Annotated in this window: 75 protein-coding genes; 54 read left to right on the top strand and 21 right to left on the bottom strand. The window is 74.2% G+C overall.

Features of this window, described 5'->3' with window-relative positions; genetic code table 11:
• Nucleotides 1–56: 56 nt before the first annotated feature.
• On the bottom strand, nt 57–1,139 hold the full coding sequence (locus AC0AIB_RS15425; RefSeq protein ID WP_328344341.1) for a polyprenyl synthetase family protein: 1,083 nt from the start codon (nt 1,137–1,139) through the stop codon (nt 57–59).
• A 367-nt stretch (nt 1,140–1,506) separates the two neighbouring features.
• Between AC0AIB_RS15425 and metF the strand changes: the two genes are divergently transcribed.
• Nucleotides 1,507–2,424 carry a methylenetetrahydrofolate reductase [NAD(P)H] gene (gene metF, locus AC0AIB_RS15420; protein ID WP_328344343.1) on the top strand — a complete coding sequence of 306 codons (918 nt, stop codon included), beginning with the start codon at nt 1,507–1,509 and terminating at the stop codon, nt 2,422–2,424.
• A gap of 44 nt (nt 2,425–2,468) precedes the next feature.
• On the top strand, nt 2,469–3,158 hold the full coding sequence (locus tag AC0AIB_RS15415; RefSeq protein WP_328344345.1) for a CDP-alcohol phosphatidyltransferase family protein: 690 nt from the start codon (nt 2,469–2,471) through the stop codon (nt 3,156–3,158).
• Between the two features lie 4 nt (nt 3,159–3,162).
• Here the strand turns inward: AC0AIB_RS15415 and AC0AIB_RS15410 are convergent, their stop codons facing one another.
• Genes AC0AIB_RS15410 through AC0AIB_RS15370 form a run of 9 tightly spaced genes read right to left on the bottom strand, consistent with a single transcriptional unit; the run spans nt 3,163 to nt 11,315 of the window.
• Complete coding sequence (locus tag AC0AIB_RS15410) at nt 3,163–4,650, bottom strand: phytoene desaturase family protein (protein ID WP_465096923.1); 1,488 nt, start codon at nt 4,648–4,650, stop codon at nt 3,163–3,165.
• A gap of 11 nt (nt 4,651–4,661) precedes the next feature.
• Complete coding sequence (locus AC0AIB_RS15405; RefSeq protein WP_328344349.1) at nt 4,662–5,792, bottom strand: glycosyltransferase family 2 protein; 1,131 nt, start codon at nt 5,790–5,792, stop codon at nt 4,662–4,664.
• Nucleotides 5,789–6,733: a carotenoid biosynthesis protein gene (locus AC0AIB_RS15400; RefSeq protein ID WP_465096922.1), complete on the bottom strand. Its 945-nt coding sequence runs from the start codon at nt 6,731–6,733 to the stop codon at nt 5,789–5,791. Before AC0AIB_RS15400 ends, AC0AIB_RS15405 begins: the two co-directional genes overlap by 4 nt.
• Nucleotides 6,730–7,299 (bottom strand): GNAT family N-acetyltransferase, encoded by a 570-nt coding sequence (locus tag AC0AIB_RS15395; protein ID WP_328344353.1) that lies wholly within the window; start codon nt 7,297–7,299, stop codon nt 6,730–6,732. The genes AC0AIB_RS15400 and AC0AIB_RS15395 overlap by 4 nt, the downstream gene beginning before the upstream one ends.
• Before the next feature lie 10 nt (nt 7,300–7,309).
• Nucleotides 7,310–8,029, bottom strand: coding sequence for a monooxygenase (locus AC0AIB_RS15390; RefSeq protein WP_328344355.1), 720 nt, complete (start codon nt 8,027–8,029; stop codon nt 7,310–7,312).
• Nucleotides 8,026–8,514 carry a YbaK/EbsC family protein gene (locus AC0AIB_RS15385; protein WP_328344357.1) on the bottom strand — a complete coding sequence of 163 codons (489 nt, stop codon included), beginning with the start codon at nt 8,512–8,514 and terminating at the stop codon, nt 8,026–8,028. Before AC0AIB_RS15385 ends, AC0AIB_RS15390 begins: the two co-directional genes overlap by 4 nt.
• A 58-nt stretch (nt 8,515–8,572) precedes the next feature.
• Complete coding sequence (locus AC0AIB_RS15380; protein ID WP_328344359.1) at nt 8,573–9,385, bottom strand: FAD:protein FMN transferase; 813 nt, start codon at nt 9,383–9,385, stop codon at nt 8,573–8,575.
• An 8-nt stretch (nt 9,386–9,393) separates the two neighbouring features.
• A complete protein-coding gene (locus AC0AIB_RS15375; RefSeq protein WP_328344361.1) occupies nt 9,394–9,897 on the bottom strand; it encodes an FMN-binding protein in 504 nt (167 codons plus the stop codon).
• A gap of 20 nt (nt 9,898–9,917) precedes the next feature.
• Nucleotides 9,918–11,315, bottom strand: a complete 1,398-nt coding sequence (locus tag AC0AIB_RS15370) for a ferredoxin reductase family protein (protein WP_328344363.1) — start codon at nt 11,313–11,315, stop codon at nt 9,918–9,920.
• Nucleotides 11,316–11,817: 502 nt separating this feature from the next.
• On the opposite strand from AC0AIB_RS15370, the gene AC0AIB_RS15365 reads away from it, so the two are divergent.
• From AC0AIB_RS15365 to AC0AIB_RS15325, 9 genes are all read left to right on the top strand, one after another.
• Nucleotides 11,818–12,267 (top strand): SAV_6107 family HEPN domain-containing protein, encoded by a 450-nt coding sequence (locus AC0AIB_RS15365; protein ID WP_328344365.1) that lies wholly within the window; start codon nt 11,818–11,820, stop codon nt 12,265–12,267.
• Between the two features lie 173 nt (nt 12,268–12,440).
• Nucleotides 12,441–13,232, top strand: coding sequence for a VOC family protein (locus AC0AIB_RS15360; RefSeq protein ID WP_328344367.1), 792 nt, complete (start codon nt 12,441–12,443; stop codon nt 13,230–13,232).
• Complete coding sequence (locus tag AC0AIB_RS15355) at nt 13,229–15,007, top strand: DNA polymerase Y family protein (protein WP_465096921.1); 1,779 nt, start codon at nt 13,229–13,231, stop codon at nt 15,005–15,007. Before AC0AIB_RS15360 ends, AC0AIB_RS15355 begins: the two co-directional genes overlap by 4 nt.
• Nucleotides 15,008–15,571: 564 nt before the next feature.
• A complete protein-coding gene (locus AC0AIB_RS15350; RefSeq protein WP_465096920.1) occupies nt 15,572–19,150 on the top strand; it encodes an error-prone DNA polymerase in 3,579 nt (1,192 codons plus the stop codon).
• Nucleotides 19,151–19,242: 92 nt separating this feature from the next.
• Complete coding sequence (locus AC0AIB_RS15345) at nt 19,243–19,422, top strand: hypothetical protein (protein WP_067301863.1); 180 nt, start codon at nt 19,243–19,245, stop codon at nt 19,420–19,422.
• Nucleotides 19,423–19,465: 43 nt separating this feature from the next.
• Complete coding sequence (locus AC0AIB_RS15340) at nt 19,466–20,236, top strand: methyltransferase domain-containing protein (protein WP_328344375.1); 771 nt, start codon at nt 19,466–19,468, stop codon at nt 20,234–20,236.
• Complete coding sequence (locus AC0AIB_RS15335) at nt 20,233–21,462, top strand: alkaline phosphatase family protein (protein WP_328344377.1); 1,230 nt, start codon at nt 20,233–20,235, stop codon at nt 21,460–21,462. Before AC0AIB_RS15340 ends, AC0AIB_RS15335 begins: the two co-directional genes overlap by 4 nt.
• 81 nt (nt 21,463–21,543) lie before the next feature.
• Nucleotides 21,544–22,803, top strand: coding sequence for a DNA polymerase IV (locus AC0AIB_RS15330; protein ID WP_328344379.1), 1,260 nt, complete (start codon nt 21,544–21,546; stop codon nt 22,801–22,803).
• A gap of 115 nt (nt 22,804–22,918) precedes the next feature.
• Nucleotides 22,919–23,314 carry a DUF3040 domain-containing protein gene (locus tag AC0AIB_RS15325; protein WP_067301847.1) on the top strand — a complete coding sequence of 132 codons (396 nt, stop codon included), beginning with the start codon at nt 22,919–22,921 and terminating at the stop codon, nt 23,312–23,314.
• Between the two features lie 202 nt (nt 23,315–23,516).
• Here the strand turns inward: AC0AIB_RS15325 and AC0AIB_RS15320 are convergent, their stop codons facing one another.
• The 3 genes from AC0AIB_RS15320 to AC0AIB_RS15310 form a co-directional block, all read right to left on the bottom strand.
• On the bottom strand, nt 23,517–25,985 hold the full coding sequence (locus tag AC0AIB_RS15320; RefSeq protein WP_328344380.1) for a transglutaminase TgpA family protein: 2,469 nt from the start codon (nt 25,983–25,985) through the stop codon (nt 23,517–23,519).
• Between the two features lie 126 nt (nt 25,986–26,111).
• The gene (locus AC0AIB_RS15315) at nt 26,112–27,410 is read right to left on the bottom strand and encodes a DUF58 domain-containing protein (RefSeq protein WP_328344382.1); all 1,299 of its coding nucleotides are present in this window, start codon (nt 27,408–27,410) and stop codon (nt 26,112–26,114) included.
• 1 nt (nt 27,411) lies between these two features.
• Complete coding sequence (locus AC0AIB_RS15310; protein WP_328344384.1) at nt 27,412–28,470, bottom strand: AAA family ATPase; 1,059 nt, start codon at nt 28,468–28,470, stop codon at nt 27,412–27,414.
• Nucleotides 28,471–28,884: 414 nt separating this feature from the next.
• Here AC0AIB_RS15310 and leuS point away from each other — a divergent pair, with 414 nt between their 5' ends.
• On the top strand, nt 28,885–31,749 hold the full coding sequence (leuS, locus tag AC0AIB_RS15305) for a leucine--tRNA ligase (protein ID WP_465096919.1): 2,865 nt from the start codon (nt 28,885–28,887) through the stop codon (nt 31,747–31,749).
• A gap of 359 nt (nt 31,750–32,108) precedes the next feature.
• Here leuS and AC0AIB_RS15300 read toward each other — a convergent pair whose 3' ends face one another.
• From AC0AIB_RS15300 to AC0AIB_RS15290, 3 genes are read right to left on the bottom strand one after another with little or no spacing between them, the layout of a single operon-like run.
• Nucleotides 32,109–32,825: a TVP38/TMEM64 family protein gene (locus tag AC0AIB_RS15300; protein ID WP_328348713.1), complete on the bottom strand. Its 717-nt coding sequence runs from the start codon at nt 32,823–32,825 to the stop codon at nt 32,109–32,111.
• A 38-nt stretch (nt 32,826–32,863) separates the two neighbouring features.
• On the bottom strand, nt 32,864–33,586 hold the full coding sequence (locus AC0AIB_RS15295) for a type 1 glutamine amidotransferase (protein WP_328344388.1): 723 nt from the start codon (nt 33,584–33,586) through the stop codon (nt 32,864–32,866).
• Nucleotides 33,576–34,823, bottom strand: a complete 1,248-nt coding sequence (locus tag AC0AIB_RS15290; RefSeq protein WP_328348714.1) for a MurT ligase domain-containing protein — start codon at nt 34,821–34,823, stop codon at nt 33,576–33,578. Before AC0AIB_RS15290 ends, AC0AIB_RS15295 begins: the two co-directional genes overlap by 11 nt.
• Before the next feature lie 354 nt (nt 34,824–35,177).
• On the opposite strand from AC0AIB_RS15290, the gene mraZ reads away from it, so the two are divergent.
• The 25 genes from mraZ (at nt 35,178) to AC0AIB_RS15165 (ending at nt 62,217) form a co-directional block, all read left to right on the top strand.
• On the top strand, nt 35,178–35,609 hold the full coding sequence (gene mraZ, locus AC0AIB_RS15285; protein ID WP_328344390.1) for a division/cell wall cluster transcriptional repressor MraZ: 432 nt from the start codon (nt 35,178–35,180) through the stop codon (nt 35,607–35,609).
• Between the two features lie 210 nt (nt 35,610–35,819).
• A complete protein-coding gene (gene rsmH / locus AC0AIB_RS15280) occupies nt 35,820–36,929 on the top strand; it encodes a 16S rRNA (cytosine(1402)-N(4))-methyltransferase RsmH (protein WP_328344392.1) in 1,110 nt (369 codons plus the stop codon).
• Nucleotides 36,926–37,522, top strand: a complete 597-nt coding sequence (ftsL, locus tag AC0AIB_RS15275) for a cell division protein FtsL (protein ID WP_328344394.1) — start codon at nt 36,926–36,928, stop codon at nt 37,520–37,522. The genes rsmH and ftsL overlap by 4 nt, the downstream gene beginning before the upstream one ends.
• Before the next feature lie 347 nt (nt 37,523–37,869).
• Complete coding sequence (locus AC0AIB_RS15270; protein WP_465096925.1) at nt 37,870–39,888, top strand: peptidoglycan D,D-transpeptidase FtsI family protein; 2,019 nt, start codon at nt 37,870–37,872, stop codon at nt 39,886–39,888.
• Between the two features lie 52 nt (nt 39,889–39,940).
• The gene (locus AC0AIB_RS15265; RefSeq protein WP_328344396.1) at nt 39,941–41,503 is read left to right on the top strand and encodes a UDP-N-acetylmuramoyl-L-alanyl-D-glutamate--2,6-diaminopimelate ligase; all 1,563 of its coding nucleotides are present in this window, start codon (nt 39,941–39,943) and stop codon (nt 41,501–41,503) included.
• Nucleotides 41,500–42,912: a UDP-N-acetylmuramoyl-tripeptide--D-alanyl-D-alanine ligase gene (locus AC0AIB_RS15260; protein WP_328344398.1), complete on the top strand. Its 1,413-nt coding sequence runs from the start codon at nt 41,500–41,502 to the stop codon at nt 42,910–42,912. The genes AC0AIB_RS15265 and AC0AIB_RS15260 overlap by 4 nt, the downstream gene beginning before the upstream one ends.
• On the top strand, nt 42,909–44,045 hold the full coding sequence (mraY, locus tag AC0AIB_RS15255) for a phospho-N-acetylmuramoyl-pentapeptide-transferase (protein WP_328344400.1): 1,137 nt from the start codon (nt 42,909–42,911) through the stop codon (nt 44,043–44,045). Before AC0AIB_RS15260 ends, mraY begins: the two co-directional genes overlap by 4 nt.
• Before the next feature lie 272 nt (nt 44,046–44,317).
• Entirely contained in the window at nt 44,318–45,724 is a 1,407-nt protein-coding gene (locus AC0AIB_RS15250) for an FtsW/RodA/SpoVE family cell cycle protein (RefSeq protein ID WP_328348716.1), read from the top strand.
• Nucleotides 45,724–46,830, top strand: a complete 1,107-nt coding sequence (gene murG / locus AC0AIB_RS15245) for an undecaprenyldiphospho-muramoylpentapeptide beta-N-acetylglucosaminyltransferase (RefSeq protein ID WP_328344402.1) — start codon at nt 45,724–45,726, stop codon at nt 46,828–46,830. Before AC0AIB_RS15250 ends, murG begins: the two co-directional genes overlap by 1 nt.
• A 31-nt stretch (nt 46,831–46,861) precedes the next feature.
• Nucleotides 46,862–48,340 (top strand): UDP-N-acetylmuramate--L-alanine ligase, encoded by a 1,479-nt coding sequence (gene murC, locus AC0AIB_RS15240; protein WP_328344404.1) that lies wholly within the window; start codon nt 46,862–46,864, stop codon nt 48,338–48,340.
• Nucleotides 48,337–49,152 (top strand): cell division protein FtsQ/DivIB, encoded by an 816-nt coding sequence (locus AC0AIB_RS15235; RefSeq protein ID WP_328344406.1) that lies wholly within the window; start codon nt 48,337–48,339, stop codon nt 49,150–49,152. The genes murC and AC0AIB_RS15235 overlap by 4 nt, the downstream gene beginning before the upstream one ends.
• Nucleotides 49,153–49,390: 238 nt before the next feature.
• Entirely contained in the window at nt 49,391–50,506 is a 1,116-nt protein-coding gene (gene ftsZ, locus AC0AIB_RS15230) for a cell division protein FtsZ (RefSeq protein WP_328344408.1), read from the top strand.
• A 107-nt stretch (nt 50,507–50,613) separates the two neighbouring features.
• Nucleotides 50,614–51,360: a YggS family pyridoxal phosphate-dependent enzyme gene (locus AC0AIB_RS15225; RefSeq protein ID WP_465096918.1), complete on the top strand. Its 747-nt coding sequence runs from the start codon at nt 50,614–50,616 to the stop codon at nt 51,358–51,360.
• Nucleotides 51,361–51,553: 193 nt separating this feature from the next.
• Nucleotides 51,554–52,279: a cell division protein SepF gene (locus tag AC0AIB_RS15220; RefSeq protein ID WP_328344412.1), complete on the top strand. Its 726-nt coding sequence runs from the start codon at nt 51,554–51,556 to the stop codon at nt 52,277–52,279.
• 29 nt (nt 52,280–52,308) lie between these two features.
• The gene (locus AC0AIB_RS15215) at nt 52,309–52,614 is read left to right on the top strand and encodes a YggT family protein (protein ID WP_328344414.1); all 306 of its coding nucleotides are present in this window, start codon (nt 52,309–52,311) and stop codon (nt 52,612–52,614) included.
• Between the two features lie 43 nt (nt 52,615–52,657).
• The gene (locus AC0AIB_RS15210; RefSeq protein ID WP_067301781.1) at nt 52,658–53,458 is read left to right on the top strand and encodes a DivIVA domain-containing protein; all 801 of its coding nucleotides are present in this window, start codon (nt 52,658–52,660) and stop codon (nt 53,456–53,458) included.
• Nucleotides 53,459–53,528: 70 nt separating this feature from the next.
• A complete protein-coding gene (locus AC0AIB_RS15205) occupies nt 53,529–54,422 on the top strand; it encodes a hypothetical protein (RefSeq protein ID WP_465096926.1) in 894 nt (297 codons plus the stop codon).
• A gap of 11 nt (nt 54,423–54,433) precedes the next feature.
• Complete coding sequence (locus tag AC0AIB_RS15200) at nt 54,434–54,739, top strand: DUF167 domain-containing protein (protein WP_328344417.1); 306 nt, start codon at nt 54,434–54,436, stop codon at nt 54,737–54,739.
• Nucleotides 54,740–54,761: 22 nt separating this feature from the next.
• Nucleotides 54,762–56,264 (top strand): potassium/proton antiporter, encoded by a 1,503-nt coding sequence (locus AC0AIB_RS15195; protein ID WP_328344419.1) that lies wholly within the window; start codon nt 54,762–54,764, stop codon nt 56,262–56,264.
• 222 nt (nt 56,265–56,486) lie between these two features.
• Nucleotides 56,487–56,918 (top strand): TraR/DksA family transcriptional regulator, encoded by a 432-nt coding sequence (locus AC0AIB_RS15190; protein ID WP_328344421.1) that lies wholly within the window; start codon nt 56,487–56,489, stop codon nt 56,916–56,918.
• A 65-nt stretch (nt 56,919–56,983) separates the two neighbouring features.
• Nucleotides 56,984–57,634, top strand: coding sequence for a signal peptidase II (gene lspA, locus AC0AIB_RS15185; RefSeq protein ID WP_465096917.1), 651 nt, complete (start codon nt 56,984–56,986; stop codon nt 57,632–57,634).
• Complete coding sequence (locus AC0AIB_RS15180; protein WP_328344425.1) at nt 57,631–58,575, top strand: RluA family pseudouridine synthase; 945 nt, start codon at nt 57,631–57,633, stop codon at nt 58,573–58,575. The genes lspA and AC0AIB_RS15180 overlap by 4 nt, the downstream gene beginning before the upstream one ends.
• Nucleotides 58,576–58,579: 4 nt before the next feature.
• On the top strand, nt 58,580–59,437 hold the full coding sequence (locus AC0AIB_RS15175; RefSeq protein WP_465096916.1) for a hypothetical protein: 858 nt from the start codon (nt 58,580–58,582) through the stop codon (nt 59,435–59,437).
• 207 nt (nt 59,438–59,644) lie between these two features.
• Nucleotides 59,645–61,276, top strand: coding sequence for a MinD/ParA family ATP-binding protein (locus AC0AIB_RS15170; RefSeq protein ID WP_465096915.1), 1,632 nt, complete (start codon nt 59,645–59,647; stop codon nt 61,274–61,276).
• Nucleotides 61,277–61,332: 56 nt separating this feature from the next.
• Nucleotides 61,333–62,217 carry a DUF2567 domain-containing protein gene (locus AC0AIB_RS15165; RefSeq protein ID WP_465096914.1) on the top strand — a complete coding sequence of 295 codons (885 nt, stop codon included), beginning with the start codon at nt 61,333–61,335 and terminating at the stop codon, nt 62,215–62,217.
• On the opposite strand, the gene AC0AIB_RS15160 is transcribed toward AC0AIB_RS15165, so the two are convergent.
• A complete protein-coding gene (locus AC0AIB_RS15160) occupies nt 62,132–62,830 on the bottom strand; it encodes an LON peptidase substrate-binding domain-containing protein (RefSeq protein ID WP_465096913.1) in 699 nt (232 codons plus the stop codon). The genes AC0AIB_RS15165 and AC0AIB_RS15160 overlap by 86 nt on opposite strands.
• Nucleotides 62,831–62,936: 106 nt before the next feature.
• On the opposite strand from AC0AIB_RS15160, the gene hisD reads away from it, so the two are divergent.
• The 12 genes from hisD (at nt 62,937) to hisF (ending at nt 71,368) form a co-directional block, all read left to right on the top strand.
• Nucleotides 62,937–64,259: a histidinol dehydrogenase gene (hisD, locus tag AC0AIB_RS15155; protein WP_465096912.1), complete on the top strand. Its 1,323-nt coding sequence runs from the start codon at nt 62,937–62,939 to the stop codon at nt 64,257–64,259.
• Nucleotides 64,256–65,329, top strand: a complete 1,074-nt coding sequence (locus AC0AIB_RS15150) for a histidinol-phosphate transaminase (RefSeq protein ID WP_465096911.1) — start codon at nt 64,256–64,258, stop codon at nt 65,327–65,329. Before hisD ends, AC0AIB_RS15150 begins: the two co-directional genes overlap by 4 nt.
• Nucleotides 65,326–65,937 (top strand): imidazoleglycerol-phosphate dehydratase HisB, encoded by a 612-nt coding sequence (hisB, locus tag AC0AIB_RS15145; protein ID WP_328344435.1) that lies wholly within the window; start codon nt 65,326–65,328, stop codon nt 65,935–65,937. The genes AC0AIB_RS15150 and hisB overlap by 4 nt, the downstream gene beginning before the upstream one ends.
• A 67-nt stretch (nt 65,938–66,004) precedes the next feature.
• On the top strand, nt 66,005–66,175 hold the full coding sequence (locus AC0AIB_RS15140; RefSeq protein WP_168222542.1) for a hypothetical protein: 171 nt from the start codon (nt 66,005–66,007) through the stop codon (nt 66,173–66,175).
• Between the two features lie 89 nt (nt 66,176–66,264).
• The gene (gene hisH / locus AC0AIB_RS15135) at nt 66,265–66,876 is read left to right on the top strand and encodes an imidazole glycerol phosphate synthase subunit HisH (RefSeq protein ID WP_328348718.1); all 612 of its coding nucleotides are present in this window, start codon (nt 66,265–66,267) and stop codon (nt 66,874–66,876) included.
• Nucleotides 66,877–66,900: 24 nt separating this feature from the next.
• Entirely contained in the window at nt 66,901–67,224 is a 324-nt protein-coding gene (locus AC0AIB_RS15130; protein ID WP_067301738.1) for a hypothetical protein, read from the top strand.
• A gap of 16 nt (nt 67,225–67,240) precedes the next feature.
• Complete coding sequence (gene priA, locus AC0AIB_RS15125) at nt 67,241–67,969, top strand: bifunctional 1-(5-phosphoribosyl)-5-((5-phosphoribosylamino)methylideneamino)imidazole-4-carboxamide isomerase/phosphoribosylanthranilate isomerase PriA (RefSeq protein WP_328344438.1); 729 nt, start codon at nt 67,241–67,243, stop codon at nt 67,967–67,969.
• Nucleotides 67,966–68,388, top strand: coding sequence for a RidA family protein (locus AC0AIB_RS15120; RefSeq protein WP_328344440.1), 423 nt, complete (start codon nt 67,966–67,968; stop codon nt 68,386–68,388). The genes priA and AC0AIB_RS15120 overlap by 4 nt, the downstream gene beginning before the upstream one ends.
• Before the next feature lie 105 nt (nt 68,389–68,493).
• A complete protein-coding gene (locus tag AC0AIB_RS15115) occupies nt 68,494–68,940 on the top strand; it encodes a MarR family winged helix-turn-helix transcriptional regulator (protein ID WP_328344442.1) in 447 nt (148 codons plus the stop codon).
• Between the two features lie 5 nt (nt 68,941–68,945).
• The gene (locus AC0AIB_RS15110) at nt 68,946–69,377 is read left to right on the top strand and encodes an organic hydroperoxide resistance protein (protein WP_328348719.1); all 432 of its coding nucleotides are present in this window, start codon (nt 68,946–68,948) and stop codon (nt 69,375–69,377) included.
• A 46-nt stretch (nt 69,378–69,423) separates the two neighbouring features.
• Nucleotides 69,424–70,461, top strand: coding sequence for an NADP-dependent oxidoreductase (locus tag AC0AIB_RS15105; RefSeq protein ID WP_465096910.1), 1,038 nt, complete (start codon nt 69,424–69,426; stop codon nt 70,459–70,461).
• A 139-nt stretch (nt 70,462–70,600) separates the two neighbouring features.
• Complete coding sequence (gene hisF, locus AC0AIB_RS15100) at nt 70,601–71,368, top strand: imidazole glycerol phosphate synthase subunit HisF (protein ID WP_328344445.1); 768 nt, start codon at nt 70,601–70,603, stop codon at nt 71,366–71,368.
• A gap of 178 nt (nt 71,369–71,546) precedes the next feature.
• On the opposite strand, the gene AC0AIB_RS15095 is transcribed toward hisF, so the two are convergent.
• Nucleotides 71,547–72,005: a hypothetical protein gene (locus tag AC0AIB_RS15095; protein ID WP_328344447.1), complete on the bottom strand. Its 459-nt coding sequence runs from the start codon at nt 72,003–72,005 to the stop codon at nt 71,547–71,549.
• A 38-nt stretch (nt 72,006–72,043) separates the two neighbouring features.
• A complete protein-coding gene (yczE, locus tag AC0AIB_RS15090) occupies nt 72,044–72,850 on the bottom strand; it encodes a membrane protein YczE (RefSeq protein ID WP_442930652.1) in 807 nt (268 codons plus the stop codon).
• A 58-nt stretch (nt 72,851–72,908) separates the two neighbouring features.
• Here yczE and yczR point away from each other — a divergent pair, with 58 nt between their 5' ends.
• Together yczR and AC0AIB_RS15080 are read left to right on the top strand one after the other, a co-directional pair.
• Nucleotides 72,909–74,369 carry a MocR-like transcription factor YczR gene (yczR, locus tag AC0AIB_RS15085; RefSeq protein WP_328344449.1) on the top strand — a complete coding sequence of 487 codons (1,461 nt, stop codon included), beginning with the start codon at nt 72,909–72,911 and terminating at the stop codon, nt 74,367–74,369.
• A 175-nt stretch (nt 74,370–74,544) separates the two neighbouring features.
• Nucleotides 74,545–75,849 (top strand): low temperature requirement protein A, encoded by a 1,305-nt coding sequence (locus AC0AIB_RS15080; RefSeq protein WP_328344451.1) that lies wholly within the window; start codon nt 74,545–74,547, stop codon nt 75,847–75,849.
• A 58-nt stretch (nt 75,850–75,907) separates the two neighbouring features.
• Here AC0AIB_RS15080 and AC0AIB_RS15075 read toward each other — a convergent pair whose 3' ends face one another.
• Together AC0AIB_RS15075 and AC0AIB_RS15070 are read right to left on the bottom strand one after the other, a co-directional pair.
• A complete protein-coding gene (locus tag AC0AIB_RS15075) occupies nt 75,908–77,734 on the bottom strand; it encodes an AMP-dependent synthetase/ligase (RefSeq protein WP_328344453.1) in 1,827 nt (608 codons plus the stop codon).
• A 138-nt stretch (nt 77,735–77,872) separates the two neighbouring features.
• Nucleotides 77,873–78,502 carry a TIGR03085 family metal-binding protein gene (locus AC0AIB_RS15070; protein ID WP_328344455.1) on the bottom strand — a complete coding sequence of 210 codons (630 nt, stop codon included), beginning with the start codon at nt 78,500–78,502 and terminating at the stop codon, nt 77,873–77,875.
• Nucleotides 78,503–78,667: 165 nt separating this feature from the next.
• On the opposite strand from AC0AIB_RS15070, the gene AC0AIB_RS15065 reads away from it, so the two are divergent.
• The 3 genes from AC0AIB_RS15065 to AC0AIB_RS15055 form a co-directional block, all read left to right on the top strand.
• Nucleotides 78,668–80,542: an ABC transporter ATP-binding protein gene (locus AC0AIB_RS15065; RefSeq protein ID WP_465096924.1), complete on the top strand. Its 1,875-nt coding sequence runs from the start codon at nt 78,668–78,670 to the stop codon at nt 80,540–80,542.
• A 115-nt stretch (nt 80,543–80,657) separates the two neighbouring features.
• The gene (locus tag AC0AIB_RS15060) at nt 80,658–82,439 is read left to right on the top strand and encodes an ABC transporter ATP-binding protein (protein ID WP_465096909.1); all 1,782 of its coding nucleotides are present in this window, start codon (nt 80,658–80,660) and stop codon (nt 82,437–82,439) included.
• A 119-nt stretch (nt 82,440–82,558) separates the two neighbouring features.
• The coding region (locus tag AC0AIB_RS15055) for a DUF2470 domain-containing protein (RefSeq protein ID WP_465096908.1) at nt 82,559–83,252 on the top strand (694 nt) is incomplete at its 3' end.

Here is an 83,252-nt window from a genome sequence, read left to right as displayed (position 1 = left end):
CAACGTGGCCCGGCGTGGGGTGGTGCGGTGTGGGTGGGTGGGTGGGTGGGGAGGGGTCAGTCGGCGCGGCGGGTGGCGGCGATGGCCAGGTCCACCAGGGCCTGGCGGGCCTCGGTGTCGAGGTCGACACCGGCCAGCGCGGCCAGGGCGGTGTCGGTCAGGGTGACGATGCGCTGCTCGGTACGGGCCAACGCGCCGGTGCCGCGGATCAGCTCGCGGAGCCGGGCCACCCCGTCCTCGTCCAGCTCCGGATCGCCGAGCCGGCCGAGCAGCAGGTCCCGACCGGCCTCGTCGGCGGCCTCCACCGCCGCCGCCACCAGGTAGGTGCGCTTGCCCTCACGCAGGTCGTCCCCGGCCGGCTTGCCGGTCTGCGCCGGGTCGCCGTACACCCCCAGCACGTCGTCGCGGAGCTGGAACGCCTCACCGAGCGGCAACCCGTACGCCGAGTAGGCGGTGCACACGTCCGCCGACGCGTCGGCGAGTGCGCCACCGAGCAGCAACGGCCGCTCGACCGTGTACTTGGCCGACTTGTACCGGGCGACCTTGCCGGCCCGTTCCAGCGAGACCTCCCCGGTCGCCTGGGTCAGCACGTCCAGGTACTGCCCGACGGTGACCTCGGCGCGCATCTCGTCGAAGACCGGTCGGGCCCGGGCCACCGTGTGCGGGTCCAGCCCGGCGGAGTGCAGCAGCTCGTCGGACCAGACCAGGCAGAGGTCACCGAGCAGGATCGCCGCCGCGTCGCCGAAGCCGTCCGGGGCCCCGTTCCAGCCGGCTGCCCGGTGCCGGGTGGCGAACCGTCGGTGCACCGCCGGCTCACCGCGCCGGGTGTCGGACCGGTCCATCACGTCGTCGTGGATCAGTGCGCTGGCCTGGAAGAACTCCAGCGCCGCCAGGGCGGTCACCACCTGGTCGGCATCCACCCCACCGGCACCCCGGAATCCCCAGTACGCGAAGGCCGGGCGCAGCCGCTTGCCGCCACCGAGCACGAACCCCTCGATCGCCTCGGCGACCGGGGTCAGAGCCTCGTCGATGCCGGCCATCCAGCCGCGCCGGCCGGCCAGGAACTCGGTCAGGGCCTTGTCGACGCGTTGCCGCAGGCCGGCACGGTCGACGGGGGAGACGGGAGCGGCGTGGGTCACGCCCAGACGCTAGCCGGTCCCCGCCGCCGCCGCCGCACCACCACCTCGGCGCGTCACCCCGGTGGGCGCGGCAGGCCGCTGCCGGTCGAACTCACTTCTGCTCGGCAACCCACGTCCCGCGACCGGCGAACGTCGATACCAACCCACGCTACGTGCTGGCCGGACCTGGACGCGAAGGGCGATGCCATGTCGGGCCGCAAGATCGGCGATGCCATGTCGGGCCGCAAGATCTTCGTGCGGAAGGACGGTCTTCGCCCTGCCGCAAGATCCAGCGGGCGGGGGACGGGGCGTCGGGCGGGTCGGTGGGCGTCGATGTTCTGGTGGGAAGTGCGTGGGGTCGGACGGCGTCGCCCGCTAGAGTCGTCACGTGGCGCTCGGTCTTCCCTCCGTCCTTCCCAATCCCCAGCCGGCGATCGGGGAGTTGATCCGCGACCGCCAGCCGACGTTCTCGTTCGAGTTCTTCCCGCCCAAGACGGCACAGGGTGAGCGGCTGCTCTGGCAGGCCATCCGCGAGCTGGAGTCGTTGCGCCCGTCGTTCGTGTCGATCACCTACGGGGCCGGCGGCTCGACCCGGGACACCACCGTCGCGGTGACCGAACGGATCGCCACCGAGACCACGTTGCTGCCGATGGCGCACCTGACCGCCGTCAACCACTCCGTCGCCGAGCTGCGCAACGTGATCGGGCGGCTGGCCGGCGTCGGCGTCCGCAACGTGCTCGCCGTGCGCGGCGACCCGCCCGGTGACCCGGGCGGCGAGTGGATCCGACACCCCGAGGGCGTCGGTTACGCCGAGGACCTGGTCCGGCTGGTCCGCGACGCCGGCGACTTCAGCGTCGGGGTGGCCGCCTTCCCGTACAAGCATCCCCGTTCGGCAGACGTGGACAGCGACACCGCACACTTCGTCCGCAAGTGCCGGGCCGGCGCGGAGTTCGCCATCACCCAGATGTTCTTCGACGCCGACGACTACCTGCGGCTGCGGGACCGGGTCGCGGCGGCCGGCTGCGACACGCCGATCCTGGCCGGGGTGATGCCGGTGACCCAGATCGGCACCATCGAGCGCTCGGTGCAGCTGTCCGGCGCGCCCTTCCCGGCCGCGCTGGCCGAGCGGTTCGCGCGGGTCGCCGACGACCCCGAGGCGGTCCGCCGGCTCGGCATCGAACAGGCAAGCGAGATGTGCGCCCGGCTGCTCGACGAGGGGGTTCCGGGCATCCACTTCATCACCCTGAACCGCTCGCCCGCGACCCGCGAGGTGTGGCGCAGCCTGCGGGCCGACGCCCGGGTGTGAACGCGTCGACCCCGACACCTCGACCGTGCCGTGGCGGTTGACCGATGGTGGGCACACAGCTGAAATGGGACGAGTACGCGACCGCCTGGGCGCGGTTGCACGGCGGCTTCGACCCCCGGGTCGCGGCGCCTGTGGTCCGTGCCTGGCTACGCTTCGCCTACCACGTCGGTTTCGTGCTGGGCCGGTTGCGGGTCACCCCGACCGCGGTGACCGTCGGCGGGGTGCTGCTCTGCCTGTGCGTGCCGCTGTTCAGCGTCCGGTCGCCCCAGGGGCCGATCGTCGGCGCGCTGTTCGTGCTGCTCGCCTCGGTCGCCGACAGCGTCGACGGGGCGGTCGCGGTAGCCACCGGCCGGACCACCCGGCTCGGCTACGTCTACGACTCGGTCGCCGACCGGCTCGGTGAGATCGCCTGGCTGGTGACGTTCTGGCTGGTCGGCGCGCCCGGCGCGCTGGTGGTCGCGGCCGGCGCGCTGTCCTGGCTGCACGAGTACGTCCGGGCCCGCGCGGTCGCCGCCGGGATGCGGGAGATCGGCGCGGTCACCGTGGGGGAGCGGCCCACCCGGGTCTGCGTCGCCCTGGTCGGGCTGCTGCTGGCCGGGCTGACCGGGCTGATCGACCTCGACCTGGCGGCCGGCACCATCACCATGGCCACCGCCGTCTGGCTGCTGCTGGCCGGCTTCGGCCTGGGCCAGCTCCTCTCCACCGTCCGCCGGGCCCTGCTCGACGCCGGCTGACCCGCTACCAGGCGGGGCCGATCTCGTCGGCGACGATCTGGGCGGACATGGTGACCATCGGCAGGCCGCCGCCGGGGTGGCTGGAGCCGCCGACCAGCCACAACCCGTGCGCCGGACCCCGGTTGGCGGGGCGGAGCAGCCCACCCGCCGTGCCGTAGATCGACCCGCCCGGCGCGGCGGTCGCGGCGTCCAGGTCGGCCGGGGTACGGGTCTCGCGGAACACCAGCCGGTCCCGGACGTCGACCCCCCGCTCGGCGAGCACGTCGAGGATCCGGTCGGCGTACGCGTCGGCGAGCCCCGGCCGACGCCAGTCCACCGCATCCGGGGCGGTGCCGTGGCGGGCGGCGTTGACCAGCACGAACCACGCCTCGTGTCCGGCCGGGCGGGCGGTCGGGTCGTCGGCCACTGTGACGAAGACCGTCGGGTCGGTCGCCGGCCGGGCCCGGATCCCCCGCCCGGGGTCACCGAAGACGGCGTCGAACTCGGCGTCGTAGTCGCCGGGGAAGAACACGGTGTGGTGGGCCAGGCCGGAGTCGCCGCGTACCCCGAGCAGCAGCACGAAACCGGCCAGACTGCGGTCGGTCAGCGCGGCCAGCCGGCGCGGGTGGGGCAGCAGGTCCCGGTAGACGGTGAGCGCGTCGGCGTTGGCGACCACCACGTCGGCGGGCACGGGCGCGTGGACCCCGGCCAGGCGTACCCCGTGCACCCGGCCACCGGCGGCGTCGATCCGGGTGACCGTCTCCCCGGTGCGCACCGTGACGCCCAGGTCCAGGCAGCGGGAGAGCAGCGCGTCGGCCAGGGTGCCCAGTCCGCCGCGCAGGTACCAGCCACCGAAGGTCAGCTCGGCGTAGGGGACGGCGACCAGCGCGGCCGGGGCGCGGCGCGGGTCCGCGCCGGTGTAGGTGGCGTAGCGGTCCAGCAGCATCCGCAGCCGGGGGTCGGACAGGTGGCTGCGGCCCAGCCCGCGCAGGGTGCGGCCGGGGCCGATCGCGGCCAGGTCGCCCAGCCGCCAGGCCAGCGCGGCCAGGTCGCGCGGCGAGTCGACGGTCCGCCGCAGGATGTCCCGGTGCGACGCCGTCCAGACCCGGGCGGCCCGCCGCCACAGCCGCTGCCAGTCGGCGGCGGACCGGTCGCCGAGGGTGGCCCCGATCCGGGCGGCGAACTCGTCCGGGTCGGCGCACGAGTCGAGGGCCGGTCCGCCACCGGGGAAGACGTGCCGCACGATCGGGTCCAACGGGACCAGGTCGAGGTACTCGTCGAGCTTCGCGCCGGTCGCCTCGAACAGCTCGTGGAAGACCTGCGGCAGGGTGAGCAGGCTCGGCCCGGTGTCGAAGTGGAAGCTGCCCGCCGGGGTGTCGTGGACGTGGCGGCCGAGCTTGCCGCCGACGGTGTCGGACCGTTCGAAGACGGTCACCTCGTGCCCGCTGACCGCCAGCCGGGCGGCGGTGGCCAGCCCGCCCACGCCGGCGCCGATGACCACGATCCGCGCCATGCCGCGTCCTCCTAGCTGACCGGACGGCCCCGCCAGGACAGGCGACGCCGCTTCCGCAGATGGTACGACCGCAGGGTCAGCCAACCGAGCACCACGACCGACACGGGGTGGGCCAGCGCGTCGGGCCAGGCCCGGCCGCCGGTGGCGCGGGCGCTGCGCACCCGCCCGGCGACTCCGGCGGCGTACCCGAGCAGGGCCAGCCCGGCTGCCGGCGGCGAGCCCGCCACCAGCGCCGCCACCGCCAGCAGCGGCGGCGCGGTGTAGAGCAGGAGCAGCGCGGCGACCACTGTCGCGGCGGCCCCCGGGTGGCCGAAGGTGGCCCAGAGCGACTTGGTGTAGCCGTCGCGCAGTTGGGGCCAGGTCCCGTACATCCGGCAGTCGGCCAGCCGGGAGCCGTCGGCCAGCGCGATCCGCCCGCCGGAGCGCTTCACCGCCCGCGCCAGCTCGATGTCCTCCAGCACCCGGTCGGCGACGGCGGCGTGCCCGCCGGCCCGGTCGTAGCCGGCCCGGTCCACCAGCAGGAACTGCCCACCGGCCGCGGCCAGCGACGGCCGCGCCGAGCGTTCCATCGCACGCAGCGGCAGGAAGGTCAACCACAACCACTGCAACAGCGGCTGCACCAGCCGGTCACCCACCGTCCGCACCAGAATCCTCGGGTACGCCGACAGCAGCGTCGCCCGTGCCGCGCGCAGCTCGGTCACCGCCGCCGCCACCGCGTACGGGGTGAGCACCACGTCCGCGTCGACGAAGGCGAGCACGGTGGCGGCCGGCCCGGCGTGCCCGGCGAGTTGGTGGCAGGCGTACGGCTTGCCCAGCCAGCCCGGCGGCGGGGTGACCCCGGTGAGCAGGGTGACCCGGGGGTCGTCGCCGACCACCGCACGGACCACCTCGGCGGTGCCGTCGGTCGAGCCGTCGTCGAGCACCGTGATCCGTAGCCCCGGCACCCCCTGCTGGGCGAGCAGCGCGCGCAGGCACGGGGTGACCCGGTCGGCCTCGTCGCGCAGCGGCAGCAGCACCGCCACGGTCTCGTCGACCTCGACCGGCCCGTCGACGGGCCGACGCAGCCAGCACCCGGCGTTGACCCAGGTGTGCACGGTCAGCGCGAGCACCGCGACGGCCAGCGCGAGCGCGACGACGGTCACCGCCGACCCACCGCCCGCCCCCGCGCCCCCGCTGCCGGCCGGTCGGCGGGCCGGTGGCGGGCGCGCAGCAGGGTCACCGCCAGCGGCACCGCCACCACCGCCATGCCCACTGCGCCCCAGACCGCCGAGGCGGGCAGCCGGAGGAAGACCGCGTGCGCCAGCACACTGGAGAAGTACGTCCACAGGTAGAGCGCGAACATCGGGTCGTCGCGGGAGTCGGTGACCGCGACGGCCGACCCGGCCAGCGGGCGCAGCGCGCTCATCAGCAGCACCGCGAAGAGCAGCCAGCCCAGGTAGTTGCTGACCGGGATGCCGGGCAGGCCGGGCAGCGCCGGGGTGGCGTCGCGCCACACCCAGTAGCCCTCGGCCACCATCTGCGGGTCGAGGAAGAGGTCCCAGCCGGCCAGCCCGACGGTGGCCAACGCCACCCGCCCGGCGTGCCCCGCCCACCCGGGCGTCGCGCTGCCGGGTGCTGCGGTGCGCGGTGCTGCGGTGCGCGGTGTCGCGCTGCCGGCCGGTGCGGTGCCGGCCGGTGCGGTGCCGGCCGGTGCGGTGCCGGGGGCCCGGCCGGTGGGCGTGGTCAGCCGGACCGCGGCCAGCCAGGCGGGCCAGGCCATCCAGGTCCAGGCCAGCGGGATGATCAACGGCACCCCGGCCAGCTTCGGCCCCAACTCGCCTGAGTAGTCGTAGCTGCCGAACGGAAAACCGGTCGCCACCCCCAGCGCCTCGATCGCGAACCCGCCGCCGGTGGCCACCGAGACCAGCGCCACCGCCGCCCGGGGGCCCCGGGTGAGCAGCGCGTGCCCCACCGAGAGCAGGTAGCCGAGCACGACCGTGGCGACGGTGAGGCGGGCCCGGGTGACCCCGGTGGTGAGCGGATAGCAGATCTGGGTCAGCACCAGGACGGCCAGCAGCAGCCACGGGACGTGCCGGCGGGTCATGACGCGGTCGGGCCGGACGTGTCGGGGCGGGGCAACGGCAGGTCGCGGCCGAGCACCCCGAACGGTCGTTCGTCGCCGGGGAACCGGAAGTGCCGCAGGACGTCGACGAAGCCGAACCGCCGGTAGAGCCGCCAGGCCCGCGACGCCTGCTCGTCGGCCTCCGGGGTGGACAGCAGGGTGGTGCCGCCCTCGGCGAGGCTGAGCAGGGCGGTGAGCTGCCGGGCACCCACACCGTGCCCCTGCGCGGGCGGCCGGACGTGCAACTCGACCACCTCGAAGCAGTGGGTCAGCCAACGCTGTCGGGCGTCCGGGTCCAGCGCCCGGTAGACCTGGTCGTGCCACCACTGTCCACCCGCGCCGAGGTAGCCGTACCCGAAGCCGGCCAGGTGGCCCTCGGTGGTGAGGCTGGCGACGGCGCGGAACCCGGGTCGTCGGGCGTGGGTGGCGATGTAACCGCGTCGGGCCTCCAGCAGCTCGCTGCGGTAGCCCATCGCCTCCCCGTACACCGCGACCACGTCGTCGAGCCGCCGGACGAGATCCTCCGGCGTCCACCGCACCAACCTCATGCGCGTCCTCTCACGGTTGCGGATCACCGTCGGCGACCCATCCCAGCACCGACCGGTCACCGACCACTGCGCGCACCTCGAAACGCGCGAACAGCTCCTCCGCGTACCACCCCTCGGTGGGGGTGCGGGTGATCGCCGCGCGGTGCTCCGGGTGACGGTACGCGAACGCCACGAGGTCCGTCGGGTCGCGCCACACGCTGACCGTGCCCTGCCAGCCCAGCGGCGCCTCACCCACCCCGAAGCGGGCGAGCAGCCCCGGCGCGGCGTGCAGCGCTGCCGCGACCGGCGGGACGGCCTTCCAGAAGGTGAGCGCGCGGCGGGGACGCAACCGGGCCCGGGTCAGCGCCAGCACCGGTCCGTCGACCCGGCCACCCGCCGGATCGCCGAACGGACGCCGGCCCGACCACTCGCCCCGGCTGGTCACCGGGCGCAGCTCCAACCGGGCCGAGGCGCGGGCGATCCGGGCCCAGGAACGGCCCACCGGGGAGGTGTCGAAGCCGGCCGCCGCAGCGGGAGAATCCCACACCACCAGGGCGGCCCACCGGGTCAGGTCGGCGTCCCCCGGGCCGAAGCCGGTGCCGGTCCCGGTGCCGAGCAGCTTGCCGAACCGTACGCCGGGAGTGCGCCGCAGCCGGCCCGGGTGCCGGGCCATCCGCACCAACGCCTGACCGAGGGCGGCCCGGTGCACCCGCCACACGTGCAGGGTGACCAGCTCCGGGGTGGTGTTCACGCCACTTCGGCGGGGGTGCCACCGGTGATCCGCAGCAGCTCCGGGTAGCTGGTCGGGAAGACGGCCTGCGGTACGCCACCGGCGGCCCACACCTCGGCGTACCCGGTCAGGGCGGTGTCGACCAGGGTGCGCAGCGGCCCGGGGTGACCGACCGGGGCGACCCCGCCGATCACCTGGCCGGTGTGCTCCCGGACGAAGTCGGGGGTGGCCCGGCGCAGGTGGGTCACCCCGAGCTGGGCGGCCAGGCCGGCGGTGTCCACCCGGTGCGCGCCGGAGGTGAGCACCAGCAGCGGTACGCCGTCGGCGTCGAAGACCAGCGAGTTGGCGATCGCGCCGACGGCGACGCCGAGCGCGTCGGCCGCCGCGGCGGCGGTGTGCACCGCCTCGGGCAGCAGGCGGACCCGGCTGGCCGCGCCGGAGCCGTCCCGCGCGCCCGCGTCGTCGAGCGCCCGCTGCACCGCCTGCACGTTCGGGTGTGATTGCATGGGTCCATTCTCCCCGGTCCGCCCGGACGCCCCGCACCCGGTGGTCGGCCGGGGTGGGTCAGCGGGCGGGCGGCGGCCCGGGGCGGGTGCCGGGCCAGTCCGGGGTGGCGCGGACCCGGCCGTCGGCGGTCACCAGCAGCGCCTCGTGGTCGGCCAGGCCGGTCAGCCAGGTCAGCGCGTCGTCGGCGTCCCGGGTCATCGCCGCGGTGGCGTACACGTCGGCCCAGAGCAGTTCCGGCCCGACCACGGTGACCGACCGCAGCGCGGTCGCCGGCCGGCCGGTGAGCGGGTCGACGATGTGCGCGCCGCGCCGAGCGGTGCCCGAGGTGGCGACCGCGCCGTCGCGCCGGTCCAGTACGTCCAGCAGGTGGCCGGGGCGGTCCGGGTCCTCGATGCCGACCCGCCAGGCCGGCCGGTCCGCCCCGGCGTGCAGCAGCACGTCGCCACCGGCGTTGAGGCAGCGGTCGTGCCCGGTCAGGTCGGCCAGCCGGCCGGCCGCCCGCTGCACCGCCCACCCCTTGACCAGACCGGACGGGTCGTACCCGGCACCGCCGCCGGGCAGCGGGAGCCGCCGGGCGTCGAACCGGCCGCCGGTGCGCAGCCGGGCCAGCTCGCACAGCTCCGCCACCTCCCGGACCAGCGGGCTCGCGGTGGCCGGGTCCGGCGCCCGGCCGGCCAGCCGCCCGATCTCGGTGTCCGGCCGGTAGGTGCTGCACGTCGCGTCGACCGCGCGCAACTCGGCGAAGACCCGCTCCACCCGGGCGGCGACCGCGTCGTCGTGCACGTCCGGGCCGCGCAGGTGCACGCTCACCGGCAGCCCCATCACCTGCACCACCCAGGCCCGTCGGTCCGACTCCGCCGTCAGGTCCATCGTCGCGCTCACTTCAGGTGGGCCGCGTCGATGGCGGCCTGGAGGGACTCGCGGTAGCCGTCGCTGGTGACTGTCGCCCCGGACACGGTGTCGATCCGGGCGCTCTGCGCGGTGAGCGTCGACTGCCGCAGGATCGGCACCGCGTGGTCGTTGATCTGCTGGTCCCGGAAGTTGCCGTCGGGCACCTGGAGCGCCGTGACGTCGGTGATCCGCCCGCCCGCCACGGTGATCCGGACCTGCACCGGCCCCCACCGGGTCTGCGCCACCGACCCGTCGTACCTCCCGCCGCCGCTGCTGTTCCCGTTGCTGCCGTTGCTTCCGCTCGGCGAGTCCGAGTCCGAGTCCGGGTCCGAGCCGGTGGACGTACCCCCGGCGCCGGGGACGGCGCCGCCGCTGTCGCCGGCGGCGACAGTGCTGGTCCCCCCACCGACGCCCATGGTGCTGGTCCGGTAGCTGAACAGCAGCACCAGGGCGGCCACCGTGGAGAGCAGCCAGATGGTGATCCGTCGCACGGATCCTCCCTCCCCGCCCGTCACCAGGCGAAGCGTTCGTGATGGACGTACCGTTCGGGCACCCCGGCGGCCCGGGTCGCGGCCCGCACCGCGTCGATCCAGCCGTCCGGGCCGCACAGGTAGACGTCGTGGCCGGCGATGCCGGGGGAGAGCCGGCGCAGCGCCTCGGCGTCCGGCAGCCCCGCCGCGTAGCCGGGCAGCCAGGCCGGCTGCCGGCCGCGCGGGCCGACCAGGTAGTGGACCCGCACGCCACGTTCGGCCGCTAGTCGCTCCAGCTCCGCCCGGAAGGCCAGCTCCTGCGGGGTACGCACGCGGTAGAGCAGCACCGCCTGTCCCGGCGCGTACGGCAGTTCCCAGAGCAGGGCCAGCAGCGGGGTGATGCCGATCCCGCAGGCGAGCATGGTGATCCCGCCGCCGCGCCAGTGCTCCCCGGTCAGCCGCCCGTACGGGCCCTCCAGCAGCACCCGGGTGCCCGGTCGCAGGGCGGCCACCCCGGAGCTGTCGTCGCCGAGGTCCTTGACGGTGATCCGCATGAGGTCACCCGTCGGCGGGGCGGACAGCGAGTAGGGGTGGGCCCGGGACCAGCCGGGACCGGTCAGGAAGCGCCAGCCGAAGAACTGTCCGGCCCGTACCGGCAGCCGGTCCAGGCCCCGCCCGCGCAACCAGACCGAGGTGACGCCAGGTGCCTCGGGGACCACTGCGGCCACCTCGACCCGGTGCCGCAGCGAGCGGTACGCCGGCAGGCCGAGCCGGAACACCAGGACACTGCCCAGCGCCCCCAGGTAGGCCGTCCACCAGTACGCCCGCGCGGCGGCCGAGGCGACGAAGTCCGCACCGGTCCACAACTGGTGCGGCAGCGCCAACCCGACCCCCAGGTACGCGTACAGGTGCAGCAGGTGCCAGGACTCGTAGCGCAGCCGGCGGCGGGCCGTCCGGACCGAGGTGACCACCACCAGCACCAGCAGGGCCAGCGCGGCGGTGGCCAACAGCATCCCCGGGTACCCGGTGACCAGCAGCCAGAGCTGTGTCACGGGGTTCTCCCCGGCGGTCCCGGCGTACCCGAGGGTGGTCAGCAGCACGTGGGCCAGCAGCAGGTGGAACGAGGTGAAGCCGGCCAGCCGGTGCCAGCGGGCGAGCCGGTCCTGGCCGAAGCGCCGTTCGACCAGCGGCACCCGGGCCATCAGCACCACCTGGACGAGCATCAGGTCGGCGCTGAGCAGGCCGGTGAGCCGACCGGCGGAGGTGAGGCCGGCGGCCACCCCGGAGAGCAGTTCCTGCACCCCCCGGTCGGCGGTCCAGAGCGCGGTGACGACCAGCAGGCTGAGCACGGCCGCGCTGCCGGCCAGGTCGGCCCACCAGCCGGGGGCGGTGGGCAACGGCCGGCGGGGGGTACCTCGGTCCAGGACGGTGGCGCTCATCCGAGGGTGGTCTCGGCGGGTCCTTCTCTCATGGCCCCACCCTGCGAGCAGGACCTCGGCTCCGGCTTTGCCGCCGCTGTGCGCGGGCTGGGAATCGTCGGTGGCACGCCGTACGCCGGACGTTGCGTTTTCGTCGGGGGCAGGGTGTACTGTCAGGGTAGTTAGAACGAGTGTTCGATTCACTCGTACACCCGTTCCAACGCCCCCGGGGGCGGTGTTTCGCGGCACCGACCCGGGCAGGTGCGGTTTCGCGGACCGCACCGGGTTCCGGGCAGTCGCGAGCCCGGTCCCGTCAAGGCAGGTCGTCGCCCGCCGCCCACGACCCCCGGGCGGCGGGCGACGAACCCGCCGGTTCGCCGGCCGGGTGTGGTGTGGGGAAGCATCCGCACCCGGCCGGTCCCCATCGGTGCGTCTTCCTCCGCACCACCCGCCCCGGGCGTCGCGCCGGTGGATCTCCTCCACCGCGCGTCCCGCCCGACCCGGTCACGCGGAGGAGACAGTCATGCCGACCAACCCGGCCCAGGCGCCGACGGTGCCCGCGCACGTGCTGCCGCACCGCACCCCGACCCAACTCCTCACGATCGCCCGGCGCGGGCTGGCCGAGGCCGCCCAGACCCGCCCCGACGGGCTGCGCTACGCCGCCGCCCACCTGGCCGCGCTGCGTGCCGCCGCCGCCCTGCTGGCCGCCCGGGCCCGCCCCGCGCCCGCCCGCCGACGCCGGATCACCAGCGTCTGGGTGCTGCTCGCCACGGTCGCCCCCGAGTTGGACGAGTGGTCCCGCTACTTCGCCGCCGCCGCCGGCAAACGGGCCGCCGCCGAGGCCGGCATCCCCCGGGTGGTGAGCGCCCGGGAGGCCGACGACCTGCTCCGGGCCGCCGGGCAGTTCGTGGCGGTGGTGGAGCACGCCCTCGGGCTGGCCCACCAACCCGCCCTCGACGGCCTCGCCGCCTGATCCGGCCCGCACCCGGTCCCGGTCCGGCCGGGTCGCCGCCCGACGGACACCTGACCGACCGTGTCCGGGTCCCGCCGGTCTGCCGCCTGCGGAACACCTGATCCGGCCGCGTCCGGGTCCCCGTCGGCCGATGAACATCTGATCCACGCAACGACACGACGGGGGTTGGTCCGATGGCGGGCCGCATGGTGGGCGGTTCCGCCGCACTGGCCGCTCTGGTACGCCCGGCGAGCGCCCCGGATCCGACGGGCGGTCACCGGGTGCTCCCGGTGGCACCCGAGCTGACCGGCCTGCTGCCGCACCGGGGGCTGCGCCGGGGCAGCACGATCGCCGTCACCACCGGCCAGCCCCGGCGCAGTGGCGGCACCTCCCTGGTGCTCGCGCTGCTCGCCGAGGCGTCCCGGGCCGGATCGTGGTGCGCGGTGGTCGGGGTGCCCACCTTCGGGGCCGGCGCCGCCGCCGAGGTCGGCATCGCCCTGGACCGACTGGCCCTGGTGCCCCACCCCGGCCCGGAGTGGCCCACCGTGGTGGCAGCACTGATCGACGGGGTCGACGTGGTGGTGACCGCCGTGCCGCACACCGTCTCCGCCCCGGTCGCCGACCGGCTGGCCGCCCGCGCCCGGCAACGCGGCTGCGTGCTCGTCCCGTACGGCCGGTGGACCGGTGCGGACGTCACGCTCCAGGTGGTCCGTGGGGTATGGGCGGGGCTCGGGCCGGGTCGGGGCCGACTGCGCCGTCGGGAGGTCACCGTGTCGGCACGCGGACGCGGGGCGGCGGCCCGCCCGAAGGAGATCACCATGTGGTTGCCCGGCGACGGGCTCACCCGGGTCATCCCGCGCGCCGCACCGTCCGGTTCCCCCGCGTCCACCGCCGCGTCCGGTTCCGCCGGTTCCGCCGCCGGTTCCGCCGCCGGTTCCGCCGCCGGGGTCCGGTCGGGCGGGTTCACCGTGGTCGGGTCGGCGTGACCCGCGCGCCGGTACGCACCCTGCTGCTCTGGTGCCCGGACTGGCCGGTGCTCGCCGCCGAGATCGTCGACGGGGTGCCCGCCATCGGCCCGGTGGCGGTGCTGCACGCCAACCGGGTGGTGGCCTGCTCCGCATCCGCCCGTGCCGCCGGGGTACGCCGTGGCCTGCGCCGCCGGGAGGCCCAGGGGCGCTGCTCCACGCTGACCGTCGTGGACCACGATCCCGGTCGGGACGCCCGTGCCTTCGAACCGGTCGTCGCCGCCGTCGAGGAGGTCGTCGCCGGGGTCGAGGTGGTCCGTCCCGGCGTCTGCGCGCTCGCCGCCCGGGGCCCCGCCCGTTACCTCGGTGGTGAGGAGGCCGCCGCCGAGCGGATCGTCGAACAGGTCGCCCAGTCCTGTGCGGTGGAGAGCCAGGTCGGCATCGCCGACGGGATCTTCGCCGCCGGCCTCGCCGCGCGTACCGGGCAGGTGGTGCCGCCGGGCGGGACACCGGGGTTCCTGGCCGGGCTGCCCGTCGAGGCGATCGGCCGGCCGGCCCTGGCCGACCTGCTGCGCCGGCTCGGCGTACGGACTTTGGGCGACTTCGCCGCGCTACCCGCCGGTGACGTGCTGGCCCGGTTCGGCTTCGACGGGGCGCTCGCCCACCGGCTCGCCGCCGGGTACGACCACCGACCGCTCGCCGTCCGGCAGCCCCCGGTCGACCTGACGGTCACCGCCCACCACGACGAGCCCCTCGACCGGGTCGACGCGGCGGCCTTCGCAGCCCGGGTGCTCGCCGAACGGCTGCACGACCGGCTGGCCGGGCACGGGCTGGCCTGCACCCGGCTCGGCATCGAGGCGGTCACCGCGCACGGCCAGGAACTGCACCGGGTGTGGCGGCACGACGGGCTGCTCACCGCCGCCGCCATCGCCGACCGGGTGCGCTGGCAGCTCGACGGCTGGCTCTCCGGCAGCACCGGTCGGCCCGGTGCCCGACCGGCCCGACCCACCGCCGGGATCGTCCGGCTGCGGCTGGTCCCCGACGGGCTGCTGGCCCGGGGAGGGCTGCAACCCGGCCTGTGGGGGGAGGCCGGCGAGGAACGGGAGCGGGCGCACCGGGCGTTGAGCCGGGTGCAGGGCCTCCTCGGCCCGGAGGCGGTGGTCACCGCCGTGCTCGGCGGCGGTCGGTCCCCGGCCGACCAGACCCGGCTGGTCCCGTGGGGTGACGAGCGCCTCCCCACCCGCCCCGGCCCGCCCCCACCGCCGGGCTTCCCCGTCCCTCACCCACTGGACGGGCCTCCTGCCGGGTCGCCGGTTTCTGCCGTGCTGCCGGTTTCTGCCATGCCGGTGGTGGGTGGGTCGTCAGCCATGCCGGTGGTGGGTGGGTCTACTGCTGGGCTGGTGGTGGGCGGGCCTGCCCCGGTCAGGCAGGGGCGGGGCGGTACCGGGCAGCGGCGGGGGAGTCCCGTGCCGCCATGGCCGGGGCGACTGCCGCCACCCGCGCCGGCCGTGGTGCTGCCCGTCCCGCTCACCGCGAGCGTGCACGACGCCGCCGGGGAACCGGTGCTGGTCAGCGCCCGGCTGGCGATCAGCGCCGCCCCCGCCCGGCTGGTCGTCGGCGGCACCACGCCGGCGGAGATCGTCGGCTGGGCCGGTCCGTGGCCGGTGGACGAGCGGTGGTGGGCCCCCGCCGAGGCCCGCCGCCGGGCCCGGTTCCAGGTCTGCCTGGCCGACGGTGCCGCCCTGCTGTTGGCCGTCGAGGCGGGCCGGTGGCTGGTGGAGGCGATCTATGACTGACCGGTGGCCTGCGCTGGTCCCGCCCGCTTCGGCTCTGTTCGGGCCGGTCGGACCCCTGCGGGCGGGGCCCGTGTCGGTCGACTGCGTGTCGGTCGACTGCGCGCCGGTCGACTGCGCGCCGGTCGGGCTCGGGCTGGTCGGGTTCGGGCTGGTCGGGTTCGGGGCGGCCCTGTTCGGGGCGGCCCTGTTGGGGTCGGTCGGGTTCGGTGACCGGCGCTCCCGCTGCCGGTCGGTGCGGTGCTCCGCACGGGGTCGCCTTGTGTGGGGTCGCCTTGTGTGGGGTCGCCTTGCGCGGGGTTGCCCTGCGCGGGGTTGCCCTGCGCGGGGTTGCCCTGCGCGGGGTCGCCCTGCGTCTCGACGATGTTGCCGCATGAGCGGTATGCCGCTGAGGCATAAATATGCCTCAGCGGCATACCGCTCACCGGGAAGACCATCCCTGTCCGCGGTGTCATCACCCCGCCACGCGATCGGCCGCAGAAGGCACGCGATCGGCCGCAGAAGGACGGCCCGCTCCGCTGGGTCAGCCCGCACCGCTGGGTCAGCCGGCACAGCCGGGGCGACCGGATGAGCTTCCACAACCCGAAGTTGCCCTGGTCGGAGCTGGAACGGGTGTTGTCCGGACGATCCACCACCGACGGCGACGCGGGCCACCACCCCCGTGACGACCACCCCCGTGACGACCACCCCCGTGACGACCACCCCCGTGACGACCGTCCCCAGGGCGGCGGGCCCAGAGGCGGCGGGCCCCGGGGCAGTGAGGCCCAGGGCGGCGGGCCCCGGGGCAGTGAGGCCCAGGACAGCGGGGGTCGGGGCGGCGGGGCCCAAGGCGGGCGGCGGGGCGGGGAACGGCACCTGCACGTGGTGGACCCGCTCGCCGGGGCCGACGGCGGCGACTCGCCGGCCTGGAGCCGGCGCCGCGAGCGGTACGCGCCTCCCGAGCTGACCCGTCCGGACGGCACCGTTCCCTACGCCGAACTGCACGCGCACACCAACTTCAGTTTCCTCGACGGGGCGAGCCACCCGGAAGAGCTGGCCGAGGAGGCCGCCCGGTTGGGGTTGACCGCGCTCGCCGTGACCGACCACGACGGGTTCTACGGCGTGGTCCGGTTCGCCGAGGCGGCCCGTACGCTGCGTCTGCCGACGGTCTTCGGTGCGGAGCTGTCGCTGGGGCTGCCCGGCCCGCAGCAGGGCGAACCGGACCCGTCGGGCCGGCACCTGCTGGTGCTCGCCCACGGCCACGAGGGGTACGCGCGACTCGCGTCGGTCATCTCCCGGGCCCAGCTGCGCGGTGGGGAGAAGGGCCGCCCGGTCTACGGGGAACTGGAGCAGGTCGCCGCCGAGCTGCGGGACCACGTGCTGGTGCTGACCGGCTGCCGCAAGGGGCACGTGCCGGCGGCGCTGCTCACCGAGGGGGTCGACGCGGCGGCCCGGGAGCTGGACCGGCTCACCGCGCTGTTCGGCGCGGAGACGGTGGCGGTGGAGCTGACCGACCACGGGCACCCGGTCGACGCCGACCGTAACGACGCCCTCGCCGAGCTGGCGGCCACCGCCGGGCTACCCACGGTGGCCAGCAACAACGTGCACTACGCCAGCCCGGGTCGACGGCGGCTGGCGACCACCCTGGCCGCCGTCCGGGCCCGGCGCAGCCTGGACGAGATCGACGGCTGGCTGCCCGCCGCGGCCACCGCCCACCTGCGCAGCGGTGCGGAGATGGCAGCCCGTTTCGCCGGGTACCCGGGTGCCGTGGCGAGGGCCGCCGGGTTCGGCGCGGAACTCGCCTTCGACCTGCACCTGGTCGCGCCCCGGCTGCCGGCGTACCCGGTGCCGGCGGGGCACACCGAGATGAGCTGGTTGCGCCGGCTGACCATGGACGGCGCCCGGGAGCGCTACGGCCCGCCCGAGGCGCACCCGGAGGCGTACGCGCAGTTGGAGCACGAGCTGCGGATGATCGACGAGCTGGGCTTCCCCGGCTACTTCCTGGTGGTCTACGACATCGTGGCGTTCTGCCGCGCGCAGGACATCTACTGCCAGGGCCGGGGTTCAGCGGCCAACTCGGCGGTCTGCTACGCGTTGCGGATCACCAACGTCGATGCCGTCCGGCACCGGCTGCTCTTCGAGCGGTTCCTCGCCCCGGAACGCGACGGGCCGCCCGACATCGACGTGGACATCGAGTCCGACCGGCGGGAGGAGGTGATCCAGCACGTCTACGCCCGGTACGGCCGGGAACACACCGCCCAGGTCGCCAACGTCATCTCGTACCGGCCCCGGTCGGCGGTGCGGGACGTGGCGAAGGCGTTCGGTTTCTCGCCCGGCCAGCAGGACGCCTGGAGCAAGCAGATCGACCGCTGGGGCCCGGTCGCGGCGGTGGACGTCGAGGGCATTCCCGAGCAGGTGGTGGCGTACGCCAACGAGTTGACGGGGGCCTCGGGGCGGTGGGCGGGCTTTCCCCGGCACCTGGGCATCCACTCCGGTGGGATGGTGATCTGCGACCGGCCGGTGATCGAGGTGTGCCCGGTGGAGTGGGGGCGGATGCCCGGGCGCAGCGTGCTCCAGTGGGACAAGGACGACTGCGCGGCGGTCGGGCTGGTCAAGTTCGACCTGCTCGGCCTGGGCATGCTCTCCGCCCTGCACTACGGCTACGACCTGATCGGCCAGCGCCTCGATCTGGGGGACATGACGTTGGACGACCCCGAGGTCTACGACATGCTCTGCCGGGCCGACTCGGTGGGGGTGTTCCAGGTGGAGAGCCGGGCCCAGATGGCCACCCTGCCCCGGCTGAAACCGCGCGAGTTCTACGACCTGGTGGTGGAGGTGGCGCTGATCCGGCCCGGCCCGATCCAGGGCGGTTCGGTGCACCCGTACATCAGGCGCAAGAACGGCCAGGAGCCGGTGACGTACCCGCATCCGCTGATGCGCAACGCGCTGGAGAAGACCCTCGGCGTGCCGCTGTTCCAGGAGCAGCTGATGCAGCTCGCCATCGACCTGGCCGGCTTCGACGCGGCCGGGGCCGACGAACTGCGTCGGGCGATGGGGGCGAAACGGTCGGTGCAGCGGATGGCGCAGCTCGCCGACCGGCTCTACGCCGGGATGGCCGAGCGGGGGATCACCGGCGAGCTGGCCGACGACGTCTACCGCAAGCTCACCGCCTTCGCCAGCTACGGCTTCCCGGAGAGCCACGCGATGAGCTTCGCCTACCTGGTGTACGCCAGCTCGTGGCTCAAACGCCACCACCCGGCGGCGTTCCTGGCCGCCCTGCTCAACGCCCAGCCGATGGGCTTCTACTCGCCACAGACGCTGGTCGACGACGCCCGCCGGCACGGCGTCGAGGTCCGTCGGCCGGACGTCAACGCCAGCGGGGCGGGGGCGGTGCTGGAGTCCACCCCGCAGACCCGGTGGGGGAGCGTGCCGGGGGAGCCGCCGCACGCCTGGGGGCTGGGCGGGCCGGCCGTCCGGCTCGGGCTGGGCAGCGTCCGTACCCTCGGTGACGGGGTGGCCGGGCGGATCGAGGCGGAGCGGACGGCGCACGGGGCGTACCGGGACATGCCGGATCTGGCCCGGCGGGTCGGTCTGACCGCCGGGCAGCTGGAGGCGCTGGCCACCGCGGACGCCTTCGCCTGTTTCGGGCTGACCCGGCGGCAGGCGCTCTGGGCGGCCGGGGCGGCGGCCCAGGACCGGCCGGGCCGGCTGCCCGGCACGGTGACCGGCGCGGCGGCGCCCACCCTGCCCGGGATGGAGGCGGTGGACCGGCTCGTCGCCGACGTCTGGGCCACCGGGCTGTCCCCGGAGAGCCACCCGGCCCGGTTCGTCCGGGACCGGCTCGACGCGCTGGGCGCGGTGCCGATCGCCCGGCTCGGTCAGGTGGAACCGGGTCGGCGGATCCGGGTCGGCGGGATCGTGACCCACCGGCAGCGCCCCGCGACCGCCGGCGGGGTCACCTTCCTCAACCTGGAGGACGAGACCGGAATGCTCAATGTCACGTGCTCCCCGGGGCTGTGGCAGCGCTATCGTCGAATCGCCCGCACCAGCGTCGCCCTCGTGGTCCGTGGTCGGTTGCAGCGGCACGAGGGGGTCACCAACCTCACCGCCGACCGGCTGGACCCGATCACGCCGCCGGTCGCGCCCGCCTCCCGCGACTTCCGGTGAAGTGATCCACATTACGGTTTTCCGGGCCGGGAGACGGGAGACTTCCGGCACGCGCGGGCAGAGCGGCCCACGTGTGGCAAGGGGGATGACCAGTGACGATGGACAGCACGTACACCGGTGGACTGGCGAACGCCCGGCGCACCCGGCTGGGTGCCGGTTGGACGCCCGCCCAGGACGCCGAGCCGCGCGAGTACCAGGTGACCGAGGGTCCGGTGGCCAACGACCGCCGGTCCCGTGCCGAGGAGGACCCGGCCGGCGGCGGGGAGATCTGAGCCGTCGACGACGGCACCACCAGCGGGAGGTCGGGCGGTCCGGGTGACTAGGCTCGACCGGGTGGAACAGAGCCCCCGAGGCCGGTTCGCCGGGCCGCCGCTGACCCCCCGTACCGCCGTCGTCTGGTCGGTGCTCGCCGCCGAGCTGGACCGGCGGGCCGACGTCGAGCTGACCGTGCTCGACGTGGGTGGCGGCACCGGCGGGTTCGCCGTGCCGCTCGCCCAGGCCGGCCACCGGGTCACCGTGGTCGACGCCAGCCCCGACGCGCTCGCCGCGCTCACCCGCCGGGCCGCCGAGGCCGGGGTGGCCGACCGGGTACGTGCCGTGCAGGGCGACGGCGACGCGCTGACCGGCCTGGTCGAACCGGCCTCCGTCGACCTGGTGCTGTGCCACTCGGTGCTGGAGGTGGTCGACGACCCGACGCCGGTGGCGACCGCGCTGGCCGACGCACTGCGCCCCGGGGGCGCGGCGAGTGTGCTGGTCCCCGGGCGGGCCGCCGCCGTGCTGGGCCGGGCGATGAACGGCCAGATGGACGTCGCCGCCGCGCTGGCCGCCGCCGCCGACGGCGCCGCCGGCCCCCGCGACACCCTGCGCCGCCGGTTCGACGCCGAGGAGGCCGCCGCGCTGTTGCGCGCCGCCGGCCTCACCGTGGAGGAGATCCACGGGGTACGCGTCCTGGCAGATCTGCTGCCCGCCACCGTCGCCGACGGTCAGCCGGCTGCCCTGGTGGAGCTGGAACGGGCGCTGGCCGGGCGCTCGCCGTACCGGGATCTCGCCGCCCAGCTGCACCTGTTCGCCCGCCGGCCGGCATGACCGCCGTGCCGTCGGCCGGGGCGCCGGTGCCGCCGCCCGGTGCGTCCGGGCCCCGGGCCGTCGTGCCCGCGTCCCCCGCCGATCCGCTGGCGGTGGTGTCGCCGCGCTACGGCGGGGGCAGCCTGGCCGACGTGCTACCCAGCGTGCTGGCCGTGCTCGGCGTGCCGGGCGCGGTCGACCTGCTCGGGCTGGTCCCCGGCCTGACCGGGGTGCGCCGGGTCGCCGTGCTGCTCGTCGACGGCCTCGGCTGGTACCAGCTCCCCACCGCCGCCCGGTACGCCCCGACCCTGACCGGGCTGGCCGCGACGCTGGGTCGCCCGCTGACCTCCGGGTTCCCCTCCACCACCCCGACCAGCCTGGTGACCCTGGGTTCGGGTGCGGCTCCCGGGGCGCACGGCGTGCTCGGGTTCACCGTCCGGGTGCCCGGCACCGACCGGGTGCTCAACCACATCGACTGGACCGGTGAACCGGACCCGCTGCGCTGGCAGCCGGTACGCACCCAGTGGCAGCGGGCCCGCGCCGCAGGGGTCGCGGTGACCGTGGTGAGCCGCCCCGAGTACGCCGGCAGCGGGCTGACCCTGGCCGCCAACCGGGGTGGCGACTACCGGGGGGCCGCCGGGGTGGACGCCCTGGCCCGGACGATGCTGGCGGCGCTGGCCGCCGGGACCGGCCCCACCCTGGTCTCCGGCTACCACCCCGACCTGGACCGGCACGGGCATCTCAGCGGGGTCGACTCGACGCCGTGGCGGATCGCCGTCGCCGAGGTGGACGGCCTGCTCGCCCGGCTGGTCGACGGGTTGCCGTCGGACGCCGCGTTGCTGGTCACCGCCGACCACGGTCAGCTCGACGTGCCCGCCGGACACCGCTTCGACCTGGACACCGACCTGCGGCTGCGGGCCGGTGTGCGGGTGGTCGCCGGGGAGCCCCGGGTGCGTTACCTGCACGTCGAACCGGGTGCGGCGAACGACGTGGTGGCCACCTGGTCGGCGGTGCTCGGGTCGGCCGCCCGGGTGCGCACCCGCGAGGAGATGGTGGCCGAGGGCTGGTTCGGCCCGGTCGGCGAGGACCATCTGCACCGGGTCGGCGACGTGGTGGTGACCTGCCGCGACACGTACGCGGTGCTGGCCACCCGGTCCGAGCCGCCGGCGGTCTCCCGGCTGGTGGCGTACCACGGGGCGGACACCGCGGCGGAGATGACCGTGCCGCTGCTGGTGGTCCGGGGCTGACGCTCGCCGCCTGGCCGCCCGGCCGCCCGGCCGTGGGCGGCTGCCGGGGCGACTGTCGTACCGGGCGACTAGCCTGCGGTGATGGGTCGGAGTCAGTCGCTGCCGCGTGGTGGTGACCCGCGCTTCGGGCCCGACGCCGACGACTCGGCCAGCCCGATCCTGCACGTCGACATGGATGCCTTCTTCGCCGCCGTCGAGGTGCGCCACCGCCCCGAGCTGCGGGGCCGGCCGGTGGTGGTCGGCGGGGTCGGGCCACGCGGCGTGGTCAGCTCCGCCAGCTACGAGGCCCGCCGGTACGGCGTCCGCAGCGCGATGCCGACCGCCCGGGCGCGGGCGCTCTGCCCCGGCGCGGTCTACCTGGCACCTGACTTCGCCCGCTACCGGGCGGCCTCCGACGCGGTGATGCGGATCTTCCGGGACGTCACCCCGCTGGTCGAGCCGCTCTCCCTCGACGAGGCGTTCCTCGACGTGACGGGGGCCCGCCGGTTGTTCGGCCCGCCGGCCGCCATCGCCCGGCGGATTCGCGCCCGGGTGACGGCCGAGCTGGGGCTGACCTGTTCGGTCGGGGTGGCTCCGAGCAAGTTCGTGGCGAAGCTCGGCTCCACCCGGGCCAAGCCGGACGGTCTGCTCGTGGTGCCTGCCGACCGGGTGCTGGAGTTCCTCCATCCGCTGCCGGTCGACGCGCTGTGGGGGGTGGGGGAGCGGTCCGCCGAGACGCTGCGTCGGCTCGGCCTGCGCACCATCGGTGACCTGGCCGAGGCGCCCGTGGGGATGCTCCGCAAGGCGCTCGGCGTGGCGTCCGCGACCCATCTGCACGAGCTGGCCCGGGGGCGGGACCCGCGCCCGGTCAGCCCGGAGCAGGTGGAGAAGTCGATCGGGGCCGAGGTGACCTTCGACGTCGACGTGGTCGACCCGCAGCAGATCCGCCGCGCCCTGCTCGCCCTCAGCGAGAAGGTGGGCAGCCGGCTGCGCGGGGCCGGTCAGGTCGGCCGGACGGTCTCGCTCAAGGTACGACTGTCCGATTTCCGTACCGTCAACCGGTCCCGGACCCTCGGCGTGACGACCGACGTGGCCCGGGAGATCTTCGACACCTCGTGGGGTCTCTGGACGGTTCTCGCCCCTGGTGAGCCGGTCCGGCTGGTCGGCGTCCGGGTGGAGGGCCTGGCCGGGGTGGCCGACACGCCGAGGCAGCTCACCCTCGGCGCACCCGAGCGGGGCTGGCGGGAGGCGGAGACCGCCGCCGACGCGGCGGCTGCCCGTTTCGGGCGGTCCGTCATAGGTCCGGCCAGTCTGCTCGGCAAACGTGATCCCCGGCCCGGGGAAAATAGCAGTCGACCGTAGGTCGTCCCGCTTTCCGACGCGCGAGCCCCCTCGTAGACTTGGCGGCAAGCAGCCGGTTGGCTGCCACGGTCTGTCGGCCCGACCGGGCCGACCAACGTGACCGGGGAGGAGTGCCGTGCCGCTCTCGGAGCACGAGCAGCGGCTGTTCGAGCAGATCGAGCGGTCGCTTGCCGAGGACCCCAAATTCGCCTCGGCCGTGCGCGCCAGTGACCCGCGTTTCCATACGCGACGTCGCCTGCTCGTCGCTGCCGGCGTGGTCGTCGTCGGCCTGGCCCTGTTGGTCTACGGGGCGGTGATCAAGACTCCGCCGCTGGCAGTGGCGGGGTTCGTCGTCATGCTGGCCGCGTTGGGCTATGCGGTGCAGTCGCACCGGCGGGCGCAGTCACCGGACCTGCACGTGGTGGGTGGCACGACGAGTCGTCGCCGTCCGCGTGGCCGGGGCGGTCGTCGGCCGTCGTTGCTGGACCGGATGGAAGATCGGTGGCGGCAGCGTCCGGAGGGACATCGCTGAACCCGTCCACCCCAGAGGTGGACGGGCGTCACCGACGACGGTGGGTGCCGGACGCAGTCCGGCCACCTCCGTCGCATCATCACGTCCGCACCCGTGCCGTCCTCCCGGCTCGCCCCTTCCCTCCCCACCCCGGCTCGCCCGCCCCATGGGCGTGAGCCCCAAGCACCCGCCCCACGGGCGTGTGCCCATGGGGCGGGGGCGGTCAGGCGCGGCGGGTGGCGAGCAGCCGGCGGGGGTTCCAGCGCAGCAGCAGGCGGCGGAGCCGGCCGGAGGCCGTCACCAGTCGCGCGGAGTTGTCGCCGAGCGAGGTGCGCCAACGCAGCAGCACCGAGGGAGGCAGCACGGCGGCGAGGAGCCGGGTACGCCGGTCGGCGCGGGCGGCGAGGGTGCCGCGTACCGTCCGCAACGCCGGGTGCAGTGGTTCGCCGGTGAGCGGATCCCGGGCGTACCGGGCGCGTTCCTCGGCCCGGCCGAGCAACCGCACCGCAGTGGCCGAGTCGGCGTCCGCGCCGATCGCCTCCCGGGCCAGCCGCTCGGCGGTCGCCCGGGGCGTCTCCGTCCGGTCGATCGGAACCCGGTAGTCGACCAGGGTGTCGAGCAGTTCGTCCCAGGCGGCGTGGGCGTCCGCCCGGGCCCGGTCCGCGTCCGCACCCAGCACCGTCATCGGGATGCTCCCGCCCGCCCCGTCGTCGGGGGCCGCGCCGGCCTGCGCCGCCACGGGTGGGCGGTGCCGGCGCTGACGCAGCGTACGCCGACGCAGGGCTGGTACGGCCAGCAGCGCGAGCAGTGCGAGCAGCCCGGCAGCCGTCCACCACGGCCAGGTCGGGGCGCGTTCGACGGGAGCGTTGGCGGTCGCGTCGAAACCCTGGTCGACGTCCCGGTCGATCTCGTCGTCGCGCTGCGGTCCGGCAGTCGCGCCCGGGTCGCCCGGGGCAGCCGGTGTGGTGGTGTCCGACGGCTCCGGGTCCGGGGCGTCGGAGTCCGGCGCCCACGCCGACCGGGTCGACCCCTGTACGCCGTACGCGGGGGTGGCGTCGAACGGCACCCAGCCGAACTGGTCGAAGTAGACCTCCGTCCAGGAGTGCAGGTTCCGGTTGGTGAGCGTGTAGGTGTCGCCGGTGGCGTTGCTGCCGTTGGTGAAGCCGAACGCCACCCGGGCGGGGATGCCGGCGACCCGTACCAACCAGGCCAGCGCCGCCGCGTACTGCTGGCAGTAGCCGGCCTTGTTGGTGAGGAAGTCGACGATCTCCTGCCCGCTGGTGCCGCCCTGGGTGCTCAACGAGTAGCGGAAGCCGTTCTCCTGGGAGAAGTAGTCGTAGATCGCCCGGACCCTGTCGTAGTCGGTGGACTTCCCCTCCACCAACCGGTCGACGAGCAGACCGACCTCCCGTACGTCCGGGGTGCGGGTCTGCTGCAGCCGGATCGGGTGCTCGGCCGGCAACGGCCGGGCCCGGCGCAGCGCCGCCGGGGTGTACGTCGAGCGCACGTACTCGAACGAGTAGCGCTTGCCACGGGAGTTGTCCCGGTTGGAGAAGACCACCCCGAGATTCTGGTCGTACGACCAGTTGCCGTTGAGCCCGTCGAAGCCGACCGGGTCGGTGTAGAGCGGCACGAAGGGCATGTTCAACGTCCGGTTGACCTCCACGGTCGCCCGGTAGGTCTGCTGCTGCACCCCCGGCCCGGCCCGGTCCGCCGGGTCGGGCAGTTCCCGGTTGACCGGCCGGCCGTTGGGCGGGCGCACCCGGAAGCCGTCCGGGCGTAGTTCGTCGGCGACGCCGAAGCGCAGGTAGAACGGGTTCTTCTCGGTGGTGGTGACCTTGACCATGTCGGCCACCTCGGACTGGTTGAGCTGCCCGCTGAGCGCTGCGAAGAGGTCGATCCGGCCGGGGCCGCCGCCCTGCCCGGCGCGTCCGTTGCCGGTGCCGTTACCGGCGGTGCTGAACTGGTCCAGCAGCCCGCCGCTCATCCCCGGTACGGCAAGCGGCAGCACCACGGCCAGCGCCACCCCGACCACCGCCAGCCGGCGGCCGGCGGCGGCCAGCGGGGAGGACTCCCAGACGTCCACGTCCCGGCCCTCGCCGGTGAACCGGCGGCCGAACCGGCGTACCCGGTCGACGTTGTCGGTGACCAGCAGCCAGAGGTAGCCGGCGGCGCCGACCACGAACGGCAACGCGGGGACACTGTCCACGTAGACCGCGACCGGCACCGAGTAGATGGCCAGCATCGGCAGCCCGGCCAGGGCCGGCCGGCGCAGCCCGACGGCGAGCACGTCGACCACGACCGCCACCGCGCCCACCCCGAGCACGCTGATGAACAGCAGCGGGGTGGTGTCGGGCACCTTCACCCCGTAGGAGCGCATGTCCTGCAACGAGCCCTGCGCCAGCTCACCGAAGTGGGCAAGCGTCCCCGGCGTGGGCAGGAAGGCGATCAGCTCGCCGCCGCCCGGGAAGAGCCAGGTCAGGGCGAGCAGGAGACCGGCGAGCATGCCCAGCACCTGACCCCAGAGCGGGGCCCGGACCAGTCGGGTGAGCGCCGCCGCGCCGGCCACCACGGCGACCGCGATGGCCGACTGGATCAGCCAGGTCCACTGCTGGAAGATCGACGACAGCGGGGCCGCGGCGAGCAGGGTCGCCACGGCGGCCACGAAGCCGAGGTTCCGGGACGCGATCACGGCGTCACCCTCTCTGTCGTCGGACACCGGCGCTGACGCGCGGCGCGGCGTGCTGGTCGCCGGTGCCGTGCCCACCGGTGTGGCCAGGGGTGCGCGAACGGTGCGGTCGCGGGACCGGCCGGCGGCTCACCGCACACCCCCGGCGACCGTCTCGGCGAGCGCCGCGCGCAGCGCGAAGCCCTGCGAACCGCGCCCGGCCTGGGGCCAGAGCGCCGGCAGTTGACCGTCGTGGTTCACCCCGATGACCCGCCAGCCGCCCTGCAACAGGGCCAACACGGCGGCGGCGTGGGCCTGTTCGGCCTCGAACCGTGCCCGCTCCGGCAGGCTGAGCCAGGTGGAGCTGTGCAGCACGAAGCCGACGCAGGTCGCGCCGCTGCCGCGCAGCCCGCTCAGCAGCTCCGCCTCGCTCGTGGTCAGCGACCCGAACAGCGCGATGATCAGGCCCCCGTCGGCGCGTTGCCGGACCCGCTGCACCAGGCTCGCGACGTCGCCTCGCTGGTCGAGCCGGACGTCGGCGAGGTGGTCGAGGAGCAGGCCGTCCCCGGTGGCCTCGGTGGCGTCGACGTCCACTCCGTCCCCGGTCACCAGGCGCAGCTTGTAGCCGGCCTGCCGCAGGTGGGTGGCGATGCTGGCGGCGGCAGAGACCGACCACTCGAAACTGGCCGTCGGGCCGTCGCCCCGGTGACCGTGCGCCCGGGTGTCCAGCAGCACGGTGGCCCGGCTCTCCCAGGGCTGCTCCTCGCGGCGCACCATCAGCTCACCGGTGCGGGCTGTCGACTTCCAGTGCACCCGGCGCAGGTCGTCGCCCATCCGGTACTCCCGGGTGGCGGTGTCGTCCTCGCCGTGCACGGCCACCGACCGGGCCCGGCTGTCGCCGCTGCCGGCGTACTCGCCGGGCAGGCGTACCGAGGGCAGCGGGGTGACCTGGGGGATCACGGTGAGCTGTTCGGTGCTGGGGAAGGCCCGGCTCAGCTCGCACAGCCCGAAGGGGTCGGTCATCCGGACCACCAACGGACCCACCTCGTACCGGCCGCGCACGTCGGCACGGACGGTGTACGCCACCGAGCTGGCCTGGTGCGCGCCGAGCCGTTCCAGCACCACCCGCGGCCGGCTGCCCAGCGCGTACGGCAGCCGGTCCTCCAGCAGCAGGGTGCCGGTGGGCAGCCGGGACATGTTCTGCAACCGCAGCACCACCCGGGAGCTGGCCCCGACCGGCACCCGGTGCGGGTCCAGCGAGCGGTTGCAGGCCAGCTTGTAGCGGGTCCGCCCGACGTACAGCGCGGCGAGCAGCGGCAGGACGCCGAGCAGCACCGCCACCCGGAGCAGGTCCCGTTCGCCGAGGATGCCGGCGGAGACCGCCGCGGCGATCGCCGCCGCCAGGAACGAACGGCCCCGGGTGGTCAGGCCACGCAGCCCGGCACGCACGTCACGGCCTCCGTGGCTCGAACGGCGGGCGGCCGTTGCCGGCGGCGGGCCGGGGCGTGTCGTACCCGGTGGGGCGCTTACGGTCCGGCGGCAGGACCAGCCGGTGCACCAGCTCGGCGACGATCGCGTCGGTGGTGCGGCGGGCCAACTGGGCGTCCGCGGTGGGGATGATCCGGTGGGCCAGCACCGGCACCGCGAGCGCCTGGAGGTCGTCGGGCAGCACGTAGTCGCGCCCCTCCAGGGCAGCCACCGCGCGGGCCGTGCGCAACAACTGGAGGGTGGCCCGGGGGGACGCGCCAAGCCGCAGGTCGGGGGCCTCCCGGGTGGCGGTGACCAGGTCGACGGCGTACTGCTTGACGGCATCGGCGACGTGCACGTTGCGGACGGTGGCGATCAGTTGGCGGACCGTGTCGGCGTCGGAGACCGGCCGCAACTCCTGGAGGGGGTCGGCGGCGCCGTGTCCGTCCAGCATGGCCAGCTCGGCCTCCGGGCCCGGGTATCCCATCGCGATCCGGGCGGTGAACCGGTCCCGCTGTGCCTCCGGGAGGGGGTACGTCCCCTCCATCTCGATCGGGTTCTGGGTGGCGATCACCATGAACGGCGTCTGGAGCTGGTAGGTGACCCCGTCGACCGTGACCTGCCGCTCCTCCATGCACTCCAGCAGGGCGGACTGGGTCTTCGGCGAGGCCCGGTTGATCTCGTCGCCGACGACCAGGTTGGCGAAGACCGCGCCCGGCCGGAACTCGAAGTCGTGCGTCTCCTGGTTGTAGACGCTGACCCCGGTGACGTCGCTGGGCAGCAGGTCGGGGGTGAACTGGATCCGCCGCACCGAGCAGTCGATGGACCGGGCGAGCGCCTTGGCCAACTTGGTCTTGCCGACCCCGGGGACGTCCTCGATCAGCAGGTGACCCTCGGCGAGCAGGACGGCCAGGGCGAGCCGCACCGTGGCTGTCTTGCCCTCGATGACCTGCTCGATGTTGGCCACGATGGCCTCGCTGGCGGCGCGGAACTCGTCGTGCGGCAGCACGCCGCCCACCTCGTCCCAGGTCTGTTGTGTCACGGGCCTTCTCCTCGTCGCGACGGCAGCTCGGTAAAGAGCACCTGGACCCGTCCTTCGGTTCGCAACGGGAAGCCTCGTCTGCCGCAGGAATCGCACTGGCCTCTCAGGCTAACCATGTTTACGGTGATCGCCGACCCCTGCCGGAAGTCAGCCGGTCACGCGGCGGATATTCGTCAGGTCGGGGGACCTGACGCGCCCGGGTGGTGACGGAAGGTGATCGGCAGGCCGGACGCGGCCCGCAGCCGGCGGATCCGACGGGGTACACTGCCGGACATGGCCGGAGTCTTCCTGCTTCTTACCGGGCCGTGCTGATGCGCTGACGCGCGACAGCACGGCGGCCCCTCCTGCGCGAGGGGCTTTTTCGTGCCCTGAGCAGGTGCCCCGGATCCGACATGACCGCGCCAAGGAGAAGCCATGACTGAGGCAGCCGCACCGGCGGGCGACATTCCCCCGTTCCGGTACACCGCGGCCCTGGCCGACGAGATCGAGCGTCGGTGGCAGGACACCTGGGCGCGGGAGGGCACCTTCCACGCCCCGAACCCGGCCGGTCCGCTTGCCGATCCGGGCCACCCGCGGGCGGGCGCGGAGAAGCTGTACGTGCTTGACATGTTCCCCTACCCGTCCGGTGCCGGGCTGCACGTCGGTCACCCGCTGGGCTACATCGGCACCGACTGTTTCGCCCGTTACCAGCGGATGGCCGGGCGCAACGTGCTGCACGCGATGGGCTTCGACGCGTTCGGCCTGCCCGCCGAGCAGTACGCGGTGCAGACCGGCACCCATCCCCGGACGACCACGGTGGCCAACATCGAGCGGTACCGGGCGCAGCTGCGCCGGCTGGGGCTGGCCCACGACGAGCGGCGCTCGGTGGCCACCATCGACACCGATTTCTACCGGTGGACCCAGTGGATCTTCCTGCAGGTCTTCAACTCCTGGTACGACTCCGACGCCGCGAGGGCCCGCCCGATCGCCGAGCTGATCGCCGAGTTCGCCGCCGGGGACCGGCCCACCCCGGACGGCCGCGCCTGGGCCGAGCTGACCGACGCCGAGCGGCGGCAGATCGTCGACGACCACCGGCTGGCGTACGTCTCGCAGGCGCCGGTGAACTGGTGCCCGGGGCTGGGCACCGTGCTGGCCAACGAGGAGGTCACCGCCGACGGCCGCTCCGACCGGGGCAACTTCCCGGTCTTCAAGCGCAACCTGAAGCAGTGGATGATGCGGATCACCGCCTACGGTGACCGGCTGCTGGACGACCTGGACACGCTGGACTGGCCCGAGTCGATCAAGCTGATGCAGCGCAACTGGATCGGCCGGTCCACCGGCGCGCACATCGACTTCGCGGCCCCGACCACTGGTTCCGGCTCTGCCGGCGAAGCCCGCATCAGAGTTTTCACCACCCGGCCGGACACCATCTTCGGCGCCACCTACCTGGTGCTGGCCCCCGAGCACGCGCTTGTCGACGCGCTGGTGCCGGGCACCTGGCCGGCCGGCACCCGGGACGCCTGGACCGGCGGGCACGCCAGCCCCCGGGCGGCCGTCGAGGCGTACCGGAAGGCGGCGGCGGCCAGGACCGACGTGGAGCGGCAGGCCGACACCAGGGAGAAGACAGGCGTCTTCGTCGGGGCGTACGCCACCCACCCGGTCACCGGCGGGCAGATCCCGATCTTCATCGCCGACTACGTGCTGGCCGGCTACGGCACCGGCGCGATCATGGCGGTGCCCGCGCAGGACGAGCGGGACTGGGCGTTCGCCGAGGTCTTCGAGCTGCCGATCGTGCGCACCGTGCAGCCCGCCGAGGGGTTCGACGGTGCGGCGTACACCGGGGACGGGCCGGCGATCAACAGCGCTGCGCCCGAGCATGGCCTGGACCTGGACGGGCTGGGGGTGGCCGAGGCCAAGGCGGCGATCATCGAGTGGTTGGAGGCCAACGGCCACGGCGTCGGGGCGGTCACCTGGCGGCTGCGGGACTGGCTGTTCTCCCGGCAGCGCTACTGGGGCGAGCCGTTCCCGATCGTGTACGACGAGACCGGGGCGGCCATCGCGCTGCCCGAGTCGATGCTGCCTGTCGAACTGCCCGAGGTGGACGACTTCTCGCCGAAGACCTTCGACCCCGACGATGCCGACAGCAACCCGGAGACCCCCCTGTCGCGGCGGCGCGACTGGGTCGAGGTGGAGCTGGACCTGGGCGACGGGCCGAAGCGGTACACCCGGGAGACCAACGTGATGCCGCAGTGGGCCGGCTCCTGCTGGTACGAGCTGCGCTACCTGGACCCGACCAACGCCGACCGGTTCGTCGACGCCGAGAACGAGCGCTACTGGATGGGGCCGCGCGCCGAGGGCGACTGCGGGGGCACCGACCTGTACGTCGGCGGGGCCGAGCACGCCGTGCTGCACCTGTTGTACGCCCGGTTCTGGCACAAGGTGCTGTACGACCTGGGGCACGTGTCGTCGTTCGAGCCGTACCGCAAGCTGTTCAACCAGGGCATGATCCAGGCGTACGCGTTCCGCGACCCCCGGGGTACGCCGGTGCCGGCGGAGGAGGTCGTCGAGGTCGACGGTCGGTGGCTGCACGGCGAGCAGGAGGTCACCCGCGAGTACGGCAAGATGGGCAAGTCGCTGCGTAACGTGGTCACCCCGGACGACATGTGCGCGGCGTACGGCGCGGACACCTTCCGGGTGTACGAGATGTCGATGGGCCCGCTGGAGGTGTCCCGCCCCTGGGACACCCGGGCGGTGGTCGGGTCGTACCGGTTCCTGCAGCGGGTCTGGCGGGCCGTGCTCGACGAACAGACCGGCACGCTGCGGGTCACCGACGCGCCCGCCGACGCCGAGACCCGCCGGCTGCTGCACCGGGTCGTCGACGGGGTCCGGGTCGACATGGAGGGCATCCGGTTCAACACCGCCATCGCCAAGCTGATCGAGCTGACCAACGCGGTGACCCGGCTGCCGGAGACCCCCCGCGAGGTGGCCGAACCGCTGGTGCTGATGCTGGCCCCGTTCGCCCCGCACGTCGCCGAGGAGCTGTGGCGCACGCTGGGCCACGACACCTCCCTGGCGTACGCGGACTTCCCGACCGCCGACCCGGCCCTGCTGCTCGCCGAGACGGTCACCTACCCGGTGCAGGTCAACGGCAAGGTCCGGGGCCGGATCGAGGTGCCCGCCGACGCGTCGCAGGAGGCCGTCCGGGCGGCGGCCCTGGAAGCGGTCGCGTCCGCGCTGGCCGGTAGGGAACCCCGCAAGGTCATAGTGGTGCCGGGCCGGTTGGTCTCGGTCGTCGCCTGACGGTGCGGCCGGGCCACCCGTCCGGTCGGGGACGCGTCGGGTCCGGGCGGCCGTCGGGCCGCCGTAGCGCAGAGTGACGACAGGTCGGATGTATGTCGACCCGGAGTGGTATGCCGGAGAGTCATATTTATGACTCTCCGGCATACCACTCGCACCGCATAGCTATCCCCGGTGCCCGGACCGGTTCTGGCGGAGGGGCCGCAGGTGGCGCATCGGTAGGCCTGTTCCGGCAGCCGCCCACCAGGTCGGTCGCACCGGTGGGCGACAACTCGGGTGACCGTTGCGACCACCAGGGCGTGGGCAATCATGGGTGCGGACAGCGTCGGGCGGCGGACAGCGGCGGGAGCATTCGGCCGGTGTCAAGAGCCCGGGTCGGTGATGACCCGCCGGCGTCGGCGTTCGGCCTGCCACCAGCGGTACGCCAGCACCGCGCTGGCGATCAGCCCGAGACTGGCCGGGGCGGCGGCGTACCAGTTGATCCGGCCGGGGGAGCTGACCGCCGCGCCGATCGCGGCGTAGCCGAAGGCGGTCGGGGCGGAGGCCAGCACGCTGCCGACCAGGAACGGCAGCACCCGCGCCCCGGTGGTGCCGTAGCCGTAGCTGACCAGTCCGAACCCGGAGATCGGCAACAGCCGTACGGTGATCACGCCGAGCACGCTCTGCCGGGCGAACCAGCCGTCCAGGCGGGCCAGCCGGCCGCGTACCCGCTCGGCGACGAACTCCCGGCCGAGCACCCGGCCGACGGCGAAGCCGAGCGCGGCGGCCAGCAGCGCCGCGCCGAGCGCGTACGTCCCGCCCTCCAGCGGGCCGAAGACGGCCCCCGCTGCGAGCGTGACGAAGGTACGCGGGACCAGCGCCACCAGCAGCAGCGCCCCGACGACGATCCCGGCGACCGGGGCGTAGCCGCCGAGGGAGTCGGCGAGCCGGGGCAGCGCGGCGACGTCGGGCCGGGGTGCCACCAGCAGCAGTACGGCGAACCCGACGAGCATCACCAGCAACAGGACGAACCGACGCGCCGACGGCTGGCCGAGCAACCGCCACCCGACGGCGATCGTTGCCGCCCGGCGGGAGGTCATGTCCGCCCGGCGGGAGGTCATGTCCGGGCGGCGGGAGGTCATGTCCGGGCGGCGGCGGCCACCGCGGCGCGGCGCTCGGTGCGCAGCCGGTCCGCCCAGGTGTCGTCCAGCGGCGGAAGCTGGTGGGTGCCGGTCGCCCAGCGCAGCAGCAGATCGGCCAGGGCCGGGTTACGGGCCAGGGCCGGACCGTGCGAGTAGGTGCCCAGCAGGCTGCCCCGCCAGGCCCCCTCGGTGACACCGTCGTTGCCGACCCCGGCGCTGACCCGGGCCAGCGGCGACACGCCGGGGCCGAGGTGGGTCCGACCGCCGTGGTTCTCGAACCCGGACAGCGCCGGCACGCCCAGCCTCGGGTCGATCTCGCCGGCCAGCTCGCCGACCGCCCGGGTCGGACCCCGGTCGGAGGAGATGTCGAGCAGCTCCAACCCGGCGCACTTGGTGCCCTTGGCGAAGAAGGAGGTGCCGAGGAGTTGGTAGCCGGCGCAGACGCCGAAGACCACCGAGCCCTGGGCGACGGCCCGGTGCAGGCCGCCGTCGGCGAGCAGCCGCTGCGCGCCGAGCGCCTGCGGGCCGTCCTCACCGCCACCGATCAGGTAGATGTCGGCGGTGGCGGGCAGCCGCTGGTCGGAGCGGACCTCCAGCACCTCGACCGGCATCCCGCGCTGCTGCGCCCGACGGGCCAGGATCAGCAGGTTGCCCCGGTCGCCGTAGGTGGAGAGCAGGTCGGGGTAGATCCAGACGATACGCAGGCTCTCAGTTGACACGGTCCAACTCCGCTCGGATGTCCTGGAAGGCGGTGTAGTTCGCGATGACCTCCAGCCGGCCCGGCGGGACCGCCCGGACCGCCTCGCCGAACGCCCGGACGTGCTGGAACGGCACGCCGTTGACGTCGAGCCGGACCGCCAGGTCGTACGCCCGGTCGCCGGTGATCAGCACCTGCCGGCCGCGCAGCGGGGCGAAGTCGACGTCGAACAGCCAGGAGGTGTCCAACCCGTCGGGGTCGCGGGCGTTGATGGAGAGCAGGGTGGGCGCCTCGTCGGCCATGTCGAACGCCTCCAGCCAGCTGGCCGGGTTCTTGGCCAGCAGCAGCCGGATGTTGCGGCCGTCCCGGTCGACCTGGGCGTAGCGGCCGGCGACCGAGGTCACCGTGTGCAGCCGGGAGACCGCGTCGACGGGGCGTACCCCGAACTCGGCGGCGACGGCGAGGGCGGTGGCCGCGTTGCCGAGGTTGACCTTGCCGGGGAGCTGGAGGGTCACCTTGTGCCAGGCCCCGGTGGGGTCGAGCACGCCGTCGTCCTCCACCGTCCACTGCGCGTCCGGGCGGCGCAGCGGGCAGCCGCTGCACCACCACTGCTCGCCGGAGCGCTGGATGGTGGAGCCGCACTCGGGGCAGACCCAGGAGTCGTCGTGCCAGCGCTGTCCGGCGCTGAACCAGGTGACGTGCGGCGGGCGGATGCCCTGCGCCGGGTCGGCCGGCGGGGTGGCCGCCCAGACCACCAGCGGGTCGTCGGCGTTGGCGACCACCCGTACGTCGGTGTGCCGGACCAGGGCGGCCCGCCAGAGCTGCGCCATCATGGCCACCTCCTTGGCCCGGTCGAGCTGGTCACGGGAGAGGTTGAGCAGGGCCACCACGTGCGGCTCGGTGGCCTCCAGCACCTGCGCGAGGTAGTGCTCGTCGACCTCCAGCACCGCGTACGGGGTGCTGCCGGCCTTGGCCAGCGCCGAGGTGTGCCCGGTGGGCATGTTGGCACCGAAGGAGTTGGTGGCGACCCGGCCGAGCACGCCGACGGCGGCGGCGCTGAGCCGGGTGGTGGTGGTCTTGCCGTTGGTGCCGGAGACCAGCGCGATGGCGCGTCCGGCCGATAGGTGGGCCAGCAGGTCCGGATCGATCTTCAGGCCGATCCAACCGCCGATCACCGAGCCGTCGCCCCGCCCGGCGGCGCGCGACAGCGCCGCGGCTGTCCGCGACACCGAGCTGGCCACCTTCGCCCGCAGGGGCATCTTCGCGTCCGTCACCCGAGCGAGGTTACCGGACCCCCGCGCCCGCCAGATCGCCGCCGACGGCGAACCGTTCGGTCGGGGTGGGCCGGGCGTCCGGTCGGTGGACGCTCCGCCGGATGGAGTCGATCGATGTCGGGTTGTGGACGCCGGGCGGGGCGCTCCGCCCCTCCACTTCCCTCCACCGCTCCTGACGTGCGGTTTTGTCCATGACGGCGACGCGCCGGGCGGGCGAATCTGGTTGCAGGTGGAGGGAAGTGGAGTAGAGTGGGGCGCATTGGTGAGGCCGGGAGGGCCCACCGGCCCGGGGGGTCAGCGGCGCCGCGAACGCCGCTCAGGGCGAGGGGGGTTGGGCCGATGTTCCTCGGCACCCACACTCCGCGCCTGGACGAAAAGGGCCGGTTGATCCTTCCGGCCAAGTTCCGGGACGAGCTGGCGGGGGGTGTCGTGATCACCAAAGGACAGGATCGCTGTCTCTACGTCTTCCCCACCCCCGAGTTCCAGCGGATCGCTGACCAGTTGCGCGCGCAGCCGATGACGAACAAGGCGGCCCGGGCCTACAGCCGGGTCTTCTTCGCCAGTGCGCACGACGAGGTTCCCGACAAGCAGGGCCGGGTCACCATCCCGGCCCACCTGCGGTCCTACGCCGCGCTCGACCGGGATCTGGTGGTGATCGGGGCGTCCACCCGGGTGGAGATCTGGGACCGGGCGGCCTGGGACACCTACCTCGCCGACAGCGAAGACGACTTCGCCGACATCGAGGAGGGGGTGCTGCCCGGCGGTCTGTAGGGCGTGGCGACGCCCGACGTACTGCGAGATCTCCAGCCGCTTTCGAGTTCCTGGCGCCCCTTCCCCGGTGCCAGGTGCACGATCTCCACTCCGGGTCGGTGAGCCGGAGCCGGAGCGGGAGCGGATGGGGATCTGGCGGTACGACGGTGCGGCATCGTCCGACGAGCAGAGCGCGACACTAAGAGCAGGTATTCCACAGTGGGGGTCGACATGGGGGAGCTACGCGGCACGCACGTGCCGGTGCTGCTCGAGCGGTGTCTCGAGCTGCTGGCCCCCGCGCTGGACCGGGGCGGCCGTACGGTCCACGTCGATGCCACGCTGGGGCTGGCCGGGCACGCAGAGGCGGTGCTGGAACGGCATCCGCGCACGGTGCTGATCGGTCTGGACCGGGACACCGAGGCCCTGGCGCACGCCCGGGTCCGGCTCGCCCGGTTCGCCGACCGGATCCACCTGGAGCACGCCGTCTACGACGAACTGCCCGAGGTGGTGAGGCGGCTGGGCTACCCGGGCATCGACGGGGTGCTGTTCGACCTGGGCGTCTCCTCGTTGCAGCTCGACGCGCCCGACCGCGGGTTCGCCTATGCCCAGGACGCGCCGCTGGACATGCGGATGGACCAGACCCGGGGGGTGACCGCCGAGGAGGTGGTCAACAGCTACTCCCACCCGGATCTGGCCCGGGTGCTGCGGGTCTACGGCGAGGAGAAGTTCGCCGGCCGGATCGCCTCGGCGATCCTGCGGGAGCGGGAGCAGGGCCGGATCACCTCGTCGGCCCGGTTGGCCGAGTTGGTCAGGGAGAGCATTCCGGCACCAGCGCGACGAACCGGGGGACATCCGGCCAAGAGAACGTTTCAGGCTTTACGGATCGAGGTAAACAGGGAACTGGCAGTGCTGGAGCAGGCGCTGCCGGCTGCCCTCGACACGCTCGACGTGGGCGGTCGCATGGTGGTCCTGTCCTACCACTCGCTGGAGGACCGGCTCACCAAGCAGGCGCTCGCCGACCGGGTCCGCAGCAAGGGCCCGATCGACCTCCCGGTGGAACTGCCCGGGTCGGGTCCGACGTTCCGGCTGCTCAGCCGGGGTGCCGAACTCGCCGGGGAGGTGGAGGTCACCGCGAACCCGCGGGCCGCATCCGTGCGGTTGCGGGCCGCGGAGCGGCTCGACCCGACCACCGGGCAGCAGGGGCGGACCGACCGCGAACGGTCCCGCCGACGGGTCAGGGCGATGCACCAACCGGGGACGGGGTCGACACCGGGTTCCACAGTGGACCAGGGGCCGACGCCGGGGGATGGCAGGACGGACGAACAGGGGGAGGGGACATGAACGTCAACAAGCGTGACGGCCGCGACGCGGTCGTCGGGCAGCGCGCACCGCGGTCGGGGGGCCGGACCACGGCGCAGCGCACGACCCGTACCGCGATGCCGGCGGACCTCGCCGGTCGGCAGGGGGAGGCACGCCGGGGGGCGCGCGAGTTCCCCACCCAGGGCAGCGCCGCGCTGCGGCCGGCCGAGCAGCCGGCCACCCGGACCACCGCCACCCGGCCGCCCCGACTGCGGGTGGCACCGCCGCCGCCGGTCCGGGTGCCCCGGGCGCCGTTCGCGGCGCTCATCGTGGTGCTGGTGGTCGGTGGGGTGCTGGGCATCCTCGCGGTCAACACGAAGATCAACGAGAACGCCTTCCGGCTCCAGCAGCTCCAGCAGCAGCAGGCCCGTCTCGACGTCGACCAGCAGCAGCTGGAGAAGCAGATCGAGGAGTACAAGGAGCCGGGCAACCTGACCGCCGAGGCCCGCAAGCTGGGCCTGGTGGAGGCGGGCGAGCCGGCGTACATCCGGCTGCCGGACGGCCGGCTGATCGGCGTGCCGCAACCGGCCGACGGCCAGCCGGCGATCACCAGCCAGCAGGGCGACGGGGGGTAGCACCCGTGCCGCCGAGGTCGGACGAACCGCGCCGGGACGCCACGGGCTCCCGGCGCGGTGCGGTTCGTGGTGGGGCCGCCCGGTCCGGCGAGCCACGCCCAGGGGAGCCGCAGTCCGGGCAACCGAGGGCCGGGCAACAACGGTCCGGGCAACCCCGGTCGGGGGAGCCGAGGGCCGGGCAACCACGGGCCGGGGAGCCACGGGCCGGGGACGTCGGTGGGATCTCCGACGCGCGGGCGTACACCCCGCGGGGCCGGACCATCCGGGAGAGCAGCGAGGACCGGGGCGGGCAGCGACGTACTCCGCGCGCCGGGCGGTCCGGCGACCCGTTCCGCCCCGCCCTCCAGGTGCTCGACGGTGGTCGGGCCGCCGCCAACCGGGCCGGCCGCCGGGAGGCCGCCGCCGACCGGACCGGCCGCCGGGGGGAGGCCGCCACCGGTCGCACCGGCGTGATCAGGACCGTGCCGCCGCGGGCCGTCCCCGACGACGACGAGTTCGCCGAGCCGCCCGCACCGCGCCGTCGGCCCGGGCGCACCACCCCGCGCCGGGGTGACGTGCCCGGCCGTACCCCGCGCCGCACCGAGATGCCCCGCCGTACCGACCGGCCGGCCGGCCGGCGACCGGTGCGCAAGCCGCGCCGCCCGCCGAAGCTCGCCGAACCCCGTCGCCGGCTGCGGCTGGGCACCGTGCTCGTGCTGGCGATCTTCGCCGTGATCGGCATCCGGCTGGTCGTCCTGCAGGCCGTGGACACCCCGGCGTACGCCGGGGGTGGCGTCAGCGGCCGGCTCACCCGGATCGACCTGCTGGCCCCGCGCGGGTCGATCGAGGACCGCACCGGCGCGCCGCTGGCCCGCAGCGTCGAGGCGCGGTACGTCTTCGTCGACCCGACCCTGGTGAAGGACCGGACGGAGACCGCGAAGCTGCTCTCCCCACTGCTCGGCATCCCGGTCTCCGAGCTGGCCGAGAAGATGAAGCGCAAGGGCGGCCTCCAGTTCCGGTACCTGGCCCGGGGTGTCGACATCGCGCAGGCCAAGCAGATCGAGGCGCTCGACCTGGCCGGCATCGGCACCCACCGCGACGAACGCCGCGAGGTGCCCGGCGGTGACCTGGCCGCCAACCTGGTCGGCTTCACCAGTCTGGACATGGACGGACTGGAGGGGTTGGAGGCCCGCTACGACGACCTGCTGCGCGGGCAGGACGGCCGGCGGGTGTACGAGGCCGGCGCGGGCGACCTGAACGCGGCGATTCCCGGCGGCTACAGCCAGACCACCGCCCCCAAGCCGGGCAGCTCGCTGGTGCTCACCATCGACCGGGACCTCCAGTTCCAGACGCAGCAGATCCTCAGCAGGCAGATGGCCCAGACCCGGGGCGCGATCGGCGCGGCGGTGGTGCTCGACGCCAAGACCGGTGACGTGCTGGCCCAGGCCAGCAACCCGACCTACAACGCGGCCACCCCGGACCGGAGCCGGCCCACCGACCGGGAGGACGCGGCCAGCAGCTTCGTGGTCGACCCGGGCTCGGTGCACAAGGCGATCACCTACGGCGCGGCGTTGCAGGAGGGCGTCATCACGCCGGACAGCGCCTGGCCGGTCGCGAACACCATCACCAAGGGCGACGTCACCTTCCGCGACACCCACCCGGCCGAGGGCAAGAAGCTGAGCGTGGCCGGGATGCTGGCCTACTCGTCGAACGTCGGCACCATCGAGATCGGCGACCGGCTCGGTCCGGACCGGCTGATCGACTACCAGAAGCGGTTCGGGTTGGGGCAGCCCACCGGCGAGGGGATGCCCGGCGAGGCGTCGGGCCGGCTGCTCCCGGCCGACAAGTGGAGCGGCTCGTCGTACGGGTCGGTGCCGATCGGGCACAGCGTCGACGCCACACCACTGCAGATGGCCGCCGCGTACGCCACCATCGCCAACGACGGCACCTACGTGCAGCCGCACCTGATCAAGGAGGTGGTCGGGGCGGACGGCAAGCGCACCCCGTCCGCCGCCCCGGTCACCCGCTCGGTGCTCAGCCCGAGCAACGCCGCCGCGCTGCGTACCCTGCTGGAGGCGGTCACCACCGTCGACGGCGCGACAGGCCTGGCCGCCGCGGTGCCCGGCTACCGGATCGCCGGCAAGACCGGCACCGGGCTGCGCTACGTCGACGGCAAGCAGCAGCCCGGCGAGGTGGGTTCGTTCATCGGGATGGCCCCGGCGGAGGCCCCCCGGTACGTGGTGGCGGTCTTCGTCTGGAATCCCGAGGGCGGTGGCGGCGCGGTCGTCGCCCCGGCGTTCCGCGAGATGATGGGCTTCACGCTGCGTCACTACCGGGTCCCGCCGTCGCGCGGGAAATCCCCCAACTTCGAGGTCTTTCCGCGCTGACCGGGAACGGCGGGACATCATCGGTGAGTGCCGACGAACCATCGGGGCGGCTGTGCGGCCGGAACCGGACGACCGGGTAGGGTCTGACGCCGTGCCCGGCAATCCACGCCCCCGTACCGTGCCCGGAGTCCGGCTCGGCGACCTCGCCGACCGGCTCGCCGTAGCGCCGCCGACCGACGCCGCCGAGCTGGTCGTGACCGGGGTGACCCACGCCAGCCAGGAGGTCCGCCCCGGCGACCTGTACGCCGCGCTGCCCGGCGCCCGTCGGCACGGCGCGGAGTTCGCCGCCGGTGCCGCCAAAGCCGGTGCGGTGGCGGTGCTGACCGACCCGGCCGGTGCCGCGGCGGCCGGCGCGACAGGGCTGCCCGTCCTGGTGACGCCGGACCCCCGGGCCGTGCTGGGCGAGCTGGCCGCCGCGGTCTACGGCGACCCGACCGACGGACTCACCGTGATCGGGGTGACCGGCACCGCCGGCAAGACCTCCACCGCCTACCTGATCGAGTCCGGGCTGCGCGCCGCCGGCCACGTCACCGGCCTGATCGGCACGGTGGAGACCCGGCTGGGCGACCTGGTGATCGACAGCGTCCGGACCACCCCGGAGGCCACCGACCTGCACGCCCTGCTCGCCGCCGCCCGGGAACGCGGGGTGACCGCGGTGGTCATGGAGGTGTCCAGCCACGCGCTGGCGATGGGGCGGGTCGGCGGGGTCCGGTTCACCGTCGGCGGCTACACCAACTTCGGCTCCGACCACCTCGACTTCCACGCCGACTCGGCGGACTACTTCGCGGCCAAGGCGAAGCTCTTCGACGGGCGCTGCCGGGTCGAGGTGCTCAACCACGACGACCCGGCGCTGCGGCCGCTGTTCCGGCCGGCGACGGTCAGCTACTCCGCGGCCGGCGACCCGACCGCCACCTGGTGGGCCGACCGGGTCGGTGGTGAGGGCTACGCCCAGCGGTTCACCGCACACGGCCCGGACGACCTCGTCCTGCCCGCCGGGGTGGCGCTGCCCGGCCGGCACAACGTGGCGAACGCGCTGCTCGCCGTGGCCACCCTCGTCGCCGCCGGGGTCGACCCGACGACCGCCGCCGCCGGGGCGGCCGCCTGCGGCGGGGTGCCCGGCCGGCTGGAACTGGTCAGTGGGGACGCCCCGGTGCGCGGGGTGGTCGACTACGCGCACAAGACCGACGCCGTGGTGGCCGCCCTGGCCGCGCTGCGCGGCACCGGCACCGGGCGGCTGATCTGCGTCATCGGCGCCGGGGGTGACCGGGACCGGGGCAAGCGGCCGGTGATGGGCGCCGCCGCCGCCCGGGGGGCCGACGTGGTGCTGGTGACCGACGACAACCCGCGTACCGAGGACCCGGCGACGATCCGGGCCGAGGTGCTGGCCGGCGCGTACGGCGTCGCGGCCGCCGCCCGGATCATCGAGGTGCCGGGGCGGCGGGAGGCGATCGCCGAGGCGGTACGGCTGGCCGAGCCGGGCGACGTGGTGGCGCTGCTCGGCAAGGGACACGAACGCGGTCAGGAGATCGCCGGCGAGGTGCACCCGTTCGACGACCGCACCGAGCTGGCGGAGGCGCTGCGCGTCCGCTTCGGCGACCTGGCGGGTCGACGGTGATCGCGCTGAGCCTGGCCGAGGTCGCCTCGGCGGTCGGCGGTCGGCTGCACGCCGCCGACCCGGACGCCCGGGTCACCGGCCCGGTCGAGTTCGACTCCCGCAAGGTCGTCGCCGGTGCGCTCTTCGTGGCCTTCCCCGGCGAGCGGGTCGACGGGCACGACTACGCCGCCGGCGCGGTCGCCGCCGGTGCGGTGGCGGTGCTCGGCACCCGGGAGCTGCCCGGGGTGCCGATGGTGCTGGTGGACGACGCGCTGGCCGCGCTGGGCCGGCTGGCCCGTGCCGTGGTGGACCGGCTGCCCGGCCTCACCGTGATCGGGCTGACCGGTTCGTCGGGCAAGACCACCACCAAGGACCTGATCGCCCAGCTCGCCGTGCGACTCGGCCCGACGGTGGCCCCGCCCGGGTCGTTCAACAACGAGCTGGGCCACCCGTACACCGCGTTGCAGGCCACCGCGCAGACCCGGTACCTGGTGATGGAGAAGGGCGCCCGGGGCGTCGGGCACGTCCGCTACCTCTGCGACGTGGTGCCGCCGCGGATCTCGGTGGTGCTCAACGTCGGGGTGGCGCACCTGGGTGAGTTCGGCTCGGTGGAGAACATCGCCCTGGCCAAGGGGGAGCTGGTGGAGGCGCTGCCGGCCGAGGGGCTGGCCGTGCTCAACGCCGACGACCCACTGGTCGCCGCGATGGCGTCCCGCACCGCCGCCCGGGTGGTCCGCTACGGCGAGTCGGCCGACGCCGACGTCCACGCCGTGGACGTGACCCTGGACGGGCGGGGTCGGCCGGCGTACACCCTGGTCACCCCGGAGGGGACCGCGCCGGTGCGGCTCGGCCTGACCGGCCGGCACCAGGTCTCCAACTCGCTCGCCGCGGCGGCGGTCGCCCGGGAGCTGGGCATGCCGCTGGCCGAGCTGGCGGCGGCCCTGGGTGACCTGGGGCTGGTCTCCACCCGCCGGATGGACGTCTTCACGCGGTCCGACGGGGTGACCGTGATCGACGACTCGTACAACGCCAATCCGGCCTCGACGGCGGTGGCGCTGCGCGCGCTGGCCGGGATGCACCGGGGCGGGCGGACGTTCGCCGCGCTCGGCTACATGGCCGAGCTGGGCGCGTACGAGGACGAGGGGCACCGGGAGGTCGGCCGGCTCGCGGCCGAACTCGGTGTCGACCGGCTGCTCGTGGTGGGTGAGCCGGCCGCGCCGATCCACGAGGGCGCGACAGCGGTAAGTGACTGGGGAGGAGAGTCGGTGCTGCTCACCGATCAGGCGGCGGCCGTCGAGGTGCTGCGCAGCGAGCTACGACCGGGCGACGTCGTCCTGGTGAAGGGCTCCCGGTACCGCACCTGGGAGGTGGCCGACGCGCTGCGTGCCGACGGCGATGGTGACGGGGCCGGCGCGGGGGGTGCCGCGTGAGGGCGGTCATCGTCGCCATCGGGGTGGCGTTCCTGGTCTCGCTGCTGGCCACCCCGCTGGCGATCAAGGTGTTCGCCCGGCTCAAGGCCGGCCAGCCGATCCGCTCGGGACTCGGGCTGGCCAGCAACGAGGGCAAGAAGGGCACACCGACGATGGGCGGCGTGGTCTTCATCCTGGCCACGGTGATCGCGTACGTCGCCGGTCACCTCGCCCTGACCACCCTGCCGGACGCGCAGATCGCCCAGGTCGAGCCGACCATCACCGCGCTGGTGCTGCTGGGCCTGATGGTCTTCTCCGGGGCGGTCGGCTTCATCGACGACTTCCTCAAGGTGCGCAAGCGGCACAGCGGCGGGCTGAACAAGCGCGGCAAGCTGTTCGGGCAGATCCTGGTCGGGGCGATCTTCGGGGTGGTCGCGCTCTACTTCCCGAGCAGCATGACCGACGCCAGCGGCGCGACGACCAACACCGAGACAGTGGGCAGCAGCACGCTGAGCTTCATCCGGGACATCCCGGCCCTGGAGATCGGCAAGATCGCCTCGGTGATCGTGATCATCCTGGTGGTGATGGCGGCGACCAACGGGGTCAACCTCACCGACGGTCTGGACGGGCTGGCCACCGGCGCGTCGGTGATGGTGCTCGCCGCGTACGCGCTGATCGCGTTCTGGCAGTACCGGCACTGGTGCGCCGACCCGACGTACACCGCCAACCCGGACAACTACTGCTACGCCGTCCGGGACCCGCTGGAGATCGCGCTGATCGCCGGGGCGGCGGCCGGGGCCTGCGTGGGCTTCCTGTGGTGGAACACCTCGCCGGCCCGGATCTTCATGGGCGACACCGGCGCGCTGGGCCTCGGCGGCCTGATCGCCGGGATGGCGATGTCCACCCGGACGGTCCTGCTGCTGCCCATCCTCGGCGGGCTCTTCGTGATCATCACGATGTCCGTGGTGATCCAGATCATCTCCTTCCGGACCACCGGCAAGCGGGTGTTCCGGATGTCGCCGCTGCAGCACCACTTCGAGTTGGCCGGCTGGAGCGAGGTCAACATCGTGGTCCGGTTCTGGATCATCGCGGGCATCGGGGTGGCCATCGCGCTCGGCCTGTTCTACAGCGACTTCCTGGCCAGCATGGGCTGACCCGGCCGCGGACACTCCTGACGGTGCGTCCCACGCCCGACCACGAGAAGGGGGTTCCTCACTACCGGAGGCGCCCCCTTTTCGCATTTCGACACGCCGACCGGGGGGAACGGCCGGAACGGGCCGCCGGTAACGGCGATGATGGGCGGGTGGGGGAGGACCGAGGCACGAGCAGCGGCACGACGACGCAGACCCAGCCGCGGCGGGTCACCGGCGCGGGGCGTACCGCCGACCCGCCCGGGGCGCTGGCCGGGCTGGGGCCGGCCGGCGGCCTGGCGGCGCTGCGCGGCCTGCTGGCCCGCCCGTTGGCCTCCTACTACCTGCTGCTGTCCAGCGCCGGTCTGCTGCTGCTGATCGGCCTGACCATGGTCTTCTCGGCGACCAGCGTGCGGGACTACGCCGAGGCGGGCGACGCCGCGGCCTCGGTGACCAAACAGGCGATCTTCGCGGTGATCGGCATCGTCGCGTTCTGGGCCTGTCAGCGGCTGCCGGCCAGCACCTTCCGCTCGCTGGGCCGGCCCCTGCTCGGGGGCGCGGTGGTGCTGCTGCTGGTGCTCAACCTGCTGGGGGCACTGGACGCGTTGTTCGGGCTGGAGTCCCTCGGGCCGCTGCAGGCCGACCTGCTCTGGCTCTACCTCGGGCCGATCCAGGTGCAGCCGGCCGAGTTGGCCAAACTGGCGCTGGTGCTGTGGGGCGCGCACGTGGTGGCCCGCAAGGGCGCCGCGCTGGGCTGGTGGAAGGAGTTGGCCACCCCGCTGTTCCCGGTGGTCGGCCTGCTCTTCGTGCTGGTCGGCTACAACGACCTGGGCAGCATGCTCTGCCTGCTGGCCATCGTGGTCGGGCTGCTCTGGGCGGCCGGGGTGCGGCTGCGGGTCTTCGCCGCCCTCTCCGCGGTCGGCCTGGTCGGCATCGGCCTGCTGGTGGCGGTGGCCTCGCTCGGGGCCGGCTCCGGCGCGCGGGGCAAGGAGAACTACCGGCTGGCCCGGCTCACCTCGTTCCTCGACACGCCCGACCCGGCGAAGTGCGTCGAGGACGCCTGCTGGCAGATGGTCCAGGCCCGCAACGCCATCGAACACGGCGGCTGGTTCGGCGTCGGTCTCGGCAAGGGCAGCCTCAAGTTCGGCTGGCTGCCGGCCGCCCACAACGACTTCATCTTCGCCGTCATCGCCGAGGAGCTGGGCGTGGTCGGCTGCACCGTCATCCTGGTGCTCTTCGCCGTGCTGGCCTACACCGGGCTGCGGATCGCCCGCCGGGTCGCCGACCCGTTCCGCCGGCTGGCCGCCACCGCCGTCACCGCCTGGCTGGTCGGCCAGGCCGTGATCAACATCGGTGGGGTGACCAAGCTGCTGCCGCTGACCGGGGTGCCGCTGCCGTTCATCTCCGACGGCGGCAGCGCCCTGGTCGTCACCCTGGCGGCGGTCGGCATGCTCGCCTCCTTCGCCCGCGCCGAACCCGACGCGGCGCGAGCCCTGCACGCCCGTCCGCCCGCCCGATGGGTCCGACTAGTCTGGGCCCCGTTGCCGCCGCTTCCCGGCGCGCGGAGCCGACCGGCGCCGCCGTCGGCTGCCCCGGGGTCCGTACCCCGGACGCGCGGGCGGCGACCCGACGATCAGGCCGTACCGCGCGGCGTCCGGCAGGACCGGGCCCGGGGCGGGTCGGCGAGCGAGAGGAGACGCTGATGGGTCCGCTGCGTTCGGTGGTGCTCTGTGGAGGGGGCACCGGTGGGCACATCTACCCGCTGCTCGCCTTCGCCGACTGCCTGCGCCGACACGACCCGGGCGTCCGGATCACCTGCCTCGGCACCCCCAAGGGGCTGGAGAACGAGCTGATCCCGCCGGCCGGCTACGACCTGCGGACGATCCCGGCCTACCAGCTGCCCCGCTCGGTCAACCTGGGCCTGGTCCGGACCCCGGACCGGATGTGGAAGGCGGCCCGCGCCGCCGGCAAGGTGATCGACGAGGTCGCCGCCGACGTGGTCGTCGGCTTCGGCGGGTACGTCTCGGTGCCCGGTTACCTGGCCGCCTGGCGGCGCGAGATGCCGATCGTGATCCACGAGGTGAACGTCCCGCCGGGGGTGGCCAACCGGCTCGGCATGAAGTTCACCAGGAACCTCGCGGTCGGCTTCCCGCACCAGCCGGCCCAGTCCGAGGCGCTGCGCGACGCCCGGGTGGTCGGCGTGCCGCTGCGCCGGGGCATCGCCGGGCTGGACCGCAACGCCGCCCGCGCCGCCGCCCGCGCCCACTTCGGACTCCGCCCCGACCTGCCGGTGCTCTTCGTCGCCGGGGGCTCGCAGGGGGCCCGGTCGATCAACCTGGCGGTCTCCGGCGCGGCCAAGGAACTGGCCCGCAACGGCGTGCAGGTGCTGCACGTGATGGGCGCCCGCAACGAGCCGGTGCCGATCCCCACCGACCTCCCGGTGCCCTACGTGGCGTTGCCCTACCTGTCCGAGATGGAGCTGGGCTACGCCGCCGCCGACCTGATGCTGGCCCGGGGCGGGGCGATGACCTGCGCCGAGGTGGCCGCGATCGGCCTGCCCACCATCTACGTGCCGTACCCGCACTCCAACCAGGAGCAGAAGCGCAACGCGCTGCCCGTGGTGGAGGCCGGGGGCGGGTTGCTCGTGGACGACGCGGAGCTGACCCCGGCCTGGTTGGAGCGCACCGTGCTCCCGCTGCTGCGCGACCCGCAGCGGCTGCACGCGATGGGCGCCGCCGCCGCGGCGTACGGCCGGCGCGACGGCGACGTGGCCCTGCTCAACTTCGTCTACGAGGCGGTGGCCCGGTGAGCCGGGCGGCCGCGACGGGAAGGTACCTGGCATGAACACCGCGCAGTTCACCCCGGCCGGCACGCTCACCGCGGAGGACCTGGGCCGGATCCATCTGATCGGGGTGGGCGGGGTCGGCATGAGCGGCCTGGCCCGGCTCTTCCTCACCCGGGGCCTGCCGGTCTCCGGCAGCGAGCTGCGCGAGTGGCCGTCGCTGGCCGGGATGCGGGCGCTGGGCGGCACCATCCACATGAGCCACGAGGCGACCAACCTCGACGGGGTGGACACCGTGGTCTACTCCTCGGCCATCCCGCAGGACCACCTGGAGATGGTCGAGGCCCGGCGACGCGGGCTGCGGGTGCTGCACCGCTCCGAGGCGCTCGCCGCGGCGATGACCGGCCGGCGGACCGTTGCGGTGGCCGGCACCCACGGTAAGACCACCACCACCTCGATGGTGACCATGGTGCTCCAGCAGGCCGGGGTCGACCCGTCCTTCGTGATCGGCGGGGAGATCTCCGAGGTGGGCTCGGGGGCCCACCACGGCACCGGTGAGCACTTCGTGGTCGAGGCGGACGAGAGCGACAGGTCGTTCCTGATCTACCGACCGTACGTCTCGATCATCACCAACGTCGAGGCCGACCACCTGAACACCTACGGTGACCTGGCCAACCTGGAGGCGGCATTCGCCGATTTCGCCCGGCTGACCGACCCGGCCGGGTTCGTCATCACCTGCGCCGACGACCCGGGCGGCCGGCGGCTGGCCGAGACGTTGCGCGCCGAGGGCCGGCGGGTCTGGACGTACGGCGAGGCGGCCGACGCCGACCTGCGGCTGTCCGAGATGGCCTCGTCCGCCCAGGGGGTGCGCTACCTGGCGGCGCTCGACGGCCGTTCGTTGGGGGAGATCCGGCTGCCGGTGCCGGGGCGGCACATGGGGCTCAACAGCGCCTCGGCGGTGCTCGCCGCCCACCTGCTGGGCCTGCCGGTGGCGGCGGCGGAGGCGGCGCTCGCCGCGTTCCCGGGGGTGCGCCGGCGCTTCGAGCGCAAGGGTGTCGCCGACGGGGTGCTGGTCTACGACGAGTACGCCTACCACCCGACCTCGATGACCCTGGCCCTGCGGACGCTGCGCGAGGTGGCCGGCGACGGCCGGCTGATCGTGGTCTTCCAGCCGTACCGGCTGTACCGCACCCGGGATCTCCAGGCCGAGATCGCCGCCGCCCTTGGCATCGCCGACGAGCTGGTGCTGCTGGAGGTCTTCGGCCCCGGCGAGCTGCGCCAGCCGGGCGAGGGGTCGGCGGCGTTGCTGGCGGCGGTGCCGCTTGACGCCGCGCACAAGGTCTTCGTGGACTCGTTCGACGACGCGCCGGTGGAGGTGGCCCGCCGGGCCCGCCCCGGCGACGTGGTGGTGACCATGGGCGCCCCGCCGATCTCGCTGCTGGGTGACCAGCTGCTCGACGCGCTGACCGCCCGGGCCGGGGACGCCGCGGACCCGACCGTTACGGGTCCGGACGGCGCGGCCGCCACGACCGGATGAGTCCGGGGCCGGCGCGGGGTCGTACCGCGGGCGCGGACGGCGGCTCCCGACGTGGCCCGGTACGGCGCTGGCAGCTCGTCCGGGCGGGCAGCGACGCGGTGCCGCCGTCCACCCGGCGGTTCATGGCCCGGGCCCGGCAGCGGCGGATGCGCGCTGCCCTGCCCTGGGCGGTGCTGGCCGGGGTGCTGGTCCTCGCCGGCCTGGTGGCCTGGGCGGTGCTCGGCTCCGGCCTGTTCGGGGTGCGCGAGGTCCGGGTGGAGGGGGCCAGACTGGTCACCCCGGTCGAGGTACGCGACGCGGCGGCGGTGCCGGACGGGGCGCCGCTGGCCCGGGTGGACCTGGCCGCGACGGCCCGGCGGATCGGTGGCCTGGCCCCCGTGGAGCGGGCCACGGTCCGCCGGGACTGGCCGGGCACGTTGGTGGTGACCGTGGTGGAGCGGACCGGGGTGGCGGTGGTGCCCCGCGACGACCGGTTCGTGGTGCTCGACCGGAGCGGGGTGGTGTTCCGGACGCTGGCCCGTCCCCCGGAGGGTCTGCCGGTGGTGCGGCTGGCCACCCCGGGGCCGGACGATCCGGGCACCCGGGCGGCGTTGCAGGTGCTGGCCGTGCTGACCCCGCAGTTGCGGACCCTCCTGGTCGAGGTGACCGTCGAGGGGCTGGCCCGGATCGGGCTGACCCTGCGCGACGGACGGACGGTGGTGTGGGGCGACGCCACCCGGGGCGAGGACAAGGCTCGGGTGGCGACGGCGCTGCTCGGTCGCAAGGCCGACACGATCGACGTGAGCGCGCCGGACGTGGTCACCCTCAGATGAGGTCCCCGACGAACGTGAGTCGGCTCGCTCCCGGCGGCGACACGCCGGTGGGGTCCTTGGCTGACGGCGTGGGGACGCTTACGTTGCCCCGAAGAGGATCAGTGGTTGACATAACTGTAAGCCTCTAGTAGAGGGTTAGGGTTCAGCTCTGATCCTCGCTGGTGACAGCTCGTCGACCACCGGTGTGGGCCACGCCGACCGGGGCGGTGCGAGCCAATCTCGAAGGGAAGGACCGGAGATGACACCTCCGCACAACTACCTGGCGGTCATCAAGGTCGTCGGCATCGGCGGCGGCGGCGTCAACGCCGTCAACCGGATGATCGAGGTTGGGCTCAAGGGCGTCGAGTTCATCGCGATCAACACCGACGCGCAGGCGCTGTTGATGAGTGACGCCGACGTCAAGCTCGACGTCGGTCGGGAGCTGACCCGGGGGCTCGGCGCGGGTGCCAACCCGGACGTCGGCAAGAACGCCGCCGAGGACCACCGCGACGAGATCGAGGAGGTGCTCAAGGGCGCCGACATGGTCTTCGTCACCTGCGGCGAGGGCGGCGGCACCGGCACCGGCGGGGCGCCGGTGGTGGCCAACATCGCCCGTAAGCTCGGTGCGCTGACCATCGGCGTGGTGACCCGGCCGTTCTCCTTCGAGGGAAAGCGCCGCCAGGTGCAGGCCGAGTCGGGGATAGACGAACTGCGCAACCAGTGCGACACCCTGATCGTCATCCCGAACGACCGGCTGCTGGCCCTGGGCGACCGCGGGATCAGCATGATGGACGCCTTCCGCACCGCCGACCAGGTGCTGCTCTCCGGTGTCCAGGGCATCACCGACCTGATCACCACCCCGGGCCTGATCAACCTGGACTTCGCCGACGTCAAGAGCGTGATGAGTGGGGCGGGCAGCGCGCTGATGGGCATCGGCAGCGCCCGGGGCGAGAACCGGGCGGTCGAGGCGGCCGAGGCGGCCATCTCCAGCCCGCTGCTGGAGCAGAGCATGGACGGCGCGCGGGGCGTGCTGCTCTCCATCGCCGGTGGCTCCGACCTGGGCCTTTTCGAGATCAACGATGCGGCGCAGCTGGTCACCGACGCGGCCCACCCGGACGCCAACATCATCTTCGGTGCGGTCATCGACGACGCGCTCGGCGACGAGGTGCGGGTCACCGTGATCGCCGCCGGCTTCGACGGCGGCACGCCCGCGTACAAGGCGGTCGAGTCGCCGCGCAAGAGCAACCAGAACCAGCCGACGACGCAGACCCCGACGGTCTCCGCGCCGGCCACCATGCCGCCGCCGCAGCAGTCGCCGCGCCGGGTGCTCTTCGACGACGTCGATGTGCCCGACTTCCTCAAGAACGGCTCCTGAGCCCCGCCGATGACGAGCAACCCCGCTGGTGGGCCCACCGCCTCGCCGACGACGAGCAGTTCCTGTGGTGGCCGCGCCGCCCCGCCGACGACCGGGCGGCCCGGCCGATGACCGGTCGACCCGACCCGGTGCGTCCGGAGCGCCGTGCCGAGTTGGCGGCCGGGCTGGCCGTGGTGTGTACCCGGATCGCCGACGCCTGCGTCGCCGCCGGCCGGGATCCGGCCGAGGTGACCATGATCGCGGTGACCAAGACCTACCCGGCGGGTGACGCGGTCGCGCTGGCCGGGCTCGGCGTCGGTGACCTGGGGGAGAACCGGGACCAGGAGGCCGCGCCGAAGGCGGCCGAGGTGGCGGCGGCGGGGGTGACCCCGCGCTGGCACTTCATCGGTCAACTGCAACGTAACAAGGCCCGTTCGGTGGTCCGCTACGCCGACGTGGTGCATTCCGTGGACAGCGTCCGGCTGGCCCGCGCGCTGGCCACCGCCGCCGAATCCGGCCGGGACCGTCCGCTGGAGGCGTTGGTGCAGGTCAGCATCGACGGTGACCCCGATCGGGGTGGCGCCCTGCCGGGCTCCGCCGACCCCGACCGGGGGCTCGACCCGGTGGCCGGGGCGCTGGCCGGGGCGGGGGCGCTGCGGCTGGCCGGATTGATGGCGGTGGCGCCGCTGGGCTGGGAACCCGAGCGGGCCTTCGCCCGGTTGGCCGAGGTGGCGGCGGCGTTCCGGGCCCGTCATCCGGCGGCCACCGTGCTCTCCGCCGGGATGAGCGGTGACCTGGAGGTGGCGATCGGGTACGGGGCGACACATGTCCGCGTCGGCAGCGCGTTGCTCGGAATGCGTTCCACGCTGCGGTAGCCTGGCCCCGGTAGGAGCAAATTACATCAGTGTTGTTCAGGAGCGGCGTCCCGAGGTCGGGGGCCACGACGGGCGAGCCGCGAATCGCGCGTCGGGGGATTGCCGTTCCGATCCGGTGGGCAGGGAAGTCCACTCGCGATCATGGCGACACGGCACGGGGGTGCGTGCCGCACGGCGGACGGAAGGGCGCGGGATGGGTGCACTGCGCAAGGCGGGGGTCTGGCTCGGGCTCGTCGAGGAAGACGACGAGCGCGGCTACGACGAGGGCTACGACAAGCCCGGCTACCGCGAGTCGCGGTACCGGTCGAGCCGGTACTCCGAGGAGTTCGCCGACGACGACGAGGACGACGCGGAGGAGCCGCCGGCGCCGCGTCCGCGCCTGGGTGACCGGGGCCGGCTGGCCGACCGGTCGAGTCGGACGGTGGAGGCCGACCGCGCCGACGACGAGCGGGCCGAGCGGTCGGACCGGGCTGAGCGGGCCGAGCGGTCGGACCGGGCCGAGCGGGCGAGCGTCCGGTCGATCACCCGGTCCGGTGGGTCGGAGACCTCGGGCGCGTTGAGCTACCACACCCGGGACAATCTCGCCCTGGCGCCGCAGGCGTCGCCCCGCGAGCGGCCGGTCGTGGCCGAGGAGGAGCAGCGCTACCAGATCACCACGCTGCACCCGACCACCTACCGGGAGGCGCGGACCATCGGCGAGCACTTCCGCGACGGCGTCCCGGTGATCATCAACCTCACCGAGATGGACGAGGCCGACGCCCGCCGTCTGGTGGACTTCGCCGCCGGGCTCGCGTTCGGGCTGCGCGGTACGATCGAGCGCGTGACCAACCGGGTGTTCCTGCTCTCACCGGCCAACGTCCAGGTCACCGCCGAGGACAAGGCCAAGATCGCTGAGGGCGGCTTCTTCTCCCTGAGCTAAGTCCACCCGAACGAGGGACGTCGTCTGCCGTGTTGTCGATCGTGTTCCAACTTCTGTACCTGATTTTGTACCTCTTCCTTATTGTGTTGTTGGCCCGATTCGTTCTCAGTGCCGTCCTCCAGTACGGTCGTCGGTGGCAACCGGGGCGTGGCGCGTCCGCCGGGCTCGAGTCCGTGTGGAGCGTCACTGATCCGCCTCTCAAGGCGTTGAGGCGGGTGATCCCCCCACTGCGAATTGGTACCGTGAGCATCGACCTGGCCTCCCTTGTGCTCCTGGTTATCCTGTTCGTGCTGATGAGGTTTGTGTTAGATCCGCTGATCAGGAACTTCTCCTGACCAGCGCGCGCTTTCGCGGCCGCAACTGACCCGAGGAGTTTCGATGCCGCTGACACCGGCCGACGTGCACAACGTCGCCTTCAAAAAGCCGCCGATCGGCAAGCGGGGGTATGACGAGGAGGAGGTCGACGCCTTCCTGGACGAGGTCGAGCGTGAGCTTGCCCGTCTGATCGAGGAGAACAACGAGCTGCGCGCCCAGGTGGAGCGCGGCGGTCGTGGCGGGGCCCCTGCCGGCCCCGGTGGCGACGCCCGGCTCGCCGCCGAGCTCAACGACGTCAAGGCCCAGCTCGACCGGGTGCAGCGCGACAAGGCCGCCGCCGAGCAGGCCGCCCGCGCGATGCAGGCGGAGCTGGAGCAGGTCCGCACCACCGGTGGCCCGGCCGTCGGTGGCGACGGCGAGCAGCAGGCGCTGCGGGTGCTCATGATGGCCCAGCGCACCGCCGACGACCACGTCTCCGACGCCCGTCGCGAGGCCGACCAGCTGCTCTCCGAGGCCCGTTCCAAGGCCGAGGAGGTCACCCGGGAGGCGCGGGCCAAGGCCGACGCGCTGGAGCGCGACGCCCGCCAGCGGCACCAGGAGGCCATGGGCGGCCTGGACGCCAAGCGGACCGCACTGCAGAAGCACATCGAGGAGCTCAAGCAGTTCGAGCGCGAGTACCGCACCCGGCTCAAGGCCTACCTGGAGAGCCAGCTGCGCGACCTCGACGGTCGGGGTCAGGGCCTGGAGGCCGAGATGACCCGCACCGAGGGCACCCGTGCCGTCGGTGGCAACGGGCTCGCCGCGGCGAGCCTCGCCGGCTCGTACGGTGGCAGTCGTTCCGGCGCCCTCGAAGCCGGCCGCTGATCCACGGTCGGCGACCGTCGCCCGACGGTCGCCGACCCAGCCACGACCCACGACGCGGCGGGGGTGAGCCGTGCTAGTCGCCAGTCTGCTGCTCATCCTCGGCGCGGTCGTACTGCTGGTGTTCGGCCTCGTCGAGGGTTCCAGCACGCTGTTGACCAGTTCCATAGCGGCCAGTCTGCTGGCCGCCGTCGCGTTGGTGGCCGGTGCCCGCCAGGCAGCCGCCACCAGGGCGAGGGCGGCGGAGCGGGCCGACTCGGGTGATCGGCCGGCGGGTCCGCCCCGCACGACCGCCCCGCCGACCGCGACCGAGTCGTCGGAGACCCCGACGACGTACGTCCCGACGACGATCGGTACCGGTGGTGCCGGGTGGCGGCAACCACCCGGCCCGCCGGCAGCCGGCGGGCCCGTCGATGTTTCCCCCCGCCCTGACGTCGATGCCTGGAAGCCCGAGGCGGAGGCTCCGTGGGACCCTGTCGTGGTGTCCGCCCCACCGGATCCGACGGCCCCCGGACAGCCGGCCCCGCCGACCGGCCGGCAGCCGGCGACCGACCTCGGCCGGGACGCCGGAACCGAACCCGCCTGGCCCGACGCGGACGACCCTGCCCGATACGGCACGGAAGATCCTGCCCGGCACGACGATTCTGCCCGGCACGACGCGGACGATCCCGGCTGGGACGCCCCGGACGACCTCGCGCCGCCCTGGGAGCGCGCGGGTGACGCCGCCTCGCCGTGGGACCCGCCGGCCCAGCGGGTGCCGCCCGGTGACGCCGCCCGGGTGGCCCGGCTCGACGCCGAGGTGCTGGTGGTCGACGGGCATCCCCGCTACCACCTTCTTTCCTGCGCCCACCTGATCGAGCGGGAGCACGAGCCGCTGCCGGTCTCCGAGGCGATCTCCCTCGGGTTCACCCCGTGCGGTCTGTGCAATCCGGACACCGCCCTGCTCGCCGACACCTACCCCCGCTGAGGTTGGGGTCGATGCCCACGGACGACACGTTGACGGTCGCGGTACGGGTCAAGCCCGGTGCGTCCCGGCCCCGGGTCGGCGGCTGCTTCGCCGGTCCGCACGGTCCGGCCCTGGTGATCGCGGTGACCGCCCCGGCGGTGGACGGTCGGGCCACCGAGGCGGCCCGTCGGGCGCTGGCCGGGGCGCTGGGTGTCCGCCCGGCGGTGGTGGCGCTGCGTACCGGGGCGACGAGCCGGGACAAACTCTTCCTGGTCGACCGTCCGACGCCCGGCCTGGTCGAGTTGCTGCGCCGGCTGCGCGACGGAACGGACGGGTGACGGCGCCTCGGGTGGGGCGCCCGTGACGCCGGGGTTGGATCTGGCGCTGCTCCTCGGCGCGGCCGTGTTGCTGGTGGCGGTCGGTGCGGTGCGGTTCTCCACCCGGCTGGGCGTGCCGAGCCTCCTGGTCTATCTGGCGCTCGGGGTGGCGATCGGCGAGGCCGGGTTGGGCATCCGGTTCGACGACGCCGAGCTGACCCGGGTGCTCGGCTTCTGCGCGCTGATCGTGATCATCGCGGAGGGTGGGCTCACCGCCCGGTGGAGCACCCTGCGCCCGGTGCTCGGGTTGGCCGGCGCGTTGTCCACGGTCGGCGTGCTGGTCAGCATCGTCGTCGTCGGCCTGGTGGTGCACCTGCTGCTCGGGCTGGACTGGCGACTGGCGCTGCTCTACGGCGCGGTGCTCTCCTCCACCGACGCGGCGGCGGTCTTCGCCACCCTGCGCCGGCTGCGGCTGCCGCCCCGGCTGGTGGCCACCCTGGAGGCCGAGTCGGGCATGAACGACGCCCCGGTGGTGATCCTGGTGGTGCTGCTGTCCCGTAGCGGCCCGATCGAGCACCCGTGGTGGTTCGAGGTCTTCCTGGTCGGCTACGAGCTGGGGGTGGGTGCCGCGGTGGGGCTGGCCGCCGGGCTGGCCGGCCGGTTCACGTTGCGGCGGGCTGCGCTGCCGTCGTCCGGGCTGTATCCGATCGCCGCCGTCGGGTTCACCGTGCTGGCGTACGCCGCCGGAGCGGTGCTGCACGCCTCCGGGTTCCTCGCCGTCTACGTGGCAGGGGTGCTGCTCGGCAACGCCCGGCTGCCGCACCGACAGGCGATCCTGGGGTTCGCCGACGGGTTGGCCTGGCTGGCCCAGATCGGGCTGTTCGTGCTGCTCGGTCTGCTGGCCACGCCGGAGCGGTTGCACACCGCGCTGCTGCCGGCGGTGGTGACCGGCCTGGCCCTGCTGTTGCTGGCCCGGCCGCTGTCGGTGCTGGTCTCCGCGTTGCCGTTCCGGGTCCCCCTGCGCGAGCAGGTCTTCCTGTCCTGGGCCGGGCTGCGTGGTGCGGTGCCGATCGTGCTGGCCACCATCCCGCTGTCGGCCCGGGTGCCCGGGGCGGACCGGCTGTTCGACGCGGTCTTCGTGCTGGTGGTGATCTTCACGGTGCTCCAGGCGGGGACGCTCGCGTCGGCCGCCCGCCGGCTGCGGGTGACCGCCCCGGCGGAGTTGGCGGAGATCCGGGTGGAGACCGCCCCGTTGGAGCGGATGCGGGCGGACCTGCTCCAGTTGGAGGTGCCGGCGGGCTCCCGGTTGGCCGGGGTGCACGTCGACGAGTTGCGGCTGCCGGTGGGGGCCTCGGTGACCCTGGTGCTGCGCGACGGGGTGGGCTTCGTGCCTGCTGCGGGCACCCGGCTCAAGACCGGGGACAGCTTGTTGATCGTGGCGACCGCCGGAGTGCGGGACGAGGCGGAGCGCCGGCTGCGGGCGGTCAGCCGGCGGGGCCGGCTGGCGAGGTGGTTCGGCGAGTACGGCGAGGATCGGGACGGTTGATCTGCTAGTCTTCTTTTTGCCCCAATTAGGGGTTTTAGGGGCTGAGTAGCGGTGCGACAGTGCGGTACGTTGTCGGACGCCTGTACGTTCCGTATTCTTGCCAACCTCCGGAGTGCGCGGCCACCGTTGCCGTGCGCCCGTTTTGTTACCTGGGTACGCCACGTCGGCGGACCCTGTCCGGGCACCGCCGACCGCCGCGTCCCGCGGCTGAGGGAGCTGACGATGGCGAAGCCAGCCGACACCAGGACCGCCGGTCGTAAACCAGCGGCGAAGGCCACTCCGAAGGCGACCCGCAGCGCGGCGGAGACCGAGAAGATCCGGGCGGCCCTGGCGGCCCGACGGGACGAGCTGCGTGCCGAGTACGATCAGACGCTGAGCGAGATCACCGAGCTGCAGCGCGACCGGTTGACCGACTCGGCCGGGGACGACCAGGCCGACACCGGCACCAAGACGTTCGAGCGCGAGCAGGAGATCTCCCTCGCCAACAGCATCCGGGAACGGATCACCCAGGTCGAGCGCGCTCTGGAGCGGCTCGACGAGGGCGGCTACGGATGGTGCGAGCGGTGCGGGAACCCGATCCCGGTGGAGCGGCTCGCCGCCTTCCCGTCGGCGACCCTCTGCGTGACCTGCAAGCAGCTGGCGGAGCGGCGCTGACGTCCACTCCCCGGTGACCTCGCGAGACGGCGGACCGCGCCGTCCGGACAGTCGATGGGGAGTCGATGACCACAGCACCGACCGCCGGATCCGGCACCACCGAGCCGGGTGGCGGCACGCCCCGCCGCAGGGCGGTCGTGGTCCTCGTCAGCATCGCGTCGGTCGCGCTGCTGACGGATCTGCTCACCAAGCACCTCGCCCTGCAACTGCTCGACGACCGGGGGCCGGTCCGCCTGCTCGGCGGGGCGGTCTACCTCACCCTCACCCGCAACAGCGGGGCGGCGTGGAGCATCGGCGCCGGCCACACCTGGGTGTTCCCGCTGATCACCATCGGGGTGGTCGGCTGGATCGGCTGGATGGCGCTGCGGTTGCGCTCGCTGCCCTGGGCGGTCTCCCTCGGCCTGGTGCTGGGTGGCGCGCTGGGCAACCTCACCGACCGGATCTTCCGGGCCCCCGGCCACTTCGTCGGTCACGTGGTGGACATGGTCAGCCTCTTCGACCCGTACGGCCAGGTGTGGCCGGTGTTCAACCTGGCCGACAGCTGCCTGGTCGCCGGGGTGCTGCTGGCCGTGCTGCTGGAACTGACCGGTCGCCAGCGCGACGGGCGGCGGGTCGGCGGCAGGGGTGACGAGGTGTCCGCCGGGTCGACGTCCGGCGGCGGCCCGGTCGCCGCCGGGTCGGACCCGACCGATGTCGAGCCGAGGGAGCGGGCATGACCTCCACCTTCGCCGCGGGCGGCGACCACCGTTCGCTGCCCGTCCCGGACGGCCTCGACGGGATGCGGCTGGACCAGGCGGTGTCCCGGCTCTTCGGCCTGTCCCGCACCGCCGCCGCCGCGCTCGTCGACGCCGGTGACGCGCTCGTCGACGGCGCGGCCCGGCAGAACTCGCACAAGGTCAAGGCCGGTTCCTGGCTGGAGGTGACGCTGCCCGCCCCGGTCGCCCCGCCGACCGTGGTGCCGCAGGCGGTCCCCGGGCTGACCGTGGTCTACGCCGACGACGACATCGTGGTGGTCGACAAGCCGGTCGGGGTGGCGGCCCATCCCAGTCCCGGCTGGACCGGCCCGACCGTGATCGGTGGCCTCGCCGCGATCGGCCACCGGATCTCCACCAGTGGGGCCGCCGAGCGGCAGGGCGTGGTGCACCGGTTGGACGTGGGCACCACCGGGATCATGGCGGTGGCCAAGAGCGAGCAGGCGTACACCGCGCTGAAGCGGGCGTTCAAGTACCGCGAGGTGGAGAAGCGTTACCACGCGGTGGTCCAGGGGCACCCAGACCCGTCGCGCGGCACCATCGACGCCCCGATCGACAGGCACCCGCACCACGACTACCGCTGGGCGGTGGTCTCCGACGGCAAGCCGAGCATCACCCACTACGACACGATCGAGGCGTTCCCGGCGGCCAGCCTGCTCGACGTCCGGCTGGAGACGGGGCGTACCCACCAGATCCGGGTGCACTTCTCGACCCTGCGGCACCCGTGCGTCGGCGATCTCACCTACGGCGCCGACCCGACCCTGTCGGCCCGGCTCGAACTGCGCCGACAGTGGCTGCACGCCCGGTCGTTGACCTTCGCGCACCCGCGTACCGGCGACGACGTCACCTTCGTCAGCGAATACCCGGACGACCTGGCCCGCGCGCTGACGATCCTGCGCGACTGACCCGGTGCGGCACGATCCGTCGGGCGGTGTCTCCGGGCCGGGCACCGACCCGGAGACCGTCGACCCGGTGACCACCGACCCGCCCGTCGACCCGTCCCGGCAGGCGCGGTGGCTGGTCACCGCGGCGGTGCTCGCCGTCGGCGCGGTGCTGCTCACCGTCGGCTGGCTGGCCCGCCGGCCCGCACCGGTCGGCGACCGCACGGTCGGGCAGGTCACCCGGGTCGGGGTGCTGCCGGGTGACTCGCTGCCCGGCTACGCCATCGCCAGCCGGGCCGAACTCGCCGCGCTGACCGCCGGGGCGTACGCGCTGGTGAGCTTCGACAGCTACCTCGCGCCGGACCGGCTGCCGGTGCTGCTGGCCGACGTCGAGGTCGCGGCGGTGGTGGTCCGGGTGCCGCTGCCCGGCCGGCAGACCGAGGTGGTCCGGCTGCCGGCGCAGCTGCTGCCGCAGGACGTCACCGCCGGGATGACCGGCCTCGCCGACCGCAAGGACCGGGAGGCCGCCGACCAGCGGATCCGGGCCGCCGGCACCACCGACCCCACCAGCCGCCGGGGGTACGAGACCGGGGCGCAGGTCGCCCGGGCGGAGGCGGCCGGCTACCGGTCGGCCTGCGCCTGCGTCTATGCGGCGGTGGTCCGGGCCGAGGCGGCCACCCTGCGCGCCCTGGCCGGCCGCGGCGGGGTCCGGGTGCTCGACCCCGCGCCCGAGGTGACCCGGCTGGACCGGACGGTGTTCCTACCGCCGCTGCCCGAGCAGCGGGAGGTGGCCCGGCCGCCCGCCGACACGGCCGCGACGGCGGGCGCCGCGATGGCGAGCCGGGTACCGCGATGGGCGATTCGTCGGAAGGGGCACCCGGTGTGACCGTCCCGACACCGTCGCCGAGGGTGGCCGGACCGGACCGGTGGGTGCCGACCCCCGCTCCGACCTCCCCGGACTCCCGTCGCAGCGGGTCGTCCGGCCGGTTGCCCTAAGTATTGTTCCCTGGGGATGTGTGCAGACCGGTGTGGTCCGAATAGGGTTTCGTTCGTAGCCTGTCAGGCGGAGATCGACGGCGCGGGAGGGCGAGCCTTGGACGGCACCGAGACCGGCTGGGGCCGGTCGGCCGAACCGGCACCGCGATGGCGGGCGCTCTTCGAGCGCGCCCGCCTCGGCGGACGGGCCGCCGAACAGGTGGAACCGGACCGCCGCAGCGAGGACGCGGCCCGCGAGTCGCTGGCCGGCCGTGCGCCCGGTGGCGGCTGGTCCGGACGGGGATCGGCCGCCGTGCCCCCGCCCGCCGACCCGGCCTACGGTGCCGATCCGGGCTACGGTGCCGATCCGGCCTACGGTGCCGACCCGGGTTACCGTGCCGGGGCCAGCTACCGGGTCGAGCCGGCGTACCGGGCCGACCCCGGTTACCCGGCGGATCCCAGCTATCCGGCGGACCCCAACTATTCAGCCGATCCCGGTTACCCCGCGACTCCCGGCTACTCAGCCGATCCCGGTTACCGCGCCGATCCCGGCTATCCGGTCGACCCCGGTTACCGGGCGGCCCCCGGGTACGCGGCCGACCCCGGGTACCCGTCGGAGCCGGCCCACCCGCCGGAGCCACCTGTCGTCCCGTCCCGCTACGCGCTGCTGGACCGCGGCTACCGGCCCGAGCCACCCCCCGAGTCCCGGTACGCGTTGCTGGACAACGGCTACCGTGCGCCGGGCTACGCGCCGCCGGAACCGGGGTACCAGCCGCCCCAACCGGCGTACCCCGAGCCCGGTTACCCGGCCGAGCCGGCGTACCAGCCGGAGCAGCCGGCCTACCCGCCCGCGGTGGTCGCCGACCGGGGCTATCCGGCTCGCGTGGAGCCGGCCCGGGTCGAGCCCGCCCGCATCGAGTGGCGTCAGCAGGGTCCGCAGGACGAGCAGGAGCGGGCCGCCGGGATCCTCCGCCGCGATCTGGGCACCCCCCGGGTGCTCGCCTTCGCCAACCCCAAGGGCGGCGTGCACAAGACCACCGCCACGGTGCTCGCCGCCGCCACCGTCGGCAGCGTCCGGGGTCGGGGCGTGCTCGCCTGGGACGACAACGAGCTGCGCGGCACCCTCGGCCTACGCGCCGGCAGCGCCCGGCACGCCCGGACGATCCGGCACCTGATCAGCGACCTGGCGCACATCGAGATCCGGGACGGCGCCGAGCTGCTGGAGTCCCTCGACGACTACCTGCGGCACGCCTCCGACGGCTCGTACGACGTGCTGGCCGGGGAGGAGAGCCCCCGGTTCGCCCAACGCCTCGACCAGTTCACCGTCAAGCGGGTGCTGGAGCTGCTGCGGCGTACCCACGACGTGGTCTGCGTGGACACCGGCAACAACGTGGAGAGCCCCAACTGGCGCACCGTCATGCACGCCGCCGACCAGCTCGTGGTGACCACCGTGCCGCGCGAGGACGCCGCGTTCAGCGCCGACTGGATGCTCGACCTGCTGCACGAGGAGGGGATGGGCGAGCTGGCCGACAACGCGATCACCCTGATCTCCTGCCCCACCCCGGGCCGGTCGACCCTCCAGGACGACCTGGAGCGGCACTTCGCCACCCGGACCCGGGCCGTCGCGGTGGTGCCGTACGACCCGGTGCTGGAGACCGGGTCGTCGATCGAGTACCACCAGCTCCAGGCGGAGACCCGGGCCGCCTGGCTGCGGGCCGCCTCGGTGATGCTGGAGCCGTTCGCCCGCTGAGCGGCTGTACGGGCTCCGCCGCCCCGCCGCACCGCTACGCCTGAGAGGATCATCGGGTGAGCCCGGACACCCCCGATCCGCACCGCCCCGCCGACGCCCCGGCGGGTGCCGTGCCGACCCCGGACGCCCTCACCACCGGGCCACCGGCCGACGGGACAGCGGCCGCGTCCGGGTACGACCCGGGTGGGTCGTACCTGCCGTGGCCGCCGCCGTACGCCGGGCTGCCGCAGCCTCCCGACGCGCGGCCCCGGCACACCACGGCGGTGGCGTTCGCCCTCGCGTGCGGCCTGACCGCGCTCGGGGCGTTGCTGGGGCTGCTCTGGGCGGCACTGGCTCCGGACACCCCGGTGCGCAAGACCGCAGAGGGGGCCGTCTACGCCCAACCCCAGCCGGAGCAGCCGATCGCCGCCGACGGCTGGTTCAGCCTGCTCGGGCTCGGCTTCGGGGTGCTCGCCGCGATCGCGGTGTGGACGCTGCTGCGCCGCCGACGCGGGCCGGCGCACCTGGCCGCGCTGACCGTCGGCGCGCTCGGTGCCGCCCTGGTCGCCTGGCAGGTGGGCCGCCGGATCGGGCTGGCCGGCTACCAGCGGCTGCTGGACACCGCCCCCGCCGGTACGCCGTTCGACAAGCCGGCAGACCTGCGGGCCGGTGGCATCGAACGGGTCTTCGGGGTGCTGCCGGTGCCGTACGGCAACCTGCTGCTGCCGGCGTTCGCCGCCGCCGTGACGTACACCCTGCTGGCCGGCTGGTCTCGTTGGCCGTCGCTGCGCCCGGAGCCGGAGCCCGGCGGACCCGAATGGCCGGGCGGACCCGAATGGCCCGGCGTCTCCGGTGCCCCCGGTGGGGTGGGCGGGGTCAGTTGGGGGTCGGCGGGGACGCCAGCTCCGACAGCGGCACCGGAACCGCCCGCACCTGACGCAGCAGGGCCGACTCGCGGTTGAGCAGCCGCAGCTCGGCGCGGAGCCGGGCGGCGGTGTCGTCGATGGCGAGCAGCCGCTGCCGGTCCGCCACGGTCAGCACCGCGGTGGCCGCGACCAGGTGCGACAGCACCGTCGGGTCCTCCGGTAGCTGCTCGGACAGCTCCTCCGGGTCGGCCCGGATCAGCCCCAGGTACTGCCGGAACACCGCGATCACCCGGGCCGCCAGTAGCTCCGCGGCCTCGTCCGGGCCGGTCGGCTCGGGCAGCCACTCGACGTCGGCGGTCAGGTAGGGGGCGGCCTCCCGGTCGACGTCGACGACCCGGAACCGCCGCCGACCCACCGTGACGATGTCGAAGCCCCCGTCGTCCAGCTCGGTGACCTGGCGCAGCTCGGCCGTGCAGCCCACCTCGTGCAGGGTCACCTCGCCGCCGCCCGGGGTGGTTCGACCCGGGCCCGGGGCGACCTCCCAGCCGGAACGGATCGCCACCACACCGAACTCCCGGGGCACCCCCTCGGGCCGTCCGACCAGGTCCCGCACCAGGTGGCGGTAACGCTCCTCGAAGATGTGCAACGGCAGCACCAGACCTGGGAAGAGCACCGTTGCGAGGGGAAACACCGGCAGCCGTGCGGTCACGCGTCCGAGCGTAGCCCGATCCCGCGAGGTCGGCGTGTCCCGGCTCACCGTCCCGCGGTACGGGCGGCGCGGGTCGCCCCGGGAGCCGCCGCCTAGACTCGGGAGCGTGTTGAATCGGATCGACCTGCGCGGCGGGTTCCGTGACCCGCGCCGCCTGCTGCCCCGTGCCCAGCTCGACGTCTCCGTGGCCGTCGAGCGGATCCGCCCGCTCGTCGAGGCGGTCCGGGACCATGGGTACCCGGCGATCCGGGAGGCGAGCGAGCGGTTCGACGGCATCAGCCCGCCGGTGCTGCGGGTGCCGACCGAGGCGATCACCGAGGCGGAGGGGACGCTCGACCCCGACGTGCGGGCCGCCCTGCTGGAGTCGATCGACCGGGCCCGGCGGGTGCACGACGACCAGCGCCGCACCGACCACACCACCCAGGTCGTGCCGGGCGGCACCGTCACCGAGCGCTGGGTGCCTGTCGACCGGGTCGGCCTCTACGTCCCCGGCGGGCTGGCGATGTACCCGTCGACCGTGGTGATGAACGTGGTCCCGGCCCAGGCGGCAGGGGTCCGCTCGCTGGTGGTGGTCAGCCCGCCGCAGCAGGACAACGGGGGCCTGCCGGACGCCCGGGTGCTCGCCGCCTGCGCGCTGCTCGGCGTCGACGAGGTGTACGCCGTCGGCGGCGCCCAGGCGGTCGCCATGCTGGCGTACGGCGCGGCGGTGGACCCCGAGGGCACCCTGCGCTGCGAGCCGGTCGACATGATCACCGGGCCGGGCAACATCTGGGTCACCGCCGCCAAGCGGCTGCTGCGCGGCGTGGTCGGCATCGACGCCGAGGCCGGCCCGACCGAGATCGCCGTGCTGGCCGACGACACCGCCGACCCGGCGCACGTCGCCGCCGACCTGATCAGCCAGGCCGAGCACGACCCGCTGGCGGCCAGCGTGCTGGTCACCCCGTCGGTCGAGCTGGCCGACGCGGTGGACCGGGAGCTGACCCGGCAGGTGCCGGCCACCAAGCACGCCGAGCGGGTCGGCACCGCGCTCGGCGGGGAGCAGAGCGGCATCGTGCTGGTCGACGACCTCGACGCCGGGTTGCGGGTGGTCGACGCGTACGCCGCCGAGCACCTGGAGATCCAGACCCGGGACGCCCGCGAGTGGGCACTGCGGGTACGCAACGCCGGGGCGATCTTCGTGGGCGCCTGGGCGCCGGTCTCGCTCGGCGACTACTGCGCCGGCTCCAACCACGTGCTGCCCACCGGGGGCTGCGCCCGGCACTCGTCCGGCCTGTCCGTGCAGTCCTTCCTGCGCGGGGTGCACCTGGTGGAGTACACCCGGGAGGCGCTGCGCGACGTCGCGCCGCACGTGGTGACCCTGGCCAACGTGGAGGACCTGCCGGCGCACGGCCAGGCGGTCGCGGTGCGCTTCGCCGGGGAGTCGTCGTGACCACCCTGGACGACCTGCCCGTCCGCGACGACCTGCGGGGCCGCTCGCCGTACGGTGCGCCGCAGCTCGACGTGGCGGTCCGGCTGAACACCAACGAGAACTCCTACCCGCTCCCCGAGCCGGTGGTGGAGGCGATCGGCAAGGCGCTCGCCGCCGAGCTGCGGGACCTCAACCGTTACCCGGACCGCGACGCGCTGGCGCTCCGCGCCGACCTGGCCGGCTACCTGGGCGACGGGATCACCGCGGAGCAGGTCTGGGCGGCCAACGGCTCCAACGAGATCCAGCAGCAGCTGCTCCAGGCGTTCGGTGGGCCGGGGCGGTGTGCGCTGGGCTTCGTGCCGGCGTACTCGATGCATCCGTTGCTGGCCCTGGGCACCGGCACCCGGTGGGTCCCGGCGCAGCGGGGGGTGGACTTCGGGCTGACCGCCGACGAGGCGGTCGCCGAGGTCCGGGCGCACCGCCCCGACGTGGTCTTCCTCTGCTCGCCGAACAACCCGACAGGCACCGCGCTCGACCCGGCGGTGGTCAGCGCCGTGCTGGACGCCACGCCCGGCATGGTGGTCGTCGACGAGGCGTACGCCGAGTTCGCCCGCCCCGGCACGGGTAACGCCCTGGCGCTGCTGCCCGGCCACCCGAGGCTGGTGGTGACCCGGACGATGAGCAAGGCGTTCGGCTTCGCCGGTGGCCGGCTGGGCTACCTGGTCGCCGATCCGGCGGTGGTGGCGGCGGTGCAGCTGGTCCGGCTGCCCTATCACCTCTCGACGCTCACCCAGGCCGCCGCCCGCGCGGCGTTGGCGCACCGCGACGCCCTGCTCGGCACCGTCGACGCGATCAAGGTGCAGCGGGACCGGATCGTGAGCACGCTGCGGTCCCGGGGGCACCGGGTGGCCGACAGCGACGCCAACTTCGTGCTCTTCGCCGTCGGCGGTGACCAGTCGGTGGCCTGGCGGAGCCTGCTCGACGCCGGGGTGCTGGTCCGGGACGTCGGCCTCCCCGGCTGGCTGCGGGTCACCGCCGGCACCCCCGCCGAGACCGACGCCTTCCTCACCGCGATGGAGAAACTGTCATGAGTCGCACCGCCCGGGTGGAGCGGATCACCAAGGAGACCAAGGTCCTCGTCGAGATCGACCTCGACGGCACCGGCCAGGCCGAGATCAGCACCGGGGTCGGCTTCTACGACCACATGCTGCACCAGATCGCCCGGCACGGCGGCTTCGACCTGACCATCCGCACCGTCGGTGACCTGGAGATCGACGCCCACCACACGATGGAGGACACCGCGCTGGCCCTGGGCGCCGCGTTCGACCAGGCGCTCGGTGACAAGGCCGGCATCCGGCGGTACGGCTCGGCCACCGTCCCGATGGACGAGGTGCTCGTCCGGGCCGCCGTCGACCTGTCCGGCCGCCCGTACGTGGTGCACGACGAGCCGGCGCTGACCCCGTACATCGGGCCGGTCTACCCGACCAGCATGACCCGGCACATCTGGGAGTCCTTCGGCCAGTCGGCCCGGGTGACCCTGCACGTGGACGTGCTGCGGGCGGCCCGTCCCGGCGGCCACCCGGACGCGCACCACGTGGTGGAGGCCCAGTTCAAGGCGGTCTCCCGGGCGCTGCGGGAGGCCACCGCGCTCGACCCGCGCAACGCCGGTGTGGTGCCCAGCACCAAGGGCGCGCTGTGACCGGCACGCCCCGCCCCGGCCCGGCCCTGCGACGTGGCCCGGCGGACCGGGCCGGAGGGCGGCGCTGATGGGCCCGGTGCTGCCGACCCTGCTGCTGATCCTCGCCGGCATCCTCGTCGGCGGGGCCTGGTCGTTGTACCGGCAGGACGCGCCGCGCGGTGCGATCGTGGTCACCGGGCTGCTCGCCGTGCTGGCCACCGTCGGCGGCGTGCTCTGGCTGCTACCCGGGGAGGGCTGATGAGCGAGCAGGTCGCCGGAGCCGACACGGGCACGGGCGGGCGGGTCGTCGGAGCCGACACCGGCACGGGCGGGCGCGGTAAGCGGATCGTGGTGCTCGACTACGGCTCGGGCAACCTGCGCTCGGCCGAGCGGGCCCTGGCCCACGCCGGGGCGGACGTGACGGTCACCGCCGACCTTGCCGCCGCCGCCGAGGCCGACGGGCTGGTGGTGCCGGGCGTCGGGGCGTACGCGGCCTGCATGGCCGGGATCGAGGCGTCGGGTGCCGGCCCGGTGATCGCCGAACGGGTCGCCGCCGGTCGGCCGGTGCTCGGCATCTGCGTGGGCATGCAGGTGCTCTTCGCGCACGGCGACGAGCACGGGGTGGTGACCAAGGGGCTGGGGTTGTTGCCGGGCGGGGTGACCCGGCTGCCCGCCGAGCGGTTGCCGCACATGGGCTGGAACACGGTGACGCCGCCTGCCGGTTCGGTGCTCTTCGCCGGGCTGCCCGCCGACAGCCGCTTCTACTTCGTGCACTCCTACGGGGTGCTCGACCAGCCGGCGTTGACCGCGGCGGGGGCCAGGGTCACCACCGCGCACCACGGCACGGACTTCGTCGCCGCGGTGGAGTGGGGTGCGCTGTCGGCCGCCCAGTTCCACCCGGAGAAGTCGGCCGAGACCGGTGCCGTGCTGCTGCGCAACTGGCTGGCCACGGTTGACTGAGAGCCGGACCGGGTCGGGGGCTCGGTGAGCAAGGAACGGGCCCGTCGGCGGGCCGTCCGGGAGGCGGAGGCGGCCCGCGACCGCGTCGTACGACAGCGCAAGCTGGCCCGTCGGCAGCGTCGCCGCGCCCTGGTCCGCCGGGTCACCCCGCAGTGGCGGCGGGGCCGGACGGGTCGACTTGCCCGGCGCAGCCGGGGGGAGCGGGCCGCCATCGTCGGGTTGACCGCGGCGGCGCTGGCGCTGATCTGGGTGTTCGTCGACGATCTCGCGCTGCGGTTGGTGCTTGTCGTGCTGTTGCTGCTGGTCCTGCCGGCGATCGTGGTGATCGCCCTGGACCGTCGGATCTGATCGAGGAGTAGGAAACGTGAGCCTGACCCTGTTGCCCGCTGTGGACGTCGCCGACGGCCAGGCCGTCCGGCTCGTGCAGGGCGCCGCCGGCAGCGAGACCGCCTACGGCGATCCGCTGGACGCGGCGCTGGCCTGGCAGAACGACGGCGCGGAGTGGATCCACCTGGTCGACCTGGACGCGGCCTTCGGCCGGGGCTCCAACGCCGCCCTCCTCGCCGAGGTGGTCGGCAAGCTGGACGTGCGGGTGGAGCTCTCCGGCGGCATCCGGGACGACGCGTCGCTGCGGGCCGCGCTCGGCACCGGGGCGGCCCGGGTGAACATCGGCACCGCCGCCCTGGAGGACCCGCAGTGGTGCGACCGGATCTGCGCCGAGTACGGCGACCGGGTGGCGATCGGCCTGGACGTGCGGGGTCGTACCCTCTCGGCGCGCGGCTGGACCCGCGACGGCGGTGACCTGTGGGAGGTGCTGGCCCGGCTGGACGCCGCCGGCGCGTCCCGGTACGTGGTGACCGACATCACCAAGGACGGCACGATGCGCGGGCCGAACCTGGACCTGCTCCGCGAGGTGTGTGCCCGCACCGACGCCCCGGTGATCGCCTCCGGCGGGGTCTCGACCCTGGACGACCTGCGCGCCCTGGCGACCCTGGAGTCGGCAGGCGTGGAGGGCGTGATCGCCGGCAAGGCGCTCTACGCGGGCGCGTTCACGGTGGCCGAGGCGCTGGCCACGCTCCGGGCCGCCGGGTGACCGACGTCGAGCTGCTGCCGGGTGACGACGCGATCGTCACCCGGCTCGGCTCGGGCGGCCCCTGGGAGGCCGTTTACGGCTACTCCCGGGTGGTCCGGGCCGGCCGGTCGGCCTGGACGGCCGGCTGCACGTCCACGGTCGACGGGGTGGTGACGCACGTCGGTGACGCCGCCGCGCAGACCGCGCAGGCGTTGCGGATCGGCCTGGCCGCCCTGGCCGAGGTGGGCGCGTCCGCCGCCGACGTGGTGCGGACCCGGATGTACGTGACCGACCGGCTCTTCGCCGACGAGGTCGGCCGGGCGCACAATGCCGTCTTCGGCGCGATCCGGCCCGCCGCCACCATGGTCGTGGTCGCCGGCCTGCTCGACCCCGACCACCTGGTGGAGATCGAGCTGGAGGCACACCTGCCCCCGGCCTGATCCTCCGGTCGGCGTCGTCCTCCGGTTGGCGACCCGGGCGGGTGACGGGGGCCACCTCCGGCCAGATGAGTTGTGCACAATTTAATTGCGGACTACAGTTTCCGGGTGAGTGAGAATCTGGTGCTGCGTCGGCAGGTGTGCTTCGCCCTCTATGCGGCGTCCCGCGCGCTCACCGACGTCTACCGGCCCATCCTCGACGAGTTCGGGCTCACCTACCCGCAGTACCTGGTGCTGCTGGTGCTCTGGGAGCGGGGCGACGACCCACCCACGGTCTCCGAGCTGGGGGCGGCGCTGCGGCTCGACTCCGGCACGCTCTCCCCGCTGCTCAAGCGGTTGGCGGCGGCGGGCCTGGTGGTCCGCACCCGCTCCGCGCACGACGAACGCCGGGTGGAGGTGGGGCTCACCGCCGACGGCGCGGCCCTGCGCCAGCGGATGACCGACGTGCCGCTGCGGGTGGCCTGTGCCACCGGCCTCGACGAGGCCGAACTCGTCGCGTTGCGCGACATCCTCACCCGCGTCACCGAGACGATCCACCGACAGAAGGAGCAGTGATCCCCATGCAGGTGCTCTACACCGCCTCCGCGACGGCCACCGGCGACGGCCGTGACGGCCACGTCCGCACCTCCGACGCCACGGTCGAGCTGGACCTGGCCATCCCGAAGGAGATGGGCGGCGCGGGCGGCGCGGCCAACCCCGAGCAGCTCTTCGCCGCCGGCTACGCGGCCTGCTTCCACTCCGCGCTGCGCCTGGTCGCCCGCCGGGCCAAGGCCGACGTGACCGGCTCGGTCGTCGAGGCCGAGGTCGGCATCGGCCCGAACGGCAGCGGTGGCTTCGGCCTGGCCGTCACCCTGGTGGTGGACCTGCCTGCCGTCGAGCGCTCTGCCGCACAGCAGTTGGTCGAGGCCGCCCATCAGGTCTGCCCGTACTCGAACGCCACCCGGGGCAACATCGAGGTGGCGCTCACCGTGCGCGAGGCCGCCGCGGCCTGAGCGCCGCACCGGCCCACCACCATCGCGTACGAGAGGACGACACCGGATGACCAGCAACCGTGAGATCCACCTGGCCTCCCGCCCACAGGGGTGGCCGACCGCAGACGACTTCCGCCTCGTCGAGACCGAGGTGCCCACCCCTGGTCCGGGGCAGATCGTGGTCCGCAACCAGTTCATGTCGGTCGACCCGTACATGCGCGGCCGGATGAACGACGTGAAGTCCTACGTGCCGCCGTTCGCCCTGGACGCCCCGCTCGACGGCGGCGCGATCGGCGAGGTGGTGGCCGGTGGTGCCGACGGGATCAGTGTCGGCGACACCGTGCTGCACGGGCTCGGCTGGCGGGAGTACGCGCTGCTCGACGGTGCGTCCGCCCGCCGGGTCGACCCGACCGCCGCCCCGGTGAGTGCCTACCTGAGCGTGCTCGGGATGACCGGGCTGACCGCGTACGCCGGGCTGCTCGACGTGGCGGCGATGCAGCCGGGGGAGACCGTGTTCGTCTCCGGCGCGGCCGGCGCGGTGGGCAGCATGGTCGGCCAGATCGCCAAGCTCCGGGGTGCCGGCCGGGTGATCGGCAGCGCCGGTTCGCCGGCCAAGGTGAAGCGGCTGACGGCGCTCGGCTTCGACGCCGCCTTCGACTACCACGACGGCCCGGTGCGGGATTCGCTGAAGGCCGCCGCCCCGGACGGGATCGACGTCTACTTCGACAACGTCGGTGGCGAGCACCTGGAGGCCGCCATCGGCGCGATGAAGCTGCACGGTCGGGCCGCCATCTGCGGCATGATCGCGCAGTACAACTCGGCTGAGCCGCCGGCCGCACCGCGCAACCTGGCGCTTGTCATCGGCAAGCGGGTGACCCTGCGTGGTTTCCTGGTCGGCGACCACGGCGACCTGCGCGAGCAGTTCGTCGCCGAGGTGGCCGGCTGGCTGCGCGAGGGCCGGCTCTCCTACGACGAGACGATCGTCGACGGCATCGGCAACGCCCCCGAGGCGTTCCTCGGCCTACTACGCGGCGAAAACCTCGGCAAGATGCTGGTCCGCCTCTACCCCCCCCACCCCCCACCCCCACCCCCCGGCGGGTGGTGACCAGGATGACCGTGTTGATCAAGAGGTTTGCGTCATTCTTGAAGATCGAACTGACGCAAACCTCTTGATCACCGGCGCCTCCCGGGGGCGGACACACGGGGCGGTCGTCGGTGTGACCGGGGTTGGATAGGCTCACGGCATGACGGTGGCGGTGCGGGTGATCCCGTGTCTGGACGTGGACGCCGGTCGGGTGGTCAAGGGGGTCAACTTCCTCGACCTGCGCGACGCCGGTGACCCGGTGGAGCTGGCGGCGGCGTACGACCGGGCCGGCGCGGACGAGTTGACCTTCCTGGACGTCACCGCGTCCTCCAGCGACCGGGGCACCATGCTCGACGTGGTACGCCGTACCGCCGAGTCCGTCTTCATCCCGCTCACCGTCGGCGGCGGCGTCCGGCAGGTCGCCGACGTGGACACCCTGCTGCGGGCCGGAGCCGACAAGGTGGGGGTGAACACCGCCGCCATCGCCCGCCCCGAGCTGATCGCCGAGATCGCCGACCGGTTCGGCCGGCAGGTGCTGGTGCTCTCGCTGGACGTCAGGCGGGCCCCCGCCGGCACCACCCCCAGCGGTTTCGAGGTGACCACCCACGGTGGCCGCCGGGGCACCGGGCTCGACGCGGTCGAGTGGGCGGCGCGTGGGGCCGAGTTGGGCGCGGGGGAGATCCTGCTCAACTCGATGGATGCCGACGGCACCAAGGCCGGCTTCGACCTGACCCTGATCGAGGCGGTCCGGGCGGTGGTCGACGTGCCGGTGATCGCCAGCGGCGGGGCCGGCCGGGTCGCGCACTTCCCACCCGCGATCGGCGCGGGCGCCGACGCGGTGCTCGCCGCCAGCGTGTTCCACTTCGGCGAGTTGACCGTCGGCGAGGTCAAGGACGCCCTGCGCGCCGCCGGCCACCCCGTCCGCTGACGATCCGCGCCGCCATTCACCCGGCCCCCTGATCCGGACCGCCGGCCCACCCGGGCACCCTGATCCGGACCGCCGGCCCACCCGGGCACCCTGATCCGGACCGCCGGCCCACCCGGGCACCCTGATCCGGACCGCCGGCCCACCCGGGCACCCTGATCCGCGCGCCGAGCGCGATGCGTCAGCGGCCGGTCTGGCCCTCCGGGGAGCGGCGCGGGGCCGGGATCGACCGGACCACGTACTCCTGCACGGCGGCGGCGTGGTCCTCCTCGGGCAGGTGCCACTGCGCGCTGCCCGGAGCGTGTCGCCGGACGAGCACCCCCTGGACGCTGTCGACCGTGCCGCCGACCCCGGCCCGGGGCCGGGTACGCCAGAGCTGCTCCCCGTCGGGGGTGATCCGGAACCAACCGTCGGAGACGGTGACCAGCCCCGCCCCGACCAGCCGCTGGACCGCTGTCTCCACGTCGAGCCGTTCGGGTATCGCCTGGTTGAGGTGGTCGGCGGTGGACAGCACGTCAGTGAGCCGGACCCCCTCCGGGCGGCGGGAATCCACCGCGCGGCGGTGCCGTCCGGCCCCGCTGGCGATCACCAGTGACACGAAGATCCAGGCGTCCGTCCAGCGCCACGCGTTCTCCCCCATGCACGAATGATGCCTGTAGGTGTCCGTTGAGGAAACACCTACTTTCCCCCTGTCGTGTCAACGCAGCTCAGCGTGGTCACCTCCGGACGCCCCGAGCCTGGTTTCGGCGGGAACGGTGCCCGGGGGCCCGGTTCCGCGGCGACCGGTGCCATCTCGCCCGGTGCGGTGGCGACCGGTGCCGGGTGGCCCGGTGCGGTGGCAGCCGGTGCCGGGTGGCCCCGTTCCGCAGCGCCAGGTGCCGCGGGGACGGCGAAGCGCGGGATGAAGAACTGGGCCAACGGGCCGATGCCGAGCGCGTAGGCGACGGTGCCGAGGCCCACCGTGCCGCCGAGCAGCCAGCCCAGGGCCAGCACGGTGACCTCGATGACGGTGCGGACCAGCCGGACCGAGGGGCCCGGCCGGCGGGCGACGTAGCCGGTCATCAGGCCGTCGCGGGGGCCGGGGCCGAGCCGGGCGCCGAGGTAGAGGCCGGTGGCGGCACCGTTGGCGACGATGCCGCCGAGCAGCAGGCCGATCCGGGCGGGCAGCGGCAGCCCGGCCGGCAGCAGGGCCACCGTGGCATCCACCACCAGGCCGATCACCACCACGTTGCTCACCGTGCCGAGCCCGGGGCGTTGCCGCAGCGGGATCCAGAGCAGCAGCACCACAGCGCCGACCGCGATGGTCACGGTGCCGAACGACAGGCCGGTCTGCCGGGCCAACCCCTGGTGGAAGACGTCCCACGGGTCCAGGCCGAGCCCGGAGCGGATCATCATGGCCATGCTGACGCCGTAGAGGACCAGCCCGGCGTAGAGCTGGGTGAGCCGCCGGGCGGGGCGGTGCCGGAGATTGCCAATCGAAGCCATGCATGCCACTCTAGGGTCCAATACCGCGCAGAGAAGAGCCAATTCTGGAGGGGTGGCCGTGACCAGCCAGGTGCGAGGGGTCCAATTGGCTCGGCTGCTCGGGCAGTGGCACGCCCTGCCGGGCCGTCGCCGCAACCCCGACTACGCCGCGCTCGCCGCCGCCGTCCGGGGCCTGCTCGCCGACGGTCGCCTCCCCCTGGGGGTACGCCTGCCGGCCGAGCGGGAGCTGGCCGAGGCGCTGCGGATCAGCCGCACCACGGTCACCGCCGCGTACCGGCAGTTGCGGGAGACCGGCCACCTGGCCAGTCGGCGCGGCGCGGGGAGCTGGACCATGCTGCCCGGCACCCACCGGGTCGCCAGCACCGGCCTGTGGACCCCGCTGGACGACCGCGACATGATCGACCTCGGGGTGGCCGCGCTGTCCGCCCCGCCCGAACTGGTGCCGGCGGCCCGCGCCGCCGTGGAGGACCTGCCGCGCTACCTGTCCGGTGCGGGCTACCACCCGACCGGCATCGTCGAGCTGCGTGAGGCGGTCGCCCGGGCGTACACCGGGCGGGGGTTGCCGACCAGCGCCGAGCAGATCATGGTGACCAGCGGCACCCAGCACGCCCTGGACCTGGTGCTGCGGCTGGCCCTCGCGCCCGGCGGGAACGTCCTGGTGGAGTCACCCACCTACCCGAACGCGCTCGCCGCGCTGGCCGCCCGGCGGGCCCGGATCAGCACCCACGGCCTTGCCGTCGACGGTGCCGGCTGGGACGCCGACCTGCTGCTGGGCAGCGTCCGGCAGACCCGGCCCAAACTGGCGTACCTGATCCCCGAGTTCCAGAACCCGACCGGGCACCTGATGCCCGCCGAGCTGCGGGAGCGGCTGGTCGCCACCGCGCACGCCGCCGGCACCGACCTGGTCGTCGACGAGTCCTTCGTGGACCTGCCGCTGGACGGCACGCCGCTGCCCCCGCCGGTCGCCGTCTTCGACAGGCACTCCCGGGTGATCTCCATCGGGGGGATGAGCAAGCCGTACTGGGGTGGCCTGCGGATCGGTTGGGTACGCGCCTCAGCCCCGCAGGTGCAGCGGCTGGCCGCGGCCCGGGTCGGGGTGGACATGGCCAGCCCGGTGCTCGACCAACTGGTGGCGGTGCACCTGCTCGCCCAGGCCCCGGCCATCGTCGCGGCCCGCCGTACCCAGCTCGCCACCCAACGGGACGCCCTGCTCGACGTGCTCGCCGAGCGGCTGCCGGACTGGCGGGTCGGCGTGCCCCGCGGCGGCGTCACGCTCTGGGTCGAGCTGGACGGCCCGATCTCCAGCGCCCTGGCCCGGGCCGCCGAGGAGGTCGGCGTACGGCTGGCTCCCGGCCCCCGGTTCGGCCTGGACGGCACCCTGGAGCGCTTCCTGCGACTGCCCTTCACCCTGCCCGTCGCCGACCTGGTGGAGGCGGTCGGCCGGCTGGCCGCCATTCGTTACGACCTCGACCGGGGCGCCGGCCGCCCAGGCTGGCGGGAACCGGCCGTCATCGCCTGATCCCGGCTTCCGCCCGGGGCCGCCGCCGCGCCCGAGGCCACCGCCCGCGTCCGGCGCCGAAGTAGCCGACCCGCCGGATTGGCCGACCTGCCGGGATTGGCCGACCTGCCGGGAGCGGCCGACCGGTCGGAGTGAACCGGCCTGGCCGGCCGGCGTCGACTGGGAGACTGCCGGTGTGGGCAGCCGGAGGTGGTCGCATGGTGTCCGGCTCGGTGCGCCCGGCTCCCGGACCACCCGGCTGGAACTCTTCTACGACCTGGTCTTCGTCTTCGCCTTCTTCAACGTCACCACGTTGACCTCGCAACAGCCCACCGTCAGCAACCTGCTGCGCTGCCTGCTGGTGCTGGGATTGCTGTGGTGGTGCTGGACCGGGTTCGCGGGCCTCGGCAACATCGTCCGCGCCGACCAGGGGCTGCTGCCGGTGGTCGGCTTCCTCACCCTCACCGCCACCTTCCTGCTGGCGCTGACCATGCCCGGGGCGTTCAACGACCGGCCCGGCGGGCTGAACGGCCCGCTGGTCTTCGTCAGCTGCTACTTCCTGGTCCGGGCCTGTCAGTTGGCCGTCCTAGGCGTGGTGGCCCGGGGCGACCCGGCCCGGTGGCGGCAGTGGAGGCGGCTCGTGCTGCTGCCGGCGACCGCCACGGCGTTGCTGATCGTCTCCGCGCTGCTGCCGCGGAGGATCGCCGAGGACGGCACCGCGACCGCCCTGCAGCTCACCCTCTGGACGGTCGCCCTGCTGGTGGAGTACGTGGCCGGGGTGCGCCTGGGCGGGGCCTACTGGGCGGTGGTCTCCGCCGGGCACTGGGCGGAACGGCACGCCCTGATGGTCCTGATCGCGCTCGGCGAGTCGATCATCGCGTTGGGGGTCGGCCCGAACTTCGTCACCGGTCTGCCGCTGACCTGGCCGGTGGTGATCGCGGCGGCGCTCGGCATCGTCGTCGTGTCGGTGCTGTGGTGGGCCTACTTCGACACCCTGGCGCTCGCCTTGGAGCAGGCGTTGCACCGCAGCCGTGACCCGGCGTCCCGGGCCCGGTTGGCCCGGGACGCCTACACCTACCTGCACCTGCCGATCGTCGCCGGGGTGATCTTCTTCGCCCTCGGGCTCAAGGACCTGCTGGCCGAGGTGGCCGACCCGGGCACCCCGGAGTGGGGAGTGCCGTTGGGCGGCTACTGGGTGCTGGTGCTCTACGGCGGGGTGAGCCTCTATCTGCTCAGCCTCGTCGCCTGCGGGCTGCGGGCGGTGCGGGTGCTGCGCTGGCCGCCGGTGCTGGCGGTGCTGGCGTTGGGCGCGCTCGCCCCGCTGGGGGCCCGGGTGCCCGAGGTGGGCGCGTTGACCCTGCTGGCCCTGGTCTGTGTCGCCCTGGTCGTGGTGGAGACCCGGGGGCAGGGCCGCCGTCGGCACCGGGTGCGCCAGTTGGCCCTGGAGGAGGAGGAAGCCGCCGAGACCGAGCAGAGCCGGTGGCGTCACGAACACCTGTGACCGGCCGGCGGCCGTGTCCCGGGACGGGAGGACACGGACGCCGGCCGGTCACCGGCGGTCAGATCTCGGCCAGGCTGCCCGCGTACATCCTGTCGATCTCGGCGGCGAAGTTGCTCTCCACCCCGCGGCGCTTGATCTTCAGCGACGGGGTCATCTCGCCGTCCTCGATGGTCAGGTCGCGGGGCAGCACGGTGACCTTCTTGATCGTCTCCCAGCGGTTGAGCTTGGCGTTGAGCTGGGCGACGTGTTCCTCGACCATGGCCCGCGCCTCGGGTGAGGCGACGATCTCGGCGTAGTCACGCCCCTCGAGCGGGCCGCCCACCGCCCAGCCCCGGATCGCGTCCGGGTCCAGGCTGACAAGCATGGTGCAGTAGTTGCGGGCCTGACCGATCACGATCGCCTGCGAGGTGTACGGGCAGATCGCCTTGAACATGCCCTCGATGTGTGACGGCGCGACGTACTTGCCGCCGGAGGTCTTGACCAGGTCCTTCTTCCGGTCGGTGATGCGCAGGTAGCCGTCGTCGGTGAGGCTGCCGATGTCGCCGGTGCGGAAGAAGCCGTCCCCGGTGAACGCGGCGGCGGTCTCCTCGGGCAGGTTGTGGTAGCCGCGCATCACCGGCCGACCCCGGACCAGGATCTCGCCGTCGGTGTCGATCCGGCACTCCAGGTCGCCCATCGCCCGGCCGACGGTGCCGATCCGCAACCCGTCGGGCGGGTTGACGAAGTTGCCGGCGCTGGTCTCGGTCAGGCCGTACCCCTCGGAGATGGGCAGGTTGGCCGCGGCGAAGAAGGTGGCGATCTCCGCGCTCAGCGGGGCCGCGCCGGAGACGAGCACCCGGATCCGCCCGCCGAGCCGGGCCTGGAGCTTGCTGAACACCAGCTTCTCGGCCACCGCGTACCTGAGTTTGAGGCCGCCCGGGACCGGTCGGCCGGCCTGCTCCAGGGCGACCTTCTCCTTGCCGACCGCGACGGCCCAGGCGAAGATCTTGGCCTTCGCGCCGCCGGCGTCCTGTGCGGTGGTGACCGCCTTGTTGTAGACCTTCTCGTAGACCCGGGGCGCCCCGCACATCAGCGTCGGCCGGATCACCCCGAGCAGGTCGACCAGCCTGTCCACCCGGCCGTCGACGTAGGTCGGCAGGCCGACGTGCGTCGAGCCGCAGAGCAGCGTCTTGCCGAACGAGTGGGACAGCGGCAACCACAGGTACTGCACGTCGTCGTCGCGCAGCAGGCCCGTCTCGGCCTGCACCACCCCCTCCCAGCACCAGCCGCCGTGCAGCAGCTCGACCCCCTTCGGCCGGCCGGTGGTGCCCGAGGTGTAGATCAGCGTGGCCAGGTGCTCCGGGCCGACCGGGGCGACCAGCCGGGCGATCAGGTCGGGATCGGCGGCCAGCGCCCGCGCGCCCTGCTCCTCCAGCTCGGCCAGGGTGAGCTGGGGCACCGCGGCGGCCGGGTCGGGGGTGCCGTCGAAGAGCACCACGTGGGTCAGCGCGGGCAGCTGCGCCCCGGCGATCTTCGCGGCCTGGGCCGGGTTCTCGGCGAACAGCACCCGGGAGCCGGAGTCGGCGACGATGTACGTCGCGTCCTGCGGCTCGGTGGTCGGGTAGACGGTGGTGGTCGCGCCGCCCGCGCACATGATGCCGAAGTCGGCGATGATCCAGTCCAGCCGGGTGTTGGCCAGGATCGCCACCGGGTCCTCCAGCCCGACCCCGAGCCCGTGCAGGCCGGCGGCGACCGCGTCGGCCCGCCGGCCGACCTGCGCCCAGGTCAGCCAGACCGGCCCGGAGTCGTCCGCCGCCGGGTGGGCGAAGGCGTGCCGGTCGGGGGTCGCGGCCACCCGCTTGCGGAACATGTCGGGGATGGAGCGGTACGGGACATCGAGAGCCATCGCGGTAGCCGCCTTCGGGGGTGGGTGACGTGACGGGGGTCACGTCGCTCTGCGGTTACCGAAGGGTATTGCCTGCACGGGGGCATCGGCTAGCCCTCGAACCTGTGAGGCGGCTGAGTGGCGCGCGCGGTCGGCCGGTCAGAGTCCCAGCGGGGCGGTGCGCAGCCGTTCGGTAAGCGCGGGCGGGCCGTCGAGCTGGACCCGGGCCACCCGTTGCCGGCCGGAGAGGAACAGCACCAGCTCGCCGGGGGAACCGACCAGTCGTACCCGGTCGCCACCCCGACCGGTGGTCACCTCGCCGTGGCCGGGTGCCTGCACCAGCAGGTTCGCCGGGAAACGTCGGGCTCGGGTCCGGGCCAGCAGGGCGACCGGCTTCCACAGACGGGCGGCCAGCCCGGCCGGGAGGTCCCGGGGATGCCACCCCGACCGGGCCCGCCGGACGTCCTCGTGGTGGATGAAGAACTCCATCGTGTTGGCCAGCTCGTCGGCGAGCGGGTTGCTGACCGGGCTCCACAGCGGTGGGCGGCGCACCTGACCGACCAGCTCCGGCCAGGGCCGGGCGGCCACCCGCAGGCGCACCCGCTCGGCGTACCCGTGCAGGGGCGGCAGCAGGATGCCGCCGGCGGCGTCCGGGCGGCGCTCCCGCACCACCAGGTGGGCGGCGAGGTCCCGGGCGGTCCACCCCTCGTTGATCGTGGGGGCGTCCGGGCCCACTTCCAGCATCAGGTCGGCGAGCGCCTCGCGCTCCGATCGGGCGTACCGCGGCATGCAGCGATCGTAGGTCGGGCGGCCGTCGTCGGCGCGGCGAGTGGCCCGCCGCCGCCCGGCACGCCCGGGCGGCGACGTGATGGTGGACATACGACGCAGGGCGGCAGAGGTGGCGGCGACCGGTAAGGATAAGGGAGATAATTGCGGCTTACGGCGGGGGAGAGCGTGGCGAGCGGGACGAGTCGGGACGTCATCCAGCGGGGGCTGTCGGTCCTCGGCCGGGCGATCCGGGAACAACCGCGCATCTTCGCGGTGGCGGTCGCCGGCAGCGTGCTCTTCGGCGGGCTGGTGATCGTCAGCGCGTACGTGGTCGGCGCGGTCGTCGGCGACGTGGTGGTGCCGGCGGTGGAGTCCGGCGAGGTCGGTACGGGGACACTGGCCCTGGCCGCGGTGGCGCTGTTCGGGATCAGCGTGCTGCGGGTGGTGGGCATCTTCGGCCGACGGCTCGGTGCCGGCTACATGCAGTTCCGCCTCCAGGCCGCCTACCGCCGTCAGGTCACCCGCCGCTACCTGGAGCTGCCGCTGGCCTGGCACCACCGCAACGCCACAGGCACCCTGCTGTCCAACGCCAATTCCGACGTCGAGGCGGCCTGGTACCCGATCGCGCCGCTGCCGTTCGCGGTCGGCACGCTGGTGATGCTGGTCGGCGCGGTCGGTTCGCTCTTCGCCACCGACTGGGCGCTCGCCCTGGTCGGGCTCGCCGTGTTCCCCGCCCTGTTCGCGCTCAACGTGGTCTACTCCCGCCGGATGGCCCCCCGCCAGGCCCGCGCGCAGCGGTTGCGGGCCGAGGTCAGCGGCATCGCCCACGAGAGCTTCGACGGCGCCCTGGTGGTCAAGACCATGGGCCGGGAGGCCCAGGAGACCGCCCGGTTCGCCGGCCGTGCCGGGCAGCTGCGGGACGCGCTGATCTCGGTCGGCCGGCTGCGGGGGGTCTTCGACCCGCTGCTGGAGACGCTGCCCAGCCTCGGCACCCTGGCCGTACTCGTGGTCGGCACGATCCGGCTGCGGCAGGGCGCGATCAGCGTCACCGAGCTGGTCAGCGTCGCCTTCCTCTTCACCGTGCTGGCCTTCCCGGTGCGGGCCATCGGCTGGGTGCTGGCCGAGCTGCCGCGCAGCGTGGCCGGCTGGGACCGGGTCAGCCGGGTGCTCGACGCCACCGGCGAGATGCCCTACGGAGACGTCACCCTGGACCGCGACGGACCGCCCGCCACCCTCGCCTTCGACGGCGTCCACTTCGGGTACGAACCGGCCGAGGCGCACCTGCCCGGGACGCAGGTGCTCGGCGAGGTCGCTTTCACCGTGCCGGCCGGGCGGACGGTGGCGCTTGTCGGCCCGACCGGCGCCGGCAAGTCCACCATCGCCTCGCTGGCGGTCCGGCTGGTCGACCCGGACGCCGGCACGGTCACCCTGGACGGGGTGGACGTCCGGCAGCTCACCGCGGAGTCGCTCGCCTCGACCGCCGCCCTGGTCGCCCAGGTGCCGTTCGTCTTCGACGACACGGTCCGGGCCAACATCGGCCTGGACCGGCCGGGCATCGGCGACGAGGACGTCTGGGCGGCGCTGCGGCTGGCCGAGGCGGACGGTTTCGTCGCCGCCCTCCCCGACGGGCTCGACACCATGGTCGGTGAGCGGGGCACCTCGCTCTCCGGCGGCCAGCGGCAACGGCTCACCCTGGCCCGCGCGCTGGCCGGTCGGCCCCGGCTGCTGGTGCTCGACGACGCCACCAGCGCTGTCGACCCCCGGGTCGAGGCCGCCATCCTGGCCGGGCTGCGCGCCCCGGCCCCCGGCCAGCACGCCGCCGCGTCGATCCTGGTGGTGGCGTACCGGCGGGCCACCATCGCGCTCGCCGACGAGGTGATCTACCTGGAGCAGGGCCGGGTGCTGGCCCGGGGCACCCACACCGAGCTGCTGGCCACCGTGCCCGGCTACGTCGACCTGGTCACCGCCTACGAGCAGGCCGAGCAGGAACGCGAACAGAACCGGTCGTACGACGAGGTCGCCCCGCTGCCGTCGGGCCTGGAAATCGAGGTGGACCGGTGAGTGCGAGGAGTGCAGCGCAGCGGAGCCCCGCAGTCGCGAACGGAAGGTCGGTCCGGTGAGTGCGAGGAGTGCAGCGCAGCGGAGCCCCGCAGTCGCGAACGGAAGGTCAGCACCGGTGAGCGCCGGTGACGGGGAGCAGCGGGTCGAGGGGACCTGGCAGACATTGCGGCGGGGGTTGGCGCTCTCGCCGGAGCTGCGTACCGGGCTGGCCGGCACGATCGCCCTGGCGCTCGTCTACATGGTCGGCCGGGTGGCCGTACCGGTCGCCGTGCAGCGCGGCATCGACCAGGGGATCGCCGTACCCGGTGGCCCGGATCTCGGGGTGATCGTCACCGTGGTCACCGCCACGGCGGCGGTGCTGGTGGTCACCACCGCCTGCGGCTACCTGATGATGCGGCGGCTGTTCACGGTCAGCGAGACCGCGCTGGCCAACGTCCGGACCAGGGCGTTCCGACACGTGCACGACCTGTCGATGCTGCACCAGCAGTCGGAGCGGCGCGGTTCGCTGGTCTCCCGGGTGACAAGCGACGTCGACCAGATCACCCAGTTCCTCCAGTGGGGCGGGGTGATCCTCATCGTCAACCTGGGCCAGCTCGCCGTCACCACGGCCGTGATGCTGGCGTACTCCTGGCAGTTGACGCTCGTGGTGCTCGTCGCGTTCGCGCCGGCGGTGTTGATGATCAGGCTGTTGCAACGCCGGTTGGCCGGCGCCTACGGGATGGTCCGGCAGCGGATGGGCACCCTGCTCGGCACGATCGCCGAGAGCGTGGTGGGCGCGCCGGTGATCCGGGCGTACGGGGTGTCCGGGCGGACGGCCCGGCGGCTGGACGCGGCGATCGAGGGGCAGCGGGTGGCGCAGCAGCGGGCCATCCGGATCAGCATCCTGGGTAGCTCGGTGGGGGAGTTGGCGGCCGGTGTGGCGCTGGCCGGGGTGGTGGTGGTCGGGGTGTCCCTCGGGGCGGACCGGACGCTGTCCGTCGGCCAGCTCACCGCGTTCCTGTTCCTGGTCACCCTCTTCATCCAGCCGGTGCAGATCGCCACCGAGGTGCTCAACGAGGCGCAGAACGCGATCGCCGGCTGGCGTCGGGTGCTCGACGTGCTGGACATCGCGCCGGACGTGGCCGACCCGGGGGAGCAGGGCCGGGAACTGCCGGTGGGGCCGTTGGACATCCGCTTCGCCGAGGTGACGTTCGCCTATCCCGGTGGGCCGCCGGTGCTGCACGGCGTCACCCTGGACATCGCGGCGAAGAGCCGGGTGGCGGTGGTCGGCGAGACCGGCAGCGGCAAGACCACCTTCGCCAAGCTGCTCACCCGGCTGATGGATCCGACCGAGGGGCGGGTGTTGCTGTCCGGGGTGCCGTTGGACGAGGTGCGCTTCGATTCGTTGCGGTCGCGGGTGGTGATGGTGCCGCAGGACGGGTTCCTGTTCGACGCCACGGTCGGGGAGAACGTCCGTTTCGCCCGCCCCGAGTTGACCGACGCGGAACTCACCACCGCCTTCACCGAGCTGGGCCTGGCCGACTGGCTGGACGGCCTGCCGGCCGGTCTGGCCACCCCGGTGGGCGAGCGGGGGGAGGCGCTGAGCGTCGGGGAGCGGCAGTTGGTCGCGCTGGCGCGGGCGTACGTGGCGGATCCGGACCTGCTGGTCCTGGACGAGGCGACAAGCGCCGTCGACCCGGCCACCGAGGTACGCCTGCAACGCACCCTGGACGCGGTGACCCGGGGCCGGACCACGCTGGCCATCGCACACCGGCTCTCCACCGCGCAGGCCGCCGACGAGGTGGTGGTGGTGGACCGGGGCCGGATCGTGCAGCGTGGCCCGCACGAGGAGCTGGTCCGTGACCCCGACTCGATCTACGGCCTGCTCTACGCCTCCTGGCTGGAACAGACCCGCTGACGGTCTGCCGCGCTGCCTCCGCCCGGCACCGGCTAAGGGGCCGGGGCGGTCCGCGGCGGGTGGCCGGCTTCCGGGTGCTACCCTCCGGGTTAGGTAAGCCTAACCTTCGGAGGTGCCCGATGGCCCCGACCCCCGCTGAGCGGATCCGTACCCTGGTGGCTGGCCGGCTGCCCGGCCTGGTGCACCTCGCCCACCGGCCCGGCCCGTTCCACGTCCGGCACGCCACCGACCGGGAGGGGCGGGTGTTGCTGCTGGTCCCGGTCTTCAGCGACCTCGCTGCCGAACTGGACCCGGGTGCCGTCCGGGACGTCGCCGTGGTGCTCGACGTGCTCGACCTGCCCCCGGCCGCCGGAGCGCCGTCCGCCGGGCGGGCCTGGGTGTCGGGCTGGGCGATGCCGCTGCACGGCGGGTCGGCCCGTCGCGCCGCCGCCGACTTCGCCGCCGTGGACCCGACCGGCGACCTGCTCGACGTCGGCAGCCGTTTCCGGCTGCACCGCTTCGAGGTGGCCGAGGCCCGGTTGGAGACCGCCGGTGTGGTGCACCGGGTCGACCCCGGCGAGTACGCCGCCGCCGAACCGGATCCGCTGCACGCCGACGAGGCCGCGTTGCTGGCCGACCTCGCCGACCACCACGGGCCGGCGGTGGTCGCGTACCTGCGCCGTCGGCTCGACCTGACCGACGACGAACCCCGGGTGGTACGCCTCGACCGCTACGGCCTGGTCGTGGCGTACGGCCGACCCGGCGATCGCCGCCGAGCCCGCCTCCCCTTCCCCCACCCGGTGACCCACCCGGCGCAACTGCCCCACCTCCTGC

It is taken from the genome of Micromonospora sp. DSM 43699 (genome assembly GCF_055517075.1).
Note: the sequence above shows the minus strand (reverse complement) of the source record. Positions and strands in the feature narration are given on the sequence as shown.

Coding starts and splice junctions, on each gene's coding strand:
- AC0AIB_RS15415 (WP_328344345.1), top strand. CDS start 2,469: ATGGTGGGCACACAGCTGAAATGGGACGAGTACGCGACCGCCTGGGCG.
- AC0AIB_RS15410 (WP_465096923.1), bottom strand. CDS start 4,650: ATGGCGCGGATCGTGGTCATCGGCGCCGGCGTGGGCGGGCTGGCCACC.
- AC0AIB_RS15400 (WP_465096922.1), bottom strand. CDS start 6,733: ATGACCCGCCGGCACGTCCCGTGGCTGCTGCTGGCCGTCCTGGTGCTG.
- AC0AIB_RS15395 (WP_328344353.1), bottom strand. CDS start 7,299: ATGAGGTTGGTGCGGTGGACGCCGGAGGATCTCGTCCGGCGGCTCGAC.
- AC0AIB_RS15385 (WP_328344357.1), bottom strand. CDS start 8,514: ATGCAATCACACCCGAACGTGCAGGCGGTGCAGCGGGCGCTCGACGAC.
- AC0AIB_RS15380 (WP_328344359.1), bottom strand. CDS start 9,385: ATGGACCTGACGGCGGAGTCGGACCGACGGGCCTGGGTGGTGCAGGTG.
- AC0AIB_RS15370 (WP_328344363.1), bottom strand. CDS start 11,315: ATGAGCGCCACCGTCCTGGACCGAGGTACCCCCCGCCGGCCGTTGCCC.
- AC0AIB_RS15365 (WP_328344365.1), top strand. CDS start 11,818: ATGCCGACCAACCCGGCCCAGGCGCCGACGGTGCCCGCGCACGTGCTG.
- AC0AIB_RS15360 (WP_328344367.1), top strand. CDS start 12,441: ATGGCGGGCCGCATGGTGGGCGGTTCCGCCGCACTGGCCGCTCTGGTA.
- AC0AIB_RS15350 (WP_465096920.1), top strand. CDS start 15,572: ATGAGCTTCCACAACCCGAAGTTGCCCTGGTCGGAGCTGGAACGGGTG.
- AC0AIB_RS15335 (WP_328344377.1), top strand. CDS start 20,233: ATGACCGCCGTGCCGTCGGCCGGGGCGCCGGTGCCGCCGCCCGGTGCG.
- AC0AIB_RS15330 (WP_328344379.1), top strand. CDS start 21,544: ATGGGTCGGAGTCAGTCGCTGCCGCGTGGTGGTGACCCGCGCTTCGGG.
- leuS (WP_465096919.1), top strand. CDS start 28,885: ATGACTGAGGCAGCCGCACCGGCGGGCGACATTCCCCCGTTCCGGTAC.
- AC0AIB_RS15300 (WP_328348713.1), bottom strand. CDS start 32,825: ATGACCTCCCGCCGGGCGGCAACGATCGCCGTCGGGTGGCGGTTGCTC.
- AC0AIB_RS15290 (WP_328348714.1), bottom strand. CDS start 34,823: ATGCCCCTGCGGGCGAAGGTGGCCAGCTCGGTGTCGCGGACAGCCGCG.
- mraZ (WP_328344390.1), top strand. CDS start 35,178: ATGTTCCTCGGCACCCACACTCCGCGCCTGGACGAAAAGGGCCGGTTG.
- rsmH (WP_328344392.1), top strand. CDS start 35,820: ATGGGGGAGCTACGCGGCACGCACGTGCCGGTGCTGCTCGAGCGGTGT.
- ftsL (WP_328344394.1), top strand. CDS start 36,926: ATGAACGTCAACAAGCGTGACGGCCGCGACGCGGTCGTCGGGCAGCGC.
- murG (WP_328344402.1), top strand. CDS start 45,724: ATGGGTCCGCTGCGTTCGGTGGTGCTCTGTGGAGGGGGCACCGGTGGG.
- murC (WP_328344404.1), top strand. CDS start 46,862: ATGAACACCGCGCAGTTCACCCCGGCCGGCACGCTCACCGCGGAGGAC.
- AC0AIB_RS15235 (WP_328344406.1), top strand. CDS start 48,337: ATGAGTCCGGGGCCGGCGCGGGGTCGTACCGCGGGCGCGGACGGCGGC.
- ftsZ (WP_328344408.1), top strand. CDS start 49,391: ATGACACCTCCGCACAACTACCTGGCGGTCATCAAGGTCGTCGGCATC.
- AC0AIB_RS15225 (WP_465096918.1), top strand. CDS start 50,614: ATGACCGGTCGACCCGACCCGGTGCGTCCGGAGCGCCGTGCCGAGTTG.
- AC0AIB_RS15220 (WP_328344412.1), top strand. CDS start 51,554: ATGGGTGCACTGCGCAAGGCGGGGGTCTGGCTCGGGCTCGTCGAGGAA.
- AC0AIB_RS15210 (WP_067301781.1), top strand. CDS start 52,658: ATGCCGCTGACACCGGCCGACGTGCACAACGTCGCCTTCAAAAAGCCG.
- AC0AIB_RS15200 (WP_328344417.1), top strand. CDS start 54,434: ATGCCCACGGACGACACGTTGACGGTCGCGGTACGGGTCAAGCCCGGT.
- AC0AIB_RS15190 (WP_328344421.1), top strand. CDS start 56,487: ATGGCGAAGCCAGCCGACACCAGGACCGCCGGTCGTAAACCAGCGGCG.
- lspA (WP_465096917.1), top strand. CDS start 56,984: ATGACCACAGCACCGACCGCCGGATCCGGCACCACCGAGCCGGGTGGC.
- AC0AIB_RS15180 (WP_328344425.1), top strand. CDS start 57,631: ATGACCTCCACCTTCGCCGCGGGCGGCGACCACCGTTCGCTGCCCGTC.
- hisB (WP_328344435.1), top strand. CDS start 65,326: ATGAGTCGCACCGCCCGGGTGGAGCGGATCACCAAGGAGACCAAGGTC.
- AC0AIB_RS15140 (WP_168222542.1), top strand. CDS start 66,005: ATGGGCCCGGTGCTGCCGACCCTGCTGCTGATCCTCGCCGGCATCCTC.
- AC0AIB_RS15110 (WP_328348719.1), top strand. CDS start 68,946: ATGCAGGTGCTCTACACCGCCTCCGCGACGGCCACCGGCGACGGCCGT.
- AC0AIB_RS15105 (WP_465096910.1), top strand. CDS start 69,424: ATGACCAGCAACCGTGAGATCCACCTGGCCTCCCGCCCACAGGGGTGG.
- hisF (WP_328344445.1), top strand. CDS start 70,601: ATGACGGTGGCGGTGCGGGTGATCCCGTGTCTGGACGTGGACGCCGGT.
- AC0AIB_RS15095 (WP_328344447.1), bottom strand. CDS start 72,005: ATGGGGGAGAACGCGTGGCGCTGGACGGACGCCTGGATCTTCGTGTCA.
- yczE (WP_442930652.1), bottom strand. CDS start 72,850: ATGGCTTCGATTGGCAATCTCCGGCACCGCCCCGCCCGGCGGCTCACC.
- AC0AIB_RS15075 (WP_328344453.1), bottom strand. CDS start 77,734: ATGGCTCTCGATGTCCCGTACCGCTCCATCCCCGACATGTTCCGCAAG.
- AC0AIB_RS15070 (WP_328344455.1), bottom strand. CDS start 78,502: ATGCCGCGGTACGCCCGATCGGAGCGCGAGGCGCTCGCCGACCTGATG.